This is a genomic window from Ferruginibacter lapsinanis, assembly GCF_020783315.1.
Lineage (GTDB): Bacteria > Bacteroidota > Bacteroidia > Chitinophagales > Chitinophagaceae > Ferruginibacter > Ferruginibacter lapsinanis.
In genome coordinates this window covers 519043-634385 of sequence record NZ_CP086063.1, presented here as the reverse complement: position 1 = coordinate 634385, position 115343 = coordinate 519043, and the positions used below count along the sequence as shown (strand labels likewise).

105 protein-coding genes and 1 pseudogene (2 of these 106 only partly in view) are annotated in these 115343 nt (G+C 36.4%); 67 read left to right on the top strand and 39 right to left on the bottom strand.

The features are described 5' to 3' along the window. A protein-coding gene (locus tag LK994_RS02695; protein ID WP_229761346.1) for an ATP-binding cassette domain-containing protein crosses the window boundary here: on the bottom strand, positions 1-1041 show its 5' portion. 180 nt of this gene lie to the left of the window's left edge; 1041 of the gene's 1221 nt are visible here — the first part of the coding sequence; its start codon is at positions 1039-1041; its stop codon lies beyond the left edge, outside the window. Between the two features lie 196 nt (positions 1042-1237). Between LK994_RS02695 and clpX the strand changes: the two genes are divergently transcribed. The 6 genes from clpX to LK994_RS02665 all read left to right on the top strand — a co-directional run bounded on the left by clpX (position 1238) and on the right by LK994_RS02665 (position 9504). Then, positions 1238-2479, top strand: a complete 1242-nt coding sequence (clpX, locus tag LK994_RS02690; protein WP_229761345.1) for an ATP-dependent Clp protease ATP-binding subunit ClpX — start codon at positions 1238-1240, stop codon at positions 2477-2479. 253 nt (positions 2480-2732) lie between these two features. Next, complete coding sequence (pta, locus tag LK994_RS02685; RefSeq protein ID WP_229761344.1) at positions 2733-4823, top strand: phosphate acetyltransferase; 2091 nt, start codon at positions 2733-2735, stop codon at positions 4821-4823. 25 nt (positions 4824-4848) lie between these two features. Next, complete coding sequence (locus LK994_RS02680; RefSeq protein WP_229761343.1) at positions 4849-6045, top strand: acetate/propionate family kinase; 1197 nt, start codon at positions 4849-4851, stop codon at positions 6043-6045. 288 nt (positions 6046-6333) lie between these two features. Further along, on the top strand, positions 6334-7593 hold the full coding sequence (locus tag LK994_RS02675; protein WP_229761342.1) for an adenylosuccinate synthase: 1260 nt from the start codon (positions 6334-6336) through the stop codon (positions 7591-7593). A gap of 88 nt (positions 7594-7681) precedes the next feature. Beyond that, positions 7682-8116 carry a hypothetical protein gene (locus LK994_RS02670; RefSeq protein WP_229761341.1) on the top strand — a complete coding sequence of 145 codons (435 nt, stop codon included), beginning with the start codon at positions 7682-7684 and terminating at the stop codon, positions 8114-8116. Positions 8117-8220: 104 nt separating this feature from the next. Continuing rightward, a complete protein-coding gene (locus tag LK994_RS02665; protein ID WP_229761340.1) occupies positions 8221-9504 on the top strand; it encodes an anthranilate synthase component I family protein in 1284 nt (427 codons plus the stop codon). A gap of 6 nt (positions 9505-9510) precedes the next feature. Here LK994_RS02665 and LK994_RS02660 read toward each other — a convergent pair whose 3' ends face one another. The 6 genes from LK994_RS02660 to rny form a co-directional block, all read right to left on the bottom strand. After that, the gene (locus tag LK994_RS02660) at positions 9511-10716 is read right to left on the bottom strand and encodes a lytic transglycosylase domain-containing protein (protein ID WP_229761339.1); all 1206 of its coding nucleotides are present in this window, start codon (positions 10714-10716) and stop codon (positions 9511-9513) included. Positions 10717-10733: 17 nt separating this feature from the next. After that, complete coding sequence (gatA, locus tag LK994_RS02655; protein ID WP_229761338.1) at positions 10734-12164, bottom strand: Asp-tRNA(Asn)/Glu-tRNA(Gln) amidotransferase subunit GatA; 1431 nt, start codon at positions 12162-12164, stop codon at positions 10734-10736. A 110-nt stretch (positions 12165-12274) separates the two neighbouring features. Further along, positions 12275-12538, bottom strand: a complete 264-nt coding sequence (locus LK994_RS02650) for a Sec-independent protein translocase subunit TatA/TatB (protein ID WP_229761337.1) — start codon at positions 12536-12538, stop codon at positions 12275-12277. Between the two features lie 72 nt (positions 12539-12610). Next, complete coding sequence (locus LK994_RS14535) at positions 12611-12736, bottom strand: hypothetical protein (RefSeq protein ID WP_262907865.1); 126 nt, start codon at positions 12734-12736, stop codon at positions 12611-12613. Positions 12737-12922: 186 nt separating this feature from the next. After that, positions 12923-13291 (bottom strand): 50S ribosomal protein L19, encoded by a 369-nt coding sequence (rplS, locus tag LK994_RS02645; RefSeq protein WP_229761336.1) that lies wholly within the window; start codon positions 13289-13291, stop codon positions 12923-12925. Positions 13292-13417: 126 nt separating this feature from the next. Then, positions 13418-14983, bottom strand: coding sequence for a ribonuclease Y (gene rny / locus LK994_RS02640; protein ID WP_229761335.1), 1566 nt, complete (start codon positions 14981-14983; stop codon positions 13418-13420). A gap of 80 nt (positions 14984-15063) precedes the next feature. Between rny and LK994_RS02635 the strand changes: the two genes are divergently transcribed. Then, positions 15064-15678 carry a hypothetical protein gene (locus LK994_RS02635; RefSeq protein ID WP_229761334.1) on the top strand — a complete coding sequence of 205 codons (615 nt, stop codon included), beginning with the start codon at positions 15064-15066 and terminating at the stop codon, positions 15676-15678. A 2-nt stretch (positions 15679-15680) separates the two neighbouring features. Here the strand turns inward: LK994_RS02635 and LK994_RS02630 are convergent, their stop codons facing one another. From LK994_RS02630 to pheT, 4 genes are all read right to left on the bottom strand, one after another. Then, entirely contained in the window at positions 15681-17393 is a 1713-nt protein-coding gene (locus LK994_RS02630; RefSeq protein WP_229761333.1) for an endonuclease/exonuclease/phosphatase family protein, read from the bottom strand. A gap of 36 nt (positions 17394-17429) precedes the next feature. Then, a complete protein-coding gene (locus LK994_RS02625) occupies positions 17430-17711 on the bottom strand; it encodes a cell division protein ZapA (protein WP_229761332.1) in 282 nt (93 codons plus the stop codon). 3 nt (positions 17712-17714) lie between these two features. Continuing rightward, complete coding sequence (locus tag LK994_RS02620) at positions 17715-18002, bottom strand: hypothetical protein (RefSeq protein ID WP_229761331.1); 288 nt, start codon at positions 18000-18002, stop codon at positions 17715-17717. A 114-nt stretch (positions 18003-18116) separates the two neighbouring features. Further along, positions 18117-20546 (bottom strand): phenylalanine--tRNA ligase subunit beta, encoded by a 2430-nt coding sequence (gene pheT, locus LK994_RS02615; protein WP_229761330.1) that lies wholly within the window; start codon positions 20544-20546, stop codon positions 18117-18119. Between the two features lie 471 nt (positions 20547-21017). Between pheT and dnaB the strand changes: the two genes are divergently transcribed. Genes dnaB through LK994_RS02600 form a run of 3 tightly spaced genes read left to right on the top strand, consistent with a single transcriptional unit; the run spans position 21018 to position 23537 of the window. Beyond that, positions 21018-22595, top strand: a complete 1578-nt coding sequence (gene dnaB / locus LK994_RS02610) for a replicative DNA helicase (RefSeq protein ID WP_229761329.1) — start codon at positions 21018-21020, stop codon at positions 22593-22595. A gap of 15 nt (positions 22596-22610) precedes the next feature. Beyond that, positions 22611-22805: a hypothetical protein gene (locus LK994_RS02605; RefSeq protein ID WP_229761328.1), complete on the top strand. Its 195-nt coding sequence runs from the start codon at positions 22611-22613 to the stop codon at positions 22803-22805. A gap of 24 nt (positions 22806-22829) precedes the next feature. Continuing rightward, the gene (locus LK994_RS02600; RefSeq protein WP_229761327.1) at positions 22830-23537 is read left to right on the top strand and encodes an RsmE family RNA methyltransferase; all 708 of its coding nucleotides are present in this window, start codon (positions 22830-22832) and stop codon (positions 23535-23537) included. A 17-nt stretch (positions 23538-23554) separates the two neighbouring features. On the opposite strand, the gene LK994_RS02595 is transcribed toward LK994_RS02600, so the two are convergent. From LK994_RS02595 to LK994_RS02585, 3 genes are all read right to left on the bottom strand, one after another. Next, positions 23555-24349, bottom strand: a complete 795-nt coding sequence (locus LK994_RS02595) for a TerC family protein (protein ID WP_229761326.1) — start codon at positions 24347-24349, stop codon at positions 23555-23557. After that, a complete protein-coding gene (locus LK994_RS02590) occupies positions 24349-24708 on the bottom strand; it encodes a hypothetical protein (protein ID WP_229761325.1) in 360 nt (119 codons plus the stop codon). Before LK994_RS02590 ends, LK994_RS02595 begins: the two co-directional genes overlap by 1 nt. Positions 24709-24781: 73 nt before the next feature. After that, on the bottom strand, positions 24782-25819 hold the full coding sequence (locus LK994_RS02585; protein ID WP_229761324.1) for a quinone-dependent dihydroorotate dehydrogenase: 1038 nt from the start codon (positions 25817-25819) through the stop codon (positions 24782-24784). A gap of 102 nt (positions 25820-25921) precedes the next feature. On the opposite strand from LK994_RS02585, the gene LK994_RS02580 reads away from it, so the two are divergent. The 5 genes from LK994_RS02580 to LK994_RS02560 all read left to right on the top strand — a co-directional run bounded on the left by LK994_RS02580 (position 25922) and on the right by LK994_RS02560 (position 31238). Beyond that, positions 25922-27097, top strand: a complete 1176-nt coding sequence (locus LK994_RS02580; protein ID WP_229761323.1) for a thiolase family protein — start codon at positions 25922-25924, stop codon at positions 27095-27097. Positions 27098-27181: 84 nt separating this feature from the next. Next, positions 27182-29596 carry a TonB-dependent receptor gene (locus tag LK994_RS02575; protein WP_229761322.1) on the top strand — a complete coding sequence of 805 codons (2415 nt, stop codon included), beginning with the start codon at positions 27182-27184 and terminating at the stop codon, positions 29594-29596. A gap of 90 nt (positions 29597-29686) precedes the next feature. Then, a complete protein-coding gene (locus LK994_RS02570) occupies positions 29687-30325 on the top strand; it encodes a phosphatase PAP2 family protein (protein ID WP_229761321.1) in 639 nt (212 codons plus the stop codon). Next, on the top strand, positions 30326-30778 hold the full coding sequence (locus tag LK994_RS02565; RefSeq protein WP_229761320.1) for a GNAT family N-acetyltransferase: 453 nt from the start codon (positions 30326-30328) through the stop codon (positions 30776-30778). Between the two features lie 16 nt (positions 30779-30794). Continuing rightward, positions 30795-31238, top strand: a complete 444-nt coding sequence (locus LK994_RS02560; RefSeq protein WP_229761319.1) for a DUF2721 domain-containing protein — start codon at positions 30795-30797, stop codon at positions 31236-31238. 5 nt (positions 31239-31243) lie between these two features. Here LK994_RS02560 and LK994_RS02555 read toward each other — a convergent pair whose 3' ends face one another. Then, positions 31244-31639 (bottom strand): DUF983 domain-containing protein, encoded by a 396-nt coding sequence (locus LK994_RS02555; RefSeq protein ID WP_229761318.1) that lies wholly within the window; start codon positions 31637-31639, stop codon positions 31244-31246. 211 nt (positions 31640-31850) lie between these two features. Here LK994_RS02555 and LK994_RS02550 point away from each other — a divergent pair, with 211 nt between their 5' ends. After that, entirely contained in the window at positions 31851-34229 is a 2379-nt protein-coding gene (locus LK994_RS02550; RefSeq protein WP_229761317.1) for a TonB-dependent receptor, read from the top strand. A gap of 77 nt (positions 34230-34306) precedes the next feature. After that, on the top strand, positions 34307-35425 hold the full coding sequence (locus tag LK994_RS02545) for a PepSY-associated TM helix domain-containing protein (RefSeq protein WP_229761316.1): 1119 nt from the start codon (positions 34307-34309) through the stop codon (positions 35423-35425). Positions 35426-35509: 84 nt separating this feature from the next. Here the strand turns inward: LK994_RS02545 and atpC are convergent, their stop codons facing one another. Both atpC and atpD read right to left on the bottom strand, forming a co-directional pair. Then, positions 35510-35761 (bottom strand): ATP synthase F1 subunit epsilon, encoded by a 252-nt coding sequence (atpC, locus tag LK994_RS02540; RefSeq protein WP_229761315.1) that lies wholly within the window; start codon positions 35759-35761, stop codon positions 35510-35512. Between the two features lie 81 nt (positions 35762-35842). Beyond that, positions 35843-37348 carry a F0F1 ATP synthase subunit beta gene (atpD, locus tag LK994_RS02535; protein WP_229761314.1) on the bottom strand — a complete coding sequence of 502 codons (1506 nt, stop codon included), beginning with the start codon at positions 37346-37348 and terminating at the stop codon, positions 35843-35845. Between the two features lie 566 nt (positions 37349-37914). On the opposite strand from atpD, the gene LK994_RS02530 reads away from it, so the two are divergent. Both LK994_RS02530 and LK994_RS02525 read left to right on the top strand, forming a co-directional pair. Beyond that, a complete protein-coding gene (locus LK994_RS02530) occupies positions 37915-38385 on the top strand; it encodes a hypothetical protein (protein ID WP_229761313.1) in 471 nt (156 codons plus the stop codon). 74 nt (positions 38386-38459) lie between these two features. Next, complete coding sequence (locus LK994_RS02525; RefSeq protein ID WP_229761312.1) at positions 38460-38984, top strand: hypothetical protein; 525 nt, start codon at positions 38460-38462, stop codon at positions 38982-38984. A 124-nt stretch (positions 38985-39108) separates the two neighbouring features. Here the strand turns inward: LK994_RS02525 and LK994_RS02520 are convergent, their stop codons facing one another. Further along, positions 39109-39513, bottom strand: coding sequence for a hypothetical protein (locus LK994_RS02520; protein WP_229761311.1), 405 nt, complete (start codon positions 39511-39513; stop codon positions 39109-39111). A 172-nt stretch (positions 39514-39685) separates the two neighbouring features. Here LK994_RS02520 and LK994_RS02515 point away from each other — a divergent pair, with 172 nt between their 5' ends. Beyond that, positions 39686-40462, top strand: a complete 777-nt coding sequence (locus LK994_RS02515) for a hypothetical protein (protein WP_229761310.1) — start codon at positions 39686-39688, stop codon at positions 40460-40462. A gap of 131 nt (positions 40463-40593) precedes the next feature. Here LK994_RS02515 and LK994_RS02510 read toward each other — a convergent pair whose 3' ends face one another. Further along, positions 40594-40875 carry a DUF2752 domain-containing protein gene (locus LK994_RS02510; protein ID WP_262907919.1) on the bottom strand — a complete coding sequence of 94 codons (282 nt, stop codon included), beginning with the start codon at positions 40873-40875 and terminating at the stop codon, positions 40594-40596. Between the two features lie 115 nt (positions 40876-40990). Further along, positions 40991-41410 carry a DUF4190 domain-containing protein gene (locus LK994_RS02505; protein ID WP_229761308.1) on the bottom strand — a complete coding sequence of 140 codons (420 nt, stop codon included), beginning with the start codon at positions 41408-41410 and terminating at the stop codon, positions 40991-40993. A gap of 431 nt (positions 41411-41841) precedes the next feature. On the opposite strand from LK994_RS02505, the gene LK994_RS02500 reads away from it, so the two are divergent. The 3 genes from LK994_RS02500 (at position 41842) to LK994_RS02490 (ending at position 45448) form a co-directional block, all read left to right on the top strand. After that, positions 41842-42702 (top strand): sulfide/dihydroorotate dehydrogenase-like FAD/NAD-binding protein, encoded by an 861-nt coding sequence (locus LK994_RS02500; RefSeq protein ID WP_229761307.1) that lies wholly within the window; start codon positions 41842-41844, stop codon positions 42700-42702. Further along, positions 42699-44192 (top strand): NADPH-dependent glutamate synthase, encoded by a 1494-nt coding sequence (gene gltA / locus LK994_RS02495; protein WP_229761306.1) that lies wholly within the window; start codon positions 42699-42701, stop codon positions 44190-44192. Before LK994_RS02500 ends, gltA begins: the two co-directional genes overlap by 4 nt. An 86-nt stretch (positions 44193-44278) precedes the next feature. Continuing rightward, complete coding sequence (locus LK994_RS02490) at positions 44279-45448, top strand: hypothetical protein (protein ID WP_229761305.1); 1170 nt, start codon at positions 44279-44281, stop codon at positions 45446-45448. Positions 45449-45536: 88 nt separating this feature from the next. Here the strand turns inward: LK994_RS02490 and LK994_RS02485 are convergent, their stop codons facing one another. The 7 genes from LK994_RS02485 to LK994_RS02455 form a co-directional block, all read right to left on the bottom strand. Beyond that, the gene (locus tag LK994_RS02485; RefSeq protein ID WP_229761304.1) at positions 45537-45875 is read right to left on the bottom strand and encodes a hypothetical protein; all 339 of its coding nucleotides are present in this window, start codon (positions 45873-45875) and stop codon (positions 45537-45539) included. 505 nt (positions 45876-46380) lie between these two features. After that, positions 46381-47754 (bottom strand): alginate export family protein, encoded by a 1374-nt coding sequence (locus LK994_RS02480; RefSeq protein WP_229761303.1) that lies wholly within the window; start codon positions 47752-47754, stop codon positions 46381-46383. Between the two features lie 6 nt (positions 47755-47760). Then, the gene (locus LK994_RS02475) at positions 47761-48306 is read right to left on the bottom strand and encodes an NADPH-dependent FMN reductase (RefSeq protein ID WP_229761302.1); all 546 of its coding nucleotides are present in this window, start codon (positions 48304-48306) and stop codon (positions 47761-47763) included. 205 nt (positions 48307-48511) lie between these two features. Further along, positions 48512-50284 carry an amidohydrolase gene (locus LK994_RS02470; protein ID WP_229761301.1) on the bottom strand — a complete coding sequence of 591 codons (1773 nt, stop codon included), beginning with the start codon at positions 50282-50284 and terminating at the stop codon, positions 48512-48514. Between the two features lie 70 nt (positions 50285-50354). Then, positions 50355-51044 (bottom strand): hydrolase, encoded by a 690-nt coding sequence (locus tag LK994_RS02465; RefSeq protein WP_229761300.1) that lies wholly within the window; start codon positions 51042-51044, stop codon positions 50355-50357. A 109-nt stretch (positions 51045-51153) separates the two neighbouring features. Further along, on the bottom strand, positions 51154-52032 hold the full coding sequence (locus LK994_RS02460) for a pirin family protein (RefSeq protein ID WP_229761299.1): 879 nt from the start codon (positions 52030-52032) through the stop codon (positions 51154-51156). A gap of 93 nt (positions 52033-52125) precedes the next feature. Then, complete coding sequence (locus tag LK994_RS02455; RefSeq protein ID WP_229761298.1) at positions 52126-52710, bottom strand: Crp/Fnr family transcriptional regulator; 585 nt, start codon at positions 52708-52710, stop codon at positions 52126-52128. A gap of 525 nt (positions 52711-53235) precedes the next feature. On the opposite strand from LK994_RS02455, the gene LK994_RS02450 reads away from it, so the two are divergent. The 10 genes from LK994_RS02450 to LK994_RS02405 all read left to right on the top strand — a co-directional run bounded on the left by LK994_RS02450 (position 53236) and on the right by LK994_RS02405 (position 62059). After that, positions 53236-55020, top strand: coding sequence for a DNA polymerase III subunit gamma/tau (locus LK994_RS02450; RefSeq protein ID WP_229761297.1), 1785 nt, complete (start codon positions 53236-53238; stop codon positions 55018-55020). Positions 55021-55097: 77 nt separating this feature from the next. Continuing rightward, on the top strand, positions 55098-56708 hold the full coding sequence (locus LK994_RS02445) for a 2-oxo acid dehydrogenase subunit E2 (RefSeq protein WP_229761296.1): 1611 nt from the start codon (positions 55098-55100) through the stop codon (positions 56706-56708). A 272-nt stretch (positions 56709-56980) separates the two neighbouring features. Beyond that, positions 56981-57487: a GbsR/MarR family transcriptional regulator gene (locus tag LK994_RS02440; protein WP_229761295.1), complete on the top strand. Its 507-nt coding sequence runs from the start codon at positions 56981-56983 to the stop codon at positions 57485-57487. Then, positions 57487-57834 carry a hypothetical protein gene (locus LK994_RS02435; RefSeq protein ID WP_229761294.1) on the top strand — a complete coding sequence of 116 codons (348 nt, stop codon included), beginning with the start codon at positions 57487-57489 and terminating at the stop codon, positions 57832-57834. Before LK994_RS02440 ends, LK994_RS02435 begins: the two co-directional genes overlap by 1 nt. Positions 57835-57841: 7 nt before the next feature. Continuing rightward, on the top strand, positions 57842-58279 hold the full coding sequence (locus LK994_RS02430; RefSeq protein WP_229761293.1) for a hypothetical protein: 438 nt from the start codon (positions 57842-57844) through the stop codon (positions 58277-58279). Between the two features lie 47 nt (positions 58280-58326). After that, on the top strand, positions 58327-58728 hold the full coding sequence (locus tag LK994_RS02425; protein WP_229761292.1) for a thiol-disulfide oxidoreductase DCC family protein: 402 nt from the start codon (positions 58327-58329) through the stop codon (positions 58726-58728). 2 nt (positions 58729-58730) lie between these two features. Then, on the top strand, positions 58731-59096 hold the full coding sequence (locus LK994_RS02420; protein WP_229761291.1) for a CoA-binding protein: 366 nt from the start codon (positions 58731-58733) through the stop codon (positions 59094-59096). Between the two features lie 149 nt (positions 59097-59245). Beyond that, positions 59246-59707 (top strand): hypothetical protein, encoded by a 462-nt coding sequence (locus LK994_RS02415; protein ID WP_229761290.1) that lies wholly within the window; start codon positions 59246-59248, stop codon positions 59705-59707. Positions 59708-59789: 82 nt separating this feature from the next. Next, positions 59790-61364, top strand: a complete 1575-nt coding sequence (locus LK994_RS02410) for a T9SS type A sorting domain-containing protein (RefSeq protein ID WP_229761289.1) — start codon at positions 59790-59792, stop codon at positions 61362-61364. A gap of 221 nt (positions 61365-61585) precedes the next feature. After that, on the top strand, positions 61586-62059 hold the full coding sequence (locus tag LK994_RS02405; protein WP_229761288.1) for a ribonuclease H-like YkuK family protein: 474 nt from the start codon (positions 61586-61588) through the stop codon (positions 62057-62059). 215 nt (positions 62060-62274) lie between these two features. On the opposite strand, the gene yihA is transcribed toward LK994_RS02405, so the two are convergent. Beyond that, positions 62275-62877, bottom strand: coding sequence for a ribosome biogenesis GTP-binding protein YihA/YsxC (yihA, locus tag LK994_RS02400; protein ID WP_229761287.1), 603 nt, complete (start codon positions 62875-62877; stop codon positions 62275-62277). Positions 62878-63033: 156 nt separating this feature from the next. On the opposite strand from yihA, the gene ubiE reads away from it, so the two are divergent. Both ubiE and porT read left to right on the top strand, forming a co-directional pair. Next, positions 63034-63777 (top strand): bifunctional demethylmenaquinone methyltransferase/2-methoxy-6-polyprenyl-1,4-benzoquinol methylase UbiE, encoded by a 744-nt coding sequence (gene ubiE / locus LK994_RS02395; RefSeq protein ID WP_229761286.1) that lies wholly within the window; start codon positions 63034-63036, stop codon positions 63775-63777. Then, entirely contained in the window at positions 63750-64481 is a 732-nt protein-coding gene (gene porT / locus LK994_RS02390) for a type IX secretion/gliding motility protein PorT/SprT (protein WP_229761285.1), read from the top strand. The genes ubiE and porT overlap by 28 nt, the downstream gene beginning before the upstream one ends. Positions 64482-64490: 9 nt before the next feature. Here porT and LK994_RS02385 read toward each other — a convergent pair whose 3' ends face one another. Beyond that, the gene (locus LK994_RS02385; RefSeq protein WP_229761284.1) at positions 64491-66746 is read right to left on the bottom strand and encodes a S9 family peptidase; all 2256 of its coding nucleotides are present in this window, start codon (positions 66744-66746) and stop codon (positions 64491-64493) included. Positions 66747-66858: 112 nt separating this feature from the next. Further along, positions 66859-68547, bottom strand: a complete 1689-nt coding sequence (locus LK994_RS02380) for a hypothetical protein (RefSeq protein WP_229761283.1) — start codon at positions 68545-68547, stop codon at positions 66859-66861. Positions 68548-68586: 39 nt separating this feature from the next. Here LK994_RS02380 and LK994_RS02375 point away from each other — a divergent pair, with 39 nt between their 5' ends. The 3 genes from LK994_RS02375 to LK994_RS02365 all read left to right on the top strand — a co-directional run bounded on the left by LK994_RS02375 (position 68587) and on the right by LK994_RS02365 (position 72261). Further along, positions 68587-69927, top strand: coding sequence for a dihydroorotase (locus LK994_RS02375; RefSeq protein WP_229761282.1), 1341 nt, complete (start codon positions 68587-68589; stop codon positions 69925-69927). A gap of 24 nt (positions 69928-69951) precedes the next feature. Next, the gene (locus LK994_RS02370) at positions 69952-71271 is read left to right on the top strand and encodes a MutS-related protein (protein ID WP_229761281.1); all 1320 of its coding nucleotides are present in this window, start codon (positions 69952-69954) and stop codon (positions 71269-71271) included. A 114-nt stretch (positions 71272-71385) separates the two neighbouring features. Continuing rightward, a complete protein-coding gene (locus tag LK994_RS02365) occupies positions 71386-72261 on the top strand; it encodes a YifB family Mg chelatase-like AAA ATPase (RefSeq protein ID WP_229761280.1) in 876 nt (291 codons plus the stop codon). A 17-nt stretch (positions 72262-72278) separates the two neighbouring features. On the opposite strand, the gene LK994_RS02360 is transcribed toward LK994_RS02365, so the two are convergent. Next, positions 72279-72839 carry a phosphoribosyltransferase gene (locus tag LK994_RS02360; RefSeq protein WP_229761279.1) on the bottom strand — a complete coding sequence of 187 codons (561 nt, stop codon included), beginning with the start codon at positions 72837-72839 and terminating at the stop codon, positions 72279-72281. Next, complete coding sequence (locus LK994_RS02355) at positions 72836-73339, bottom strand: HAD family hydrolase (protein WP_229761278.1); 504 nt, start codon at positions 73337-73339, stop codon at positions 72836-72838. The genes LK994_RS02360 and LK994_RS02355 overlap by 4 nt, the downstream gene beginning before the upstream one ends. Before the next feature lie 12 nt (positions 73340-73351). Here LK994_RS02355 and LK994_RS02350 point away from each other — a divergent pair, with 12 nt between their 5' ends. From LK994_RS02350 to LK994_RS02330, 5 genes are all read left to right on the top strand, one after another. Then, on the top strand, positions 73352-74710 hold the full coding sequence (locus tag LK994_RS02350) for a DNA-processing protein DprA (RefSeq protein WP_229761277.1): 1359 nt from the start codon (positions 73352-73354) through the stop codon (positions 74708-74710). 375 nt (positions 74711-75085) lie between these two features. After that, positions 75086-76741 (top strand): ATP-dependent nuclease, encoded by a 1656-nt coding sequence (locus tag LK994_RS02345; RefSeq protein ID WP_229761276.1) that lies wholly within the window; start codon positions 75086-75088, stop codon positions 76739-76741. 76 nt (positions 76742-76817) lie between these two features. Further along, positions 76818-77888 carry a HindVP family restriction endonuclease gene (locus tag LK994_RS02340; RefSeq protein ID WP_229761275.1) on the top strand — a complete coding sequence of 357 codons (1071 nt, stop codon included), beginning with the start codon at positions 76818-76820 and terminating at the stop codon, positions 77886-77888. Between the two features lie 21 nt (positions 77889-77909). Beyond that, positions 77910-78848 carry a DNA cytosine methyltransferase gene (locus LK994_RS02335; RefSeq protein ID WP_229761274.1) on the top strand — a complete coding sequence of 313 codons (939 nt, stop codon included), beginning with the start codon at positions 77910-77912 and terminating at the stop codon, positions 78846-78848. A 114-nt stretch (positions 78849-78962) separates the two neighbouring features. Further along, positions 78963-79559, top strand: a complete 597-nt coding sequence (locus LK994_RS02330) for a recombinase family protein (RefSeq protein WP_229761273.1) — start codon at positions 78963-78965, stop codon at positions 79557-79559. A 173-nt stretch (positions 79560-79732) separates the two neighbouring features. On the opposite strand, the gene LK994_RS02325 is transcribed toward LK994_RS02330, so the two are convergent. The 3 genes from LK994_RS02325 to LK994_RS02315 form a co-directional block, all read right to left on the bottom strand. Then, positions 79733-79888 (bottom strand): hypothetical protein, encoded by a 156-nt coding sequence (locus tag LK994_RS02325; RefSeq protein ID WP_229761272.1) that lies wholly within the window; start codon positions 79886-79888, stop codon positions 79733-79735. A 146-nt stretch (positions 79889-80034) separates the two neighbouring features. Further along, positions 80035-80244 (bottom strand): hypothetical protein, encoded by a 210-nt coding sequence (locus LK994_RS02320; RefSeq protein ID WP_229761271.1) that lies wholly within the window; start codon positions 80242-80244, stop codon positions 80035-80037. Positions 80245-80282: 38 nt separating this feature from the next. Then, positions 80283-80789, bottom strand: coding sequence for a hypothetical protein (locus LK994_RS02315; RefSeq protein WP_229761270.1), 507 nt, complete (start codon positions 80787-80789; stop codon positions 80283-80285). Positions 80790-81021: 232 nt separating this feature from the next. Here LK994_RS02315 and LK994_RS02310 point away from each other — a divergent pair, with 232 nt between their 5' ends. The 4 genes and pseudogenes from LK994_RS02310 (at position 81022) to LK994_RS02300 (ending at position 85340) form a co-directional block, all read left to right on the top strand. Then, positions 81022-82740, top strand: a complete 1719-nt coding sequence (locus LK994_RS02310; RefSeq protein WP_229761269.1) for a recombinase family protein — start codon at positions 81022-81024, stop codon at positions 82738-82740. 40 nt (positions 82741-82780) lie between these two features. Beyond that, positions 82781-83119 (top strand): annotated as a pseudogene (locus LK994_RS14530) (ATP-binding protein); the annotation flags it as partial. 15 nt (positions 83120-83134) lie between these two features. After that, on the top strand, positions 83135-83476 hold the full coding sequence (locus LK994_RS14525; protein WP_262907918.1) for a magnesium chelatase subunit ChlI family protein: 342 nt from the start codon (positions 83135-83137) through the stop codon (positions 83474-83476). 79 nt (positions 83477-83555) lie between these two features. Continuing rightward, complete coding sequence (locus LK994_RS02300) at positions 83556-85340, top strand: ABC transporter ATP-binding protein (protein WP_229761267.1); 1785 nt, start codon at positions 83556-83558, stop codon at positions 85338-85340. Positions 85341-85346: 6 nt separating this feature from the next. On the opposite strand, the gene LK994_RS02295 is transcribed toward LK994_RS02300, so the two are convergent. After that, complete coding sequence (locus tag LK994_RS02295; protein ID WP_229761266.1) at positions 85347-86303, bottom strand: 1-acyl-sn-glycerol-3-phosphate acyltransferase; 957 nt, start codon at positions 86301-86303, stop codon at positions 85347-85349. Positions 86304-86339: 36 nt separating this feature from the next. Continuing rightward, entirely contained in the window at positions 86340-86891 is a 552-nt protein-coding gene (locus tag LK994_RS02290) for a YqgE/AlgH family protein (RefSeq protein WP_229761265.1), read from the bottom strand. Between the two features lie 237 nt (positions 86892-87128). Here LK994_RS02290 and LK994_RS02285 point away from each other — a divergent pair, with 237 nt between their 5' ends. The 17 genes from LK994_RS02285 to LK994_RS02205 all read left to right on the top strand — a co-directional run bounded on the left by LK994_RS02285 (position 87129) and on the right by LK994_RS02205 (position 109325). After that, positions 87129-88451 (top strand): sensor histidine kinase, encoded by a 1323-nt coding sequence (locus LK994_RS02285; protein ID WP_229761264.1) that lies wholly within the window; start codon positions 87129-87131, stop codon positions 88449-88451. 279 nt (positions 88452-88730) lie between these two features. After that, a complete protein-coding gene (gene mraZ, locus LK994_RS02280) occupies positions 88731-89189 on the top strand; it encodes a division/cell wall cluster transcriptional repressor MraZ (RefSeq protein WP_229761263.1) in 459 nt (152 codons plus the stop codon). 17 nt (positions 89190-89206) lie between these two features. Beyond that, positions 89207-90112: a 16S rRNA (cytosine(1402)-N(4))-methyltransferase RsmH gene (gene rsmH, locus LK994_RS02275; RefSeq protein WP_229761262.1), complete on the top strand. Its 906-nt coding sequence runs from the start codon at positions 89207-89209 to the stop codon at positions 90110-90112. Positions 90113-90145: 33 nt separating this feature from the next. Continuing rightward, the gene (locus LK994_RS02270) at positions 90146-90493 is read left to right on the top strand and encodes an FtsL-like putative cell division protein (protein ID WP_229761261.1); all 348 of its coding nucleotides are present in this window, start codon (positions 90146-90148) and stop codon (positions 90491-90493) included. 35 nt (positions 90494-90528) lie between these two features. Further along, positions 90529-92649, top strand: a complete 2121-nt coding sequence (locus LK994_RS02265; RefSeq protein WP_229761260.1) for a penicillin-binding protein — start codon at positions 90529-90531, stop codon at positions 92647-92649. Then, complete coding sequence (locus LK994_RS02260; RefSeq protein ID WP_229761259.1) at positions 92649-94109, top strand: UDP-N-acetylmuramoyl-L-alanyl-D-glutamate--2,6-diaminopimelate ligase; 1461 nt, start codon at positions 92649-92651, stop codon at positions 94107-94109. Before LK994_RS02265 ends, LK994_RS02260 begins: the two co-directional genes overlap by 1 nt. Before the next feature lie 101 nt (positions 94110-94210). After that, positions 94211-95521 (top strand): phospho-N-acetylmuramoyl-pentapeptide-transferase, encoded by a 1311-nt coding sequence (mraY, locus tag LK994_RS02255; RefSeq protein WP_229761258.1) that lies wholly within the window; start codon positions 94211-94213, stop codon positions 95519-95521. Between the two features lie 234 nt (positions 95522-95755). Beyond that, a complete protein-coding gene (murD, locus tag LK994_RS02250; RefSeq protein WP_229761257.1) occupies positions 95756-97096 on the top strand; it encodes a UDP-N-acetylmuramoyl-L-alanine--D-glutamate ligase in 1341 nt (446 codons plus the stop codon). Between the two features lie 10 nt (positions 97097-97106). After that, entirely contained in the window at positions 97107-98369 is a 1263-nt protein-coding gene (locus LK994_RS02245) for an FtsW/RodA/SpoVE family cell cycle protein (RefSeq protein WP_229761256.1), read from the top strand. Next, complete coding sequence (gene murG / locus LK994_RS02240) at positions 98362-99450, top strand: undecaprenyldiphospho-muramoylpentapeptide beta-N-acetylglucosaminyltransferase (RefSeq protein WP_229761255.1); 1089 nt, start codon at positions 98362-98364, stop codon at positions 99448-99450. Before LK994_RS02245 ends, murG begins: the two co-directional genes overlap by 8 nt. Then, the gene (gene murC, locus LK994_RS02235) at positions 99450-100835 is read left to right on the top strand and encodes a UDP-N-acetylmuramate--L-alanine ligase (protein WP_229761254.1); all 1386 of its coding nucleotides are present in this window, start codon (positions 99450-99452) and stop codon (positions 100833-100835) included. The genes murG and murC overlap by 1 nt, the downstream gene beginning before the upstream one ends. Then, positions 100835-102019 carry a hypothetical protein gene (locus LK994_RS02230; protein WP_229761253.1) on the top strand — a complete coding sequence of 395 codons (1185 nt, stop codon included), beginning with the start codon at positions 100835-100837 and terminating at the stop codon, positions 102017-102019. Before murC ends, LK994_RS02230 begins: the two co-directional genes overlap by 1 nt. Before the next feature lie 41 nt (positions 102020-102060). Beyond that, positions 102061-103512, top strand: coding sequence for a cell division protein FtsA (ftsA, locus tag LK994_RS02225; protein ID WP_229761252.1), 1452 nt, complete (start codon positions 102061-102063; stop codon positions 103510-103512). A 32-nt stretch (positions 103513-103544) separates the two neighbouring features. After that, a complete protein-coding gene (ftsZ, locus tag LK994_RS02220; protein ID WP_229761251.1) occupies positions 103545-105443 on the top strand; it encodes a cell division protein FtsZ in 1899 nt (632 codons plus the stop codon). 206 nt (positions 105444-105649) lie between these two features. Beyond that, positions 105650-107668, top strand: coding sequence for a KUP/HAK/KT family potassium transporter (locus LK994_RS02215; RefSeq protein ID WP_229761250.1), 2019 nt, complete (start codon positions 105650-105652; stop codon positions 107666-107668). 33 nt (positions 107669-107701) lie between these two features. Continuing rightward, positions 107702-108490, top strand: a complete 789-nt coding sequence (locus LK994_RS02210) for an alpha/beta hydrolase (protein WP_229761249.1) — start codon at positions 107702-107704, stop codon at positions 108488-108490. 13 nt (positions 108491-108503) lie between these two features. After that, the gene (locus tag LK994_RS02205) at positions 108504-109325 is read left to right on the top strand and encodes an alpha/beta hydrolase (protein WP_229761248.1); all 822 of its coding nucleotides are present in this window, start codon (positions 108504-108506) and stop codon (positions 109323-109325) included. On the opposite strand, the gene LK994_RS02200 is transcribed toward LK994_RS02205, so the two are convergent. Together LK994_RS02200 and LK994_RS02195 are read right to left on the bottom strand one after the other, a co-directional pair. After that, positions 109311-110216, bottom strand: coding sequence for a S66 peptidase family protein (locus tag LK994_RS02200; protein WP_229761247.1), 906 nt, complete (start codon positions 110214-110216; stop codon positions 109311-109313). The two genes, LK994_RS02205 and LK994_RS02200, sit on opposite strands and share 15 nt — an antisense overlap. Continuing rightward, on the bottom strand, positions 110216-111235 hold the full coding sequence (locus LK994_RS02195) for a S66 peptidase family protein (RefSeq protein WP_229761246.1): 1020 nt from the start codon (positions 111233-111235) through the stop codon (positions 110216-110218). Before LK994_RS02195 ends, LK994_RS02200 begins: the two co-directional genes overlap by 1 nt. A gap of 150 nt (positions 111236-111385) precedes the next feature. Between LK994_RS02195 and LK994_RS02190 the strand changes: the two genes are divergently transcribed. The 3 genes from LK994_RS02190 to metG form a co-directional block, all read left to right on the top strand. Then, positions 111386-111946 carry an RNA polymerase sigma factor gene (locus tag LK994_RS02190; protein WP_229761245.1) on the top strand — a complete coding sequence of 187 codons (561 nt, stop codon included), beginning with the start codon at positions 111386-111388 and terminating at the stop codon, positions 111944-111946. After that, complete coding sequence (locus tag LK994_RS02185) at positions 111933-113627, top strand: hypothetical protein (RefSeq protein ID WP_229761244.1); 1695 nt, start codon at positions 111933-111935, stop codon at positions 113625-113627. The genes LK994_RS02190 and LK994_RS02185 overlap by 14 nt, the downstream gene beginning before the upstream one ends. A 314-nt stretch (positions 113628-113941) precedes the next feature. After that, positions 113942-115343: the 5' portion of a methionine--tRNA ligase gene (metG, locus tag LK994_RS02180; protein ID WP_229761243.1), read on the top strand. It continues 689 nt past the right edge of the window; only the first 1402 of its 2091 coding nucleotides appear in the window; its start codon is at positions 113942-113944; its stop codon lies off the right edge, out of view.

The following is a 115343-nucleotide window of genomic DNA, read 5'->3' as shown; positions in this document are numbered from 1 at the left end:
TGCAGTAGGTTCATCCAGGATGAGTAGCGGGGGATGCTTAACCATAGCTCGTACGATCAGTATTAATCTTTGATGTCCAAGCGATAACGATAAAAATGCTTTTTGTCTTTTATCATACAACCCGATCAATTGTAGCCATTGTCTGGCTAACTGAAGTTGCCTGTCAGTTGGCACGATGTACAAACCAATAGAATCAAAAAAGCCAGAGATCACCATTTTTTCAATAGAATCCAATCTCGAAAATTGTTGTGCCATTGTTGATGTCAGATAACCGATCTTTTCTTTGATATCCCAAACACTTTCACCACTTCCTTTTTTAGTTCCGAATAATATCAGATCCTGGCCATATGCTTTTGGGTTGTCTCCGGTGATCAATGACAGCAAAGTACTTTTTCCTGATCCGTTAGGTCCGGTCAATTGCCAGAATTCTCCTGAATTAATTTCCCAATTAATATCCTTCACAATTGTCCTGTCTTCGTATTTGATCGTTACGTTATTAAATTTTACCAAAGGATCGTTTTCGATAGGAGCTATGTGGTGTGGAGGAGGAATTGCATCCAAAAAAAATGAAACAATTGTATTTGTAGGAATTTTTTCGTGTAAGATAAATTTACCGTCTTCTAAAAGATAAATGTTTTTTATAAAAGATAAGATATCACTCTTTCTGTTTGCAATTTGGATGATGATAGTATGCTTACTCAGATCAGTAAGGGTATCAACAATAGTCGATTGTGCATTCGCATCGAGGTTGTCAAAAATATTATCAACAACGATATAACCAGGTTGTTTCGAAATAATATAAGATAACAATGCTTTCTTCTTCTCGCCATCAGAGTATTGTTGCAAGCTGTTTTTACTGCCGGTTATCACTTCAAAATGATCATGCCTTATTTCTTCATCAATAAATTGATTCAGTGAGATCTCGGAATAAAGCTCACCCTTTAGCAATGTTAGATCAACAGGGAAATTTCCTGTTAGGAGCTGTTGTATCAGGACTTCTTTATTATCCTTATTTGAAATATGAATAGCGCTATGTTGCATATGGATGACAGGAAGGTGGAAAATACAATTTTTTCTGCTTTTTGCTATAGTTCAATCATATTGAGGCATTTATAGGTTTTGAGAAAACAGATGCATCATTGCGCTTGATAATATTGTCTCTAAAATAGCGTTCTATAGATGATTTAGTATATTTGTGGTATGTTTTGGTAGAAATACCGGGCAATAATTCATAATAATGGCAAAACAACAAACATTACATTGTTCTTTCTGCGGCAGAAGCCGGGATGAGGTGAAGATATTAATAGCAGGTCAGGAAGGGCATATTTGTGAAAATTGCGTAGAGCATGCCCAGGAGATCATTGGTCAGGAGTTAATGATATACCCCGATGCAAAAAATGCTTTGGGTGGTACAGGAAAACTGACTGTTAAGAAACCTCAGGAGATCAAGAAATTTTTAGATGAGTATGTGATAGGGCAAGATGATGCTAAAAAAATATTGGCAGTAGCTGTTTACAATCATTATAAAAGATTGAATCAAAAAGTAGAGAATGATGTTGAAATAGAAAAGAGTAACATCATTATGGTTGGAGAAACCGGTACAGGTAAAACATTGCTGGCAAAATCTATTGCCCGTATGTTGAATGTACCTTTTGCTATTGTAGATGCGACTGTTTTTACTGAAGCAGGTTATGTGGGGGAAGATGTGGAGAGTATGTTGAGCCGATTGTTACAGGCTTGTAATTATGATGTGGCCGCCGCCGAAAGAGGCATTGTATTTATTGATGAAATAGATAAGATCGGTCGTAAAGGAGACAATCCTTCCATCACTCGTGATGTGAGTGGCGAAGGGGTACAACAAGGATTACTTAAATTATTAGAAGGTACAGAAGTATTGGTGCCACCACAAGGAGGTCGTAAACACCCTGAACAAAAATTGGTGAAAGTTAACACACAAAATATTTTATTCATTTGCGGCGGAGCATTTGCGGGCATCGATAAATTAATTGCACGGAGAGTAAATACACACTCTATCGGTTTTAATGTAAACAAAGATCTGCAGCAATACCAGGAAGAAAATATTTTACAGTTCATCAATGCTCAGGATATGAAAGCATTTGGCCTGATACCTGAGCTATTGGGACGTTTACCGGTGATCACTTATTTGAATCCGTTAGATGCGGCAACATTACGCAGCATTTTAACCGAGCCAAAAAATGCACTGATAAAACAATTCACCCGCTTATTTGAAATTGAAGGTATCGAGTTGAAATTTGAACCGGAAGTGTTTGATTTTATGGTACAAAAAGCGCTGGAATATAAATTGGGAGCAAGAGGATTACGAAGCATCTGCGAAAGCATTTTAACTGATGCCATGTACGAGCTTCCATCACAAAAGGTTAAAACATTTGATGTTACATTGGAATATGCTCAGCGTAAATTCAATACAAGTAAAATGAGTTTGCTTAAAGTAGCATAAACAAAAAAATGATATAGAGATGCGATCGAAAGATCGCATTTTTTTTTGCCCTTTATTCTATGTACATTTCACTTGGGAGACTGGTTAAAGCCAATAATGGTTCAATTGCGTTTATGCACACGATTGCATAAACGCAAAAAGCCCAAAGCCTATCCAGAATTACATATCGAACTGATTTATATCAGTCAGAATCCCGAACTTTTCATCAACTTTTGTAAAATAAAATCAGGGAAATTTTTCAAATTCAATAATCATGTCAAAAGCTATTTATATCACTTCTTCAGAACCTTTTAGCGGTAAATCCGTGATCACTCTAGGCATTATAAATTTGCTTGCTGCCAAAGTAAAAAAGATCGCTTATTTCAAACCAGTGATCAATGAAGACCCTTCGGTAAGCAGAGACGCTCATATCGAAACGATCATTTCACAATTCGGATTGGATATCAAATACGAAGATGCATATGCATTTACTTACGATGAAATTTTACAATACAGAAGTCGTGGAGATAATGCATTCATCATCGACAAAATAATTTCTTCATACAAAAAATTAGAAGAAACAAATGATTTTGTAGTGGTTGAAGGATCTGATTTCAGTATTGAAGGTGCATCCTTTGAATTTGATATTAATGTGGAGATAGCCAAGAACCTGGGTATTCCTGTAATACTTATCTGCAAAGGCAACGGGCATTCGGCGGAAGAAGTTGCCAATGGGGCATTGGCAATTTATCAGGCATTCAATGAAAAAGATGTTCAGGTGATAGCCATTATTGCCAATAAAATAAAAGCAGATGGTGTTGAAGAATTAAAACGAACGTTTGCTGATCGACTTCCAAAACAAGTGTTGCAGTCTGTCATCCCAATGGATAAAGATCTGGGTAATCCTACAATGAGAGAGGTGGCAGATGCGGTTGGTGGTAAAATATTATTTGGAGAAAATCAGATCAACAATCAGGTAGATAACTCAATTGTTGGTGCAATGCAATTGCGTAACTGTTTAACAAGATTAAAAGAGAACACACTGATCGTTACACCGGGTGACAGAGCCGATATCATCGTTGCCATGCTGCAGGCGAATTTGTCAAAAAATTATCCAAAAGTGGCGGGCATGATACTTACGGGAGGATTAGAGCCAGAAGAACCTATCCTCAAATTGATGGAAGGCTTAGAATCTGTATTACCAATCATATTGGTAGAAACAGGCACATTTGCAACAGTGAACACAGTAGGTAATATTCAATCGAGAATTTATGCTACGGATAAAAATAAGATTGATCTTGCCATCAGTACGTTTGAAAAATATGTTGATGCGAAAGCAATTGAAGATAAGATCGTAACATTTGTACCGGAAGGAATTACGCCGAGAATGTTCCAGTATCAATTAGTAAAAAGAGCTAAATCTCACAAAAAACATATTGTGCTGCCGGAAGGAAATGATGACAGGGTTTTAATTGCAGCTGCAAAATTAGTAAAACAGGATATTGTAAAACTGACCATTCTTGGTAAAGAAGAAGAAATAAAAGCTGCAGTAAAAAGATTAAATATCAGTTTGGATTTTGATAAAGTGAATATTGTTGATCCTGTAACTTCTGATCGTTATCACGATTATGTAGAAACATTGTATGAACTGAGAAAAGATAAGAATGTAAATATGGAGATGGCGAGAGATATGATGACAGATGTATCTTACTACGGCACTATGATGGTGCATAAAGGTGAAGCAGATGGAATGGTGTCAGGCGCAATTCATACAACACAACATACTATTCGTCCGGCATTACAATTTGTAAAAACAAAACCTGGAGTAAATACAGTTTCTTCTGTTTTCTTTATGTGTTTACCTGATAGGGTTTCAGTATTTGGCGATTGTGCGGTGAATCCTAATCCTACATCAGAGCAATTGGCAGATATCGCTATTTCATCTGCAGAAAGCAGTCTTAATTTTGGCATAGAACCAAAGATTGCAATGTTGTCTTATTCTTCAGGAACATCAGGACAAGGAGAGGATGTAGAAAAAGTAAGAAAAGCAACTGAGATCATCAAACAACGCAGGCCCGATCTGAAAGTAGAAGGCCCGATACAATATGATGCAGCAGTAGACCCTGCAGTTGGCAAACAAAAAATGCCGAATTCTCCGGTAGCGGGTCAGGCAAGTGTATTGATATTCCCTGATCTGAATACTGGTAATAATACTTATAAAGCAGTGCAGAGAGAAACAGGTGCATTGGCCATTGGCCCTATGTTACAGGGCTTAAACAAACCTGTAAACGATTTAAGTCGTGGATGTACGATCGATGATATTTTTAACACAGTGGTTATTACAGCCATTCAGGCACAAGGATAAAAGAAACTGAAATAATAAAAGCACGATGAATATTTTTGTAATTAATTCCGGCAGCAGTTCTATCAAATATCAATTGATACAAATGCCCGAAGCAACGATTGTTTGTACAGGTTTGGTTGATAGAATCGGACTTGGGAATTCTGCCATTGTACATAAAATGTATAAACAAAACAGTGCACAGGTTCATCAAGAAACATTGGATATTAAAGATCATGTTTCAGGTTTGCAGAAAGTGGCTCAATTGCTTACAGATGCCACCATTGGTGTAATTAAAGATCCGTCAGAAATAAAAATGGTAGGACATAGGGTAGTGCATGGTGGGGAGAATTTCAGAGATACCCAGGTGATAGATGATGCCGTAAAAGAAAAAATAAAAAAATTATTTCCGTTAGCACCATTACATAATCCGCCAAACTATGTAGGTATAGAAGTGGCAGAAAAAATATTTTCTGCTGCAAAACAAGTTGCTGTGTTTGATACTGCATTCCATCAAACCTTACCACCTATGGCGTATCGTTACGCAATACCATCAGAATATTATTTTGATCACAAAATAAGAGTATATGGTTTTCACGGAACAAGTCATAAATATGTTTCGGAAAAAGCGATAGAATATCTTGGTAAACCAAACACAAAGATCATAACCATACATTTAGGCAATGGTTGCAGTATGGCCGCCGTTGATAATGGTAAATGTGTGGATACAAGCATGGGATTAGGCCCTATGAATGGATTGATGATGGGTACTCGTTGCGGAGATATTGATCAATCAGTAATTTTTTATTTGGTCAATCAATTGGGATACGGTTTTGATGAAGTGAATAATGTACTGAATAAAAAAAGCGGCATGTTCGGTTTAACGGGATTCAGCGATATGAGAGATGTAAAAGCAGAGATAGCAAAAGGAAATAAAGAAGCACAATTGGCGTATGATATGTATGCCTATCGCATTCGTAAATATATAGGTGCTTATACCGCCGCATTAAATGGATTAGATGCTATTGTGTTTACAGCAGGGGTTGGAGAAAATGATACATTAACAAGGAGATTGTGTGCAAATGATCTGGAGTATTTAGGTATTGAATTGGACCAAGAAAAAAATGAGCAACATTTATCAGGAATAAGAGAAATAAATAAAAACACTTCCAGGGTCAAAATATTGGTGGTACCAACCAATGAAGAATTAGAGATAGCCCGTCAATGTTATACATTAGAACAATAAAAAATTGCTATATCCAGAAAATCCATCAAGAAATCCTATAATATTTATAGGATTTCTTCTTTTTATTGCAATCATTGCATTTTTCATTGAATTATTACCCAATTTTCAAATAATTACATTTCATTTTAGGTGGTTGTAATATTTCAATTTATTTTTACGCCGATTTCAGAACAAATAATAAATCAAAATTCAAAAGTAAAAAATCTGATTGTGCTCAGTATCCAATTTTTGGTTTTAATTTTTAACTTTTGACTTATTTCATAAAAACCAACTAATTAAACACAAATAATGGTAGATGTAATTTTAGGGCTGCAATGGGGTGATGAAGGCAAAGGAAAAATTGTTGATTATTTTGCTCCCAAATATGATGTGATCGCTCGTTTTCAAGGTGGACCAAATGCAGGACACACATTGTATGTAAACGGAAAAAAAGTAGTACTCCATCAAATTCCAAGTGGAATTTTTCATGAAGATAAAATTAACCTGATAGGGAATGGCGTAGTGCTGGATGTGGTAACATTTAAAAAAGAATGTGAAACTGTAGCAGCGATGGGGGTTGATTATAAAAAGAATTTATACATCAGCGAAAGAACACACCTTATTTTACCTACACACAGAGCCCTGGATAAAGCCAGCGAACTATCTAAAGGAAATGACAAGATTGGTTCTACCTTAAAAGGTATTGGTCCGGCTTATATGGATAAAACCGGACGCAACGGATTAAGAGTGGGAGATATCAATAATAATTTTAATGCAGAATACGAAAAACTAAAAGCAAAGCATCAGGAAATACTGAATAACTATAAGTTTGATGAAGATATCAGCCAGTGGGAAAATGATTTTTTTGAAGCAATTGAATTTTTGCGTGGATTTAAAATTGTTAACGGGGAATACTTTATCAACGAAAAGATCAATGAAGGTAAAAAGGTATTAGCCGAAGGTGCACAGGGAAGTATGCTGGATGTTGATTTTGGAACATTCCCGTTTGTGACCAGCAGCAATACTATTTCTGCTGGCGTTTGTACTGGATTAGGTATTGCTCCGCAAAAAATCGGCGAGGTTTTTGGTATAACAAAAGCATATTGTACGAGAGTGGGAAGTGGTCCTTTCCCTACAGAGTTACATGACGATATGGGAGAATTGTTGCGTAAAACAGGTAATGAATTCGGAAGCACTACAGGAAGGCCGAGACGTTGTGGCTGGATCGATCTGGTAGCATTGCAATTTGCCTGCATGATCAATGGGGTTACTCAAATTATCATGACCAAAACAGATATATTAGATAATATTGATGACTTACAGGTATGCAGCAGTTATTCTATCGGAGGAAAAGAAACAGATCAGGTTCCGTTTCAAATGAACCGTCTTGATATTACTCCCGTGTATAAAAGTTTCAAAGGATGGAAAACAGATATTACAGCAATTGATACCCATGCTGCTTTGCCTCAGGCAATGAAAGAGTATATTGACTATATTAACCAGTTTTTAAAGGTTCCGGTAAAATATATAAGCAACGGACCAGGCAGAGATCAGATAATAGAAGCATAACAAAAAAATAATATTTTAAAAAAAGTTGCATTTTTTTTTGGCTAATTAAAAATCTCTAAGAAATTTTACAGTACTAATGCGTTAAACTATGGCTACAAAATCAGATAAGGATAAAAAGACCACCACAAAAAGTGCTGCTCCTGCAAAAAAGGAAGCTGCAGCTAAGCCTTCTTCTAAATCTAAGAAAGATGAAGACGATGATGATGACGATGATGATGATATTGATGAAACTCCCGTAAAAAAAGGAAAAGCCTCGTCAAAAAAATCAAAAGATGATGACGATGATGATGATGACGATATTGATGATAAAGACGATGATTGGGAAAAAGGTGACGAGGAAGACGATGATTGGGATCCTGACTTTGACGAGTTTGATGTTCCTAAATCAAAAATAAAAAAAGCACCAACTAAAAAAGGGAAAGAAGAGGAAGAGGATGATTTCAAAATTGATGATGAATTTAAAGATCTTGGTTTTGATGATTTAGACGGTGGAGGTTTTGATGATGATGATGATGATTTTTAATTTGTAATTTATTGCACGAATTAGTCGAGTTACACGAATTAATTTAAGAATAAAAATTTTCAATTGGTGTAATGAGTAAAAATTAGTGGAGTAAAAGACTACAAGTGAAAAAAACTACATCATTTTCCGTTAGTAATTTAAACGAATTCAAAATACAGATGTTGAACTGGGCAAGCCGGTTCAACATTTTTTGTTTGCTGGATAATCAGCAGTATCATTTTGATACGCCTGCATTCGAATGCTTGTTGGCTGTTGGGTGTAAGCAAAAAATATCACTTAATTCAGGCAATGCTTTGGGTGCATTGAAAGAATTTTGTGCCAATCAAAATGATTGGCTCTTCGGCCATATTGGATATGATATTAAAAACGAAATTGAACAACTCAGTTCTGAAAACTTTGATGGGGTTGCTTTTTCAGATGCTTTCTTTTTTGTTCCTGAGATAATTTTACAACTCAGCGAGCATCAGGTGACTGTTTTTTTTGACGAAGGCTCAGCGGAAGAAATTATTGAAGCGATCAAGCTTTCGGCTTCTACTATCAATGACCTCCCTGCTAAAACGGCTATTATCAATAGTCGCTTTACTCAACAAGAATATATCGATGCGGTAAAAAAAATACAACAGCATATTTTAAGAGGCGATTGTTATGAGCTTAATTTTTGCCAGGAGTTTTTTGCTGATAATATTATGATAGATCCACTGTCAGTGTATCATCATCTGGTTAAATTTTCTCCCAATCCTTTTTCAGCCTTATATAAACTGGAAGATAAATATTGCATTTGTGCCAGCCCGGAACGATATTTAAAAAGAAGCGGCAATCAAATAATTTCTCAACCCATAAAAGGTACAGCCAAAAGAGATTTACAACATGTTGAAGTCGATGAAGCCAATAAGCTACACCTTATCAATAGTGCAAAAGAAAAGAGTGAAAATGTAATGGTAGTGGATCTGGTACGCAATGATCTTAGTAAAATATGTGTCGAAAATTCTGTACAGGTAGATGAACTTTTTGGTATTTACAGTTTTCCGCAGGTGCATCAGATGATCAGTACTGTAAGTGGAAAAGTTACTGCTGATACTGATTGGATTGATATTGTGAAAGCTACATTCCCTATGGGCAGTATGACGGGGGCTCCCAAGAAAAAAGTAATGCAACTGATAGAAGAATTTGAAAAAACAAAACGAGGTCTATTCTCTGGAGCCGTAGGTTATATAAAACCCGATGGTGATTTTGATTTTAATGTTGTGATAAGAAGTATTCTATATAATGCATCAACTAACTATTTATCTTTCCAGGTAGGTAGTGCTATTACTTTTTACAGCGAAGCTGAAAAAGAATATGAAGAATGTTTGTTGAAGGTGGAAGCGATTGTGAAAGTGTTAGGGTGATTACAGCTACGCTCTCTTTTTTGCACTCCTTTTATAAACAGTCTTAGTAGGCGAAGGAATAGAGGTACTATTATATAATACTTGCACACATTCATTCAGAATTTGATATTTATTTGCAGTAAATAATTGCATTTTTTCAGGAGGTAATCGAAGATCAAAATTACCAATGGTAGACATTGCCTGATCGAATCCCGGGTTGTAATTATTGAAAGTGGTAATATCCATTGATAGATTTTTAGCGATTACCAATGAATTGTATTTCCCTGAAATGGGAAGCACTTCAACATCTACCAGTTGTTGTGCCGATAATTTTGGTTTGGTATTGTATGGATTTTTAGTAGGAGAAAGACCATAGGTTGTTCTCGACATAGCTTCATCAAATGCAGCAATATCTCCACTGCCATCTATGTTGTTGCTACCCTCCATGATGTATTGAGTAGCAATAAAACGTTTTACATAGGTCCTTGATTCTTCGGGTAAGTAATATTGTAATTGCCAGAAATCCCTGCTGCCACTCTTTTTGATCGCATTGTATACTCTGCCTGGTCCGCCGTTGTAAGCGGCCATTACCAATAACCAGTCATGCATTTCTTTGTATAAACTCAATAAATATTTAGATGCGGCATGTGTACTCTTGTAATAATCTCTTCGATCATCTACAAAGCTGTTTACTGTCAGGCCGAAATTTTTTGCAGTGTAAGGCATAAACTGCCATGGGCCACCAGCGCCTACCGGGCTGGTAGCATCAGTGCTTAAATTAGATTCAATAACAGCAATATATTTAAGTTCTTTCGGTAAGCCGTATTGCTGTAAAATATTTTCAATTAAATTGAAATAAGGTTGTCCCCAACCTTTCATCTTTTGTAAGTAATTGCCATGTACTCTCATGTAATCCTGCGTAAAACTAATAGCGTTGGGATTTATCTGTGTGCTGTATGGCAGCGCTGTATTGTATCCTGTGGGAGAAAAAAGGTTTTTAAATCCGTATTGCGTAACCTGGCTTATGTAAGCTATTTTTTCCTTTTTTACTTTTTGATTTTCTCGTGCCTGAATGATCTCATCAATGGTTGCATCTTCAGTAGCGATATCTTCAACCATCGTATCTCTTACAGCGTGATGCAAGTTTTTATTATCCGGTAGTGCCCATGTTTTTCCTGCTGATGTAAAAAACATCAGCAAACTAACTACTGCTATGGATAAAAATCTATTCATTAATAGTAAGATACTTTTTACTGCCTGTATTGTTGCATCAATAATTTTGAAAACGATAATAATGTTGTTTCTTCCAATTTATTGGTTAATGCCTGTAAGCCAAAAGGCATGCCATTACTATGTTTGAACAACGGTACTGATATGCCTGGCAATCCTGTAAGGTTGGCAAAAACGGTATAAATATCTGCCAGATACATGGCAATCGGATCATCTTTTTTCTCTCCGATGGTAAACGCTGTTACCGGAGATGTAGGTAAAATGATCACATCAAAATCTTCAAACACTTTAGTTGTTTTATCTACCAATAATTGCCGCACCTGTTGTGCCTTACTGAAATAGGCATCATAATAGCCAGCACTTAATACAAATGTTCCTAATAAAATACGATGTTGTACTTCTTTACCAAATCCTTCTGTTCTGGTTTTTGAATAAAAATCATTTAAGTCGGTAATTGGTTCTTTAGTGCTATGTCCAAAACGTATACCATCAAAACGACTTAAGTTGCTGCTTGCCTCTGCAGTCGTTAATACATAATATGCTGGTACGATATAATCGATCAGGTCAAATTCCACAGCCTCAACAGTATGCCCATCGGCTTTTAAAGTATCGATCAGCGATAAAATTTTTTCCTTGATTTCTTTATCTAAAGATTCATGAAATAATGCTTCCTTAAAATAAGCGATACGATATTTTTTATCGGTTGAAAGAGTTTCAGAAAATTTTTCGGGTTGTTGTGTACTTGCTGTACTGTCAAAATCATCCGGCCCCGCCATTACTTCCAAAGCCAAAGCAATATCATCTATATTATTTCCAAAAATTCCTATCTGGTCAAATGAAGAGGCATAAGCAATCAGTCCATATCTAGATATACGGCCATAAGTAGGTTTAAGCCCTACAATGCCACAGAAATCTGCCGGTTGCCTAACGGAGCCTCCGGTATCACTACCAAGACTGATCATACACATATCTGCTTGTACGGCAACAGCACTGCCACCACTGGAACCACCCGGTACTTTTGTTTCGTCCAATGCATTCAATACATTTCCATAAGCAGAATTTTCGTTGGTACTACCCATTGCAAATTCGTCGCAATTACAAGCACCTATAATAATGGCTTCTTCATCTAATAAACGTTGTATAGCAGTAGCGTTATACACAGCTGTATAACCCTCTAATATTTTTGATGCAGCAGTAACCACGTGGTCTTTATAGCATAAAACATCCTTAATGGCTATTACTACACCATGCAGCTTGCCTATAGGGGCACCTGATCTTCTTTTATTATCCAGTTCAACTGCTTTTGCTACAGCTTCTTCAGCAAAAACCTGTGTAAAAGCATTCAGGTGTTTTTTCTCGTCTATTTTTTTCAGGTAAGATGCAACAGTGTCTGCACAGTTAATGCTTCCTGCTGTAAGTTGCTGATGATATTGTTGTATAGAACTGATCAATGGTTGCAATTAGTTTGATTGGTATGTATAAAATAGGCTGGAGTGGAGGACAAAGTTTCTGTCTTTCACTTCAGCCGTAATCTGGTTGAATGTTAATTGTCTTGTAAAGACTATGATTGTTTTTGTTGCTCCAATTGTTTTCTTAATTGACGAATTTCTTCATCTTTATCTTTTTCATTCATTCCTGCTTCGAACTCACTTTTTACATTGTCTTTGGCATCTTTGAATTCACGAACACCTTTGCCTATTCCTTTCATTAACTCAGGAATTTTTTTGCCACCAAATAATAAGATAACTGCGATAAGGATAAAGATCCATTCAGAACCACCCGGCATTCCGATCAAGAAAACTGCATTCAAAATTGATAATAACATGATTAAGATTTTATAGCGCAAAGATAAAAGAAATATTCCCTTTACCTGTTTTTTGATTGTTAATAATACTGATTATCTCAGGTATCTGCCACATTTTGCTTTTCCATTGGCTGCTTCATACGGAGAGATACCTCTTGCACAAGCTGTAAACATTAGTACAACTGATACAAACAGGACAGAAATGGCGATCTTTTTCATACTAATTCGTTTTCGGGTGAAAATTAAAAAAGAATACAAATGTTGTCACCGGAATTGGATATTACGATGTAAAGCTAATTTATTTCCCCGGCCCTTGCAATGCATACGGCTCTTTTAGGCTGAGTTTAACATAAACAAAAAAGCGAAAACCAATTGGTTTTCGCTTCTATATATTTCATAAGGAAATTACTTCTTTTTAAGAGCAACTGCCATTCTTTTTTCCTGGATACGTGCACTTTTACCGCTTCTTTCACGTAAGTAGAACAATTTAGCTCTGCGTACTTTACCTACTTTGTTTAACACAACACTCTCAATATTAGGAGAATAGAAAGGGAATAAACGTTCAACACCTACACCATCACTCATTTTACGTACTGTAAAAGTAGCGGTAGCCCCGGTACCCTGACGTTTGATCACATCGCCTTTAAAGCTTTGGATACGTTCTTTGTTTCCTTCTACAATTTTGTAGTTTACAGTTATGTTGTCACCTGCTTTAAAACTTGGTAAAGCTGGTTTTGCTGTTAATTGTTCGTGTACAAATGCTACTGCGTTCATGATCTTTATTTTTAACGGACGGCAAAGGTAGAGAAAAGTTCTGAGTTATAAGTTATAAGTTATAAGTTTTTTTCAAAAAAATCAGACTTTTTGGACTTACTACTTAAAACGTGTTACTTAAAACGGCTATCTGGCTATATTCACAGCCCTTTTCTCTCTGATAACTGTAACTTTGATCTGACCCGGGAAAGTCATTTCAGTTTGTATTTTTTGAGCTATCTCAAAGCTTAATTTATCACTGTCAGCATCGCTAACCTTATCAGCCTCAACAATTACCCTTAACTCACGACCGGCCTGAATTGCATAGGCCTTTTCAACACCCTGATAGGCTTGAGCCATGCTTTCAAGGTCTTTGATACGTTGGATGTATTGCTGCATGATCTCACGTCTAGCACCAGGTCTTGCACCACTGATCGCATCGCAGGCCTGAATGATAGGAGAGATCACATATTGCATTTCCATTTCATCATGGTGAGCACCTATAGCATTGACTACTGCAGGGTTTTCGCCATATTTTTCAGCCAGTTTAGCACCCAATAGCGCATGGCTTAATTCTGTTTCTTCATCCGGCACTTTACCAATATCATGCAATAATCCGGCACGTTTTGCCAATTTAGGGTTCATGCCTAATTCGGCAGCCATGATAGCACAAAGATTGGCAGTCTCACGACTGTGCATCAATAAGTTTTGACCATATGAAGAACGGAAACGCATCCGGCCAACCATTCTGATCAATTCTTTGTGTAATCCGTGTACACCTAATTCCATTGCAGTACGTTCACCGATTTCCATTACTTGATCGTCTAACTGACGTTTGGTTTTTTCCACCACTTCTTCAATACGGGCAGGGTGAATACGGCCATCCGCTACTAAACGTTGTAATGATAAACGGGCAATTTCTCTACGTAATGGATCAAAGGAAGATAGGACGATTGCTTCCGGAGTATCATCAACCACCAGGTCAACACCTGTTGCAGCTTCAATAGCCCTGATATTACGGCCTTCTCTACCAATGATAGAACCTTTTATTTCATCACTTTCGAGATTGAATACAGTAATGGAATTTTCTATAGCAGCCTCAGCAGCAGTACGTTGTATTGTTTGGATAACAATTTTACGGGCTTCTTTGCCGGCCTTTTGTTTAGCGTCTTCAATAATTTCCTGTTGAATAGCTACCGCCTTGCTTTGAGCTTCTTGTCTTAAGCTTTCAATTAATTGATTACGAGCATCTTCTGCACTCAGGTTAGCTACTTTTTCCAGTCTGCGGATATGTTCTTCCTGATGTTTTTCAAGTTCTGTACGCTTCAAATTTACCACTTCGATCTGGCGATTAAGGGTTTCTTTGATAGCTTCGTTTTCTTTAACCTGCTTTTCTACATTGCCTTCTTTTTGGTTAAGACTTTGCTCTTTTTGTTTGATCCTGTTCTCACCTTCGATCAGCTTTTGATTGCGTTGCATAACCTCTTTGTCATGCGTCGCTTTCATTTGCACAAACTTTTCTTTAGCCTCTAATTCTTTCTCTTTTTTAAGATTTTCAGCCCTTAATTCGGCTTCTCTGATAATCGTTTGTGCTTGTTTTTCAGCTTCTTCTACTTGATTTTTGGTGTTTTTGGCAAAAAGCAATTTACCCAGCACAATACCCAATACGAGGGCTATTGCACCAATGATGATGGAAAGTATATTCGGTTCCATTGAAATTTTTTGTTTTAAATCGGTTCACAATCTTGTATGATCTCACTATACCCATAAATTATTGAGCTAAATATAGTTAGTTGGCGAAGATAAGAAATTTGTTTGGAGTAAATTTGCAAACAATCATAAAAATGCTGCTTCAACATCCGCAACTGGTCGATTTACTGAAACGGGCATACTCTGCCGAAAAAGCTGCTTCTTTTGCCTACCAGGGGCATGCCGGAGCAGTAAAAAATCAGGAAGAAAAAATGGCTATCCGCCAAATTGAGTTAGATGAATGGAATCATCGTGCCGAAGTACTTGCAATAATGCGGCAGTATAATGTGTCCGTCTCAAATTTTTATGAGGTCAAATTCTGGGTCATAGGAAAGGTGATAGCTGCAAGTTGTTATGTGATTGGCTGGTTTATGCCATTTTATTTTGCTGGAAGGTTAGAGAGCGGAAACGTTTGTGAGTATTTCAGAATGAAACAGTACTTCAATAGTTTGGGTATAAGAGAACACGACAAGCTCTTATATGAGATGGGGATGAAGGAAAAAGAACACGAGGTGTATTTTCTGGAGCAGATCAAAGACAAAAAAATGCTGCCCTTTTTTCAAAAATTATTCTTTTGGGGTAAAGAAGAAAGTTTTAATAATATCGACCTCGATAAAAAATATCCGGTGGAAGAATCGGATATGTATTGCAAAAAATAGTGCTACTGCCCGTTTAATTTTACATTGATTCCTGGTTGTACAGATATGCTGCTATTACTGTTAGATTGAATACTTCTAACTTCTGTGCTATTATTTATTACCGGGAAATTGGGAGCTACGGAAGGTATAACCACATTGCTGTTTTGATCTGGTACCATACTGCAATTCCAGTTAGCAGGATTTTCCCAGGCGGTATTAATACTGCCGTTCCATTGTAGAGTAGGTGTGATGATGGTGGTCATCGGTATTTCCAGATCTGTTACAGATGGCAGGTGATCACTGGCAATTAAATTATCATTTGCCTGCAGGCCATATTGAGTAAGACGACCGACACTCATCATTTCTGTTTGTAACACAAAAGATTTTTTCACTTTTATATTAGTGTTCGTGTGAATGATATAATCCAATTTGCCTGGCCACCATTTAGCAGTTTCACTTTGATTACGCCAGGTATATGTCATATTTCTATCAGCAACCAAAGCATTAATACTTGTAAGCGGTTTATTGTCCCAATCTGGTGGAGGTGCCGTACCAAAAACGGCCGTGTTGGCAATATTGCCTGTTAATATTGTATTAAGCGGAGAAGAATAATTTACCATATTAAAATCACCCGCAATAACAAATGGAGTGTTAGCAGGTACAAGTACAGGAACAGAGGTAGTACCTGCTTTCATTTTGGTGATATATTGGATCATGTTGTCCGCTTCGCTTTGTCGTAACGAATCGGCATCATTGCCTGCGGCTAAATGTGTACCGATAACTAATAGATCTGTCAAATAATTCGAAGGAAGATTTATATAAGCAGCGGTGGTTCTTCCGAATGTTATTTTACTAGCGCCTTGAATGGAAGATCGGGAAGCAATAATAATCCCGGCAGTTGTTTCTTTGTAACAATTCCAGCTAGCCGAACCACCTAGTGGGAGCCATGTATTTAATAGTGTTTTTGCCTGGGTTGCTGTTGTGTTCCAACATTCACACAAAACAATCACATCAGGATTAATGGCTTTGAATATGCGTTCAAAACTACCCAGTCTTGCATTGTCTTTCAGCCCGTCATTCAGTACATTGTATTCCATCAATCGGATATAGTTACTGTTACATTTACTAATATCTATGGCACCAAAATCTGAATGGTGTGTATTGGTAAAAGTATAGGTGTAGGTCGATCCACTATTAGGCATGGCATCACCGCCGGTTATACCATTTACAAAATTCAGTTTGATCGTATTAGATGAAAATAAACTGATCGCAGGGGTACCTACAACCGCAGCACGACTAATGGCAATTTCAAATGTGTCACTTTTGAAAGTAGGTAATGCTACAAATTTGATGTTACTGGCAAATACAGTATCTTTTAATGAGGCGCCATGATAATAGAATCCATACTTGCTGCCAAATCTCCATCCTAGTTCCGAACCAATCCCATACGTGGAAAATCCGGTTGATGCATTGTTGTCAGCATCTATGTTTACATATAAACTATTACTGTCTGCAAGATTGAATGCTGCATTTGTAATTAAGCGGATATATAAATTCTCATCATCATTGGTAACAGAGAATCCTTTCAGGTCAATGCCGTTCCCATCCGCAGTTGCATCAGTAGTGATAGTTGTGCCTGTCCAGTCTGTAAACTTACCATTAAGAGATATACTCTGTGCATTTACAAAATGTGTAATGAAGAAAAAACAAAAAAGAAGTAAGATGTTTTTAGTCATGTAAAAGGTAGACGAATAGAAACCCCAAAGTGTTGCTTATAACACCTCGTTGATCTTCTGTTCTATTTTTTGTAATGCTTCCTGCATTTCTTTTTCTACAGATGGGTTATGGCCAGCATTGGCTTGTGTTGCATACCAGATCATTACCATGGCAATATAGTCTTGCATATCTTTACCGGAGAACTGGGTCTTGAATTCTATTATTTTATCGTTGATGGTTTTTAATGTACGACGAATGATCTCCTCATCTTCGGGATTGGTTTTGATACGATAAGTTCTATCGCCAATTAAGATATTTACTGGAATTAATTCTGACATTTTTTATTCACTTAATAAACCAATACACTTATCTATTTCTTTTATATACCGATTGATGTTTTTTTCGAAAACTTTTTTATCCGTTTCGTTCATCTGTCCGGCAGCAGATTTTAACAAAGCTACCTGTTGCTGTAATTGTTGTATCTGCTCTGTATCTTTTTCGTTTTGTGTTTTACTATTGTTGAAAGCAGTCTTTAATTGTTCATTTTCTTTTTTTAACGCAATATGTTGCTTCAGCAATTGCTGAAGTTTAGCATTGATCCGGGTTATATTTTCTTCTAATGGCGTCATTTATCCTTAAATCCCCTGAAGGGAACTTTAGACTATAATTATTTGATTTTTTAAATTGATCCCTGAATCTAGTATACTCTTCCCATGTTCCCCTTTAGGGGGCTAGGGGTGTTCTTATTTCCTTATTTCCGCACTTAACTCTTTTTCGTAAGATACAATTATTTTTCCCATCATTGCATCGATCTCTTTATCTGTTAAAGTTTTTTCTTCATCTAAAAAAGTAAAGCTTACTGCCAAAGATTTTTTATCCGCACCTAATTTATCACTTTCAAAAATATCAAACAAGTTAACTGATCTTAATTTGTTCACTCTTGCGCCATAGGTAGCTTTTTCTACATCTTCATATTTTACAGATTTATTTACCACAATAGCCAGGTCTCTTTGTACAAGCGGGTATTTTGCTATTTCTGTATATTCTATTTTTACTTTTTTGTTTAGAGCGATGAGTTTATCCCAATCAATATCCGCATATAATACCGGTTGTTTGATATCAAAACGATCGGCGGTTTTTTTATTTACAATACCTATTGTTGCAACGATCTCGTTTTTTACTTTAACCTGCAATGAACTATCTAAACTAGTGTTTGACTCAGCATTGTTATATGAGCTGATAGTTAATCCAAGTAACTGTATTGTTTTTTCAACTACTGCTTTTGCGAAATAAATATCAGCTTTATCGCCTTTGCCTTTCCAGCTATCAGCAGTTTTCTTGCCGGTGATATAAATACTCAAATGCTGCTGTTCAAAATATTTTCCTGTGGCAGAAGTAGTATAAGTTTTGCCAAACTCAAAAAATTGCAGATCAGTATTTCTTCTGTTCAAATTATAAGCAACACTTTCTAAGCCGGTCTCCATCATTGATGGACGCATCACATTTAATTCGGCACTCAAACTATTGATCATTTTTACCGTAGTTTGTAATACTTCCTCTGAGTAATAAGCAGCATTGGTGATACTGTTAGTGAAGATCTCATTAAAGCCTAAGCCGATTAAATAATTAGCAGTCTTTTCTTTGTAGGATGCTTCATGCGCAAGTGTTTCAACAGAAGGGCTGATGGTAATGGCAGTTGGAATTTCAACATTGTCCAGTCCGTCTATCCGCATGATCTCTTCTACTATATCAGCCGGAATACTTACATCAGGTTTGTTGAATGGTACGGCAATGCGAATGTCGTCTTGCCCCTCTTTCAATATTTCAAAACCTAATGCTGTTAAAATGTTTTTAATGGTATCTCCATGATAATTTTTACCACTTAATTTTTTCAGGTAATGGTATTTGATAGCAACTTCAGTTTTCTGTTTTGGCGCAGGATATACATCAATGATATTGCTTGCAAATTGTCCGCCTGCTATTTCTTTTATCATTTCTGCAGCACGTTTCAATACATTTACCGTGTTACCAATGTCTACGCCTTTTTCAAATCTTGTTGCGGCATCAGTCCGTAATCCATGCCTGAACGATGTTTTACGAATAGTGATCGGATTGAACCAGGCGCTTTCCAGAAAAATATTTTTTGTAATAGCAGTAACACCGCTTTTTGCACCACCATATACACCGCCAATACACATCGGTTCTTCGGCATTACAGATCATCAGGTCTTCGGCAGATAATTTTCTTTCTTTATCATCCAGCGTTAGAAAAGAAGTTCCTTCAGGAAGATTCTTTACAATGATCTTGTTTCCAATTATCTGATCAGCATCAAATGCATGTAAAGGTTGCCCTGTTTCATGCAGAATAAAATTGGTAATATCTACAATATTGTTGATTGGCCTTAATCCGATGGTTTTTATTTTTTGTTGAAGCCATTTAGGGCTTTCGGCAATAGTAACGCCTTGTATGCTAATACCGGCATAACGAAGACAAGCTGTTGCGTTATCAATTTTTACTTCAATTGGTAATAATTGATTATCAGCCTTAAAACTATTTTTATAAGGTGATTTTACTGAAACTTCTTTTTTGTTGTGATGCCATAAATAAGCACATACATCTTTAGCAACACCCAAATGACTCATAGCATCCATACGATTAGGAGTAAGGCCAATTTCAAAAACTACGTCATTGTATGGTTTGAAATATTCTGCCGCAGGAGTCCCTGTTTTGGTTGCTGCTGGAAGTACCATAATGCCGGCATGACTTTCACTTAAACCGATCTCATCTTCAGCACAGATCATTCCAAAGCTTTCCACACCACGTATCTTGGCTTTCTTCATCGTCATTGGATCACCAGTTAACGGATAAATCGTTGCGCCAACCGTTGCTACCACTACCTTTTGCCCGGCAGCTACATTAGGTGCACCGCAAACAATTTGCAACGGTGCATCTCCACCAATTGAAACAGTTGTGATAGATAGTTTATCTGCATCAGGATGTTTTTCACAAGTCAATACTTCACCAATTACCAGCCCCTCCAGCCCACCTTTCATCTCTTCGTATTTCTCCATGCTCTCCACTTCCAGACCAATTGAGGTTAAAATCTTACTCAGTTTTTCTGGCTCAATTTTCTCAGGAAGGTATTCGCTCAACCAATTATAACTTATTGTCATTTATTAAATATTAGAATTTATAGTCAGCAAAGATAACTATTGCTAAATAAGCAGTAAAAAATCAATAAAAATGAAGGCAAATAATCATTCATTTTGAGAAAAACAAGTGAAAAAAAAATGCATTTGGTGAAGAAAAAGAAATCGACAGCAGTGATCCTGTTGATAAAAGATGGCGTATGACCGATTTATCTGTATAGTATCTGTTAACAATCATGTGGATTACCCGTGAATAACCTACTTTTACATGTGAGTTAAGGGTGGAAAATCAGTATAAAAAGTTGATAACAGGAGACTGTGTATAAACTTGAACTTTTTTGCTTTTACCTTAGTCGCTCTGCAGCAATCTGATAGGTAATATTTAGTGATTTGTTACTATGCTAACAATAGGGTTTAAACGAAATTTACCGATTCGGCGTTTGTTCATGCAGAACCTTACAAACCTTAACGATAAACTTACAAACCTGACTAAAAATGGAATTTACTAATCTTAATAAAGATAGAAAAACAAGACGCAAACCAAACCTTGACTTGGGAAATATGGTATTTGGTAAAGTACCTCCTCAGTCAAAAGAATTGGAAGAAGCGGTGCTTGGAGCAATAATGCTGGAGAAGAGTGCTTTTGATACGGTGATAGAAATTTTGAAGGCAGAATGTTTTTATGGTGAAGCTCATCAGCGTATTTTCAGAGCAATGATCTCATTGGCGCAAAAGAGTTTGCCGATCGATTTATTGACTGTTGTTGAAGAACTAAAGATCAAAGAAGAGTTGGATCTGGTGGGGGGACCTTACTATGTATCGAAATTGACCAACGCGGTAGTATCTTCTGCTAATATCGATGCTCACTCAAGAATCATTCTGCAAAAATTCATACAAAGAGAACTGATACGTATCAGCGGAGAGATCATTGGAGATGCGTATGAAGATGCGACTGATGTGTTTGATCTGTTAGATGATGCAGAAAGCAAATTATTTGAGATCACTAATAATCACTTACGTAAAAATTTTGATGATATCAATACGGTATTGGTAAAAACGATCCAGCGTATTGAAGATATGCGTAACCGTGATGAAGATATCACCGGAGTGCCATCGGGCTTTGAAAAATTAGATAAACTGACTTATGGATGGCAACCAACCGATCTGATCGTGTTAGCGGCAAGACCATCGGTAGGTAAAACGGCATTTGCGCTTAACCTTGCCCGTAGTGCAGCATTACATCCTACCAAACCAACACCAGTGGCTTTCTTTAGTCTGGAGATGAGTGCCGGGCAATTGGTGACACGTATCCTGAGTGCTGAAAGTGAGATATGGTTAGAGAAGATAAGCCGAGGTAAACTGGAAGAACACGAGATGAAGCAGTTGTATAAAAAAGGGATTGAGCGATTGAGTAATGCTCCCATTTTTATTGATGATACAGCAGCACTGAATATTTTTGAATTAAGAGCAAAGTGTCGTCGGTTGAAAAATAAACACAATGTTGGTTTGATCATTATCGATTACCTGCAGTTGATGAGTGGCGCAGGAGAAAACAGAAATGGCAACAGGGAACAAGAGATCAGTCGTATATCAAGAGATCTGAAAGGGTTGGCCAAAGAATTACAGGTGCCGATCATTGCACTGTCACAGTTAAGTCGTGAGGTGGAGAAAAGAAAAGAAGGCGCAAAAATCCCTCAGTTGAGTGATCTGCGTGAGTCGGGTGCCATCGAGCAGGATGCTGATATGGTAATGTTCCTGTACCGTCCTGATTATTATGATATCGGGCAAAACGAAATGGGTGAGAGCACAAAAGGCGAGACCTATGTTAAGATCGCTAAACATCGTAACGGTAGTTTGGATACGATCAAGTTGAAAGCCTTATTACACATACAAAAATTTATTGAAGACGAAGATGATGGTAGCGGTGGAAATGATTTCAGAAGTGGTGGAGGTCATCCCGGCGGAAATTTCAGACCGGTAAAACCTGATGAAGATGGTGGTGGTTCTAAACTATATATTCAAAAGGGCAGTAAAATGAATGATGGCTCTTTTGATGACGAGGCTCCATTTTAATCAAGGATATTTTGTATGAAATACAAACATATTTTATCACTTTTTTTAGTAGGTGTGATCGTTTATTTGATTGGTGTAGTTTTTAAAATTACACATGCACCGCATGCTAATACGATCATCATTGTTGCTGTTGCTACAATGATCACAGCAGTTATACTGGCAATAATAAAAATTCTGACCACGAAAAATAATAGCTTCTTGAATAAATAAGATTAGTTCATCTTTAGTAGTACAATGGCTTTACCTTTTTTTTATAACGAAGAGATTACAATTGCTGCTGATATGGTGGTGTTAAATGAAGAAACATCCAAACATATCGTGCAGGTATTGCGAATGCAAAACGGAGAGCAATTACAATTAACAGATGGCAAAGGGAATTTATTTACAGCCGAGATAACTGATAATAACAGAAAGAAGTGTACGGTTAAAATAACAAATATATCTAGTGTTCCGACACCTGCGTCAAGCAAGGCAATTGGTATATCGCTGGTAAAAAATAGTCATCGCTTTGAGTGGTTTTTAGAAAAAGCCACAGAGATAGGAATAACTGAGATCTATCCGCTTATCTGTCAGCGAACAGAGAAGCAACATTTTCGATCTGACAGAATGAAAACCATTCTGATAAGTGCGATGCTGCAATCACAACAGGTTTGGTTGCCCATTTTACACGAGCCGATCAAATATCATTCATTGGTTAACCAATCATCTCATCAACAAAAATTTATTGCACATTGCGAAAACGAAGAAGATAAAGTACAGTTAAGTGTTCTGCCTTCAAGTTCATTAGTATCTACGTTAATTTTAATTGGTCCTGAAGGCGATTTTACTAAAGAAGAAATAGCGTCTGCTTTGCAAAAAGATTTTATTCCTGTTGCACTGGGTAATACAAGATTGAGAACAGAAACAGCGGGTATTGTAGCCGCTACATTGCTTACTAAATGATACTAAACCGATAATTATTAAGAAGCCTGGTCAGTATCTTTTTCTTCTTCCCAAACAGGTTCGTTTAATTCTACTACTCTTCTTTTTCTTTGTCTTTTCAATATTGTCATATTCAAAAGTTCTACTGCAAAAGAAAATGCCATACCAAAGTAAATGTAATTTTTTAGATGAAGTTCATGTGCTTGTTTACTATCCCAACCTTCAATAACTAAACTAATACCTATCATTACTAAAAAAGATAAGGCTAACATTTTTAATGAAGGATGCTTATGTATGAATGAAGAAATTTTCGGACTGAATAAAAACATAATGATCATTGCAATTACAACAGCAGCTATCATGATCTCAACATGTTGTGCTGTACCACCTGCAGTAATGATACTGTCAAAAGAAAATACCATATCGATCATCACAATTTGAACAATTGCTTTGGCAAAAGATAATGGAGGTTTGTTTCCGGTATTCTCATCAAGTTCACCCTCTAATTTCTGATGTATTTCACGTACGGTCTTATATATAAGAAATAAACCTCCGGCCAACATTACCAGGCTTGCCAGATCAAAGCCTTTATCAAACAGAGTAAAAACGGCTTTCCCTTTTTGTTTCAGCAACCAGCCTAACCCCATTAATAGTAAAGAGCGTACAATTATACCAGTGACCATCCAAACTCTTCTTGCAGCTTTCTCTTTTTCATTAGGTAATCTATTGATAATGATGCTTACAAAAATCACATTGTCAATACCCAAAACAATTTCCAGGATAACCAATATAAAAAAACTAATGATAGACTCAGACGTAAATAAACTTTCCATTATGCAGAATAGATTTGTGCAAATATATTATATAAAAAACCAAGTTTATATCCCATAAAAAAGCGACAGGCAATACTGTCGCTCTTGAATGAATAAAATTGTGATCGCTTAATTAACTTTTTTTCTTTCTCGTCACCGGTAAGATCATCTAATTTGTCGCTTATTGTATTCCTTAGTTCTGCTGCTTTTTCTTTGGTAGAATCCCAGGCATCTTCTACTTTGTCCTCCAGGTTTTCCCAAAATGAGCCGGCTTTTTCTTCAAACTTTTCCAATGAATCTTCGGTTTTATCTTTCAGGTCTTCAAATTTGTTTTTTAGCTTATCTAAAAAGCCTTCTTCTTTTTTTACTTCTTCACTCATGATTGAATATTTTTTAATTAAAAAAATCTGTATAAGAAGAAGATAAAAAATCAGTCAAAATGGTTGCAAATGATCAAAGTTTTTTGCAAATATTTTTTACAATAGCAGGCCCGGTATATATGAATCCGGTCCATACCTGTACAAGTGAAGCACCTGCATCTATTTTTTCTTTTGCATCTTCAGCAGTAAGTATTCCTCCGCTTCCGATAATAGATAACTGACCGTTGGTTTTTTGATGAATGTATTGTACAATTTCGGTGCTTCTTTGTTTTACCGGTGCTCCGCTTAATCCTCCGGCTTCACGGCTTACCACTGCGTAGTCCTCACTTAGTCCTTCTCTGCTTATAGTTGTGTTAGTAGCAACCAATCCGTCTAATTTTATTTCGGTGGCCAGATCAATCACATCGTCGATTTGTGTTTGTGTAAGATCCGGTGCTATTTTTAATAAGATAGGTTTAGGATGTCGAAGCTTAGTGTTCAGGCTTTGCAGATTAGTTAAAATTTTTCTTAACGAATCTTTTTCCTGTAATTCTCTCAGGCCCGGAGTATTTGGACTGCTAACATTCACCACAAAATAATCAACATATTCATGTAAGGTTAAAAAGCATTTTTCGTAATCCAGCCAGGCATCTTCATTTGGTGTGATCTTGTTTTTACCAATATTTCCCCCAATGACCAGCCGTTTGTTGTTCGTGGTCTGTTGTCTATGCTTCCATTTTTTCAATCTTTCTGCTACAACCTCCATTCCATCATTATTAAATCCCATGCGGTTAATAATGGCTTTGTCTTTTGGCAAACGGAATAATCTTGGCTTCGGGTTACCATCTTGAGGCAGTGGTGTAACTGTTCCAATTTCCACAAATCCAAATCCCAAAGCTTCTAACTCATTCAAATAGGTAGCATTTTTATCAAAGCCGGCACCTAAGCCAACTCTGTTAGAGAATTGAATGTTGAATATTGAATATTGATGATTTCCCTTGGGCTTGTAGATAGAGGATAACAATCGTTTTCCAAAAGGGATCTTACAGATAACCCTAAGGATGTTCATGGAGAAATAATGGACCTTTTCGGGGTCAAATTTAAATAGGAAAGAACGTATTAAATTGTACATGCTGCCACAAAATTAAGTCAGAGTTTTCAGTTTTTTGTTTTCATGCAGAAATTATAACTTTGATATAGAAAGTTGCATAAACAACTAAATAAATTTATTGCCATGCAAGAAGCGTATATCATAGCAGGATACAGAACAGCCGTAACAAAAAGCAAAAAGGGAGGGTTCAGGTTTACAAGACCCGATGACCTCGCCATAGAGGTGATCAAAGGATTACTGGCAAGTGTTCCGCAACTGGATGTAAAATCAGTGGATGATGTTATTGTTGGTAATGCAGTGCCGGAAGCAGAGCAAGGGTTGCAGGTGGGCAGGATGATCTCTGCAAAAGCAGTCGGCATTCATGCCCCCGGAATTACCATCAATCGGTATTGTGCAAGCGGTTTGGAAAGTATCGCTATGGCAACAGCCAAAATAAGAACAGGTATGGCTGAATGTATTATAGCGGGTGGAGTGGAAAGTATGAGCATGGTACCAACGGCAGGTTGGAAAACATCCCCATCTTATGCTATTGCCAAAGACGAACCTGATTTTTATTTAAGCATGGGATTAACGGCAGAAGCTGTTGCCAAAGAATTTAATGTGAGCAGAGAAGATCAGGATGTATTTAGTTATAACAGTCATGTAAAAGCAGGTAATGCGATCAAAGAAGGGTATTTTAAAAGCGGTATTTTACCCATCAATGTAGAAGAAGTTTATCTGGACGAAAAGGGGAAAAAGCAAAAAAGAAATTTTACTGTTGATACAGATGAAGGTGTAAGAGCTGATACAAGTATCGAAGGGTTATCAAAATTAAAACCGGCTTTTGCCATGGGTGGAAGCATTACAGCAGGGAACTCTTCACAAACCAGTGATGGCGCTGCTTTTGTAATAGTAATGGGTGAAAAGATGATGAATAGCCTGGGGCTTCATCCCATAGGCCGTTTGATAAATTGCGCCAGTGCAGGGGTGCATCCACGTATCATGGGAGTAGGGCCAATTGAAGCAGTTCCTAAAGTGTTGAAACAGGCCGGAATGAATATAGCTGATATAGATCTGATTGAGTTAAATGAAGCATTTGCATCACAATCATTAGCGGTAATCCGTGCATTAAATTTGAATCCTGATATTGTAAATATAAACGGAGGTGCAATTGCACTGGGTCATCCTTTGGGGTGTACCGGTAGCAAGTTGACCATTCAATTGCTCAATGATATGAAACGCCTCAATAAAAAGTATGGTATTGTTACCGCTTGTGTTGGCGGAGGTCAGGGTATCGCCGGCATCATTGAGAATTTATAGATATTGCCGTTTAACATATTAAAAACATTCAATCTTTTGGCAATCGCTATATTTGCAACATTGTTACAAATGCAATGATTGATTATGATGATTCAATTCAAACCTTTCCTACTTAGTATAACAGTTTTTCTTTTTTTTGCTTTTAACACCAAAGCCAATTCTGGCGTAGGTGATGTTTTGAAGGGTTCATTTACTGTAACAATAAATGATGCTGTAACTGGTGATCCTATCGAAGGAGTTTCTGTATACTTTTCGGATGTGAAAGTGGGTGGTAGCAGTAATTCCAAAGGAGTAGTTAAACTGGAGAATATACCAGAAGGAAAACATCTCATAGAAATATCGCATATAGGATATAATACTATTTCTGAGTATGTAGACATTATTGGGGACACAAAAAAAGTGTATGTTTTAAGTCGTACTGTAGTAGAAAATAATGCGGTGATCGTTACGGGTACCACTGGTGCAACACAGTTAAAGAAAGTCCCTTTTCAGGTTTCTGTATTGAAGAAAGAAGATCTGTTACAGAATGCCTCAACAAATATTATAGAAGCATTGGCGAAGAAACCCGGGGTTTCAACTTTATCAACCGGGCCTGCAATCTCAAAACCCGTAATAAGAGGCTTGAGTTACAATCGTGTGTTAACAATCAATGATGGCGTTAGGCAAGAAGGGCAACAATGGGGAGATGAGCATGGCATTGAAATAGATGAAGCCAGTGTAAACAAAGTAGAAATTTTGAAAGGACCGGCTTCTTTGATCTATGGGAGTGATGCTACAGCAGGCGTGATCAATATAATTACGAATGTGCCTGTTGCAAATAATACAATGAAGGCAAATGTTTTTTCTAATTATCAAACTAACAATCATGCCAGAACATTGAATGCAAATCTGGGAGGAAATAAAAATGGAATAAATTGGAATGTATATGGCTCTGCGTTGGCTGCTTCCGATTACAGCAATAGATATGATGGGAAAGTTTTTAATTCAAAATTCAATGAGCAAAATTTCGGTGGCTATGCAGGATACAATGGCAACTGGGGTTACAGTCATTTGTTGTTTAGTAAGTTTAATTTAAAAGCTGGTTTGGTAGAAGGAGAAAGAGATATCAATGGTTATTTTATTAAACCAATTGCAGGAGGTGGTGAGATTGTTGCAACAAATACAGATTTCAATAGTACCATTCCTTTAATTCCATATCAAAATATTCAGCATTTTAAAATCGCAACGGATAATAGTTTTAAGTTGGGTGAAAATCGGTTGTCCCTTAATGTTGGCTATCAACATAACCAAAGAGAGGAATTCAGTAATCCTGATGATGTAAATGAAAGAGCATTGTTTTTTGATCTCAAAACCATTACTTATGCAGCGCATCTTCACCTGAAAGAAATGGGTGGCTGGAAAACAGCTGTTGGTGTCAATGGAATGCAACAGCATAATGTAAATAAAGGCATAGAACAGTTAATTCCTGATTATACTTTGTTTGATATTGGCGGTTATGCATTCACTCAAAAAACAATTAATAAAATTACGCTGAGTGGTGGTGCCAGGTATGATACCCGTAATATAGCTGTAAGTAATTTATTGGATGGGAACAACATAAAAGCAGCTGCATTTAAAAGATCATTTTCAAATTTTTCGGGAAGTATTGGTGCAACTGTACAAGTTACAAAGAACCTTAATTTGAAAGTAAATATAGCCAGGGGATTCAGGGCCCCGAGTATTCCGGAACTTTCATCTAACGGAGCACATGAAGGAACCATCCGATATGAATACGGTCAACAAAACTTAAAAAGTGAACTGAGTACACAATTAGATGGAGGTTTTGAATTCAATACTGAGCATGTTTCATTTGATATTTCCGGATTCTATAATAGCTTCAGCAATTTTATTTTATATAGAAAATTACAAGCTGGTAACGGTGGAGATTCAACCATTAATATTGATGGGCAAGAACTCACTGCATTTAAATTTGAACAAACCAAGGCTGCATTAAGTGGAATAGAAATGGAGGTTGACATTCATCCGCATCCGTTGGATTGGTTGCATATTGAAAATACTTTTTCATTGGTAACAGGCAAATTAAAAGAAGCAATAGAGGGAAGTAATAATTTGCCTTTTATTCCGGCACCCAGGTTGATCACAGAGTTCAGGGGAAATATTAAAAAGATCAAAAACAATATCCACAATGCTTATGTGAAATTTGAAATAGATAATACATTTACTCAAAACAATATTTTTACTGCCTACAATACAGAAACGAGAACATCCGGCTATACTTTACTGAATGCAGGAGTTGGTGCAGATATTGTTTCAAAAAAGGGAGTTACTTTATTCAGTTTACATTTTGTAGGAACTAATTTGGCAGATGTAGCTTATCAAAATCATTTAAGCAGATTAAAATATGCTGCAGAAAATATGGCTACAGGTAGAAACGGTGTCTTTAATATGGGCCGGAATTTTAGTGTTAAATTTAATGTGCCATTGAATTGGAACCTTTAATAAAGAAATCGATGCCACAGGTATTGCGATGAACAAAGAAATATTTATAATAGGATATGCTTATTTTGCATAACTAAACAATACATCAATATGTATTTTAAAGAGAAGATCATAGTCATTGTTTCACTATTATTTTGTGCAATAAATACAAATGCTCAAAATATAGATATTGATCTGTTAAAGCCGATCAACAAACACGAAACAGATTTTAAAAATAAATACCTGGAGCTTTGTGCTTCTTCTGTTACTGCAACAAGTATGGCTTTGCCTGTAGGAGTCTTTGCGGCAGGCCTCATCAAACACGATAAAAAATTACAGATCAATGCAGCATATATGATGGGAGCTTATCTCACATCTGCGATAATTACACAAGGCACTAAAAGGATCTTCGATCGAAACAGACCATTTCAGGATTATGCATTTATTGTAAAGAGAGATGATGAAAGTGGGGGTATGTCATTTCCTTCAGGGCATACTTCTGCCGCATTTAGTACAGCTACTTCTTTAAGTTTGTATTATCCTAAATGGTATGTGATTGCACCGGCATATCTGTATGCTGCAAGTGTTGGCTGGGCACGTATGTACCAAGGAGTGCATTATCCTACCGATGTGTTGGGTGGAGCTATAGTGGGTGCAGGTAGCGCCTGGCTGTCATACAAGGTACACCAGCACATCGATAAAAAAAATCTGGCTAAAAAAAAGAGCGCAATAAATAAAGCAACATTATAAATGGGAAAGATCAGGCAGGCTATAGTGGCAGATGTGAATGAGTTATCAGTTCTATTTGATAACTACAGGATCTTTTATGAAAAAGAATCGGACATTGATGGCGCTAAACAATTTCTGCAACAAAGAATTCAGAATAAGGAGTCGGTGATATTTATATATTTTACTGAGGAAAATAAAATGGCGGGATTCGTTCAGCTCTATCCTCTTTTTTCATCTACCCGAATGAAAAAATTATGGTTATTGAATGACTTGTTTGTGCAGCCGAATCATAGAGGCCAAGGTGTGTCTATTGCCTTGATAGAAGAAGCCAAAAAATTATGTTTGCAAACTAATGCTTGTGGCCTTTCTTTGGAAACAGCAAAAACAAATAGTATTGGCAATAAGTTATATCCCAAAACGGGTTTTAGTTTGGATCAAGATCATAATTATTACTATTGGGATGTACCGAAATAAAACTTATTTTTAATGTATGTTAGAAATTTCGATCAATACACCTGCATTACTTTTTCCGGCAATTACTTTATTGATGCTGGCATATACCAATCGTTTTTTGGCTGTAGCCGGACGAGTAAGAAAGTTGCATGAAGAATATGTAAGTGGTAAACCTAATGAAAGAAATATACTGGGACAGATCAAAAATTTAAGAAGCCGTTTAAATCTGATCCGTTACATGCAGATGCTGAGTGTGATCAGTTTTTTGTTATGTGTATTATGCATGTACACCATTTTCAGGAATTGGATAGAAGCAGCGCATTTCATTTTTGCAACAAGCCTTATTTTATTATTTATTTCTATTTCTCTTTCATTGGTTGAAATAAATAAAAGCACTCATGCAATTGATCTTGAATTAAGCGATGTGGAAGAATTATCTAAAGCAAATATTTTTACTGATATTTTTAAGGCAGAAGAATAAGGTTGCTATTGATGATGATCGAACTCCACAGGTTTATGTTGCTCATAATCCGGATCATATTTTACAAAGAAATACAAATAAATAACTCTGCTTAATCTCATCAACCAGGGTTGTATCAATACCAGCAATACACAATTAGCTGCCAGCCACCAGAAGATACTGTTGTCATTGAAATTTACACCAAACAACACCAATGATGCAATGAATGTAGTAATAGAAACCGCTACTGCCAACGCATAACTCACATAGCCAGTGCCATACCAAAAACCTGTTTCCAGGTCATACTTCTGATTACAGGTAGGGCATCTGTCGGGCATATCAAAAATATGCGAAAGCTTCAGTTTTTTATATGGGTTAGCATCTTTGAACATTGGGCCACGGCGACAACGTGGACACTTCATTTTGAATATGCTCAAAAAATAATTGGGAGTGGGTTTCTTATTATCCATGGTTTGCAAAGATACTTAAAAGATAGCGGTATCTAATTTTCGTGTTTTATAAAGCAACGCATCTTCGAAATGCTTCTTTCCTTTTTGCGTAAAGATATTTCCCGATTGCTACACCACAACATTTTTTTTACAGACACTTTTGCATCTCAAAAATTAATTACTAATGATAAAGATCACGTACCCAAAAATTAAAATACTTTTTTTACTGATAGCTGTAATTAGCATCAGCACTGCATTTTCGCAAGAAAATACAGGGACGATCACTGGAGTGATATCCACAGCAGATGGTAAACCGGCAGAAGGTGTGACCATCTTATTAAAGGATAATAATAAAAATACAATTGCAGATAATGCAGGAAATTTTAAAATTAAAAACGTACCGGCGGGCAAACAAACTGTAATAGTTAGTTTGGTTGGATATGATGATGTAGAGAAAATCACGGATGTGATATCCGGAAAAATAACCGTTGTAGATATTAAACTAAGTCTTAGCAATAAAGAGTTAAGTCAGGTGGTAGTAGTGGCAAATAAAAATAGTTTTAAAACAAATCGCACCTCTAATTCATTGCGTTTGCAAACACCTATATTAGAAATTCCACAGAACATACAGGTAGTAACTTCTAAAACAATGAATGATCAGCAAATATTTGATATGCTTGAAGGCGTAACACGTAATGTAAGTGGTGCAACCAGGGTAGAGCATTGGGATAACTATGCCCGTATAACCATGCGTGGGAGCAATGTGGCCGCATTTAGGAATGGATTAAACGTATCCACAGCATGGGGGCCGCTTGTTGAAGATATGAGTATGGTGGAACGGATTGAATTTGTAAAGGGTCCGGCAGGATTCATGCTGTCAAATACCGATCCGAGTGGCTTTTACAATGTAGTTACTAAAAAGCCGAGTGGCAGAAATAAAGGAGAACTAAATGTATCTGTTGGCAGTTTTGATCTGTATAGAGCTGCATTAGATCTGGATGGAAAGCTCTCTAAAAATGGAAAGTTATTATATCGCTTAAATGTGGTAGGACAAACCAAAGGTTCACATCGTCAATATGATTTTAATGATCGTGTAGGAATTGTACCGGTATTAAAATATTGGGTGGATGATAAAAGTTCAATAACACTAGAATATGCTTATCAAAAAGTGCAAACCAGTCCAATCGGTTCTAACTATTCATTTTCAAAAAGAGGATTAGCTGATCTGCCAATTACATTTACTACAGCAGAAGCCAATTTGCCTAAAACAGATATGATCGAAAAAAATGTGTCAGCGATCTTTGAGCACAAGATCAACAACGATTGGAAATTCACAGCACAAACATCTTATATCAGGTATGATCAGGAGGGAATATCTCTTTGGCCTCAAGGGTTTGATGCAAGTAATGATAGTTTGATGCAAAGAGGAGCAGGCAATTGGGATGTGTTGGGACTTACCAAGGCGGGGCAAATGTTTGTGAACGGCGAAGCAACGACAGGAAACATTGGACATACAATTCTTGCAGGTATAGATTTGAGCAGTAAAGATTATTATCACGACTGGAGTCAATCGAGAGCGATCGGCACACCTATAAATATTTATGCTCCGGTGCATGGCCAATCAACACCCATCGTCGCTTTTGACAGAACGTTATCTGTAAGAGAAAGAGGAGTAAGATACTATAATGCCTATAGCGGATTATATGCTCAGGATGAATTAAGTTTTATGGATAATAAACTTCGTTTAACCCTTGCAGGTAGATATACTGCCTTTAAAACTTCAGATCCTTATTCGGGGGCAGTAGACCATAAAAAAATTACACCAAGAGTAGGGGTAAGTTATTCAATCGATAAGAATACTGCTGTATATGCTGTATATGATAAAGCAATGCTGGAAAATTTTGGGAGTGATTGGCAGCAGAAAAGTTTTGATCCTATTATTGGAACTAATGTAGAAGCAGGAATTAAAAAGGATTGGTATAATGGAAAATGGAACTCTACTATATCTGCCTATCAGATTACCAGAACAAACGTGCAGACTGCAGACCCTGATCACTTGAATAGCCTGGGACTGCCATACAATCGTCAGACAGGAGAGCAACAAACACGGGGTGTAGAAGTAGATATCAAAGGGCAGCTCATCCGTAATCTTGACGTGATCGTAAACTATGCATTCACTGAAGCAAAGATTACAGAAGATACAGATCCAAAAGTGATCGGTAATCAATTGCCGGGGTCATCAAAGCATGTACAAAATGCCTGGCTGAATTATAGAGTAGATAAAGGAATAGTAAATGGGCTGGGTTTTTCTTTAGGATATCAATATCAGGTAAAGAGGGCTCCATGGTATGTGTTTGATAATTCCGTACAAAGCTTACCCGATTATTTCAGAGTGGATGGCGGCGTATCTTACACAAAAGAAAAATTATCTTTTAATGTGGTGGTAAATAATATCTTGAATAAATATTTATACTCCGGAGCTTTTTACAATTGGGGCCCTTATTATTATTGGCAGGCCGAACCGGGAACGAATGTGCGGTTTACTGTAGGATATAAGTTTTAGTTTTTTTGATAGTGTAGATGTTACTTTGACAATCCCTGTTTCTACAGGGATTGTATTATTTCAAACAAATAGTTAGAATGCGGATAAGAAAAATAATTGGTAAGCTTCATTTAATACTCGGATTATCGAGTGGAGTGATCATTGTGTTCCTGGGTATTACCGGGTGTATATTGGCGTTTCAAAGAGAAATCGAATCAGTATCAAAACCGTATCAGTTTATTGTAGCTGATGCAAATGCTGTTGCAAAGCCTCCGTCTGTATTACAAAAAATTGCAGAAGCGTCATTGCCCGGAAAGCTGGCTCATAGTATTACATATAGTAAAAGGCATAGAGCGGTGCAGGTTATTTTTTACGGGGATGATTATTTTTTTATTGTGTATGTAGATCCGTATACGGGCAAAGTGCAGCAGGTAACAGATATGAGTACTGATTTTTTCAGAGTGATGATAATGGGCCATTATTATTTGTGGTTGCCACCAGCTATCGGGCAGCCTATCGTTGCATCGGCCACACTCATTTTTGTGGTGATGATGATAACAGGGCTTGTACTTTGGTGGCCACGGAATAAGGCTGCACGTAAACAACGATTCAGTATTAAATGGAATGCGGGGTTTAAAAGAAAGAATTATGACCTGCACAATGTATTAGGTTTTTATATGCTTACTGTTGGAATGGTGATTGCACTAACGGGGATGGTGATGGGGTTTCAATGGTTTGCAAGATCTGTTTATTATACTGCCTCGGGAGGGAAAAAGCTTAACCAGTACGAAGAAACATTTTCTAAGAAATTACAAAAAGATACGGCTCATTCAATACAACCTGCAGTAGATATTGTGTGGCAAAAGATGATCGCAGCACATCCCGATGCACAAAATTTTGAAGTGCATTTTCCTGAAAATGATTCAGTATCTATTGGAGGTGTGGCTAACCCGGATGCAGATACCTATTGGAAAAGCGATTATCGTTATTTTGATCAATACTCCTTGAAAGAGATAGAAGTAAAGCATTTGTATGGCCGATATAAAAACACCACTGCGGCCGATAAAATAATGCGTATTAATTACGATCTGCATACCGGAGCTGCATTGGGGTTGCCCGGAAAGATATTGATGTTTTTCGCAAGCGTAATAGCGGCTTCATTACCTATTACGGGCTTCATACTTTGGCGGGGTAGAAGAAGGAATTGTAAAAAATAAGTTCAGCACAATGAGGTGATTCATGTCAATAAAAAAAGCCCATACAATATGTATGGGCTCATTATCTTTATCAATTATAAATTATCAATTCTCTTCAGCACCTTCAATTAACACAGTGGTCTTGTTATTCAACACTTCTACAAATCCGCTTTGTATCTTGAAAGAAGAAGTAGCAGTCTTATCTTTTAAAATTTTCAGGCTACCTGCTTTTAAAGCACTCACCATCGGAGCATGTTTGTCCAATACTTCGAATGAACCGCTGATACCCGGCAATTGAACGCCGTATACTTCGCCGCTGAAAATTTTACGCTCTGGAGTTAATATTTCTAAAGTCATAATACTGATTTGGAGATTTGGAGATTTGGAAATGATTGAGAGTTTTTCAAATCTCAAAATTTCCAAATCTTCAAATTATAATTAAGCTTGCGCTGCCGCCATTAATTTTTTACCTTTTTCAATTGCATCTTCCAACGTACCAACAAGGTTGAATGCTGCTTCTGGATATTCATCCACTTCACCATCCATAATAGCGTTGAAACCACGGATAGTATCTTCGATAGGAACAAGCACACCTTTTAAACCGGTAAACTGTTCAGCCACAAAGAATGGTTGAGACAAGAAACGTTGTACTTTACGTGCACGTGATACTGTTAGTTTATCATCATCACTCAATTCATCCAAACCAAGGATGGCGATGATATCTTGTAATTCTTTATAACGTTGTAAAATTAATTTTACTCTGTTGGCAGTGTTGTAATGTTCGTCACCAACAATTGCAGGAGTAAGGATACGAGAAGTAGAATCCAAAGGATCTACCGCAGGATAGATACCCAGATCGGCGATCTTACGACTTAATACCGTAGTAGCATCCAAGTGAGCAAAGGTAGTTGCAGGAGCCGGATCCGTTAAATCATCCGCAGGTACATAAACCGCCTGTACAGATGTAATTGAACCGTTCTTAGTTGAAGTGATACGCTCTTGCATCAATCCCATTTCAGTTGCCAATGTTGGTTGGTAACCCACCGCAGATGGCATACGACCTAACAAAGCCGATACCTCAGAACCTGCCTGAGTAAAACGGAAGATATTATCTACGAAGAAAAGGATATCCTTACCTTGACCGGTACCATCTCCATCACGGAAATATTCAGCAATAGTCAAACCACTCAAAGCCACACGAGCACGAGCTCCTGGAGGTTCGTTCATCTGACCGAACACAAATGTTGCTTTACTATCTTCTAATCCTTTTACATTTACTTTACTCAGATCCCATCCACCTTCTTCCATGCTATGTTTGAAATCATCACCATAGTTCATGATACCTGCTTCGATCATCTCTCTCATCAAGTCATTTCCTTCACGTGTTCTTTCACCCACACCGGCAAACACTGATAAACCAGAGTAAGCTTTTGCGATATTGTTAATAAGCTCCTGGATCAATACTGTTTTACCCACACCGGCACCACCGAATAACCCGATCTTACCACCTTTTGCATAAGGTTCGATCAGATCGATTACTTTAATACCGGTATATAAAATTTCGTTAGCTGTACTTAGGTCTTCAAATAATGGTGGCTTATTGTGAATAGGACGACCGCCTTCTTTGCTTACCTGTGGCAAACCGTCAATAGCATCACCTGTTACGTTGAACAAACGTCCTTTGATACCTTCACCGATCGGCATTGCAATTGGTTTGCCTGTATCTGTAACAACTGTACCACGAACAAGACCTTCCGTACCGTCCATCGCAATGGTACGTACGCTGTCTTCTCCCAAATGTTGTTGCACTTCAAGCACCAATTTATCACCGTTTGAACGGGTTAATTCCAATGCGTTTAAAATTTCGGGAAGTTTGCTGTCGCTGTCGAACTGAACGTCCACAACCGCACCGATAATTGACTTGATTTTACCAGTATTAGCCATATTCTATTTACGAATTTAGATTTACGATTTACGATTTGGCATGTGCCGCTTCGTTTCAGGCCGCAAAGGTAAGGGTTGAAATCGGGATTTTGAAATACAATATCGATTTTTTTGTAATAGGCTTTTGAGCCCCGATTGGGCTGCGATGGCGGAGTTTATCATGAGGTTACGAAAGGCTCCGTTCAACTATGGAACTACTATTGAGCGTTAATTGTGGAGTAGGGGGTGCCTGCCCGTTCAAACCTATTCGTTAACCCTTAGTGTAAGCGTTGATTACCCGTTATTATACCGGTAAGCGACTAGTTCAGAAGGGGTCGCTTACCCCATACCCAACGGGTAAGTTACCCTTAACTTAAGGCAAACTTACCCGTTACTCAACGGTAAACCAGGTCGTTCCAAAGGGGTAATGTACCCGTTACCCAACGGGTTAGCACCCCCTTCATTAAGGGGTTGTTACCAGTTACCCAAGGGGTAAGCGGATAGTTCAGGAAGGGTTAAGGGGTGCTGGTGACCAGATTGGGTTGTTCTGATAGGATATTGTATTAAATTTGAAAGAAGAATGAAAAATGAAGACTAAATTATTAATATGTATAGCTTTAATTTACTCCGTAAACTTAACTGCTCAACATAATGAACATCATTCATCCTTGACTATTTCAATAGATTCAATAGCAAAGGATGTTCAAAACAATCAGATATCATTCAGTTATGAGATTAGGTCCTTTTCCAGAAAAAAAACAAGAATTCCTGCTTGCCTTTTTGTATCAGAAAGTGTTACTTCAGATATTCAGTATGTCGTACAAGTTTTTGATGAACAGAAGAGAGAGTTTGTTACGCAAATTTGTGCACTTTCATTGGACCCATATCGAGAGATATTATTTGATTACTTAAATAAAGGGCAAAAGAAAATCGGACAAAAGAATATATTTTGCCCTTTAAAAATAAAAAATAGGTATAGGATCATGCTTATTTTTCATTCTTCAAAATATAATAAAATAAATGACTGCTCATCCCAATGGCTTGAATTTAATACATGAAAAAAGATGGAACCATCCTGTAGCTTTAGGTAATTTAGGTGATAGATCCTAAATTCTCTTCCAATTTAGTAAATATGACAAAGACTAATTATTTTATCTTTTTCCTTTTTTTGGTGCTCCCCTATAGCTCTTTCGGACAAAACGATTGTGGTATTACTGTTGACACAACCAAAATATTTTTAGACGAAAATTTAGACAGCTTTCTTTCAGATTTGCAATTACAGACTTTTCAAACATTTACGAATAAAAAACAAATTCCTCAGGCAATTAAACAACAACTTGACTGTTTGACAAAAGACAGTTTTTCTATAGCAAATCCGAACGAAGAATATAGATGTTGCTGTACATCATCTAAAAAATTGCCTCGAAGGAAATTGCTGTTCTTTTCTCAAAGCAAAGACATTTTTCTTATTACATATTTAACGGGTGGTCTTGGAGAATCAACAACAATACTTCTTCTCAAATTACAAGGTGATAAAATCATAGACATATGGACTGGCTATGGTTTTCCAGAATTTAAATCAAAGAATGAAGTTATTAAACACATAGAAAAAAAGAGAAAATCAGAATTTGGACTTCATAGTAATTTATTCATTTAAAGACAAATGCTTCCGCACTTCGCCGTTGTTGGTCGCCGCCAATAACTTCCAATAGACATATCAGTCTGTCTTGCTGTCGTCGAGTTATTAATATTTATTGTTAGTTTAGTAACGTATTGACAGTTTATTTATATGTCCAATGTTTTTTTAAAGTTCCTTGTTCCCAAAATTCTTTTTTTACTAATATTCCCTTGTTATTCCAATAATAAAAAAAGCCATCTTCTAAACTATCTTTATAATTTTCCAGTTTAATTAAAATTCCCTCTTTATTATATGTTGAAGATAATCCATTCAAATATCTATTTCGCATATAGAAACTCTTATAAATCTTTGTTCTAGCAGAATCAAAAAACCTTAAATGCAATCCATCGTCTCTGTCTTGGTGATGCCCCATTTCATATTCTGTTAACACTTTACATGTGCTATTAGTCTTTATAATCAAAGACCAATCAGTTTTTTCAGACTGAGAAAAAGCGTTAGCATTCAAAATCAAAAAAATACTTAATACTAATTTATACTTAGTTTCCATGATTTACTGTGTTGTTGTTTAACCCTCTTCCAGATGTATAGGACTCTGTCATACTGCATGGGAGTTACCAATGTTTATTGTTGACTCAGAAATATGAGGACACAAGGCTGAGTCTTGCTCCTGCATGAAATTAAATGTATTTTTGTTGTCAATATTTTATTGCTTTCGTTTTATGAAAAAAATTTTCATCATCACTGTTCTGTCTTTTTTTATCACCATTGCCAAAGCAGATTGTTTAGGTTATCAAACCAGCTGTGTATGGCCTTGTGGGAAATTAATAAGTAATCATTCAATTGTAATAATTAATACCGGTGATTCAAGCTATGGAAATGCTATTGGTTCAAAATATAAAATTTATTTGCAGTCAACAAAGACAAAAAATAGAATTCTATTATTGGTTACACAGGTTTGTAATGGCGGATTAAATTTTATGCAGATCGTCTTAACACCTTCCTCTAAGTTAATTGAAGGTGAAGAATATGAGTTGATAGAAGTAGATAGAGCAAAGAAAATTACAAAATTCACCGGCAGGGACTTTGAACAGCAAAAAGATGTTGCCATTAAATGGAAAGCGGTTAATAGATCTGGTAATGCTCCCGTTTGGCAGAAGCAACCAACATTGATCAGGAAAATATATATAGGGTATGGTTGTGGGCCGGAAGTAAAAACAATTTTTAGTTTTGAACCTATTGAACCTATTGAACAGCTGATCAAAACTATAGTTAAAAATAAACGAACCGGTATTGAAAAAACATGCTATTTACAGAGTAGTAATGGCCTATTTGAATTAGGTCATAATATGTGTTGGGGTGAATTTGAGTTTACAAAAGAGAGCAAAAATGATAATGATGAATATGAGGTAAGATTTAATCTTGTTGATGAAACCGGCAATGTTTCCATCCAATCAGATGTGATATCGTTTATACAGCCTAATGGAGCAAATGAGTAATTTCATCAACAAGATTGAGTCTTACTCCCTCACTAGCGCAGATATGCAGCACAGCTAAGCAGCCTGGCGTATCTGTGCCTTCGATTACGCCTGCAGAAGAATGTGTCTGCCGTCTATCGCTTTCTCTATGCTTAATTAAAAATTGCAGCAATAAGAGGGAAAAAACAGCCGATGAATAAAAAGATCGAGAATGTAATATCTACAGCGAGAAAATATCGGGGATAGAATTGTTGTTTCTTAAAATAGAAAAATAAAAAAATCCTTGCCATTAATTGTATGCCGAAGAAAGCAAACAATTGCAGTGATAAACCATTGAGTCTGGTTGCTTCTTTAAAATTACCAATCAGGATATGATGAAATGCTCTTGTGAGGCCACAGGTAGTACAGTCCATGCCGGTAGTTTGTTTATACACACACTGCACAGCATGATTACTGTAAGCAAAAAAGCCGGCATAAAATAATATCAATATTATTATGCCGGCCCAAATGCAATTGAATAAAAAATAGGTTTTGTTATTCAATAATAATTTATTGAGCTACTGAATCTTGTACATTAACAGAGTCAACTGTTCCCACTGAATCTACCGGGGTAAGTGATTCCATTGCATTTTTTATTGAATCCATGGAATTTTTAAGTTGATTCATTTGAGTAGAATCTTGTAATACTTTACTTAGATCACTCATTTTTTTTGCTTGCCATGAAGCAACAGATGTACCCAATATGGATAGAATGATGCCGGCAATAACCATACCCTTGCCGCCGTTAACTTTGTTAGCCATCACAAAGCCAACAATTCCAAGTATAATTCCTAAAATACCGGGAATTACGGCGAAGGTTCCCAGGCAAGGGATAAAAGAAAAAATAAATGCGATGATACCCAGAATTAAACTGATGATACCAAAAGTTTTGTAAGCATTCGATGATGCCTGAACATTTTGTTGTTCCATGTTTTTTTTATTATAAGGTTAGTTAAGAATACAATGGTATATAAAAAATTGGAGAGTATCAAATAGTGCGTTAAAAATTATTGGATAGTATAATATTATTCTCTGAATATTACCCATCCGTTACTGTTAGAAATATTATTACTTCCGCCATTGTTGGTAAGCCACCATCAACGGCCAATAGGTAGCGCATCAGTCTATTCTGCAGCCAACAAATTATTAATGTATACTGTTGATGTGATAACAGATAGACACAAAAAAAGTCTGGCGCTTGCATGACCTTTTAGGCTAATCAAGAAAACTTTTTTCCTCCATCCACTTCCGGCAACGTTGCCATTTTAAAATCATGATTTTTTTCTGCTTTTTGACAAACATTCGTCATATTATTTAAGTGTTTAATAAAATAGGTTTGTGCCCGACAACCTATCAAAAACATGAACAACATACTTTTTAAGCAACAGCTTTCGCAGGATGTATTTCTAATGCGTATTCATGCGCCACTAATAGCCGAAGAAAGACAGGCAGGGCAATTTATTATTTTACAAACCGATGATGATTATGGCGAACGTATTCCGCTTACCATTGCAGATGCCGATACGGTAGAAGGTTCTATCACTATCATCTTCCAGGTAGTAGGAAAGACCACCAAACATTTAGCCACCTTTAACGTAGGTGATGAGTTACCGGCGCTGCTTGGTCCGTTAGGTAAGCCTACACATATTGAAAATTTTGGTCGTGCTGTTTGTGTATGTGGTGGCATTGGTGTAGCACCTATGCATCCTATAGCGCAGGCATTAAAAAAAGCAGGCAATCATGTTACCATCATCATTGGTGCAAGAACAAAAGAACTCGTTATTCTGGAAGAACAAATGAGGGTTATTGCCGATGAATTGATTATTTGTACCGATGATGGATCAGCCGGAATAAAAGCATTGGTTACAGCACCTTTAAAAGAGTTGTGCGAAAGAGAAACAAAACCGGATATCGTTATTGCTATCGGTCCGCCGGTGATGATGAAATTCTGTTCAGAAACAACCAGGCCGTACAATGTATTTACACAAGTGTCTTTAAACACTATCATGGTAGATGGCACGGGTATGTGCGGCGGTTGCAGAGTGAACGTAGGCAAGGAAGTAAAATTTGTTTGTGTAGATGGCCCTGAGTTTGATGGGCATTTGGTTGACTTCGATAATATGATGGCAAGACTGAGTGCTTACAAAGACATTGAAAGAACCCATTATAAATGTTTTGTTGAAAAAGCATATAACAACAGTTTAAAAGAGGAAGCATTATGAGTTACAGAACTGCCAAAGAATTACAGGAAGAAGCTGAATCATTGTTAAATGAATATTCGGCCAGAGCCGCCACCTTAAAAGTAAAAGAAAGACAAAAGATACCATCGCAGGATATGCCCGTGCAGGATCCCGAATTGCGTTCGCATAATATGGAAGAGGTAGCACTCGGCTATAGTTTTGAGCAGGCGCAGGTAGAAGCCTATCGCTGTTTGCAATGCGCCAAAAAGAATTGCATGGAAGGCTGCCCGGTTAAAATAGATATACCTCGTTTTATAGATCATATCGCCAAAGGCGAAATAGAACAAGCGATTGCGGTGGTAAAACAAACAACGCTGTTGCCTGCTGTTTGTGGTCGTGTTTGTCCGCAGGAAAAACAATGCCAGCTGCATTGTACGCTTGGTAAATCATTGAAGGATATTGACAGTTCAGTAGCTATCGGTCGACTAGAACGTTTTGTTGCAGACTGGGAACGCATTAACGATAAAATTGTGATCCCTTCTGTAAAACCGGCCACCGGAAAAAAAGTGGCGGTAGTGGGTAGTGGCCCTGCAGGGTTGGTAGTAGCGGCAGATTGCAGAAGAGAAGGACATCATGTTACAATTTTTGAAGCATTTCATAAATTGGGTGGTGTATTACGGTATGGCATACCCGAATTTAGATTGCCTAACGATATCATTGATAAAGAAATAGAAACCCTTGCAGCAATGGGGGTAGAAATAAAAGCAAATTTTGTGGTAGGTCGTACCAGGAAATTAACTGACCTGATAGATAAAGATGGCTATGATGCGGTGTTCATTGGTACAGGTGCAGGGCTTCCTGTTTTTATGGGTATTGAAGGAGAGAACCTGATCGGTGTTTTTGCGGCCAACGAATATCTTACCCGTATCAACCTGATGAAGGCTTTTGATAGAAAGGCAGACACGCCTATTTATCCATCAAAAAATGTGGCAGTATTAGGTGGTGGTAATGTGGCGATGGATGCTGCAAGAATGGCTAAACGTTTGGGAGCAGAAAAAGTATTTGTAGTATACCGCAGAGGTGAAGCCGAAATGCCTGCAAGAAAAGAAGAAGTGTTGCATGCAAGAGAAGAAGGCGTGGAATTTTTGTTACTTAAGAATGCAAAGAAAATATTGGGTGATGAAAGCGGCCGTGTGAATGGCATTGAATGTGTGCAATACGAATTGGGAGAACCCGATGCATCCGGAAGGAGATCACCGGTGCAAATACCTGGCAGCGAATTTATACTGGATGTTGATACGGTAATTGTAGCGGTAGGCAATGGCAGCAATCCACTCATCAGTCAAACTACACCACAACTGGCAGTTAATAAAAGAGGCAATATTACTGTAGACGAAACACAGCAAACCTCTATGAAAAGAATTTTTGCCGGCGGCGATATTGTATTGGGTGCTGCTACTGTTATATTGGCAATGGGTGAAGGCAGAAGAAGTGCGGCTTCTATTAATGCAATGCTGGCAGAGGAAGTGTAAACAATTTGTATTGAGGGCCTGACTGTTTTTGAAGATCTTACATTTTCTCATTACCCCGCTTTTCCCAATATCCTTAAATTTGCTGCATGCAATTGATTCCCGTAAACGATACGAAAGGACAAAAAGAGTTTTTGCAGGTGGCTGTAGAGTTGTACAAAAACGATCCTAAATGGATACGTCCTTTAGATAAAGACATTAACCAGGTTTTTGATAAAAATAAGAACAAAGCTTTTCGTTCGGGAGAGATCGAGCGCTGGATACTGAAAGATGATGAAGGGAAATTGATCGGCAGAATCGCCGCATTTGTCAATAAAAAATATAAAACTAAAGGAGATGATGTGCCGGTAGGCGGCATTGGTTTTTTTGAATGCATCAATGATCAGGATGCGGCAGATCTTTTATTAGATAACGCCAAACACTGGCTGATACAACATGGTATGGAAGCGATGGATGGTCCTATCAATTTTGGAGAAAGAGACAGGTGGTGGGGAATGGTAACCAAAGGTTTTGAAGAACCGTTGTATTGCATGAATTACAATCCACCTTATTACGTGGAGTTGTTTGAAAATTATGGTTTTCAGGTTTTCTTTAATCAGATATGTTTTGGCATGGATCCTAAAAGTCCGTTGCTAAAAAAAATTCACGATCGTCATGCGGTATATGCAAGCGATCCAAACTTCAGTTCTCAACACATCAAAAAAGATCAGTTAGAAAAATTTGCCGAAGATTTTGTTACTGTATATAACAAGGCATGGGCAGGGCATGGCGGTTTAAAACAAATGTCGAAAGAGCAGGCTGTAATTTTATTCAGGCAAATGAAACCGGTGATGGATGAAAAGATCATTTGGTTTGCGTATCACAAAAATGAGCCGATTGCCATGTTTGTAAATTTGCCCGACCTGAACCAATGGTTCAAATATTTGGGAGGTAAATTCGGACTACTGCAAAAACTGAAATTCTTGTGGGTTAAGACATTCAAGCCCAATAAAAAATTTACCGGGATCGTATTTGGTGTGGTTCCGGAATGGCATGGAAAGGGTATTGATGCTTTTATTATCGGAGAATCTGCTACAAAGCATTTACAAACAGATGCCTGTACCTATACACAATATGAAATGCAGTGGATCGGAGATTTTAATCCTAAAATGATCAATATTGCCGAAAGCCTGGGAGAGACTTACCGCAGCCGCAACCTCACTACCTATCGGTATTTGTTTGACAGAACGAAGGAGTTTAAAAGGCATCCGGTATTGTAAGTATTACGAAAAAGGACTGTAGTTAATAAAACTATAGTCCTTTACAAATTATGGTTGTTTAGTTTTCTTTTTTTGTTTCGGTATATCATCAGTTGTAAAACCCCAATCTTCTACACGTTTCATTTTTACTATAGATACCGGTCAGTACATTTCTGCTTGCTTTATTGATAGAGTCTAATTCACCGATCAATAGATCTCTGTCGGGATAATCTTTTCCCATTTCTTTTTTTGCTTCTTCAGCTTTCTTATGTAATTGTGCAGATTTTACAGCATTCGGATAGGATACAATCCAATCATGATCTTCCATTGCTTTTTGCGGACTATCAGCTCCCATCGCCGTATGTTTAGTGTAAATGTTTTCAGACAGTTTGATGATCGCCCCCACATTTTCAGGAATTGGAACTCTAATTTTAATAGCCCTTGCCATAATTGAAGAATTTAAAAGTGCGATGAGTGTTTTATAAGCAAGTAAGTTGAAAAATGGTTTATAAAAGGTTGAAGGAGTAATAAATTTTTTCGGAAGTTATTTAGAACTAACGGTTTGGTATATCTACTTACAGAAACCTTACCCGGAAGTTTCACAATAGCGGTTGGAAGTTTCCATGTGTAATCTGGAAGTTTCGGGATGGTGGTTGGATGTTTTCAGATAGCATCTGGAACTGACAGAAGACCAAATGGTAATTTCCGATCTTAGCATTAAATTAATGAGGAATAAAACAAAAATAGTAAACTGTCATTGGCACTATAAACAATACAAAATAGATAATAACTTCCTATTGTGCATTATCTCTACGTAACAAACATCACTGGGCTTTTGTTTGTTATCTTGTTCTTTAATATTTTTAATCAACTGCGGTTCGGGATGCACAAAGTGGGCTACAACTGTCAGCAAAAATGTGAACAGGCCGATATTTTTTTGTGTTTCTAGTTTTTTAAAATTTCAATTGCACTGTAAAGCCTGTAAACAAAATGTCTTTTCCTGCACCCACGGTTTTTAAATAACGGCCAGCTTTAAACCATGTAAATTCCCCACGTAAATATAAAAAGCCATTAGGCGTATAAATCAATCCGCTCGTAAGTTGGTTGCCAATTTTTGTTTCGATGGTATTAGCATCGGGGTAGATCAAAGTCATATTCACGGCATACAAACCATCATTGTGTGTATATCTCCAAAAAATATCATTATCAATATCTAACCTTAGTTTTTCTGATAATTCAAATGATATGGACGGATGCACATCAATAAGGTTTGCGGCACCGATCAATGCAGCTAATCCAAAATAAGCACCACGGGGATAGATGGGGTTGAACGTTTGCAGTTTGTTGTCGGTTTTGTTTTTATCGCCACTGATGAGTTCTGTTTTTAAGCCAAGCTCAGGTTTAAATTTTGCAGCACAGAATAGATACGAAGTACTCACAGATGCGGTCCATGCAGTAATATTTTTATCAGTAAATTTTCCAAACTGGTACAATGTTTCTACATCATACTTCCAATTATTTTTGCTGCTCCATATCCTTGTGCCGATGGAATGTCTTAATTCTTTTCCTTTACCAATATTGAATGCAGTATTTTTTTTCCATAAGCCAAGATAATACAGGTCAATGTTTTTTATAACTGGTAATTTACTCCTTACAAGATATACTCCCCACAATTCAGTATTTTTATTGAAGCCATCATCAAATATTTTTGGTTTTGCTGCTACATAATGGCTGAAAAAAACATCAACCCTGTAATTGCCTGAGGTAAAAATGGAACGGAGTGCATCAAACGACTGCCGGTTATTTGGTCCGTCCCTTACAGCAACAATTCTTTGTGAGCCATACAATAATTCCTGCCTTCCAATCCTGAATGTGAGTTTTGATTTTTCTGAAACAAGTGGATTAATGTCAATAAAAGCCTGGTGCAAATCTAAAGGATTATTTTCAACCGGGCTTGCTCCTGTTTTGCTATTGGCGAGGCTGCTTTGCAGTTGTACAAACGTCCTGAAATATTTTCCTGAATGAATATCAGCATTTGTCAGCCATCTTGTTAGTACATAGCCGTCATGATCCTCTGGGTCATCACCCCAAGTTTCATTTTTGGCATAGAAATATTGATAACGAATTTCACCTCCAAAACTGATATAGTTTTTTTTGCTTACAGACAAAGGCACAAATTTTAGTTTGGTATAAATGTTTTTTGAGGAATCGTTCTTTAAAAAAGAATAATCTTCATCATACCGCAATAGTTTGAATGCAGGAAGCTTCTGCGCCATTGCTGTTGTTTTTATTAAAATAGGCAGAAGTAATAACAATAATCTTTTCATCAGGCTTTATGCGTTTATCGGCGTTTGAAGTAATAATACTTTATTCATCAGTTCATCAAAAGATGCTTTTAGCCCTTCATTAATAATTCCTTTTTTTTCGGAGAAATTTTCCGCAAACTTTGGCAAGGAAAAAGAGCCAATTATTTCCGCTCCATGAATAGGGAAACGAGCTACGGCTGCTTCTAATGCAGATATCCCTCCCCTTGGGCCGGGGGCAGTTGCCAGCAACAAAAGTTTTTTGCCTTCAAACATCTTTAGATTAATTCTCGAAGCCCAGTCAAATAAATTTTTAAACGCAGTTGTATAAGAGCCGTTATGTTCGGCTACTGAAATAATCAATATACCTGCCGTTGAAATTTTATTTAAAAAATCTTTTGCCGCCTGTGGTTGTCCTATTTCTTTTTCTGCATCTACTGTAAACAATGGTAGAGGATAATTATTTAAATCTATTATTTCCGTTTTTTCATTAGGGAAATAAGATGCGGCAAAAGCTGCCAGTTTTTTGTTGATAGAGTCTTTGCTGTATGAAGCTCCAAATGCTATTATTTTCATTAATTAAATTTTTATAAATTAAATTGTAGAAAGAATATTTCCCTGCACCCAAAAACAAGATTAGTAAATACTACAAGCTATACATGTAAAGCGTGGTTTTTACGAATGCTGCATCATGAAAGTGTACCATGAAATAGCCGGTTAACGTTACGGCAAGTATGGGCGAAAAAGCCAACTGTGTAAATAAACCCACAATGCAATGGTTTTATTTTTGATACCCACCATAATATTTTACAGGACTCCATGCAGGAATTACAGGTAATGCAATGGGAGCCACATTTTTATATTCTTCATTTCCATATACCACTTTACCATCTACAATAGTTAGTTTTGAGGTAATTGATTTTATCAATTCTTCATCCACAGAAAAATAATCTTTGTCTAAAATCACTAGGTCAGCATAGTAACCTTTTTCGATTTTACCTTTCAATTTTTCTTTTATCAAGTTATAGCCACAGTAAGAAAATAATTGCAGAGCGGTTTTCCTGTCTAATGTATTTTCTTTTGCCATTACCTGTGCGCCACCAATTGTTTTACCAGTAGTTACCCAATATAGTGCAATCCATGGATTGTAACTTGCCACCCTTGTTCCGTCTGTACCGAGGCTAACAGGTAAACCAAGCTCTAGCATTCTTTTTATAGGAGGCACAGCCAGTGCCGCTTTTTTCCCATAACGATGAATAAAGCTTTCTCCTTGGTAAGCCATACGATGTTGCACAGCTATTCCGCCACCCAATGTTTTAATACGTAGCAGGTTAGCCTCTGTTATTGTTTCGGCATGGTCAAAAAACCAAACTAATCCGTTCAAAGGCGTTTCTTTATTCACTGCTTCAATCACATCCAGATCTCTTGTTATACTTTCGTTGTATGTGGCATGTATGCGGAAAGGCCAACGGTTTTTAACCAGCAATTGCAATACGGATTTTAAACTGCTCTCCATTGTAGCAGGCAATTCAGGCCGGGGAAATAAAAAGTTTTCAAAGTCTGCTGCATCCGCCACTAAGTTTTCGCCACCGCCTTCTACATGATAATCAATATCATTTTTCCCATTATGTCCGTGGTCATCTATTTCCACCATGCTTGTCCATTTGGTATAATCGATCAACTCTGTTCCTTTTTTTTGTGCAAATAAAAAATACGGAAGACGAACAGTTATTTTGCCAAGGTTATTCAATGAATCTGTGATCTTATAATCATCAGGGAAATTCTGGAAGCCGCCACCTGCGTCCATAACAGCTGTTACACCCAGGCGGTTTAATTCCGTCATGTATTGCAGGGTAGAATTTATTTTTTCATCGATGGTAAGTTCAGGAAGTTTTGATAGTGTAGAATATAAAATAAATGCGTTTGGTTCTGCAACCAATAAACCTGTTGGGTTTCCGTCGTTATCTTTCTCAATTAATCCGGCAGGTGGATTAGGCGTATCTGCATTGATGTTTAATTTTTTTATGCCTGCTTTGTTCAGCCAGGCTTTACCATAGAGATACAAAATAAACGTGGGTACATTACCGGTAGCTTCATTGATTTCTTCTAATGTTGGTAAGCGTTTTTCTTTAAACTGGTATTCGTTCCAGCCGCCTACCACACGAACCCATTGGCCTTCTGGAGTACGCTGTGCTTGCTCTTTTAGCATCTGTAATGCTTTTTTTAAAGAACTAACTCCATCCCATCTCAATTCGGTATTATAAAATCGTCCACCACGAATAACATGCAAGTGGCTGTCGAATAAACCTGGAATTACCCTGCTGCCTTTGGCGTCAATGATTTTTGTTTGTTTCCCTTTCAGTTTTAATGCCTGTGCATTGCTACCTGTTTGTATCACTTTATTGCCTGCAATGGCCACTGCTTCTACCTCGCTGTTATTAACATCAAGCGTTGTTATTTTACCATTTATGATAATAATGTCAGCTTTTTGTGCATGTGCATTACCAATGATGGCAAATGTTACTGAAAGAAGAAAGCTAAAAATGTGTTTCATAATCTAAAAATTTAAAAGGGCAAGCATTGCTACCTGCCCTTATTTAGGAATTTTAAAAATGATCGTCGAATTAGTGTTTCAGCATTTCATGAGCATACTGAATACCTATACCGTAAGCACCGCCATATTTTTTAACAAGGTCTGTAACGGGTTTGTAAGTTGCACCTCTTGCCCAATCTCTTTGCAGCTCCAAAAGGTATTGAATAGATGTTATTGGTTTAATACCCTGCTGAATCAACCTTTGAATGGCTACATCATGTGCTTCTTTGCTTACATCACCACAAGCGTCGGTAATTACATAAACATCGTATCCTTCAGCTTTGGCAGATAAGGCAGGTCCTACGATACATACGCTAGTCCACAAACCTGCAAAAACGATTTTCTTTTTACTTTTAGCAGTAATGGCTTTATAAGCATTTACATCTTCCCATGTGTTCATAGTGGTACGGTCAATATAGTTGCTGGTAGCCTGCGGATAAAACTCTTCAATTTCTCTGAATACCGGGCCGCTGAATTTTTTTTCGGCAACTGTAGTTACCACTGTTGGTACATTGAATATTTGGGAGGCACCTGCAACAATTCCCACATTGTTTCTTAGTTCATCAGCAGTAATGCTTTTAGTGGCAAATGCCATCTGGCTTTCATGATCAATCAATACAAGCGTATGGTTGGTTGGATTTAATAATTCAGGAGAAGGTTTTTGCGCAGTAGCTGCGAATGATACTGTAGCAATGAATGCTGTTAAAATTGTCTTTTTCATTTTGTTGTATTTTTTTGTTTTTTAAAAAGGATTGAATTTTATTTAAATAATATTTTTAATACTGCTTTTATTAACTAAGCACTGCTAAAAATTGCAGTCGGTTAAACTCTTACACTTCAGGCCCCATTGGCACATCCATCAATAATATTTCTGCATTTGTATTAGCCTTAATTTGCAAACTATCGGTGTCCCAAACACCAAAACCGTCCCTTGTATACAGTTCTTGTTCATTAATGCTAACCTCTCCGTTCAGAATAAAAGCATATACTCCGTTTCCTTTCTTCTTAAGTTGATATGTAAGGGAAATATCTTTATCGAGTTTGCCCAAATGAAACCAGGCATCTTGTTGAATGAATACGCCATCATCAGCTTTACTCGGTGAAACTATTTGTTGCAGTTTATTTAAACGGTCTTCTGTTTTCAACGTTAACTGGTCATAACTGGGCTGTATATTTTTCTTATTAGGGAATACCCATATCTGTAAAAATTTTACAGTCTTATCCTCGTTCTTATTGTATTCACTATGAGTGATTCCAGTACCTGCGCTTAGTATCTGTATATCGCCGTTTTTAATAACAGCCACGTTACCCATACTGTCCCTATGTTCTAAATCTCCTTCCAACGGAATGGAAATAATTTCCATATTATCATGTGGGTGGGTGCCAAAGCCCATACCCGGTGCAACGGTGTCATCATTTAACACACGGAGTACACCAAAATGCATTCTTTCAGGATTATAATAATTGGCAAAGCTGAACGTATGATAACTTTGTAACCAGCCATGATTGGCATTACCTCTTGAATTTGATTTGTGCAGAACTGTATTCGACATAATTTTAGATTCTGTATTAGGAAGATGATTGAAGCCAAGGATATTAAGCGGATGCAATTCATCCACATCATTTTCTATTAGAGATGCGAACGAATTTGATACGGCGAAAATTCCGGTTCCTAATAAACCTTTTTTGATAAAATCTATACGTTGCATACCTTAAACATTTACTATGCAAAAATGCGTATAGAAATGCCCCGCATCCAATAAGGAAGATTAAGAAATTGACTTAATGTAGATTAAGGAAAATTATTTTTTGCGGAGAAAATCAGTACGCATTTTACTGAGAAATTCTGGTGTAACACCAATGTAGGCAGCGATTTGTTTTTGCGGCAACCATTCTATAAGGGAAGGATAGCGTTTACAGAAAGTTAAGTAACGTTCCTGGGCAGACTTACTTAGATTGTCCATTAGCCTCAAGCGGCTGTTAATCAAAGAATTTTCAGTAATAATACGAAAGAAGCGTTCAAATTTTGGTATTTCTGAAAAGAGTCTTTCCTGGTCTTTTTTTGCAAGCAACAATACTTCAGTATGATCCAATGCATCAATATTGAGGTTCCCGGGTTGTTCTGTGATTAGGCTGTACATATCTGCAATCCACCAGTCACGTGGCGCAAATTGTAAAATATGCTCAAAGCCATTCTGATCTATGGTATATCCTCGCAGACATCCTTTCGTAACAAATGCAGAATAACGGCACACCTGATCTTCTTGTAAAAGGAACTGTCTTTTTTTTAATTTTTTTTGTTGCAGCAAATCGATGAAGCATGTTTCTTCTTTAGATGATAAATTGATGTGTTTGGCAATATTTTTTAGAATCAGATCAAATGACATAAAATGCAATATATTCAAAAAATTGGATCAGCCCACCTCAGGGAGCATACTTTCTATTTATTATATCTGTTTATTAATTCACTAGTGCTTTATAATACCATAAGTATTATTATACAGATTTGTATACACATGAACCCTACAAAATTGAAACAGACTTTTTTCACTAATTGACTGAGGCTTTCTGATTGAAAGTTCCTTGCACAAGTATCTGCACTTACCTAAATTCAATGCCATAGCAAAATAAACCTTCGTTTTTTATAAGCCCCATTTGCTATAATACAGCATTACCTTAGCGTAGTTTGCAGTAGTACAAAAGCCAGATCAAGGTACAAATAAATAAAGTGGGTGAATTGCATTGTCCAGGGTCTTTTTTTGTTACTTTTTTGGACAAGGAAAAAAGTAAATAGGGAATGGCTAATATCAGTTTCGGGTGTCTTTTTTGCCTTACTTTTTTTCTGCAAAAAAAGTAACAGCAATCTTTGTAATTTTACAATTAGATTTGCGTAAAAGCGCAGTATATCTTACATGGATAAATTTATCGTATCAGCACGAAAATACAGACCGCAGAATTTTAATACAGTTGTGGGGCAATCGCATATCACCACTACATTAAAAAATGCTATTAAGAATAACCAACTGGCACATGCATTTTTATTTTGTGGTCCCCGGGGTGTGGGTAAAACAACCTGTGCAAGGATCTTGGCAAAAACGATCAACTGCGAAAATCAGACAAAAGACGGAGAAGCCTGTAATACCTGCAACAGCTGTGTTTCTTTTGATGCCGGTACTTCTTTGAATATTCATGAATTAGATGCGGCAAGCAATAACTCCGTAGATGATATCAGAAGCCTGGTAGAGCAGGTAAGGTTTGCGCCACAAGCCGGTAAATACAAAGTGTATATAGTGGATGAGGTACACATGTTAAGTTCATCGGCATTCAATGCTTTTTTGAAAACGCTGGAGGAGCCGCCACCTTACGCCATTTTTATTTTAGCTACTACAGAAAAACATAAGATACTGCCAACTATTTTAAGTCGTTGCCAGATATTCGATTTTAAAAGAATCACCAATAATGATACGGTAGAACACCTGCAGGAAATTTGTGAGAAAGAACAGATCAAAGCAGAAAAAACAGCCCTGCACATCATTGCTCAAAAGAGCGAAGGTTGTATGAGAGATTCGCTGAGTATACTCGATAAAATTGTAAGTTTTACCAACGGAGAAGTTACCTACGCCAATACTTTAGAGCATCTTAATATCCTAGACGAAGATTATTATTTTAAGTTGCTGGATCATCTGCAACAACAGAATTTGAGTGATGCATTATTAATGTATGATGAGATCAATCGCAAAGGGTTTGAAGGAGATACAGTGCTGGAAGGTTTTGCAGAATTTTTACGCAATATATTGGTAAGCAAGGATGCCAAAGTGGCTATGTTGTTGGAAGTGGCAGAAGAGTTCAAACAAAAATATTTACAGACAGCAGAGCGAATACCAGCGGCCTATGTGGTAAGTGCATTGAATATTTTGAATGATGCCGGGATCAATTATAAACAGGCAAGAAATAAACGTTTACATGTAGAGCTCACCTTGATCAAGTTGAGTTACTTGAATCAGGCATTGGAACTGGTAAATAACGAAGGCTCGGTAAGTAAAAAAAAAATAATTGAAGGAGCCAGATCGGTAGCATTCAGGGCTTTACCTATCAGTAAGGTAAAAGAAACAGGTGTAGTAACAGCTTCATCAGTTGATGCCAAACAACAGGAAAAACCAGCAAGTGAAGCCAAACTGATCATTGAAGCACCGAAACCTCCAGCCTCCAGCCCCAAACCTCCAACTTCCAACGTCCAACCCCCAACCTCCTCCATGGGGTCTTTGAGTAAGATACGTTCTAAAATATCTCAGGAGAGTCAACAGGGAAGTCAGGCAAAGACTATAACAGAAGAAGAATTAAAAATATGCTGGGATGAATTCATTGAGAAATTAAGGGCAAAGAAAAATCCTGCGGCCATTACTAATTTTAAAAATGCCGAAGTATTCATCATTGATAATAATACCATCGAAGTAAAGATAAACGGTGAGCTGGCTAAGAAATTTATTGAAGCAGAAAGAGCAGATCTGATTATACATCTGCAAAATTATTTTAATAACAAGGCACTGACCTACCAGATAACGGTTGTTGAATCAACTAATAATAATGAACCGGTAGAAAGGCAATTAAACACTAAAGAGCAATATCAACGTATCATTGACGAGTATCCGTTGGTAAAAGAATTGAAGGAAAGATTGAAATTGCAGTTAGATTATTAAATATAGCTTGGTACATTTCCCTTTTTTGCATTAATTTCGAGCCTCAAAATTACACAAACTATAAGAAACCATTATTTATGGCAAAAGTGATAAGAATGCCGCTTCTGAGCGATACTATGACCGAAGGGAAAATAGTAGTATGGAATAAAAAAGTAGGAGATACTGTAAAAAGTGACGACGTATTGGCTGATGTGGAGACAGATAAAGCTACGATGGAAGTAGTTGGTTATGAAGAAGGTACATTATTACATATAGGTGTGGAAGCTGGTCAGGCAGCTCCGGTAAATGGTATTATTGCCATTATTGGTAAGCCGGGAGAAGATTTTAAAGCATTATTAGATGCAGAAAGTGGCGGTGCCGCTGTTGCTGCTCCTGCTGCTGAAGTGGCTGCTGCTGTTGCTGCTCCTGCAGCGGGTGGTGCTAAAGTTGCGTTACCTGCAGGTGCAAAAGAAATTAGAATGCCGTTATTAAGCGATACTATGACCGAAGGGAAAATAGTAGCATGGAATAAGAAAGTAGGAGATACAGTGAAAGGTGATGATGTGTTGGCAGATGTTGAAACCGATAAAGCTACCATGGAGGTAATTGGTTACGAAGAAGGAACATTATTATATATAGGTGTTGAAGCAGGTCAAGCTGCAAAAGTAAATGAGATCATTGCGATCGTTGGTAAACCCGGTACAGATGTAAGCGCTTATGTAGCTGCTGAAAAATCAGGAGCGAATGCTGCTGCTCCTGTTGCCGCTGCTGCACCACAGGCCGAAGCTGCTGCTACAACTGCTGTAGCTGCCCCAGCTGCAAGTACATCCAATGACAGCAGGGTTAAAGCTTCTCCACTAGCAAAAAAATTAGCTGCTGATAAGGGTATCGATCTGTCTAAAGTAAATGGTAGCGGTGATAATGGCCGTATCACTAAAAAAGATGTTGATAGTTATGTGCCATCAGCTGCTCCGGTAGCGGCTGCAAGCCCAGCAGGTGCTGCATCAAGCTATGTTGCAGGAGTAGAAAGCTTCGACGAAATAGAAATTACTAATATCAGGAAAACGATCGTTAGACGTTTGACCGAAAGTCAGTTCAATGCGTTACATATTTTCTTAACCATTGAGATCGATATGGATAATGCCATCGCTGCAAGAGCAGGGATAAACGACGTTGCCGCTCCGGCAAAAGTATCATTCAATGATATGGTGGTGAAAGCATGTGCTACTGCACTTAAAAAACATCCAATGTGTAATGCATCATGGAGAGGGGATAAGATCGTTGTAAACCATCACGTACACATAGGTGTTGCAATGGCGGTTGAAGATGGTTTGGTTGTACCGGTGGTGCGTTTTGCAGATAATAAAACTATGTCTCAGATCTCTGCAGATGTTAAAGATTTCTCAGGCAAAGCAAAATCTAAAAAACTAACGCCAACGGATATGAGTGGTAATACTTTTACTGTATCTAACTTAGGTATGTTTGGTATCGACCAGTTTACTTCTATCATCAATACACCCGATGCTTGTATTTTATCAGTAGGGGCTATTAAGCAAGTGCCTGTTGTAAAAAACAACCAGGTTGTTCCGGGCAATATCATGAAAGTAACCTTGGCTTGCGATCACAGAGTGGTGGATGGAGCTGTTGGCGCTGCCTTCTTACAAACATTGAAAAAATACTTAGAGAACCCGGTTACAATGTTGGCTTAATTTATTTTATAAATATTTATACAAAGCGAAGTTTTACAGCTTCGCTTTTTTATTTGTATGAACTAAGCTGTAGTACTACTATTAAGCTTCAGTGGCGTCGCACTCTTGTACAGTATATCATTATTGATCGTGAGAATTCTTATAATCACTAACAAACGCTCTGTGAAAATCAGTCGAATCAGCGTTGTCTGTGTTCTATTAAAAATAAACTTTCAAATATTATTGAAAATTCAAAAACATTCTTATCTTTATACTGTAAAAAACAAAGCAGTATGAAACTCTCCGACGCCAAACAACAATTTATCAGTAACTGGGGTGCCTTTGGTACGCATTGGGGTATCAATAAAACCATGGCGCAAATACATGCCCTTTTACTCATCAGCGCCAAACCTATTACGCAGGATGATATCATGGAACAACTTACCATCAGCCGGGGTAACGTAAATATGAATATCAGAGACCTCATCGATTGGGGGCTGGTAGACAGGGTGATCATTCAGGGCGAACGAAAAGAATATTTCACCGCCGAAAAAGATATCTGGAAAGTAGCTACACAAATTATCAAAGAAAGAAAAAAGCGGGAGTTAGATCCGATGATGAAGCTGCTGACGCAATTAGAACAGATTGACGGAGACAAGAAAGATCCCGATGTAAAACAGTTTATCAGCACAGTAGGAGGGATCAGGAAATTTGGTAACCAGGCCGATAAAATGCTTGATCTGATAATAAGATCAGATGAGAACTGGGTATTAAATAACATACTTAAAATCTTCAAATAATGAAAAAGTTTAAAACAATAGACATCTATATCAGCATAGTATTAATAGTGTTTTTTCTGATACTTAGTTTGATAAAAAGAAATAGTACTTTTTTTGTGGGCTATTTTGTTGTAGGCGCCTGGCAGGTGATCAGCATGATAGTGCATGTGGTAAAAAAATGGTTTACGCAAAAGGGTGGAGTAAGATTTGTTTATCACTGGATCACTCTTATATCCCTGGTCACCATCCCGATCGGATCTTTTTGGATATTACTTTTTACTGCACCATTCATGGCGGTGTTTTACACGTGGATCTGCTACAAAGAAATATATGTTAAAATGGTGAGGCCATTAGATCAACTTAAATAATTGTACAATGAAAATTATAATACCAAATTGGCTGATAATACTGGGAGCAATTGGTCAAATGTTCACTGCTATTATTTACCCATATATACGACACGTTGTATTCGATTGGTACAACGATATACAGAAATTGAAACCGCTCAACCAGGAAATTGCTAAAACTTACGGCAGATATATACAAGGACTAAATTTTTCTTTTGGACTGATCTCAATTTTATTTACCGAAGACCTGAAAAATCAAACGAGTCTGGCTGTTGCGCTAACAGGGCTTATTGCAGCGTATTGGACAGGAAAAGTGATTACCCAATTTTCCTATTATCCGATGTATGATATACCTAAAATAAAAATATTCAAGATTGGCGAAGTGTTAATGAATACTATGTTTATAGCTTTTGCCTTGATCTTTATTTTGTTGTTCGTTACAAATTTGGTCGGATATCTAAAATAAAAGCATTTCTGCCAACAGATCAAAATCAGTCTTAACTTTGCTACACCATGAACACTCAGCCAATCATACTTTTTGATGGTGTTTGTAATTTTTGCAATAGCGCAGTAAACTTTGTAATTAAAAGAGATAAAAAAGGCATTATAAAGTTTGCGCCTTTACAAAGTACTACAGGCCAACAGTTATTGAAACAACATAATTTACCAACAGAAGAAATGAATTCATTTGTATTCATTGATGGTGATGTTGCGTATACTCGATCAACTGCATCGATCAAATTGTGTAAATACTTGGGTGGTTTATGGCCGTTGTGTAAAGCGTTTATCATTGTACCTAAATTTATAAGGGATGGATTATATAACTGGATCGCAAAAAACAGATACAGGTGGTTCGGACAAAGAGAATCATGTATGATACCTACTCCCGAAGTAAGAGCTAGATTTTTACAATAGAAATGATAAAGAAAAAAACATTGGTCATTGGCGCATCTGTTAATCCGGAGAGATATAGCAATCTGGCAATACGCAAACTCGTTGCCAACCAGCATCCTGTTGTTGCATTAGGCAGTAAGGCCGGAATGGTTGACAATGTTGCTATTGAAACGGAGAAAAAGCCTTTCGAAGATATTGATACCGTTACTTTATATATAAATCCAACTATTCAAAAGGAATATTACAATTATATCCTCTCTCTACATCCAAAACGGATCATCTTTAATCCCGGCGCAGAAAATGATGAGTTATCTGAGCTGGCACAACAGCATGATATTCAACCACAAGAAGCTTGCACACTGGTTTTACTAAGCACTAAGCAGTATTGATATAGTAATCTCCCAACGTATTTTTACCATACCTCCGAGTACTTTTGACCGATTTCATTTTTTATGAAATAATTAATAAAAGTCTCCGTTTATAGTGTAAGAGATTTAGCTTTTATCCAATATCCAAACAAAGACTAAAATCCAATATCATGAAACACTTACTTACAAAAATCACCTGTGCGGTGCTGCTTACCCTTATTGCAGTTACCGGTTACACACAACAAAACGTACGCCCTGTTAAACAGGCGTTGTTTACCAAACAGCCTTCAACCATTAATTGTACAGCCGATGAGTTAAGCAAATTTTTTGCTGTAGCTCAGGGAGCGGATGCCACTGTTTCTTTCAGCAATACTTTTAAAACAAAAGGTATTGTTGCAGGCAATACGGTTAAGTACAAAAATTTGCAAAGCCTTGCAATTAAATTACCTGAGTTTAACAATGCTATTTTTTCATTGTCAAAAAGAATTGACAAAAACAATAATGTTGTTTACACCGGAAGAATTATTAACCAGGCTAATGCAGATGCTTATTTACTAAAACAGATTGACGCAAATAAATATCAACTTATAAAAACTGACTTAGAAACTATTTTACCTACCTGTGCTCAATAAGTATAGCATAGAGAGGATGTTCATGAATCCCTAACAATATCCAAAAATTACCCGGTAAAACGGGCCCCTTAAAATCTATTTTATGAAAAAGCCATTTACACCCCTTATCCTAGTTTTGGCGCTATTCATTTCACTTAGCGGATATAGCTTGCCAAAATTAAGCAGCTATCCATCAGCCGTTTCAACTATCTATCTTGACTTTGATGGTCAGGTAGTGAATAGTTGGGTTTGGAATGCCGGCAATACAATTAACTGTGCTGCTCCGTTATTAAACGATGCACAGATCACAGAAATATTTAATAGAGTATCAGAAGACTATCGTCCGTTTGATATAAACATAACTACAGATGAAGCTGTTTATTTAGCAGCTCCATTAGAGCAAAGAATACGGGTAGTTGTTACCTCAACCAGCAGTTGGTATGGCAATGTAGGCGGAGTAGCTTACGTAGGTTCTTTTACCTGGGGTGATGATACACCATGTTTCGTTTTTAGTGATAGATTAAGCAACGTTACTAAAGCTGTTGCAGAATGTTGTTCACACGAAAGCGGACATACAGTAGGTTTATCTCATCAATCAAAATATGATGCATCTTGTAATTTATCAAACTTATACAATGATGGAGTTGGAACCGGAGAACCAGCATGGGCACCGATTATGGGAAACAGTTATAACCGTAATATGACGGGTTGGAACAATGGTCCTACACCTTATGGTTGTTCATTTGTACAGGATAATTTATCAATTATCACAACACAAAATGGTTTCACATACAGAGCAGATGATTTTAACGATATTTCTGATCCTACACCGGTTGATTATAAAAATATCAACATCGACGGGATCATTACAACTAACTCAGATAAAGATGCATTTAAACTTTCTTTATCTAAAAGCGCCAACTTACATCTAGATGTAAAACCTTATAGTGTATCAAGCAATAATACCGGTGCTAATCTGGATGTGAGAATTCAATTATTGAACTCAGCTAAAACAGTAATAAGAACATATGATCCTTCAACTTCTATGAGTGTTGCAATGGATACTATCTTAAGTGCTGGTGATTATTATGTGGTAGTAGATGGTATAGGGAATGCTTATACAAATGACTACGGTAGCTTAGGTTCTTATCAGATGAGAGGTGTGGCAGGGTTATTACCAATTCGTGATGTTAACTTAACTGGTAAAGCAACTGATAGTAAACATGATCTGAACTGGAATATTATTTCTGATGATCCAATTAAAACAGTTGTTGTAGAAACATCTACTGATGGTGTAAACTTTAAAAGTCTTAATTCTTTTTCTTCTTCAAACAATAAATTTGAATACACCCCGTTTGAGAAGAGTGATATTTATTATCGCTTAAAAGTAACATCAGTATACAATCAAACAGTTTACTCAAATACTATCTTCTTAAAAGGAATAAAAACTGCTACTAAAGCGTTTAACGTTTCAACACTTGTAAAAAATGATATTTCAATAAATGCGTCAACTAACTACCAATATCTTCTAAGCAATATGAATGGTCAGGTAGTAGCAAAAGGAAATGGTGTACAAGGTTTCAATAAACTAAGTATTGATACTCACTCTAATGGTGTTTATATATTACAAATCATTAGCAACAACGAAAGACAAATAGAAAGGATTATAAAACAGTAAGGTAGATTCATGTGTAAGTAAGGGGTCAGCGTAAGGGGCTGACCTCTTTTTTTTGTACCTAACTCACCCCCTAGCCCCCTAAAGGGGGAATTTTGCATTTCATAACTTGTTGCTCTTTTCAAAATCCAAAATCATTTTAAATAATTATATTCTAAAAGCCCCTTTAGGAGATTTAGTGTTATATATTAAATTTTTCAGTAACTTTAAAAAACCCATTTTTTATGTTATGGAGAAAATTTAATGGAGACCCCATTCAACTACCCATCAAAGATGCGGTAGAACAAGCCATCAAAAGAGAAACTTCAGCAGGCGTACATCTAAAAGTTTGTATCGGTACCGACAGTCAGGTAAAGGGTAAAGAAACCGAATTTGCCACTGTGATTGTTTTCTTAAGAGAGCATGCCGGAGGTTTTATGTTCATTCACAATGAAAAGACCACGTACAAGTACAGCATTAAAGAAAGGATGCTGGTTGAAGTGGCCAAGAGTATTGAAATTGCATACGAATTGTGCAATTTATTCACCGATTACAATGTTGACATGGAAGTACATGCCGACATTAATACCAATCCGCAATTTAAAAGTAATGAAGCCCTTCGTGAAGCAATGGGCTACATTTTAGGAATGGGCTTTGCCTTTAAAGCTAAGCCGGAAGCCTTTGCCAGCAGCAGTTGTGCTAACAAAGTGGTGAACTAAAAATTGCAGATCAGCTCCGTTAAGTTTGTGGTGTAAAAATCATGAACAGTAAAACTGACTCCTCTTTATTTATTTTTTTGATACCAGCTTTAGTTTTTCATCCCCTACGAGTTGGGGATCGTTGCGTCGCAATCAGTTCATCAGCATACCAATGTGGAACTTTTATCAAACCCAAAAATGAGGGTATAAAAAAATCAGTTGAAACAACTTGATCATTAAATTTCAAGCTCTCCATTCTTCTCCCCGATCAACGCCAAAATCTTATCCTTGCCCATTTTTTTTGCAGCACTCGTTACAAAATGCTGAGGTAAAAATTGCCATGTCTTTCTCATGGTATTTAAAAACAGTTTTACATTTTTTGCAACAACAGTTTGTGTTTCTTTATCTGCTTTGGTAAAAACCAATGAAAATGGGATCTGCCATTTATCCAGCTGATTTAAAAATTCAAGATCTATTTTTTGTGGAGTGTGTCGGGCATCTATCAGTACAAAGACCATCGAAAGGTTTTCTCTTTTACGGAGATAATTTTCAATCATTTGCTCCCATCTGCGCCTGCTACTGATACTCACTTTTGCAAAACCATATCCCGGCAGATCTACAAGATACCATTCATTATTAATGATAAAATGGTTGATCATTTGTGTCTTGCCGGGGGCAGAAGAAGTTTTGGCCAACTTCTCATTATTGCACAGCATATTGATCAATGAAGATTTGCCTACATTACTTCTGCCTATAAAAGCATATTCCGGTCTGTCCGGTTTAGGGCATTTTTCAAAATCGGGACTACTGATTAGATATTTGGCTGACTTGATTACCATGGGTGCAAAGATAGGAACGTTTAAATCGTTTAACGTTTAAGGGATTAAAACGTTTTACGTTTAATGGTTTAACGTTCTTAAAAATCCCCTGAACTATCTACTTTAAACGAGTTAAACGTTCAACGTTCAGCGTGCAAAACCGTATCTTTGCACCCAATGACACAATTTGCCCATGATACAGTAGTGCCTGTTAAAGAATCTGAACTTACTAAGAAGGAACAGGTAGCGGAGATGTTTGATGATATCGCATTCAGGTATGATTTTTTGAATCGTTTCTTAAGTGCAGGTATTGATATAAGATGGAGAAAAAAAGCCATCAAGCAATTGGCTGAAAAAAATCCGCAGATAATACTGGATGTAGCTACCGGTACAGCAGATCTGGCAATTATGGCATCTGCTATATTGAAGCCAACTAAAATTGTAGGCATCGATATCAGCAACGGAATGTTAAATGTGGGCAGAGAAAAAATTGCAGCACTAAATTTGCAACAAACGATCGAACTCTTAAACGGAGACAGCGAAGCGATCAATTTTCCGGATAACACGTTCGATGCAGTAATGGTGTCCTTCGGAGTAAGAAATTTTCAAGACCTGGAAAAGGGGTTGAGTGAAATAAGAAGAGTATTGAAACCTGGAGGAAAATTAGTAGTGTTAGAATTCAGTAAACCCAAAATAGTAGGGGTTAGCAGTTTTTATAAATTTTATATGAATGTGATAACACCTGCTATTGGCAAAATGTTCAGTAAAAACCGAGGTGCATATACCTATTTAAATGAATCGATTAAAAAATTTCCTGAAAGAAAAAACTTTACTAATATCTTAGATAGCCTCGGGTATAAAAACACTTATTACAAACCATTGAGTTTAGGAATATGCAGCATCTATTGCGGAGAAAAATAAGCTATATCATTATTTGTGCCTTGAGTATTCCGTTTACCGGATTTTCTCAATTGCGTTCTCAATTGAACCTGCCGGATTATGATGACAAGAACTTTCATTTTGGTATTAACCTCGGAATGAATAAATCGCATTTTAATTTTACGCACCATCCAATTTTTTTAAATCAAGATAGTGTGATGGTAGTAGAAAGCATTAACAATACCGGGATTAACCTGGCCTGGTTGGTGCATCTTAATCTCAATGAACATTTTGCCATTCGTACTTTTCCATTGGATTTAACTTTTAGTGAAAAAGCATTTGAGTATGCTATAAAATATCCGGATGTACCGGGAGGAGAAACTCCTGTTATGCTGAAGAAAGTGCAATCTATTTCTTTAAGTTTTCCTGTACAGCTGCAATTCAGCAGTGATCGTATCGATAACTTTAAAGTGTATACAATTGTAGGGGTAAAGGGTGATCTGGATCTGGCCGCCAATGCAGGTAAAAAAAATGCAGAAGAAGTGATCAAACTTAAAAAATTTGATTACGGAGTAGAAGCCGGCATAGGCTTCCACCTGTATTTTCCCTATTTCGTGTTAACACCGGAGCTGAAAGTAGCCTGGGGAATAAGTAATCTGCACAGTCGCAATCAATCATTGAAATATTCCAGTGTGATCGACAAGATCAATTCACGTATGATCTCCCTTTCACTTACAGTAGAATAATCTCAGCAGTTAGTCATTTTTTCTCTTTTTATTTGTTGTTGCAAAAGGTGTGATATATTGTTGCTGTAAAAATTCTTTGATCTTTGTAAACAGATGAATTCTTGCAAAGTTTGGTGAATTATCACTGATATTATGAAAGTAATCGGGGTAAAATTGCTGATCAAATTGTTTGCGTTCTTTTATCAGTGCTTTGCTTAGTTCCATACTATTTTGAAAATGAACATTATCATCTGCAGTACCGTGTATTAATAATAATCCTTTTTGATAATTGGCTGCGAAATTTATTGGGGAAGCATTATTATATCCTTCTGTATTTTCTCCCGGTTGTTGCAATAATCTTTCCGTATAAATATTTTCATACAATCTCCAGTTGGTGATAGGTGCTATGGCAATAGAAGACCTGAACTGTCCTGCATATTTTGTAGCTGCCAATGCAGCAAGATAACCACCATAACTCCAGCCCATTACTGTAATATTTGAAGAGTCAATAGTATAATTGTTTTGCAAATATTTTTTCAGAGCGATCAGATCTTCAATTTCAACATCCCCCGGTTTTTTAAAAGTTGCTTTTCTAAATGCTTCGCCTCTGCCGGGAGTACCTCTGGGATCAATGCAAACAACCAAATAGCCTTCATTAGCAATTTGTCGCATGGTGAGGGTGAATTTATCGGTCCATTGATCTATAACCTCTTGTTTGGTATTTCCTCCATAAACGTAGATCAATACCGACAATCTTTTTTGTGGAGCATCAATGGGATTGATCATCCATCCTTTAATATCATCTTTATTGATAGTGGTAAAGTTGAAAAAATCGACCTGAGGAATTTTGTATTCCTTCATTCTGTTTTTAAGTTCTTTATTTTCAATTAGTTTTTGATATAAGGCCTTGCCATCTGTATTATACATTTGGTAAGAAGCCGGAGTGTTTATATCACTATATTCATCTAAAAAGAAACGGTTGTTGCTTGTAAGTAACGTATTATGATAGCCATTTCCTTCTGTTAATTTTTTTCTTCCTGTTGCATCCAGATTTATTTTGTACAAATGCTTTTCTCTGATATTGGATTCGTTGGAGGTATAAAAAACTTCGCCGGTACCTTCGTTGACAGATTTGATCTCAAATACTTCCCAATTCCCTTTTGTTACTTGTACTTTTTGTCCTGTTGCAAGATTTACTTCAAAAATATGATTGTAGCCATTGCTTTCGCTTAACCACAAAAATGAATTGCGGCTATCGATGAAATGAATGTTGTCCGGATCAGCTTTTACATAGTCATTTTTTGTTTCGCTAAAAATGGTAATGGTATTGCCAGTTTTAACGTCAGCCATTAATACATCCAGTTTAGATTGATTTCGATTCAATCTTTGTAAAAACACTCTGCTGCCATCAGGTTGCCATTTTAAACCAAATATGTATTGATTTGGATTGATCCCTGCATCTATTGGCAACATTATTTTATTTTTGATATTGTAGATGTAGGCGGTTACTTCGGGTACCATTTCTCCGGCTACCGGATAGCGCTGCTTTTCAACATCCGGATAACTTCTGTCATAGTTAGAAATAGGAAAACTCTTTACTGCATTTTCATTGAAACGAAGCAATGCGATGCTTTCTCCGTCAGGACTCCATTGATATGCTTGTTTTACTCCGAAATTATTTTCATACAGTGCATCTGCCATTCCATAAAGGTTTTGCTTTAATGCTCCATCGTAAGTGATGGCTTGTACAGCATCCGTTTCCATATTTTTTACATAAAGATTTCCTTCTCTTATATAAGCAATTTTTTTGCTGTCTGGAGAAAAACTCACATAGCTTTGCTTGCCATCTGCACAAACAACTTTTAATACTTTTTTATTGATATCCCATACATAATTAAATTCTTTGGTTGAATTGGTGAATAATGGTTCAATTTGAGTTTGAATCAAAATTTTAGAGTCATCAGGGGAAAATTTATAATCTTCAAAAAAAGTAAAAGTGGTTGGTAGAGAATCTCCGGCCTGTTTTAATTGATTGGTAAAAACGGTATCAATTAATTTGCCTGTAGCAAAATCCAATGAAAGGATGAGTTCTTGGTTATCTTCTTTGGAGGCCTTAATAAAAGCAAATCGATTACCCTCGTTTAATAAATGTACTTGTCTTTTCTGTTCATCAAAATAACCACTCCATATACCATCTAGCGAAAGTTTTAATTTATCCTGGCGTTGGGCATATGCGCCAGCAATGCAAAATAATAGGATAATGGCAATAATAATTCTCCGGTTCATCATTAAATAATAAAAGGTTCACCGCTGGTGTTAACCAACGGCGATGGGTTAAAAATAATCTTGATGTAGAGGAGAAAGGTTCTGTAAATTCCTGCAAAGGTAGAAATTTAGTTTAATAATTGTATTCTCTTTGGAAAATATTTAGTCTGACACCTGCAGAAACTATTGTGCTTGAGGTAGATACGTTATCAAGTTTATAGTTTCTATATTGTAATGACAGGTCGAAAAATAGATTTTCTCTCAGTTCGTAAGCAAGTTGCAAAATGCCATTTAAGCATACTGCTTTTTTGCCACCGCCTAAGGTATATCCATCATCTATAACATTGCCGTTAATGTCTTTTCTTTCAGATGCACTATTGGATCTGAAAATATTTGAACCTGAATTATAATAGGCACTATCCAGTCCTTGTTTATAATAAATTGTTCTGGCAGTAATATACCATTTCGGTGCAGGCTGATATTTTACTATTCCTATGAACTCCTGAAAATTTGCTCCCAGAGGATGGGCCAGTGGTTGGTTGTAATGGGTGTAATTTGAAATAGAATCACCATGAGAATAAGTGTAAGGCCTTACTCTGTTTGTTTCAACCTGAATGTCTAAATTTGATATACCGAATGCATCAATGTATTTAGCGCCTAATTGTAATCCCCATTTATTAGCCCACCATCCATTGCCTTCTCTTATTTTACTTAACTTAAATTCATCCAGCAAAAATTGTCCGTAGAATTGTAAGCTGTGTAAGGCATTTGCTTTAAAATCAAATCCAGCGATCGCATTATCAGGACTACCAATAGTGCCTTCAATATGACGTAAGAATATGATCGGGTTAAGGTATTGGAAATCAAAACGATTTTTTCTGCCGAAGATAATGCCTTCAAATAGGCCTATGTTTACACCTTTACTAACGTTAATGCTTAAGTGATGCATTGCCGCGTACTTTCTGTCCAATAACTGATCACCTGTAATTTTATCAAATTGCGGCATCAACTCCATGAACAGATTTTGATAATTTAATTTCCAGATCTTCGTATTCAGCTTTAAAAACAGGTTACTGTTTCCCCAGTCACTTAAAAATAAACTACGATATCCGTTGCCTATAAAATTTTTATCATAGCCAAATTGTATATCAACATATTTGGCTGCATTTACGGTAATATAGCCTCTTGCATCAAAATAATCCACACCCGTACCTTTGAATGGTTTGTAAAAACCGTTGCCAGGTACAGCACGTAACTGATTTACTTTGGCATCAAAAAAAGAAGGGCCCCTTTCCTGGTTGTCGGTAATGGTAGTAGAAAAACCTATCTTCTTTGCAATAAGTCCTCTTACTGTAACACCTCTTGTGCTTACAAAAAGTTTTTGAATATTATCCTGTTCTTTTGCAAACTGAAAACCAAGGACAGGGTTAATAGATAAATAGAAATCTTTATTATCTACTTCATATAAATTTGATTTGGTTACATAGAAATGCTTCAGGACAGGGGTCTTGCTCAAAAATGCTTTCTTGTCACCAGTGTACCATTCGCTGTTGTTCATATATATGCTTTGCAAATTATATGCGTCAACTTTACTCAATGTTGTTTTGCCATTATTAATGAATTCGGCCTGATTCACAACGTTTTTTCTGCTATACGGTTTAATAGAAGAAAAATTAAATTCTGTATTGGTTTGATGCTTGATCTCCATTCTATCCATAAAATGATAGATTTTATTACCCTCTGGTAAATAGGTAGATTGTGCCGTGGCAAAAAACGGACAAATAAAAACGAAAAGTTTGGCAAAGCTTTTAATAATTTGCATTGTATTATGTTTGTTTAACTAATTATTACTGTTCAAGATATGCAAAAATACCTTTTTAAGAACATACAGGTTGTAAATGATGGAAAAATCAGCGTTTTAGATGTTCTAACCAATGGCGAACGGATAGAAAAAATAGCGCCAATAATAGACATAAAGGAAAATATTACAGAGATAAACGGCGAAGGAAAATTTTTACTGCCAGGTGTTATTGACGACCAGGTACATTTCAGAGAACCGGGGCTTACTCACAAAGCAACTATATACACAGAGAGTAAAGCAGCTGTTGCCGGAGGAGTTACCAGTTTTATGGAGATGCCCAATACTATTCCTAATGCACTTTCAATTGAGTTGTTAGAAGATAAATATTCTATTGCTTCCAAAACATCATTGGCGAATTATTCATTTTTTATGGGAGTATCAAACGATAATGCCACTGAGGCATTAAAAGTGAATACCATGAAGAATAACATTTGCGGCATAAAAATATTTATGGGAGCCAGTACAGGCAATATGCTGGTAGATAATTATGTGACATTGGAAAAAATATTCAGTGAGAGTAATGTGTTGATCGCAACTCATTGCGAAGATGAAACGATCATAAGGCGGAATTACGAACGCTTAAAAAAAGAGAAAGGTGCGTTGTCGGCTGCTGATCATCCTTTGGTGAGAGATGATAATGCTTGTTTTGAATCTTCTTTGTCTGCTATCCAACTGGCAAAAAAACACGATAGCCGTTTACATATTTTGCATATCAGTACAGAAAAAGAATTACAGCTTTTCAGTAATATGCTTCCTTTAAAAGAGAAACGCATTACTACAGAAGTTTGTGTGCATCACCTTCATTTTACTGCGGATGATTACGAACGGCTGGGCTATAAAATAAAATGTAACCCGGCAATAAAATCTTCTAATAACAAAGCTGCTTTATGGGAAGCCTTGCTGGATGACAGGTTGGATATAATTGCTACAGACCATGCCCCGCATGCATTCGAAGAGAAACAGGGAGATTATGAACATGCGCATGCAGGGTTGCCGTTAGTACAACATCCGCTGTTGCTGATGTTACATTATTACAAACAGGGAAAAATTTCATTGGAAAAAATAGTAGAGAAAATGAGTCATGCTGTTGCAGATTGTTTTCAAATAAAAAACAGAGGTTATATCCGGGAAGGATATGCTGCGGATCTGGTAGTTGTTGATATGAATACACCTACAACGGTTAGTAAAGAAAATATTTTATATAAATGCGGTTGGAGTCCGTTGGAAGGGTTCACATTTCCGGCAAGCATCGAAAATACTTTTGTAAATGGTGTAATGGTTTATGGAAAAGGAGTGTGGAATGAATCTGTAAAAGGACAACGGATAGCATTTAATAGATAAAACGTAAAAATAGCTGATAGGGGCATGGAGATTGACAACACAACACTTACTGATCTTTCAATAATGAATGTAGGAGAAGATATGTCTATTTTCTCCAAACTGGATTTTTGTAAAACAGTACCCGGAAGAGGTAGGATGTATGAAAACTTTAATACTCCTTTACAATCGATTAAAGAAATTACAAGTATTCAAGATACCTTAAAAGTAATTATTAAAAGCGAACATTTATGGCCAACACAAATAAGCAATGGTTCAATAATGGTGGTTCAGAAATTTTATCAGGCAACGATTGATGAAATTCCCTCTGATCCGTCAGCTTTGAGTGTATATGGATATAAATTATTTCATGGTCCCGATTTTCACCTGGTGAAATATTCTGTGCAGCATGCATTTGATTTTATAAAAGGTATGCAGTTGTTGGTAATGCATTTCCTTAAAGATGACACACCGTCTCCGTTGAAGAATATACTGATGCAGGCTAAAGAGCTCATTGATAAGCAGCAGTTCTTGATCATAGAAAAAAACGAAAAACCTGCAATTCTTACATTAGGACAACAGTTACATCTGGCGCATTTTATCCGGTATAATTACAAGCAAAATATGTTGGCATTGCTGGATATGTATTTTCAATTAGATGCCTGGTATGGAATGGCAATGGCTGTAAAGCAACATGGACTTGTGTTTCCTGTTTTTGTGCCTGGCGATCAGCCCGTTGTAAAAGCAACTGGCTTATATCATCTCTTATTGGAAAAACCGGTATCGTATGATATTGTATTAAGTCCGGAATCAAATTTTATTTTTCTTACGGGTGCAAACATGGCGGGTAAAAGCACTTTCATAAAATCGGTTGGCTCTGCGGTATTTTTAGCACATATTGGTATGGGAGTTCCGGCTCAGCAATTAGAGTTGAGTTTGTTTGATGGCTTATTAAGTAATATCAATGTAGTTGACAACCTGATCAAAGGAGAAAGTTATTTTTATAATGAAGTACAGCGGATAAAGGCTACTATTAATAAAGTAACAGATAAAAGAAAATGGTTGATACTGATCGATGAATTATTTAAAGGTACGAATGTTGAAGACGCAATGAAATGTTCTTCAGTAGTGATAGAAGGCTTGTTAAAGATCAAGAATTCACTATTTATTTTATCTACGCATTTATACGAAATAGGGGAAGGACTTAAAAAATATCCGAATATCAATTTTAACTATTTTGAAACTGCTGTTACCGATTCACAATTACATTTTAGTTATCAATTAAAAAAAGGGATCAGCAATGACAGGTTGGGTTATTTGATCCTTAAAAAAGAAGGAGTGGTAGATATGCTGGATAAACTCAGTTAGTACTTTCTTTATATTCGCTTTTGTTTTTTTTCTTCATGCATAAAATTATTTATTACTTATCTTACATTGCCTTTCCTGGTGACACTCCACCCATTTTTTATTTAATAATTTTTTATGTTGGTAAAAACATATGGCAGCGCTGTTTACGGCGTAGAGGCAATTACAATTGCCGTAGAGGTAAATATTAATAACCAGGGAAAGTCTGATGCGGTAATTGTAGGTTTGCCGGATAGCGCTGTAAAAGAAAGTATGCAGCGGGTTGAAAGTGCTATAAAAGCGAATCATTTTTTTATGCCACGTACAAAACTGGTGGTCAACCTTGCCCCGGCAGATATTAAAAAAAGCGGTACTGCTTTTGATCTGCCTATTGCTATTGGAACATTAGGAGCTAGTGAGCAATTAGACAATCCGGAAAAATTAGCTGAATATGTGATCATGGGTGAATTGAGTTTAGATGGAACCGTTAGATCTATCAAAGGAGCATTACCCATTGCCATACAAGCTGGGAAGGAAAATTTTAAAGGTCTGATTGTGCCTTTGCAAAATGCAAGAGAAGCAGCTATGGTAAATAATCTGCATGTTTATGGTGTTACGCATCTGAATGAGGTGATTCGATTTTTTGAAGATGAAAGTTCTTTAGAGCCAATCATTGTAAATACGAGAGAAGAATTTGCACAGGCTCAAAGTGATTTCGAAATTGATTTTTCTGATGTAAAAGGTCAGGAAAATATTAAAAGGGCTTTGGAAATTGCAGCGGCTGGTGGGCATAATGCTATTCTGATTGGTCCGCCAGGTGCAGGTAAAACGATGTTGGCTAAGCGTTTGCCAACGATATTACCACCGTTGTCTTTACAGGAAGCATTGGAAACAACAAAGATCCATTCTGTTGCCGGAAAACTTCCTGAGAATGCAACACTGATATCAAAACGTCCTTACAGAAGTCCACATCATACAATATCAGATGTAGCTATATCTAATGCGGGGGTATGAAATTTATATTATTAATATTAAAAAATAACGGATTCCTCTGGCCAATGTGTTTTGCCTAGCATAACACCAATTACAGAACGAACTCCTAATTGGTTTAAATGTTGATGTATTAATGTAAATGATTTTCCCATAGTCATCACATCATCGAGTAGGATTATATCTTTTCCTTTTACATCCCCAAAATTAATGCTAGGTATCACTTGGGTATAATCTCTATGCCCTCCAACATGAACTTGATTTCTATCGCCTATCGGTTTCAATAATTCATATCCATTGTGAACACCACATGTATTGGAAATATTTTGACATAGGCTTTCGTACCTTATTTTGTTGGCATTTACCTTTGATGCAGGTATAACACCTACCCAGAAATCAAAGCCAGGATTGCCTTGTTTTAACCCAGTGATACAGTCAGTAAACAACTTTAATACTGGTTGGTATATACCATCTTTAAATTGATATATTGTTTGTCGATTTTGACTATAAGGCAATTCTACAATATATCTCTGAGGATAGTATTTTAAAAAAGTAATAATATTTGTTCCACTTATTGGATGGAGTTCTTTTTCTACAATCATATTTTAACATTTAAAAAGTTTGCAAGTTCTTTTGGTTCAAGGAAAATATTTTCTGGCTTTGTTGAAAAAGTATAATTGTTTGAATGCCACTTAACTCCAATTGATGTTATGTTTGCTCTTTGTCCAGCTAAAATGTCATTGTCATGGTCTCCTACATTTAAACAATCTTGGCTTGAAACATTTAGTTTTTTCATAATTAAATTAAACGCTTCTGGATTGGGTTTTCTTAAAGAAACATCATGGAAAGCAACTAATGCATCATAGGGTATTCCAAAATGTTGTAAAACCCCTTTAGCATAGGTACTTGGAGAATTGGTGACAATTCCTATTTTTATGCTTGCATTGTGTAATTTTATAACAAGTTTTTTTAAGTCTTCTAGTTGATTTATAAGATTTAAACTTTGCATTACTTTTGGCCATCTTCTATTTGCTCGTAATGCTTCAATGGCAGAGGAATCAATTAATGTCTGGTCTAAGTCAAAAATGATAACTTTATACATAATTTTAAAAATATGATTTCAATAGTTGAATTATTAGCTATAAGTTCCATTGCTGGAATTGGAGACCAAACTTTGCGTAGAATAATTAAGAGTAATCTCTCAATAAGGGAATTAAAAAATATCGACAATACAAGTTTAAGCCAAATATTTAATAATCAAAAATCTTTGGAGGGTTTTCTTGAGCAATATGAAAATGCTAGAGAAAGTGCCGAGGATAATTTAATGAGCTTTGAAACACAAGGAATACAAGTACTACATTATTATAGTGAAGATTATCCTCCCTTACTGAGACTAATAGACGATTTTCCTATTTTCCTATTTTGCAAAGGGAATACTAAATTGCTGAAAAACACCAAGAACGTGGCGGTAATAGGAACTCGTGAATGCTCGGAAGTTGGAAGTAGAATTGCTCGTAATACTGCATCGTATTTTGCAGAACATAAATATACTATAGTAAGCGGATTGGCAAAAGGAATAGATGCCATTGGTCATAAGGCTGCTCTAGATGCGAATGGGAAAACTATTGCTGTTTTAATTGATGTGGCGAAAATTTACCCTAAGGAAAATACTGAATTAGCGAATAGGATATTATCGAACGATGGCTTGCTAATTTCTGAGAATAGACCAGGGTCTTTTCAAGGAAAAAACGCTTTTGTATTACGTGACAGAATACAAAGTGGTCTATCTCTTGCAATATTCCCAATTGAAACGGATATTGTTGGGGGCACTATGCATACCGTTAAGTACGCAACCAAGCAACAGCGATATATTTTTGTTCCGAATGTATACAATGATTTAATTAGAAATCAATACGAAATTTCTGTAGGTTTTAGTTTTGGTAAAATTCAGGGTATACGACATTTAATAGACACCAAGCAAGCTATACCTTATATAAAAGATGACTATAAATTAATGGAGGACAGATTAATGAATTTGGAAACTACATTATTAAATGACCACATATTCAAGAATCCAACCTTAGTTAAAGCTAACGAATCTATAGTAGAAAAAAATGAGGTGACTGTAAACAACCAGCAGCCAGACCTTATTATTTCTGAACCAACTGAGATTGAAGTGAACTTAGGGCATGAAGAAAAAGAATTAATTAAGACGGACAAAAAACAAGAACTTAAAGTTGCAATTTTTGAAATTAAAAATAGAGAGTCACAACTTTCTGGAATTTTAGATACTATTTCTAAACAATTAAGTGATTGCAAACAAGAATATAAAGACTTAACAAAACTTCTTAAATCTTTTGAAAAGGAATACAAGGAATTATTAGAAGATACAAAGACAAAATCTACTAAGAAGAAAAAACCTTCAAGCTCGTCTACAAATAATCCCAAACTATTCACGAACGAATCATTGTAAATTCTTACATTGAATAGTGCTAACCTTCAAAGGGTCCTAAAATGTTTTTTGTTGTAAAGGAAATTAGCTTTTCAGAAGTCCTAGAGTAGATAAAGTTACTGATGTTAAACTTATTAATTGGAGGGCTCAATAAATGTGACTTTTTGAAGACGCATAATAAGGGATAAATGCTGTTAAAGCAAGCTTATCGCAATGGTGATGATAGGGGGTAAAACAAGTACGAGATGTGCACATGAGTAAGTAAGACGATAAGACTCACGGTAGAGCTCATACCCGTCTAAGGTAATTATAACTAATGGTAAAGATGATGAGGTCATGAGTAGTAACATGTAGTATTATTTCCTTAGATTGCTATACCCATAATCAATAACTAGCATGAAAATCAAACAAATTGTTATAAGAAATTATAAAAGCATTCATCATATAGATTTGAATTGCTCGGATAAAATAAATGCTTTTATTGGAGAAAATAGCGTTGGGAAAAGCAATATTTTCAATGCAATAAATTGGTGTTTAGGTCCAATCTATCCTTCATTTAATGCTACTCAACCTCAAGACCATTTTATGGGTCTGGAATCTAATGAAATCAAAATTTCATTAATGTTTGATGACGGTAAATATTTACAGTTGGCCGAAAAATGGATGTATAATGAAAGGTTCGAAAAGTCAGGATTAAACTTATCCTCAAATTATGTAACAGATATTGAAAGACAAAAATATTGCTCCGCTTATTTAGGAGTAGATAGGTCTATATTAGATTATTCACCTTCAAATAGATGGTCTTTAATGGGTCGAATATTGCAGGACATTAACCAAATGTTTAAAGAAGAAGAAATTATTGATGGTGATTCAGGAGAAGTAACCAAAAAGACAGATTTGTTTAAAACAGAAATAGAAAAAATAAGAGACAATATATTGTTCACAGTAGAAGACCAGCATGGTGTGCAGGTAATGAAAAAATTTATAAAAATATTACAGGTAGAAACAGCTAAGCAACTCAATAAACCTGAAGATGAATTAAAAATAGATTTGAATTTATATGACCCATGGAATTTCTTTAGAACTTTGCAGCTTATCATCTGTGAGAATGACACAAATCTTTCTTTTCAAGCTTCGAACTTAGGGATGGGAGTTCAAGCTTCTATTTCGATAGCTATTTTAAAAGCATATTCTCAAATAAAATTAAAAAATAGCACTCCCATTTTTATTGATGAACCTGAATTGTTTTTACATCCACAAGCGCAAAGAAATTTTTATAAAGTTTTATCTGAGTTAGCAGAGAGTGGAACTCAAATATTTTTTACAACTCATTCACCAGATTTTTTAAACGTTGGAAGGTTTAATGAAATATTTATTGTAAGAAAAAGTGTTGATAAAGGGACGTATATAAGGTGTTCAAAGCCCATAGATTTTGCGCAGGATTTGAACTTAAGAAAGGGATTTCAACCTTCAGAAGAAGATATATTACTTCATTATAAGAATGCTTATGAAGAAACTGGAGATACACAAAAAGCGAACGAAGCTTTCTTCGCTAAAAAAATAATTCTTGTTGAAGGACAAAGCGAATCTCTAATTTTACCTTTTCTTTTTGATAAAATTGAGTATGATTATATAAGCAAGGGTATCACAATAGTTAGATGTGGGAATAAAAATGAGTTAGATAGATTTTATAGATTATATACTGAATTTGGGATTCCGTGTTTTGTAATATTCGATGGCGACATTCAGCATGTAGGAACACAAGATGAACAAGCTACCATTGAAAAGAATAAAGTATTGTTGGCTTTATTTGGATTAGAAAATGATTATCCTGACAATAACGTACATGATTGTTTTCTGGGCTTCACTAAAACTTTAAATGACAATTTAGGTGTTGTAACATCAAAGAAAGGGTTAGAATTATTTAAATTCGTAAAAGGTAAAATTGATAAGTCAAATGTTCCATCTTGGGTCGTAGAAGTAAGTCAGAAAATTGATGGGCTAACTGATAACGTTCCTTCTGTTTTATTAAAACCTCTAGCTACGGTTTAAAGTTTATTGCATCATTTTGTATAATACATGAGTATACACAACATTAATCTTAAATTGCAATCACAAAAAATTAAATATGGAACAAAACCCAGGGTTATTTGGTATTACTTATTCAAATAGAGACTTTACTCAATCGGATACATGGGGCAAAAATCAATTCAACTCGTCCTTTCCAGCAGCCTTAACGAATTATCTTAGTTCCAGAAAATTTGAAAATATATATTTGATTCTTGACAAAGAGTTACAAGTTCAGCATACTAAAATTAGCACTAATGCTCTCTTTGGTATTTCACCAACTTCCGATGACCTTTTTTTCTCATTTGAAAGTCCCTATACACCATACCAACAATTGGTTATTGGACACCTTCCACGAGTAGATTTGGTAACACAACAAAGAAGTAATGGGCAAGTTTTACGACCATTAGAAATAAAATTAACAGCACTCCCAGATAATTCTACCTGTGATTTGAAGGATGACTATTTTAGTAGCGAAATTGTTATTAGACCAGATACTATTGTTTATTTAGCATGTAGTATTGCCTCTAACTTTAAGGACAATTATGGCGACTTGAAAAAACTGATTGGCACTGACTTCGACATAATAGAAGATTGGTCTGATGGTACAAAAGTCTGGCCTCACATACACAAAATGATTTCTGCAATTGATAGAATTATTCTTTCAATGTTGGAACAACAAGAACCGATTTTGATGCAACCAATTTGGAAAACGGAAGGCAAATCGCCGCAATTGGCTGAGAATTGTCTTGATGTATTTGTTTGGTCCAATTTTGCATTTGCACAGCTTTTTGTAGACGTGGCTCGTGGTGAACTAAATGAAGTAACTAGAATAACTCGTCAAATTAGAACTATCATTTGGCTTTTTAAAATGTTATATGATTTCGGTAATGATGGACAATTTAACCACTCAAAAATCATTGATGAGTTATCTTATAACACTAAGAACGATAAAGCATTTTCAGTTAGCGGTCGCATTACTCATCGCTTTTTAACTTGTGATGAACTTACTAATCCGAGAATTTCAAAAAGTGAAATCAAGAATATAATTCTTGGTGGTGGTCAACTCTTGTTAAGCCCTGAAAGAAGATTTGATGCAATAATTTATAACTCACCAGAACTTTTTAACTAAATATTTTAGTATCTTAGCAAAATGGAAATAGTAGATTTATTCTCTGGATGCGGTGGCATGTCTTTAGGGTTTCAGAATGCAGGATATTCAATAACTGCAGCATTTGATAATTGGGCCCCTGCTGTGAAAGTATATAAAGATAACTTTAACCACCCCATCTATGATACAGATTTATCAGATGACAGTGCATTAGAACAAATTATTGGATTTAATCCTCAAATGATAATTGGTGGTCCTCCATGTCAGGATTTTTCAAGTGCTGGTAAAAGAGATGAATCCTTAGGACGAGCTGACTTAACACTTAGATTTGCTAATATCATTTCTCAAAGCTTGCCAGAATGGTTTGTTATGGAAAATGTCGAACTGATTAAGAAAAGCCGAATCTTGAAAGAAGCGTTATCTATATTCAAAAACTCTGGTTATGGTCTTTCTCAGCAAGTTCTTGATGCAAGTTATTGTGGAGTACCTCAAGCAAGAAAGCGTTTTTTTATAGTAGGTCATTTAAATTCAGAAGATGGTTTTTTAAATCCATACTTTGATGCAAATCAAACACAAACGCAAATGACTGTATTTGATTTTTTAGGTAATTCATTAGGCCTAGAACATTACTATCGTCATCCTAGAAGCTATTCGAGAAGGGGAATATTTAGTATTCATGAACCCAGTCCAACTATCCGTGGTGTTAACAGACCTATCCCCAAAAACTATGTTAGACATGCTGGGGACCCAGTAGAGGTTAGCCCTATGATTAGACCCTTAACTACTCTTGAAAGAAGTTACATTCAAACCTTTCCAACAACCTTTATATTTAACGGTACTAAGACCGAATTAGAACAGATTATCGGGAATGCCGTTCCTGTAAACCTAGGTGAATTTGTTGCTAATTGTATTAATCAATACATAAGGGATAGGGACAATGATAATGTCAGAACAAATAGCCATTTATTATTTGCAACATAAATAGGGTATACTTGAATTGAAACACCTTAGACATAAAAAATGTAAATAATAAAGGGTGTTTTATTTTGCCACCCTAATTTAAAACACTATCTTTATGGTTACATATTAATAAAGATGAAAAAAGCAAAGTATATACGTTGTAGCACTGTTGAACAGAACACTTCTAGACAAGAAGTAAATTCTTCTGAGTTCTCTAAAATCTATATAGACCGATGTAGTGGCACTATTGGATTAAAAGAGCGAAAAGAAGGCCGAAGGTTAATCAAAGATATTGAAGCTGGACAGATAGATGAATTACATGTGGTTAGTATATGCCGCTTAGGAAGGTCTATAATTGAATTACTTAACAATGTAGAATTTTTTACAGCTCACAGAGTCAATCTTTATGTGGAAAATATTGGTATGTACAGCATGATTAATGGAAAGCCGAATCCGACCTTTAAAATGATAGTTAGTGTATTAGGTAATGTCGCTGAGATGGAGCGGTTGGGTATACTTGAAAAACAACGTATGGGTATTGAACTAGCCAAGGCTCAGGGTAAATATAAAGGCCGCTTATATGGTACTAAAATGAGCGACAATGAACTTTTAGAAAAATACAAGAAAACAGTTAAGGAGTTAAAGGCTGGTCAATCTTTGAGAAGAGCTGCTGCTCTTGGGGAATGTAGTCTATCAACAGCACATCGAATCAGTAAACTTATTGCCGCCTAACTTACTTTAATAATTTTTTTGTAAAATTTTTTTTGAACAACATCACCCCTTCATTTTTTTAAGGTAATAAATTCAAAATGTAAGCGAGATAACAAATGTTACCGCTAATTATATTATTACTAGGGAGGGGGGGTGGGTAAAAAAGACGGCCCCATTTGGGACCGTCAATGAAACTATGAGAGCTGCTCTATCCGTTTTCGGATGTCCTCAATTTCTTTTTTAAGCCTTAAAATCTGCAACTGCTTATTAGTTTCTTGTTTTTTTACTGGGTCTTGCTCGGCCTGAGCTTGCATTGTTTTTATTCGTATTGCATCAATTAAATCTTTCATATTAATTTCTTTTGTTTTTCCTATGTTGAACGTTAACCCTATGACCTATAATCTCGTTTTTAGTACGAAAAACCCAGTATTTGCACAATAGATTACATAGCAAATACTGGAGACTCTAGGTACAAAAAGGATGGTTAATGTGTTGTTTAACCTACGTTTAATTTACTTTCAGACGTTATCAATTCGGCCTCAAATAAATCAAGGATTTTGTTCTGTTTAACTAGGTGGTTATACTCTGTTACTAAACTTTCTGGACTTGTATCGGCAGCTTCTTCATAATTAAGGGTTACATAGTTAGTTATTAGCCAAAGTAGGTGTGGCATTTCTTCTAGTTGTGTAATTGTTAGTTTTTTCATAGTGTTTGATTTTAGATTACCACTTGCTAGTGGTGTTTTTATTTTTTTATTTTTGTTATGGTACAACCATCTTTGGTCATATAAGCTTTCCAACCTTCGAGGTCCCAAACAGTCGCTTCGTTATACACTACATTTGAAAAGCCGAGCCTTAAATTTTCAATTAGCTCAGCTCTTTTTTTACAATTAGTATAACAATGAATATGGTTTTGATTATTAGCTTTTTTCTTTTCAACTACATAGTTTATCTCTAACGATGGTTGATTAATTCGGCTACTAACAAAATTCATTATCTCATGAATATCACTCTCATTTATATGGCGACATGGGTCTATGGTTAAAGCATAATACTTGCTTTTACTTTGACGCTGAGGTTTAAATCTAGAGACTAAAATGTGGTGAATCTCCCAACTTTTATTAATGTCTTTTCTTAATAGGTCTTTGGTAGTAGTGGGCTCTAGTTTTGCTATTTTTTGCCTTATGCTCCTAATTGATATCTTATGATGCTCAGCTAATTCTTTTACGGTTAAATACTCTTTCTTAATCATTTTTTGTTATTTGCTAGACACACCATAACTATTAGCAAGTGCGCTTATTGCCGCATAGGTATTGGTGTCTTATTATTATAAATATGTCAGTTTCCTAGGAAATAAGCAATTATACTTGTAAAACTTTATGAAGTCAATAAAAACGCCCCTAAATAGGAAAATAAATATTTTCGCTACCCCTACACTGATAATATAACCATGTTTAATTATCTTTATAAAAACTTAAATTTATATGACGTTAGGAGTATATTGTAGGATTTCAAAACTTAAAGATGAGGGTAAGGATAGAAGCATAAGTAATCAAAAAAAACTTGGCATTGAAAAGGCCAAAAGATTAAAAATTGAATACGACTTATACGTTGATGAAGGGTATAGCGGTGCTAGTGAAAACATAGAAGATAGGCCTGAATTAAACCGATTGCTCACTGACATCGTTAATGGAAAAGTTACAGCAGTTTTTGCCTATGACCAATCACGCTTTGAAAGGAACCCTCAAATGCGATATGCAATTGGTAAAATCTTTAAGGATTGCGAAGTAGAATATTATACTCATGTAGATGGTAAAGTAGACTTAAATGACCCACAAGCTGAGTTGTTTGGTGATATGCTTTCTGTCTTCAACAAATACCATGTAACATTAACTAAGTTGAAGGTTAAGTCAGTTCTGAAGCAACGGGCTGAAGAAGGGAAGGCTCATGGAATCATGGCTTATGGTTATAAGCGAGATGTAAAAGGTAAAATATCTATAGATGCTGATGAAGCAAAGATTGTTAAACGCATTTATTCTTTGTCTTTAAAAGGAATTGGAACCAGAAGTATAGCAGCATTATTAAATAGCGAGGAAGTCCCAACTAGATATAATATAATTGGTAAGGGTAAGTTAAGTACTAAAAATAAATACACTAAAGAAATTACCACTAAAGCAAAGAAAGATATATTATGGTCTGGTAATACTATACGTAATATAATAACTAATAAGTGTTACGCGGGTGAGAGAACTTACTCTAATGAAGTTTACCAAATTCCAGCAATCATAAAGATAGATTACTGGCAAAAGGTAAATGATAACCTTTCTAAAAATGCGAACAACAGTGGTAAAAAAGTAGTTCATCGGTATCTCTTAAAAGGGTTAATCCGCTGTGGGGTATGTCAACGAAATATGTATGGCAGAACTCGTATTGATAAGCATGATAACTATTACATGTGCAGTAGTAAGAGAATGGAAAATGAGAATTGTGAAAACCGAAGTATTAATATAGATAAAATTGAAAATTTTATTTGGGGTAATTTGTTTACTAAAAAGGATTTTTTTAAACGCTTAGAATCGGAGTTCAAATTTAACAAGTCAAAGCTCCAGGAACTTGAGAGCGACATAATATCTGATAAGAAGTTGGTTGAAGGCTTAAACTCTGAAAGACAGAAAGCTATTGATTTGAGATTGAAAGATTTGATTAGTGATGATGATTTGAGAAACATCAAGAAACGATTAGAAGGAATAATAAAAGATACCAACTTGAAATTGGCTGATGCTGAGCATCGCTATCAAAGTATGTTGGAAGGTGAGGGGCTGGTAAAAAAACTAAAACATGCTTTTGAAGATTATACTCAAGTCACCAACTTCAAGCAAAAGCAAAACATAATCAATGAATATATTAAAAATATCATTGTAACCTTTGTGGATGACCGCTATTACAATATAGAAATTCAATATAAAGGTGAATTAGGTATCGAGACTTGGAAGACACCTGACCGTAATGCTAATAATTTTTACACACTTAAATTGAAGCCAGATGGCACTTCACATGCTATTGTTAGTGCACCACGTCCAATTAAGAATCCGAAAGATAATAGTAATTGGGAAAACTTTATGAAAACCAGTGGTGATTTTAAATTAGTTAGTAATAATAGGCATAAGCCTAATGTATATAAGCCTAAATTGAAGAAAAAATAGTAGTAATAATACCCCTACATTAGATAAACTTACTGATGTTGCCCTCGTGGGAGGAGGAGGCAATCCTCAACCAGGAGAAATTTCGTTGGCGCATAATGGAGTATTGTTCTTAGATGAATTGCCTGAATTTAAAAGAACGGTGTTGGAAGTAATGCGTCAACCAATGGAAGAAAGAAGAGTAACAATCAGTCGTGCAAAAGTAGCGCTGGACTTTCCGGCGAGTTTTATGTTAATTGCCAGTATGAATCCTTGTCCTTGCGGTTTTTTTAATCATCCCGAGAAGGAATGTACCTGTCCGCCGGGTGCTGTACAAAAATATTTGAATAAAATATCGGGGCCATTATTAGATAGGATTGATCTGCATGTTGAAGTAACTCCTGTTGCTTTCAGTGAATTGTCTTCTTCTCAGCAATTTGAAAAAAGTGAAAAGATCAGACAACGAGTAATTGTTGCAAGAGAGATACAAGGAGAACGATATAAACAAACTGTGGGTGTATATGCTAATGCTCAAATGAGTAGTAAGATGCTAAAAGAAATTTGCGTTATCAATACTGCCAGTCAAAATCTGTTGAAAGCAGCAATGGAAAAATTAAATCTGAGTGCCAGGGCATACGATAGAATTTTAAAAGTAAGCAGAACAATTGCCGACCTTGCTGGTAGTGAGGATATTAAAGCAGAGCATTTGGCCGAGGCTATACAATACAGGAGTTTGGACAGAGAAGGATGGGCTGGGTAGGGCTATATCGATAGATCGGCATTGTCGCTGTTTAAACATTGATGAGTTTCGATATATCGTTTTACCCTAACTTTGCCGCATGAAACTTTTACTACAATACTTAAAACCATATAAATGGTTGGTAGTGCTTACGTTACTGTTGGCTGCTATTAATATTATCTTTTCATTGATCGATCCAATCCTTTTTGGAAGGATCATTCAATTGGCCGAGGTTTATGTGAAAAATGAAAATACAACTACTGCATACACCTGGGATTTCTATTTCTGGGCTGTAATGAAAATATTATTGTTATCTATGGGAACTGCTATGGTAAGTAGGATAGCGAAAAATTTTCAGGATTATTTTGCAAATGTGATCATTCAAAAATTCGGAGCTACAATTTTCACTAATGGGCTAAGGCATGCTATCAGGCTTCCTTATCAGGAGTTTGAAGATCAGCGCAGTGGTGAAACACTGAGCATTCTCACAAAAGTTCGTATCGACACAGAAAAATTCATTAACTATTTTTTAAATGCACTCTTTGCTATTTTCGTAGGGATTGGTTTCGTATTTGTGTATGCTGCTATTTATATTCACTGGAGTGTGCCATTGGCCTATATTATAGGAGTTACGTTGTTAACCTGGGTTACCAATGTATTCAGCAAAAAAATTAAAATCATTCAAAAAGAAATTGTCAGTAAAACAACTTCTTTGGCTGGTAGTACAACCGAAAGCTTGCGTAATATTGAATTGGTGAAAAGCCTTGGTCTGGCTGATCAGGAAGTAAAAAGATTAAACGGAAATACCTATAAAATATTAGGGTTAGAATTGACCAAGGTAAAGCGTATTCGTAGTATTAGTTTTTTACAGGGTACTATTGTGAATACGTTGAGACAATTTATTTTATTCCTGCTGATGTGGTTGATATTTAAAGACGTAATGAAGCCACATGAACTGGTTACAATGCAAATATTTTCCTTTTTTATTTTCGGACCGCTGCAGGAGATCGGCAATATATTATTGAGTTACAGAGAAGCGGAGGCGTCTTTAAATAATTATCACAATCTGATGAATAAGGCTCCTGAAGCAGAAGCGAAGGACCCGAAGCATTTGGGAAATATCGAAACATTGTCATTTAATAATGTCGGATTTAAACACCAGACTGCCAGTCAGAAGGCAATTAATAATATTAGTTTTGATGTTAAGACAGGCGAAACAATTGCTTTTGTTGGACCGAGTGGTAGTGGAAAATCTACTTTAATGAAATTGTTGGTAGGTTTATATCGTCCGCAGGAAGGAGTGATTCTATATAATGGGATTGATGAAAACTCTATGAGTTTTGATGACTTGAGAAATCAGATTGGTTTTGTAACACAGGATACGCAACTTTTTAGCGGAACAATCAAAGAGAATTTACTTTTTGTAAATCCTTCTGCTACAGATGCGGATCTGCACGATGCTTTACAGAAAGCTTCCTGCACGGGCTTATTAGAAAGAGCAGAAAAGGGGTTAGACACATTGATCGGAGAGGGAGGGTTTAAATTATCCGGAGGAGAAAAACAGCGGCTGTCAATTGCAAGAGCCTTGATACGAAAACCACATTTACTGATCTTTGATGAAGCAACTTCTGCGTTGGATTCTTTAACTGAAGAAGATATAACAAATACGATCAAAGAAATATCATCACTGAAAGAACAGATAACTATTTTGATTGCTCACAGACTAAGTACGATCATGCATGCTGATAGAATTTATGTATTGGAAAGAGGCGATGTAGTTGAAACAGGTAATCACGAAAGCCTGGTAGCTGAAAAAGGATTGTACTATGCTATGTGGCGTCAGCAAATTGGTGAAAGGAAAAAAGTACAACTGCAACAGGTATAAGACTACTTACTTTTTTAACTGTACATAGCTCCATGCAAAAAACGGTAGTAGCAGGAAAGTTGTTAGCCACCAATATCCACAGGTAAATTGATAAATGATAAAACTTATCAGTAATAAATATACCGGATATAATACAAACAACAGACTTACTACAACAGAGTCGTAATGACCATTGTGTTTAGTTGTTTTAGCAGCGATCTTTTCTACGGGAATATATAATGGCCAATGCAATATATAACCAAGCACAGCTGGAATTGATAGCCATATTTTTTTTGTTGCAGATACCGGTACTGAAAATGTATGGTCAATTAGTACTTTATCCTTTTTATCAAGTTCTATTACTAGTTGTTGCAATTGTTTTTCAAGGTCAGCATTAAACGCAGCAATATTCTTTCCGAAAGAAGAGGTTATTTCACCATAGTCTTTTTGTTTAATTATTTTCCCAAAATTCAGTTTAACATTTTTTCCGAATCTATGAAAGGAATTGTAATTAATGCCCAGCGGTAATATTTTTAGTGGAATATTATTTTCCCAGCTACTAAAAGCCAGTCTGGCTGTGCCTTTCTTGAGTGGCCGTAAATGCCACTCATTTACACATCGTCCTTCACTAAAGATCAATACAATGCCGTTTTTTTTAAAGATATCTTTACATGCATCAAAGGTTTTGTAATTATGCTCCAGATTTTCTGCTCCTTCACTGATGCGATAAACAGGTAACATTTTTAATGAACGCAGCACTTTTGTATAAAATTTATTGGCGAAAGCGTCTCCTCTTGCAAGAGAATAAACGGGGCGTTTAAAAATAGTATTTATAATGATTGCGTCTAAAAAAGAATTGGGATGATTGGCTGCTATCATTACCGGCCCCTCAATTGAAAGTAACTCTTTATGATTGATCTGTATATTTCGACAATACAATCGTATAGCAATTCTGGCAGGTATTTTTAATAAAGCAAACAGCAATTATATGAGATTTATTGTAAATATAATAACTGTATATCAATTCAACTGAGGATCTATGGGGAAATTTACCATCATTTCGTAATCTCCGCCCAAATGTTTTAAACTGTCCTTCCAAACTTCTTGTGGGTTTTCGTGAAAAACAATATTTCGTTTAGCCGAAACCGTTAGCCATGTTTTTTCACTTAACTCATTGTTAAGCTGCCCTTTACCCCAGCCACTATATCCAATAAAAAAACGTATTTTACTAAAATCTATTTCATTGTTTTTTACCAATTCGGTAAGTGTTTCGAAATTTCCGCCCCAATACACACCTTTCATTACTTCCTGGCTATCAGGTATCTTATCAGGGTATTGATGTAAAAAGTGAATCGTATCCATATCTACCGGACCACCATAATAAACAGGTACCGGGTATCCTTCAAATGAAGTGATCAATTCGTCTAAAGTGTAATCAAACTGTTTATTTAATACAAAGCCAAAACTACCTTCTGCATTATGTTCACACATAAACACAACAGTACGCATGAAATTGGGATCTTTCAGGAATGGGTCTGCTATTAATAATATGCCAGCTGCCGGCTCAATCATATTTCTAAAGTACTAGAATATTTGATTTAATAAAAATATTTGTTTATTGATTTATGTCAAATAAACAATAATACTTGATCAGAATGTATCGCATTGAACTGAAAAGGGATCAGATCTTTTTGAGAGCTAATTAAATTTTTATAAATCAATTTGGTATAAGTTATAAACCTTCGTTAAATTTATAGCTTATATCTGCTTAGGCAGGATATTACACCTTACTAATTTACCTTTGCGCTAATGAGAAAAATTTTTCCAATCATAACTGTGCTCATTCTTTTTTCTTTACTGGGCATTATTTTTTTTCAGATACTTTGGATCAAAGGCGCTTTGGAATCAGAAGAAAAGAAATTCAGCGAACATGTTAGTTTGGCTACCACACTTGCAGCAGAAAACCTGATGCAGGAAAAAGGGAATTTGATTCCGATGGATAAGAAGACCGATCCTTTCTTTTCTAAGGATAAACTACATTTAGAATTTTTCAAGCCTACTGTTTCACAGCGCTATTCGGCGGAAGAAATAAAATCAATTATTAGAAAGTCCTTTGATAAACATAATCTCCATAAAGTATTATTTGAATTTGCGATCAGTTCAAATTCTATCATCGGGGATGAAGTGCAATCGGAAAATTTTTTCAAAGCCAATGCAGATTCTGCAAACAGTATGCAATATGTGTATCCTTTAGAATCTCCAAGTGGAAGCCTGTCTGAAGGGATCTCTCCACAAGAGCTCCTGATAATTGTTGTGCCTCACGTAAAAAGTTTTATATGGAGGTCAATGACCTGGTTGATAATCGGGTCCATTCTTTTTACTGTAATTATTATTACTGCTTTTTTTCTTACGGTAAGAGCATTATTAAAACAGAAAAAATTAAGCGAAATAAAATCTGATTTCATTAACAATATGACGCATGAGTTTAAGACACCGCTAGCTACTATTTCATTAGCTGTTGATGCGTTGAAGAATGAAAAAGTGATCAATGACAGAGATCGGACCAATTATTTTACCGGGATCATTAAAGAAGAAAATAAGCGAATGAATAAGCAGGTGGAAACCATACTGCAAGCCGCTTTGTTAGATAAAAAAGAAGTGCAGCTTAATTTAAAAAAGATACATGCGCATGATCTTATTAAAAGTGCATTGAATAATATTGCATTACAAATAGGGGAGAAAAACGGAAAACTGGATATGCATTTAGATGCAACGAACGATCTGATAAAAGCGGATGAAGTGCATTTTTCGAATTTGGTAAGTAATCTTTTAGATAATGCTATTAAATACTCAAAAGAAAATCTTGAAATAAAGATCAGCACGCAAACAGCCGGTCATCAGTTTAAAATAAAAATTGAAGACAATGGTATTGGAATGAACAAAGAAACGTTGCATCGTATTTTTGAAAAATTCTATCGAGCTCATACCGGTAATATCCATAATGTAAAAGGCTTTGGGCTTGGCCTGAGTTATGTAAAAACAATCATCGATGCCCATCAGGGAACGATAAAAGCAGAGAGCGTACTTGGTAAAGGAAGTACGTTTACCGTAAGTTTTCCATTAACAAAATAATTACTCTATCACAAATTCCATAGCCTTTTCAGGTATATGATTGACTGTATGCTACAGCTTCTTTCAATTAGATTCCTATGTAATCCACACCCAATCCACATCTATCCACACTTAATTCACATGTTTTAGGCAGATTTATGGTACAAAAAGCCCTGCTAGGCTCACTATAGGGCATAAAAATTTCTGTGGATAAAAATGTATTGCCTAAAAATGCATAAAAAGTGGGAAAAAGTGTTATTTTGTGGGAGAAATTGTAAATAAAACACTAAACTCCTGTAAATGATTGGTTTTCTTGGCGAATATGAGGTGACGATGGATGCCAAAGGAAGGTTCCTTTTACCGGCTGGCTTTAAAAAGCAGTTGCCGGAAGATGGGGCGAACCTTTTTGTCATTAACAGGGGTATAGAGCAATGTCTTAGCCTGTATCCGATAAAAAGCTGGGAACCAATTTTTGAAAACATTAGCAAGTTGAATGATTTTGACCCCAAAGTTAGAGATTTCCGACGCTATTTTTTAAACGGAGCTACGCAATTGGAATTAGATTCTGCCGGAAGATTATTGATACCCAAAACATTGATGGAGTACGCAGGATTAGAAAAAGATGTGGTATTGGCTTCGGCGGTTGATAAAATTGAGATCTGGGATAAAAGTAAGTATAAACAGTTCTTTGAAACCTTTTCACGAGACAGCTTTAGTAGTCTGGCAAATGAGGTAATGAACAAACCAACTATTAATTAATGCCAATTAATTGATAATTGAAAACAGATTATCACATACCGGTTTTACTAAAGGAGTCGATAGAAGCCTTAAACATCAAAGCAGATGGGGTGTATGTCGATTGCACATTTGGCGGCGGCGGTCATAGCAGAGCAATACTGCAACAGCTGAACGAAAATGGCAGATTGATAGCATTCGATCAGGATGAGGCGGCTAAACAAAATTTACCCGACGATGATCGTGTGATTTTTGTTCCGCAGAACTTCAGGCACTTGCAGCGCTTTTTGCGATTGCATAAAATAACTGAAGTAGATGGCATCTTAGCCGATCTGGGCGTAAGTAGTCATCAGTTTGATGAAGCCGATAGAGGCTTTTCTATTCGTTTTGATGCCGCAATGGACATGAGAATGGATCAGCGACAAACAATTACTGCCGCTGATATTCTGAAAACATTTACTGAACATCAGTTACACAAAATGTTTGAACAGTATGGCGAGGTTACCAATGCTAAAACACTGGCGAAAACAATTGTGGAGCAAAGAGCTATCAGTCGTATCAACACCATCAATGAATTTAAGCAAGCTGTTCAATCAGCCGTGAAAGGTAATCCTCAAAAATACTTTGCCCAGGTATTTCAGGCGTTGCGTATACAAGTGAACGATGAATTTGGTGTGTTAAGAGAATTGTTGCAACAGACTCCGGCGGTTTTAAAATCAGGCGGACGATTAGCAGTTATTACATTCCATTCTTTAGAAGACAGGATTGTAAAAAACTTTTTTAAGTACGGTACATTCTCAGAACCGGAAGCGGATGATGTGTATGGCAATAAACCTGAAACTCCTTTTCTCATTATTACAAAAAAACCAATAATTGCTGCTCAAGATGAATTGAAAAAGAATTCAAGGAGCAGAAGTGCTAAACTAAGGGTAGCACAAAAAAAATAAAACTATTTATACTGATAGTCGTGGGAAAAATTTATGTCAGAAGAAACTAAAATATCAGAACAGGCTGCCGGTCAGAAATTTGATTGGAGAGCGTTGCTGAATCCTAAATGGGTGGTAAGGAATATTCCTTTCTTTTTATTTCTGGCATTATTAGCGGTGGCATATATATTCAACGGGCATTATGCTGATAAGCTGGCGAGGAAAATTAGCGCTACAGAAAAGCATATCAATGAATTGGAATTTGAGTATAAAACGATAAAAAGTGAAGTGATATTCAGAAGTAAAGCAAGCGAATTGGCGAAAGCAGTAGAACCATTGGGGTTAAAAGAATTAACAAGGCCTCCTGTAATATTAGGAGATACAAGTAATAGTAAAAATTAAAATAGTGATTATCTGCCGGATGGCAGAACCAGAGAATGGAAATTAAAAAAGACATATTGTGGAGAGTGTACCTCTGTTTTTTGGGGATAGCGGTTTTAGGGTTGGTGGTGCTAGGCAAAGCGTTCTACATACAACGGGTTCAGGGGGCATTTTGGAAGAGTATGGGAGATAGCCTGCATTTAAAATATATGCCATTGGAAGGCCAGCGGGGCACAATATATAGTGAAGATGGAAATATGTTAAGTACGTCAGTACCCATTTTTGATGTGTATGTAGATTTTGGAGCAGATGGACTGAGAGAAAAAGATGGCAAACGATTCAGAGATAATGTTGATTCTTTAAGTATTTGCCTGGCAAATTTATTTAATGATAAAACAGTTGAAGAATATAAAAGAGAATTACAATTAGGGTACAATAATAAAGACCGCTACTATACATTGAAAAAGAAAATTTCTTTTGTTGAATATGCTCAATTACGTGAGTTTCCTTTGGTAAGACAAGGGAGAAATAAAAGCGGCTTCATCATCGATACCAGAGACAAAAGAATTAATCCCTATGTACTGCTGGCTAACAGAACAATTGGTTTGTCCAGGGATAATGCAAAACAAAATGTAGGGTTAGAGCAAAGTTATGACAGCTTGCTGAGAGGTAATACGGGTCAGCGTTTGATGAGATATATCGCAGGAGCTTATATGCCGGTTGAAGGCGCAGAAGTTGATGCAGAAAATGGAAAAGATATTATTACCACATTGGATACATATATGCAGGACGTTGCAGAAAATGCTTTAATGAAAATGATGGTAGGTAATAATTCATTGCATGGTACTGCAATTGTAATGGAAACTGCTACCGGTAAAATAAAAGCAATTGCCAATTTAGGTAAACAAGCCGACGGGACTTATATCGAAGATCTAAACTATGGAGTAGGGAAAGCAACTGAGCCAGGGTCAATTTTTAAATTGGCTACGCTTATTTCTTTGATGGAGGATAAATACGTAGACATGAATTCGATTGTTGATTGTGAAGGAGGAACCAAATATTTTTATGGGTTGAGAATTAAAGACTCTCATTTAGGAACCGGAGCGATCACAGTAAAAGAAGCGTTTTTGAGAAGTAGTAATGTGGCCTTTGCGAAATTGGCGGATCAGTTTTATCATAGTCAGCCTTCCAAGTTTATTGAACATCTGCATAAATTGAGATTAGATACTTTAACAGGTATTGATATTACAGCATCTTCCGGTAAGCCTACCATTAAAAAGCCAACCAACCGTAGCTGGGCAAATACTACTATTCCTTACATGGCACATGGTTACGAAGAGCTGGTAACTCCGTTGCACATGCTTACTCTATATAATGCAGTTGCTAATAACGGTGTAATGATGAAACCGTATTTAGTAAATGCAGTGAGAGAATATGGTGTGAATGTAAAAACATTTCAACCCCAATCATTTGGAAAAATTTGTAGTGATGAAACATTAATACAATTGAAAGAATGTTTAGGGGCTGTAGTAGATAGCGCTCATGGTACTGCACATAGAGTAATGTTTGACAGTGCTTATTCAATAGCAGGTAAAACAGGAACAGCAGTTACAGCCCTTGACAACAGAGGTTACAATAAAGGAAATAAAATTTATCAGGCTTCTTTTATTGGATACTTTCCGGCAAATCAACCGAAGTATACAATGGCTGTTGTGATTCAAAATAGTAATGAATCAAGATTGATATATGGTGCTGATGTTTCAGGTACGGTGTTTAAAGAAATAAGTGACAGGATTTATGGAAGGTATTTAAGCAACAAAAAATATACAAGTACAAATAAAGTGGATAGCTCATTGTATAAGTATTACGGATTGAAAAATGAATTGAATTCGATCTTCAGTACACTTAGTCTTCCTTTTACAGATTCGATGGTTGGTGGATATTGGAGAGAAATGAGTTTAAAGAACAATTCGATTGTATTGACGAATACTACCAATACAATTGGGAATAATATTATGCCAAATGTTGTTGGGATGGGTTTAAAAGATGCAGTTTATCTGATAGAGAATATGGGGTTGATAGTAACAGCAACGGGCAGAGGAAAAGTGATCAATCAGTCGTTAGCAGCAGGAACACCATTTACGAAAGGACAGAAAGTGTTATTGGTATTAAATTAATGTTGAAAGATATACTATATAAAGTAAGCATTCGCTCGGTAATGGGTAACACCAATATTGAGGTAAGAGATCTGCAGATTGACTCACGTAAAGTGAGCAAGGGGTCTTGCTTTATAGCAATAAAGGGTGTTTCAACAGATGGTCATCAGTTCATTGATACAGCTATTGCAAATGGGGCAACAGCAATTGTTTGCAATCAATTTCCCGAAAATATAAGTGATGCAATTACTTATGTGCAGGTGGAAAATACAGCAGAAGCCGCCGGGTTAATGGCGCATAATTTTTATGGCGAGCCATCATTACAAACACAACTGGTAGGTGTAACCGGAACCAACGGGAAAACAACCATAGCAACGTTGTTATGGAAATTGTTCACCGCATTGGATTATAAATGTGGGTTGATAAGTACGGTGCAAAATCAGATCGGCGAAGAAGTTATTTCGGCTACACATACTACTCCGGATGCAATCAGTGTAAATGCATTATTGAAGAAAATGGTAGATGCAGGTTGTGAATATGTCTTTATGGAGTGCAGCAGTCATGCCATACATCAGCACAGAATAGCCGGCCTGCAATTTAAAGGAGCATTGTTTAGCAACATAACACATGATCATTTGGATTATCATCAAACATTTGATGAATATATCAGGGTGAAAAAATCATGGTTTGATAGCTTACCTGTTACGGCATTTGCTATCAGTAATGCAGATGATAAACGAGGTTTAGTGATGCTGCAAAATACGGCAGCAAAAAAATATTTCTACAGCCTTAAAACAATGGCTGATTTTAAGGGAAAGATACTGGAAAGCAGTTTGTCAGGATTGCATATGATGATAAATGAACATGAAGTGTATTTCCGTTTGATAGGAGAGTTTAATGCATACAATTTATTGGCGGTGTTTGGAGCAGCAGTTTGTTTGGGGGAAGAAAAAGGCCAGGTACTTCAAGTGCTTAGTGTGTTAGAAAGTGCCAGAGGAAGATTTGAGTATGCGGTAAGCAAAAAAGATAAGATCATCGGGATAGTTGATTATGCTCATACTCCGGATGCTTTATTGAATGTGTTGGCAACAATAAAAAAACTTCGTCAGGGAAATGAACAGATAATAACTGTGGTAGGATGTGGTGGTGACAGAGATAAAACAAAGCGTCCGATCATGGCAGAAGTAGCTTGTGAGTATAGCGATAAAGTGATTTTTACTTCCGATAATCCACGTAGTGAAGATCCTTTAGTGATACTGAAAGACATGGAAGCCGGAGTGAATGTGGTGTCAAGAAAAAAGGTAATTACTGTGGCAGACAGGAAAGAGGCGATAAAGACAGCGGTGAACCTTGCCGCAGAAGATGATATAGTGTTGGTAGCCGGAAAAGGGCACGAAACATATCAGGAGATCAAAGGGGTGAAGTATGATTTTGACGATAGAAAAGTGTTGGATGAAATGTTTGAACTGTTGGAAAAATAAAAATTTTCAAATTTGAAAATTTGGTGATTTGAAGATGTATAGAGCTTCTTAGTTTAACATCTCTTAAAATTTCCAAATTTCCAAATTATCAAATCGAATTTATGTTATATCATTTATTTAACTGGCTTGCTAAAGAAGGATTTAAGTTTCCGGGTAGTGGACTGTTTCAGTTCATTACTTTCAGGGTATTGTTGGCCGTTATATTAAGTTTATTTATAACAACTGTATATGGAAAAAAGCTGATCAAGTATCTGCAAAAAAAGCAGTTGGGAGAAAGTGTAAGAGATCTTGGATTGGAAGGGGAAAAGGAAAAAGTCGGGACTCCTACAATGGGGGGTATTATTATCATTCTTGCCATCTTGATCCCAACATTATTGCTGGCAAATTTGGATAAAGTATATGTGCGCCTGATGTTATTGTGTACAGTCTGGCTTGGTACAATTGGCTTTATCGATGACTATCTGAAGATAAGAGCAAAACGTATTGCAAAACAAAAAGGGATTGCTTATAAAAAAAGTGATGCAGATGGTTTAGCTGGTAGGTTTAAGATTTTTGGTCAGGTAATGCTGGGGATAATTGTAGGAGCTACATTGTTTTTTAATAAAAGTGTTGCTGTAGAAAGAGAGGTTCCTAATATGGCATTTTCAAAAGACTCAGTTTTAAAAAGAGGAGAGAAGTTTTTGTCAGACTCTTTTAGGGTAGTTACAATTGATGGTAAACAACACATGTTTGCAAAAGTTAAAACACCCATTACAACAATTCCTTTTGTAAAAACACATGAGTTTAATTATGCAAAACTTTTACCTAAGAGCTGGGAAGATTATACATATGTACTGTATATCATCATAGTGATTTTTATAGTTACAGCTGTTAGTAATGGTGCAAATATCACAGATGGGTTGGATGGTTTAGCAACAGGCGTTAGCGCAATAATAGGAATTTGTCTGGGCATATTCGCTTACGTAAGCGGTAATGTAAAATTCGCTGAATATCTGAACATAATGTATATACCGAACCTTGGAGAGTTGTCAATATTTATTGCGGCATTTGTAGGGGCATGTATCGGTTTTTTGTGGTACAACGCTTACCCAGCACAGGTGTTTATGGGGGATACAGGGAGTTTGGCTTTGGGCGGTATCATCGCAGCATTGGCAATTATTGTACGTAAAGAATTATTGATACCGATCTTTTGTTTAGTGTTTTTAGTAGAGAATTTAAGTGTGATGATTCAGGTGGCTTATTTCAAATATACCAAGCGAAAGTATGGCGAGGGGCGACGGGTCTTTCTCATGAGCCCGTTACATCATCACTATCAAAAACTCGGGTATCATGAAAGTAAGATCGCGGTGAGGTTTTGGATTGTAACAATATTATGTGTAGTGATGGCGATCGTTACACTTAAGCTTAGATAAAAAATCTACTCGAAAGAGTAGTTGATTATAATTTTTTTTGGGAAACCGCAACCTGGAAAGAGACCGGAAGGTTTAATTCTACGTTTTTCAAGTTAAATCCAATTTGTGAAAAACTCATCCAATGTTGTTGAAAGACATAACCTATTAAATTCTATGCTGTTGAAGAACCATTTTTAATTGTTTGATCCCTAGTCAGACAATTTTTTGAAAACAATTTTTTAATTCATTGTAAAAATGAAAAAACGTATTGTAATTCTCGGTGCAGGCGAAAGTGGTATTGGTACTGCTTTGTTGGCCAAGCAACAAGGTTATGATGTGTTTGTAACTGATGGCGGAGCTATAAAAGAGAGTTACAAAAATGAATTGGCACTACATAAAATAGCTTTTGAGGAATTACAACATACCGAGGCTGCTATTTTGAATGCGGATGAGATAATGAAAAGTCCTGGCATTCCGGAAAAAAATGAGTTGATCAAAAAGATCAGGGCGAAAGGAATTCCTGTTATTAGTGAAATAGAATTTGCTTACAGGTATAAAGGAGATAGTAAGATAATTGCCATAACAGGGAGTAATGGAAAAACAACTACTACAGCACTTATTTATCATATCTGCAAAACCGCAAATATTGATTGTGCATTGGTAGGGAATATCGGGTTCTCTTTTGCAAAACAGGTAGCGGAAGATCCAAAACCTTTATATGTGGCAGAAATAAGTTCTTTTCAATTAGATGATATAAAAACATTTAGGCCAGATGTAGCTGTACTTACGAATATCACTGAAGATCATTTAGACAGGTATGAGTATAAAATGCAGAAGTATATCGATAGCAAATTTAAGATCGTAGAAAATCAACAGGAAGGAGACGTATTTATTTATAATATGGATGACGAAGAAACAATAAAAAATATTAATAACTACCCCATTAAATCAACACTATACCCAATTACCATGAGTAAACAACTGCCACAAGGTGCTTATCTGACAAACGCTCAGATGCATTTAAAATGGAAAAATGAAGAGATGCAAATGAGTATTGAAGATTTTGCATTAAAAGGAAAACATAATCAATATAATAGTATGGCAGCAAGTTTGGCGGCAACAGCAGTAGATATCCGGAAAGAAAAGATAAGAGAAGCGTTGCAAACATTTGAAAGTTTGGAGCATAGAATGGAGCCGGTAGTTAGTATCAAAGGGGTTGAGTTTATCAATGATAGTAAAGCGACAAATGTTAATAGTACATGGTTTGCTTTAGAAAGCATGGACAAACCAACGATATTAATATTGGGCGGCGTTGATAAGGGTAATAATTATTCTTTAATAAAAGAATTGGTGAAAGAAAAAGTAAAGGCCATTGTTTGCATGGGGATCGACAATCGCAAAATTCATGAAGCCTTTGGTGATATCGTTTCATTAATAGTAAACACTTCTTCTGCAGAAGAAGCTGTTAAGTCGGCATTTCATTTTGCTAATAAAGGAGATGTAGTTCTGTTAAGCCCGGCATGTGCAAGTTTTGATTTGTTTAAAAATTATGAAGACAGAGGAAATCAGTTTAAGCAAGCAGTAAAATCATTATAGGATCATAAGAATGCCCGAAGAAATAAACATACGAGAATTCTTTACTCCTAACATCAGTAACATGGGAGGCAATTTGGTGAGTAAAACCAAAGGTGATCGTGTTATCTGGGCAATTGTAATATTACTTACACTCATTAGTTTGTTGGTGGTGTATAGCAGTACGGGTTCTTTGGCATATAAATACAGTAAGAGTACAGAAAGTTTTCTTTTTAAACAATTTGCTTTTATTATTCTGGGGGTATTGATCATTTATTTTGCACACAGAGTAAATTATACCATCTACTCAAGGATTGCACTGATCATCTTCCTGATATCAATACCGCTGTTGTTGTACACGCTGTTGTTTGGAGTGCAGTTAAATGCAGGAAGTCGTTGGATCAAATTGCCGGTGATCAATATGACATTTCAAACTTCGGATCTGGCAAAACTTGCATTGTTCATGTACATGAGTCGTCAACTCAGTCGCAAACAAAATGTAATTAAGGATTTTAAAAAAGGCTTTTTGCCAATCATAATACCGGTTGCAATTATATGTTTATTGATTGCACCTGCTAATTTATCAACTGCTGCACTAATTGCAGGAACCAGCTTCTTGTTGATGTTTATCGGACGTGTAAGTACGAAGCATATTTTGGTGACACTTGCCATTGCCGCAATACCTGTGATTATATTAATTGGGGTTGCTGTAAAATATTATGATAAAACAGAGCATAAATCGAAGGATCTGCCGGCCATTTTTGCTGCAGGTAGAGTGCCTACATGGATAAGCCGCATTCAGACTTTTGTTTATAGTAATAAAGAAGATGATAACGAAAAACTGTATCAGATCAATCAGGCAAAAATAGCTATTGCAAAAGGAGGCTGGTTAGGAAGAGGCCCTGGAAATAGTGAACAAAGAAATTTTTTGCCGCATAGCTATAGTGATTTTATTTATGCAATTATAATCGAGGAGTATGGACTATTCGGAGCTGCATTCATTGTATTCATATACCTGTTGTTTTTATACAGGTGCATCAGGTTGTACAGAAAGTGTCCGTTTGCATTCGGCGCTTTTTTGGCATTAGCACTAAGCTTCACTTTAGTGATACAGGCTATTGCTAATATGGGAGTAAATGTGAATGTATTCCCTAATACCGGGGTTACGCTTCCATTGGTGAGTATGGGGGGGAGTAGTTTTATTTTCACTTGTTTATCGATAGGAATTATTTTAAGTGTAGCAAGAAACGTAGAGCAATCAGAAGGAATAAATCAACCGGTTGTTGTAAATGAGTAAAAGAATTATCATAGCGGGTGGAGGTACAGGCGGACATATTTTTCCGGCGGTAGCGATAGCCAATGCGATAAAAAAACAACAACCTCAAACAGAAATACTGTTTGTTGGAGCTAAAGGTAAAATGGAAATGGAGAAGGTGCCGCAGGCAGGATACAGGATCGAGGGATTGGATATAGCGGGGTTTAACAGAAGTTCTTTGATGAAAAATATTGGCTTACCATTTAAACTGATAAAAAGCTTTTTGCAGGTTAAAAAAATTTTCAAATCATTTAAACCTGATGCAGTGATTGGTGTGGGTGGTTATTCCAGTTTTCCGGTGTTGCGTTTTGCTCAATCAAAAGGGATAAAAACTTTTATTCATGAAAGCAATTCGTTCGCAGGAAAAAGTAATATCCTGCTAGGAAAGAAAGCTACTATAATTTTTGTAGCATCAGATGGAATGGAAAGATTTTTTCCGGTTGACAAAATTCAACTTGTAGGAAACCCTGTAAGAGAAACGATTTCCAGAAGTAATGTGAGCAGAGAAGAAGGGATTCGTTTTTTTGGGTTGAATCCCGATAAAAAAACAATTCTTTCTATTGGAGGTAGTCTTGGGGCAAAGAGCATTAATGAAGCATTAGATAAACATTTAGATGAATTCGAAAAAAATGATTTACAACTTATTTGGCAAACCGGCAAACCCTACGCAAAAAGAGGTAAGGCTAGAGGGAATGGCAAAACAAATATTTGGGTAAATGATTTTATCACTCAAATGGAATATGCCTTTGCCGCCGCAGATGTGGTGATAAGCAGAAGTGGAGCAATGGCAGTTACTGAATTATGTGTGATGCAAAAGCCCGTTTTATTCGTACCCTATCCTTTTGCAGCAGAGGATCATCAAACGGTGAACGCAGAAAATTTGTTCAATAAAAGTGCTGCATTGATGATTAAAGATAATGAGGCATCAGATCGCCTGGTGCCCGCCATTATCAATTTATCAAAGGATGAAAAAAAGCAACAGGAATTGAAAAGTAACATCGGCAAATTAGCAGTAACTAATGCAGATGAAATAATCGCAAAAGAAATTTTGAAAGTGATCTAATGATTGATATAAAAAACATACAAAGAGTTTATTTTTTAGGAGTAGGGGGTATTGGTATGAGTGCCTTGGCAAGATACTTTAACAGTAAAGGTGTTGTTGTAAATGGATATGATAAAACAGAGACAACACTTACAAAACAATTATCAGCGGAAGGTATCAATATTCATTTTGAAGATAATGTAGCACTGATAGATAAAGATGCACAGTTGGTGATCTATACACCCGCTGTACCTAAAGATCATTCAGAGTTAAATTATTATCAGCAAAATAATTATACTGTAGTAAAACGCAGCGATGTTTTGGGAGCCATCACAAATAGCTCTTTTAATGTTTGTATTGCCGGTACCCATGGTAAGACAACCACCAGTACAATGGTGGCACATATTTTAAGACATAGTGGTTTTGGGTGTAATGCATTTTTAGGAGGTATTGCTGTGAACTATAACACAAACTTCTGGAATAGCGATAATAATGTAAGTGTGGTAGAAGCTGATGAATATGATAGAAGTTTTTTGAAATTGAGTCCTGATGTGGCTATCATCAGTTCAATGGATGCTGATCACCTGGATATATATGGAACACCAGAAAATGTAGAACAGGCATTTGTTGATTTTTCTGCTAAGATCAAAACCGGTGGTTTATTGCTGAGTAAATATGGATTAAAAAGAACCGGTGATTTAAAAGCTACTCATCACTTGACCTATGATGTACAAAATAACAAAGCAGATGTGTATGCTGATAATATCAAAATGATCAATGGTAGTTATCAGTTTGATGTTGTTATAAAAGATGCTGTTATAAAAGATATTGTCTTGAATATGGGAGGTATGCACAATATTGAAAATATTACAGCAGCGATAATGGTGGCACATCATCTGAAAATTGATGAAGAAAAAATTAAAAATGCTGTTGCAGATTTTAAGGGAGTTAAAAGACGGTTTGAGTATATAGTAAAAACAGATAAAAATGTGATGATCGATGATTATGCTCATCATCCGGAAGAATTAAGAGCATTGATCACTGGAGCAAAATCTTTATTTAAAAACAAAAAGTGTACGATCGTATTTCAGCCGCATTTGTATAGCAGAACTAAAGATCAGGCCGATGGCTTTGCAGAAGTATTGGATCTGGCAGATGAAGTAATTCTTTTACCGATCTATCCTGCAAGAGAATTGCCGATTGAAGGAGTGAATAGTGAGATGATCATAGATAGGATGCACAACGATAATAAGATCGTAATGAGCAAAGGGAATCTGATAAAACATTTTGCATTAGAAAAATACGCTCATGTAGAGGAAGGGTTTGACGGGCATGTGATCATAACAGCTGGCGCAGGAGATATAGATACATTGGTTCAACCAATAAAAGAGATCTTAATAAAGTAATGATAAATAAAAAAGCAATAATAAAATGGTTGGTTGTTACACTATGGGTGTCCGTAGGTATTGGCACTATCGTGTTATTAGTTGCTGCAATACAAAAAAAAGATGCACAGCATTGTTCTAATGTTATTATAAATGTCAAAGGAGTAAGCAATAATTTTTTTGTAGATAAAAAAGATATCATCAATTCAATTACTGCTATAGTAGGCGGTAATCCAATAGGCAGGCCGGTTAGTAAATTTAATTTAAGAACGATCGAAAGCGATCTGAAAAAAAATGTATGGGTAAAAACAGCACAACTGTTCTTTGATAATAACCAGGTATTACAGGTAGATATATTTGAAAGAGAGCCGATGGCAAGGGTCTTTACAACAACCGGAACAACATTTTATATTGACAGTTCGGTAGCTGTATTGCCTTTAAGTGATAAGTATTCTGCCAGGCTACCGGTGTTTACCAATTTTCCTTCGGGAAGTAATAAGGTGCTTTCCAAGGCCGATAGTGCTTTACTAAGAGATGTTTTGGCGATCAGCACGACTTTGCAAAAAGATTCATTTTGTATGGCAATGATAGATCAGGTTGATATTACATTACAAAGAACTTTTCAATTGATACCTAAGATAGGTACTCAGCTGATCGTTTTTGGAGATGCATCGGACGTGGAAGAAAAATTGCAAAAACTAAAATTGTTTTATAAAGATGCAATGGTAAAAGCCGGGTGGAATTATTATAGTGAAATTAATGTTCAGTATAAGAATCAGGTAGTAGCTAAAAGAAGAGGAGCAGAAGATGTGGCAGCAGATTCATTAAGAACATTGCAATTGATGCAGTTGATAGCAAGCAATGCTGAAAAGCAATCAGCAGATTCAATGCAGTTGATGTTGCCGGATAATGACCGCAATTCAACCAATATTGATTTGATCCAACAGTCGGTAGAACGTGAGGAAAAAAATGAAGGGGGGGCTGTTATGGATGATGCCTCAGCAGCAAAAAATACAGGCGTCAATGCTGTGGCAAAAGAGAACAAACAAACTACAGTACCGAAGCCAGTTGTTGCAACAGCCAATAAGCCTGTAGTAAAAAAACAAGCCCCGGTTAAGAAAGCTGTAGTAAAGCCGGTAAGTAAAACACAAGCAAAGCCAGTGGCACCTAAAAAGCCCCCGGCAAAAGCAAATAATGACTATTAAAAATATAAAACACAAACACACACACATACAAACATACAATTATGAGCAACGAACAAATCCCACACACACCTTCCGACAATGGAATTCCCATCGTTAACGAAGCAGTAAACAAAAACCCTGTAATTGTAGGCCTTGATATCGGAACTACAAAAATTGCAGCTATAGCCGGACAAAAAAATGAGCATGGTAAACTAGAGATACTTGGTTTTGGCAGAGCCAACAGTAATGGCGTACAACATGGTATGGTTTTAAACATTGATCAAACCATCAAAGCTATTCAGCAAGCGCTGGAAAACTGCTATGCTTCTAATCCTACATTAGATATCAAAGAAGTGTATGTAGGTATAGCTGGGCATCATATAAAAAGTTTACAAACGAGAGGTGATATCGTTCGTCAGAACGTGGAAGACGAAATTCGTCAGGATGAAATTGATCGCCTGGTAGCGGATCAATACAGAACATATATACCTGCAGGAGATAAGATCATTGATGTAATTCCCCAGGAATTTACAGTAGATAATTTTCAGAATATTCCAAATCCTATCGGATACAGTGGTGTAAAAGTAGGAGCGAATTTTCATATCATCACCGGTGATAAAAATGCTATCCGCAATATCAATCGTAGTGTAGAAAAATCTGGCTTAACCACAAAAGACCTGGTATTACAACCATTGGCATCAGCTTCGGCTGTAATGTGCGATCAGGACATGGAAGCAGGAGTAGTAATTGTAGATATCGGTGGTGGTACTACAGATCTGGCTGTTTTTTATGAAGGTATTTTAAAACATACAGCTGTTATTCCATTTGGTGGCGAAAATATTACCAACGATATCAAGAACGGTTTGGGTGTTTTAAAAACTCAGGCAGAACAAATGAAAGTGCAGTTTGGTAGTGCATTAAGTGATGAGGCAAAAGCAAATGCATTTATTACTATTCCGGGTTTACGCGGAATGCAGCCAAAAGAGATCAGCGTTAAAAATCTGGCAAACATCATCCAGGCTCGTATGAGTGAGATCATGGATTTTGTAACCTATCATTTGAAACAGGTTGGGTTAGATTCAAAATTACTGAATGGAGGTGTGATCCTTACAGGTGGCGGGTCTCAGTTAAAACATTTAATTCAGTTAACAGAATATGTAACGGGTTTAAATGCAAGGATCGGGCTGCCGAACGAACATTTACAAGGTGGTCACATTGACGAATTGGCAAAACCAATGTACAGTACCTGTATCGGTTTGATCTTAAAAGGCTATAATGATTACGAGAATAAGAACAAACAGTTTGAAGATAACTTTAAGCATATTAAAGTGCCAAATAATTTACAACAGGAACCCATAGACGTAGTTGTTGCGACCGTAACAGATTTTCAGGAAGTTGATGAACAGGTGAAAGAAGTAAAGATCAAACAACGCAAAACATTAAAAGGTTTAATGGATTCTATGAAGACCGGTTTAATTGAATTGTTTAAAGAAGAAGGAGACACCCAATTATAATATACTAACTACTAACCCACAAACTAATCCACATGATACATTTTGATCTGCCTAAAGAGCAATCGTCCATCATCAAAGTAATTGGTGTTGGCGGCGGCGGAAGCAATGCTGTTAACCATATGTTTTCGCAAAATATAGAAGGAGTGAACTTTATTATCTGCAATACCGATGCACAGGCTATTGTAACCAGTAAAGTACCCAATAAAATTCAACTGGGTCCGCATTTAACCCAGGGGTTAGGTGCTGGTGCCAATCCTTCTATAGGTCGTCAGGCAACTGAGGAAAGTTTAGAAGAAATAAAACGCATCTTAGAAGTAAACACCAAGATGGCCTTTATTACTGCTGGTATGGGTGGTGGTACAGGTACAGGTGGGGCCCCTATCCTTGCAAAAATTTGTAAAGACCTGGGTATACTTACTGTTGGGATTGTAACAACTCCATTTGCTTATGAAGGAAAGAAAAGAATTGCACAGGCAGAAGAAGGAATTGCCTTATTAAAAGAAAGTGTAGATACTTTGTTGGTGATCAGCAATGATAAATTGCGTCATCAATTTGGTAATTTGAAAATGAAAGAAGCTTTTGCAAAAGCGGATAATGTTTTAGCAACAGCTGCAAAATGTATCACCGATGTGATTAACAGTACCGGTCAGATCAATGTCGATTTTGCCGACGTATGTACAGTGATGAGTAACGGAGGTGTTGCTATCTTAGGCAGTGCATCTGCCGAAGGCGAAAACAGGGCACAGGAAGCAATTGAAAATGCATTGAACTCGCCATTATTGAATGATAATGATATTAAAGGAGCTAAATGGATATTGATAAACATTAACTCTGCTGAAGGTGATCATGAATTTACGATGGATGAAGTTGAAGTAATTCAAAATCATTTGATCGGGCAGGCAGGAGAGGACACCGATGTAATTTTAGGGTTGGGCTATGATAATACTTTAGGCGCAGGAATTGGTATCACTTTAATTGCAACCGGATTTGAACACAAAGATCCTTTTGCAAAAAAGAAAGTTGAAACGGAAGTGAAGAAAGATGATAAAATTGTGTTGACCTTGGATATGGCTGCAAAAGAAGAAGTTAAAGCGATCCAACCAATGTTGCAATTTGGAGAAAAAGCAGAAGCTGTACCAGAAGCAAAAGCTCCGGTAGTGACTACTCCGAAAGTGGCAACGACCCTTGAGGAAAATTTCATGCCTACTTTGGTAGAGCACAAAACAGCAGAAGCGCAAATAGAAATACCTGGCAAAACTCCAGCGGACAAAATCGATGATACTCCGGTATTTTTTGAAATATCCTCGGCGCAAGATCAGGTACCAGTCATAGAGTTTGATATGCCAACTGTACCTCTTCCTGCAGAAAAACCAGCAGAAGTTATCAATGAAAATTTGTCTTTAAAAATAAATGACGAAGCTAGCGCACCTGCCTCGTCAGCAGGTGGCTTTTTGGTGAAACCTTCCAACATTTATGTGGAAGAGCAGCATCAGAAAGCTGAATCCAATACAGATCAAAAGCCAGCCCCATTGCAGATAAATCTACAGGAAGACGAACCTGAGATGGAAATGCAATTGGTGGTTAAAGAAGACCATCAAGCGGCGGAGGAAAAGCCATTAGTACAACAAACTCAGCCCATCATGATGTCCAATGTTGAGGAGCCTGCGATGCAGGACGAAACAGAGGAGCTTAGGCGCCGGGCTATGGAACGCATTGCGAAGCTGCGTAATTTGTCATTCAACATCAATGCAGCCGATCCTAACAATGAGTTTGAGGCCGTGCCGGCTTACCTTCGCCGCAATATGGAAATGCACAATTCCATTGCAGACGTAGAAAGTTTTTACAGCAAATACACTGTAAAAACTGATGAAAATAACCAGTCAGAGATCAGCACTATCAACACATTTTTAGACGGAAAGAAACCTGATTAAAATCTTTATTGTTCGATTTTGTATTGTTTGTATATGCCCCTTGCCTAAAAGCAGGGGGCTCGTGTTTTAATGCATAACAATAATATGCATTAAAATAGGGAGAAATTCTATTTTTCAATATACATTTGTGTTGGCTTCTAATTGAATCTGGTACTTATATGCAACCGGTTGGATAGTAAAAGCCATCTTACCAAAAACAATCTGTAGTGAACAAACACGTTAACAAAGTAACAGCCGCAGGATTAATTGTTGCTTTAGGAATTATTTATGGCGATATAGGAACATCTCCGCTTTACGTTTTTAGTGAAATTATCAATGGCAAAATGATTGAACCTCTTTTAATTATTGGAGGCCTGTCATGTATTATTTGGACATTGACTTTACAAACCACAGTAAAATATGTAATACTTACGCTAAAAGCAGATAACCGTGGTGAGGGAGGGATCTTCTCTTTGTATACGCTGGTACGAAGGCAAAAAAAATGGCTGGTTATTCCGGCAATGATTGGAGGAGCAGCCCTACTTGCGGATGGGATGATCACGCCACCAATTTCGGTGGCTTCAGCAATAGAAGGCTTACGTAATATTCCTGCGCTCAGTGATATTTCAGAAAGCAATATCATTTTTATTATATTAGGGATATTGACTGTCTTGTTTTTTATGCAACAGTTTGGTACAGCTTCCATAGGAAAAATGTTTGGCCCCATCATGCTTATATGGTTTAGCATGTTGGCAATTTTAGGAGTAATGCATATATCCGATGATCTTAGTATTTTCAAAGCATTTAATCCTTACTATGCTATTAAATTATTGACTAATTACCCTAATGGTTTTTTATTGTTGGGAGCAGTGTTCTTATGTACTACTGGTGCCGAGGCATTATATAGTGATCTGGGGCATTGCGGAAGAGCCAATATTCGTTACACCTGGATCTTTGTAAAGTCTGCGCTTATTCTTAATTACCTGGGCCAGGGAGCATGGCTATTACACAACCATACAGGAAAAATATTTGCTACAGGACACCTCTCTAAAACGATACCCGGAGCCTTGCCAATGCAAAATCCTTTTTTTGAGGTAATGCCACATTGGTTCTTGTTTGTAGGGATCATTATTGCTACTGCTGCTGCTATCATTGCAAGCCAGGCATTAATTAGCGGATCATTTACATTGATCAGTGAAGCCATACGATTAAATCTATGGCCTAAGATGAAGATCAATTACCCGAGTGAAGCTAAGGGGCAATTATATATTCCGGGAATCAATACTTTACTTTTTGCCGGCTGTTGTTTTATTGTGATATATTTTCAAACATCCAGTGCAATGGGTGCTGCATATGGTTTAGCTATTACATTATGTATGTTGGCAACAACTATTTTATTCTCCAATTACCTGGTATCTCGAAGAACACCTGCATTTCTTATCTATCTTTTCTTAGCAGTTTTTTTAACGATCGAAATAGGGTTTTTAATTGCCAACTTGGATAAATTCCCTCATGGCGGATATGTAGCTTTATTGGTAGGAGGTGGATTGTTTGCAGTAATGTACGTATGGTATCGGGCAAGGAAAATTAAAAACAGGTATGTTGAGTTTGTACGCCTGGAAGAATATATTTCTAAGTTGGAAGAATTGAGCAGCGATGTTACCGTGCCAAAATATGCTACGCATTTGGTGTATTTAACAAGTGCAGACAATCCTAAAGAAATTGAACACAAGATCATATATTCGATACTGAGTGGTAAACCAAAACGAGCTGATATTTATTGGTTTGTGCATGTTGACACATTGGATGATCCATATACCTGCGAATATGTGGTAGAGCATATTATTCCTAATGATATTATACGTGTGGAATTCAGGCTGGGCTTCAGAGTAGCGCCAAGATTAAACCTGATGTTTAAAAAGGTGGTAGAAGATCTGGTTGCTAACAGAGAAGTGAATGTAACCAGCCGGTACGAAAGTCAACAAAGAAATAATGTGGTGGGAGATTTTCAATTTATCGTTATGGAAAAATTCTTGTCTCAGGACAATGAATTACCGTTTATGGAACGCATTATCATGAAACTGTATTTCTGGTTCAAAGAAATTTCTTTGAGTGAAGAAAAAGGTTTCGGTTTAATACAAAGTAATGTACAGGTAGAAAAATTCCCATTGATCGTAGCTCCGGTAAGTAAGCTTAAGTTACAGAGAGTATACCATGATGAAGAAGAGGAAGAAGAGTTAGGATAGACTTTTCTATTCAGTTAATCATAATATAGGACTTTGCTCCACATAATTTTATATATTCTTGTTGGCATTGTTGTGCTGTCTGTTATTGCATTTTTCCTGCAGGATAAATTTATTTTTAAGCCCGAAAAATTACAACAGGATTTTCAATATAAATATGATGCTCCTTTCAGAGAACTATTTTTTAATGTAGAGGAAGGCGTAAGCATAAACGGATTACATTTTCATGTGGAAAATCCGTTGGGGTTGATCTTGTATTTTCATGGTAATAGTCGTAGTATCAAAGGGTGGGCAAAATATGCGAAAGATTTTTACAGGTATAAATATGATGTAGTATTAGTAGACTACAGGGGATTTGGGAAAAGTACCGGTAAACGTAGCGAAAAAGATATGTTAACCGATATGCAGTTTGTGTATAATACCCTAACTGCTACCTATCATGAAAATCATATAATAATTTATGGAAGAAGCCTTGGTAGTGGGTTTGCGGCGAAACTGGCAGCCGATAATATGCCCAGGTACCTCATTCTGGATGCCCCGTATTTTAGTTTTAGAAAAACTGTACAACGGTTTTTACCAATCTTGCCTGTAAAATATATTTTACGCTATCATCTTCGTACAGACAAATGGATCAGGAAGGTAAATTGTCATACATATATTTTGCATGGCACAAAAGATTGGTTGATACCTGTAAGTCAGAGTGAAAAATTGCAGGCATTAAATCCAAGAAAAATTACATTGATCCGTATAATTGGTGGTGGACATAATAATCTGCCAACATTTCCAGAGTATCATAATTTTATAAGAGATATACTTAAATATTAATTGATAATTAAGAATGGATAATTCTTTAAAGGCAAAATTCTTTCGTTGGATAAAGATCATGATAATTATTTATTGTGGTGTGGGTATTGCTTTGTATTCTTTGCAAGATTATTTCTTATTTCATCCCGAAGCGCTATCAAGAGATTACAAATATCAATTTGATGCTCCGTTTGAAGAGGTTGATATAGCATTCAGCAAAACGGATACAATTAATCTGGTTAAGTTTTTTCCGAAAGATTCTCTGAGAAAAGGAGTTGTGCTCTATTATCATGGCAATAAAGAAAATATTAACCGATATGCAAAATATGCAGACAATTTTACAAAGCATGGTTATGAAGTTTGGATGGAAGATTATCCCGGTTTTGGAAAAAGTGTAGGAGAGCGGAATGAAAAAAAAATATATGAGGAAGCTAAAGTTGTATATGAACTTGCGGCATCCAAATACAAAGCAGATAGTATCATTATCTTCGGAAAGTCTTTTGGGACTGGTGTTTCAGCTTATGTGGCTTCAGAAAAAAAATGCAAACGATTAATTCTTGAAACACCTTACTATAGCATTCCGGCTTTATTTGCATCATACGCTCCCATTTATCCAACAACACGAATGTCGAAATATAGGATCCCTACATATCAATATTTGAAGGAAGTGCAGGTGCCGATAACTGTTTTTCACGGAACGAACGATGGTGTAATTCCGTATAGAAATGCAGCAAGATTAAAAACTGTTTTAAAATCTTCGGATGAGTTTATAACTATTGAAAAAGGCACTCATCATAATTTAAATGATTTCCCCTTGTTTCATCAAAAGCTGGATAGTCTTTTAAACCTCAGATAATGTAACTAGTTTATTGGTAATTGTCAGTTCATAACTGACTCCTACCTTTAATGCATAATTCTCTTTATCATGACTTACGGGAAAATTAAAACAAACAGGATAGTTATATTCTTGAAGTATATCTTTAATAGCTTCATAGACATTTTTTCCAAAAGGTCTTTCGGTGTCTTTCATGTCTGTAAAGCCACCAATAATAAGTCCTGCAAGCTTTTCAAGCTTTCTGCTTCTTTTTAATTGATACATCATTCTGTCTACACTGTAGGTATATTCACCCACATCTTCAATAAATAAAATTTTATTTTTTGTATTGAGGTCTGATGCTGTACCGATCATATTTGCCAATAAAGCTAAATTACCTCCAACCAATTCGCCTGAGGCCTTGCCTGTTTTGTTAAATAGATGTGGGGCACATTTATACTTTCCTTTTTTACCAGTCATTGTTTTATGCAATGATTGTATAAATTCATTCTTTCCTTCATTGAATGCAGCAGCCATTGGAGCATGCATGGATGCTACTTTTATTTTGCTGTTTAAATGACAATGCAACACAGTGATATCACTAAAGCCAATGATCCATTTTGGCTTCTTCTTAAATCTTGTAAAATCAAGTTGATCAATGATTCTGCCAACTCCATATCCACCTCGTCCGCAAAGGATGGCATTGATAGAATCGTCATCCAGCATCGCCTGCAGCTCATTCAAACGTTGTTCATCATTCCCTGAAAAATAATTTGCTGAATTACTGCCCAATGTTTTGCCAACCATTACCTGGAAACCCCAGCTCTGCAAAGTATCAATACATGTTTGTGCTTTTTCTTTAACCATGTACCCAGCAGGGCATGTAATGCCGATAGTGTCGCCTTTTTTTAAGTATGGAGGAATTTTGATCATTATATTTCTGTTAATATGCAGGTGAATTCAGTACAATCTAGGTTATAAAATACGCCGCATTTTAATGCAAAGTTTTCTTTTTGATGCCCAACCGGAAAGTTAAAACAGACAGGGTAATTATATTCTTTTACTTTTTCAAGAACAATTTCTTCAATTGATTTTCCGAATTCTTCTCCCGGGTCATCAGGTTTGGTTTTAAAGCCACCGATGATCAACCCTTTTAATTGCGATAGTTTTCCTGTGCGTTGTAGATTCCAGAACATCCTGTCAATACTGTACAAGTATTCGCCGGTATCTTCTACAAATAAAATTTTATTTTTTGTAATGAGGTCACTTTTTGTGCCGGCAAGATTTTCAATTGTTCTTAAATTACCACCAACCAATTCCCCTTTAACATTTCCGAGCCTGTTTTTTGGATTAGGTAAAAAAGCATAATGTATTTTTTCATTTGTCAAACACATCCGAATACTGTGTATTGAAATGATCTGACTTTCATCTGCCTTACTCCAATCATCCGGAAAACTATTGCACATTTTGCTATGTATTGTAGCTATTCCAAAATTTCTGTTGATATGGTTATGCAATACAGTTACATCACTAAAACCAATGATCCATTTTGGATATTTTTTAAATTCTGTAAAATTGATCTTGTCGATTATCCTTACTAAACCATAACCACCTCTTGCACACATTACTGCCTTTATATCTCTGTCGTGTAACATTTCCTGCAGGTCTTCAAGACGTTCCTCATCCGTACCTCCAAATGTAAAATCACGTTTACCAATAGTATTTCCAATTTTTACAGTATACCCCCATTCTTCTAATTTTTTGACAGCAGGTTGCACATCTTCTAAAGTAATATATCCAGCCGGGGAAGTAATGCCAATCACATCCCCTTCTTTTAGGTATGGAGGTATTTTTGAAACTTTATCCGTAGTAAGTGTTTCTTCACCTTTTACCATACCACTTAATACGGCACCTAAGGGGATAATTGAGGAGAGAAATGACTTACGTTCCATTAAATATGTTTGATTGAGTGAAAATAATTATTTTACGTTGAAGTAGCCCATCCGAAATAGGTATATTTATTTTAAAGACTACCCAACCCTTTTTCATCCATCTATAGTTCTATATGTTAGATGGACAATTTTTTAACCAAACGACGATTTTTGAACAATAATCTGGACATATTGGTGGAAGGCTGCAGAAATAACGATCTGCAGAGCCAACAGGCACTTTATAAGTTATGTTATCCTGATATGATAAAGGTTTGCTTTAGGTATGCCGTGGATGCTGATGGAGCCGGTACTATATACAATGATGCAATGCTTCGGGTTTTTAAGAACATTCATAAATATACAGACGAAGGCAAATTATTATCATGGATCAAAACAATTGTGATCAATTGCAGTATTGATTTTTGTAAGAAGAAGAATATATTCAAAGAATCTGTACCCTATATTTCTCAGGAAGAGCCCGTCCTTTCTCCTGATGCTTTTGACCTGGTAGCAGGAAAAGAAATTCGGCAGATGATCGCTCAATTACCACCCACCACTGCAACAGTATTTAATTTGTTTGTGTATGAAGGGTTTACTCATAAACAGATCGGAGAAATTTTATCGATTAGTGATAATACCAGCAAGTGGCATGTAAGTGAAGCAAAAAAAATATTGAAACAAAAATTAGAAGACCTTTCCGAACCTCAACTAAAAACAAATGCAGCAGGATAATAACAATATTGAAAATAAACTTCGGCAGTTGGAAGATCAGCAGTTACCCGATCTCAGCCATATGGATGAGCATTGGCAAAAGATGCAGGCTATATTGCAACCAAATGTTCCGGTATCTAAACTGAGGGTAAATAATCAAGGGAAATTGATCGGTGGAGCAATTGGATTGGCTATTATTACTTTGTTGTATGTAGGGTATCAGAAATTCAGCATAAAAAAAATTGATAAAGAATCTCCTGTTACTACTGCGACAATTATACCGAAGATTCCTTCTCTGTCCGATACAATTGTTACAGCTTCGACAGTTATCCCGATTAAAAAAATAGAAATCAGTCAGGGCACAAATAAAAATATAATTACATTGCCATTTACGGATATGGGTAATGGGGTAGCAGCAGATTTTGTTGACACATTAGCTGCTACTGATAAAACTCCGGGAAACAAACTCAACAGAGTTTCTTTATTAGATCAATTGAAGGATCAATTCGTTAAAGTTCCTCAACAATTTATCATTAATAATACAAAAGATACTTTGCTCACGGCTGCAGAAGGAACAACTATTCTTATTCCTGTAAACAGCCTTGGTGGCGGTACTGAGGTGGAAGTTAGGCTGACAGAGTATTACAAACGATCAGATATTATAGAAAACTGGCTAAGTACTACAAGCAATGATGCACAATTGGTAACAGGGGGCATGATACATGTAACAGCCACGTATAAAGGCAATGAGGTAAAAATTAATAATAATATACCGCTAACATTGTTCATGCCTGATACGAGTAGCATCAACATGACAGGAATGGAATTGTTTAATGGAGATAAAACAGGTAACGCTATTAACTGGATACCACAAGGACGAAATTTCTCCAGAACTCAATTAGTAACAGAGGTAAGAGTATTGAATATCACCGATCAACCATACAAAACGAAACAAAAACGCAAAGGAGAGATCGGGTATTTTATTACAGGAGATAGTTTAAAAATATCCAAAGCAGCACTAAAAAGAATGTTGAAGGAAAAGTATGGATATTATAAAATAAAATTGAGGTCGAATATTAAAAATTTATTTAAGGTTGATAATGGGAACAGAGCTTTTGAGCATCAGTACGGAGAAAATATAGGTGATTCAATGTGGGTGGAGAAAGGATACGCCGATAAATATAAATTGCAGGGAACTGCTACAAGACAAATACTTCGCAAAAACGGTAACGGTCTTGGTGATAACGGTATAACAAATGCGCTTCAGAATAAATTGAACGGGGGAATGGTGTTGCCGGGCAATGATCAGTCTTCAGCCATCATAAAAAATATACAAGAAAAATACCACCTGAATATTACTCAGTTGGGATGGATCAATTGCGATAGATTTTATTCTGACAGTCGTAAGAAGATATCATATTATACTGATCTGGGGGATGATGCTCAAAATTATTATACCATGTTGGTTTTCGATAATATCAATTCAATGATAGCCGGAGAGTATAATGGCAGTAAAGTTGTATTTAAAAATATACCTGTAGGAGAGCCCGTAAAAATAATCAGTATTGGCATTAACAAAGAAGGAGAAAAAGTATATTCTGTGACAGCGGCCATAACAGGAGAACAAGAGGTTAAAGGTATAAAATATGAGTTGGCCTCTAATGCAGATATTAAAAAGTCATTGGTCAAATTAGATCAATAATAAACCGTAACAGCGAGAGCAAAGAGCTACCATGAAAATGGTGGCTTTTTTGTTCCTTTTACTCAAATTTCGCATTTGGCAATTGATTAGGTATTTTTGCCGGAATAATTCAATCAATATGCGTTTCATTCAGGCAATCATAGCCTTTATAGCTTTTGTGGGGTATATAATTTTCCAGCTTTTAGTTAAGAAGAAAAAGCTGGTGGAATTAAAAAATGACATCATTGCTATAGCTTTTTTTGCTTTTGTTTGGGTAGGGATATATTACTGGATGAGTAATTAAAAATGAACCAACGAGATAAATTTAAAATTAGATGAATAATCCATCAAGATATTTAGTTACGGCTGCATTACCTTACGCCAATGGTCCGGTGCATATCGGCCATCTGGCAGGATGCTATTTACCGGCCGATATTTATGTACGTTACCAACGGGCTCAGAAAAGAGATGTAAAGTTTATAGGTGGTAGCGATGAACACGGAGTGCCTATTACAATCCGTGCAATGAAGGAAGGCATTACTCCCCAACAGGTGGTAGATAGATACCATGCTTTGATCAAAGAAAGTATGGAGCAGATGGGTATCTCCTTTGATATTTATTCCCGTACGTCTAATAAAGGACATCATGAGACAGCTTCGGCTTTTTTTACAAAGTTGTACGATGCCGGTTTGTTTGAAGAAAAAGAAACCGAACAGTATTATGATGAGACCACTAAAACATTTTTAGCAGACAGGTATATTACCGGCACTTGCCCGGTTTGTGCTAATCCGAATGCATATGGTGATCAGTGTGAAAAATGCGGCAGCACATTATCCCCGGAACAATTGATCAATCCAAGAAGTGCATTGAGTGATGCTGTGCCGGTGAAAAAGACGACAAAGCATTGGTATTTTCCTTTACAGAATTATGAGGCATGGTTAAAAGAATGGATCATTGACGGACATAAAGAATGGAAGAACAATGTATATGGTCAATGTAAAAGTTGGCTGGATAATGGTTTGCAAAGCCGTGCTATGACGAGAGATAGCAATTGGGGAATTAAAGTTCCGTTGCCGGACGCAGAAGGTAAAGTGTTATACGTTTGGTTTGATGCGCCTATAGGTTATATCAGTGCCACCAAAGAATTGACAGAACATTGGGCTGATTACTGGTGTAAGGAAGACACCAAACTTGTACATTTTATTGGAAAAGATAATATCGTTTTTCATTGTATCATTTTTCCTGCAATGTTGAAAGCGCATGGTGGTTTTGTATTGCCAGATAATGTTCCTGCAAATGAATTTTTAAATATTGAAGGAGAGAAGGTATCTACCAGTCGTAATTGGGCCGTATGGGTACATGAGTACATTAAGGATTTTCCGGGTTGTGAAGATGTATTACGTTATGTATTATGTGCGAATGCACCTGAAACAAAAGACAATGATTTTACCTGGAAAGATTTTCAGGATAGAAATAACAGTGAGTTGGTAAGCATCTTCGGCAATTTTGTAAATCGTACCTGGGTATTGATGCATAAATTATGCGGAGGAAAAGTACCGCCATTACATCAAGATGTACTGGATGAAAAAGATAAAGCATTAATTGCAGAAATTGAAAATTCAAAATTGAAAATTCAAAATAATCTTGAAGAATATAAGTTCAGAGATGCATTATTTGCTGTAATTGATCTGGCAAGAACCGGTAATAAATACATGCAGGAAAAAGAACCCTGGATCG

What these genes read in the sequence shown, in the direction of transcription:
- pheT (WP_229761330.1), bottom strand. Translation starts at nt 20,546, where the DNA reads ATGACAATAAGTTATAATTGGTTGAGCGAATACCTTCCTGAGAAAATT.
- LK994_RS02580 (WP_229761323.1), top strand. Translation starts at nt 25,922, where the DNA reads ATGCAAGAAGCGTATATCATAGCAGGATACAGAACAGCCGTAACAAAA.
- rplS (WP_229761336.1), bottom strand. Translation starts at nt 13,291, where the DNA reads ATGAACGCAGTAGCATTTGTACACGAACAATTAACAGCAAAACCAGCT.
- LK994_RS02345 (WP_229761276.1), top strand. Translation starts at nt 75,086, where the DNA reads ATGAAAATCAAACAAATTGTTATAAGAAATTATAAAAGCATTCATCAT.
- LK994_RS02530 (WP_229761313.1), top strand. Translation starts at nt 37,915, where the DNA reads ATGAAGACTAAATTATTAATATGTATAGCTTTAATTTACTCCGTAAAC.
- LK994_RS02200 (WP_229761247.1), bottom strand. Translation starts at nt 110,216, where the DNA reads ATGATCAAAATTCCTCCATACTTAAAAAAAGGCGACACTATCGGCATT.
- LK994_RS02555 (WP_229761318.1), bottom strand. Translation starts at nt 31,639, where the DNA reads ATGAAGTGTCCACGTTGTCGCCGTGGCCCAATGTTCAAAGATGCTAAC.
- LK994_RS02370 (WP_229761281.1), top strand. Translation starts at nt 69,952, where the DNA reads ATGGAGATTGACAACACAACACTTACTGATCTTTCAATAATGAATGTA.
- LK994_RS02500 (WP_229761307.1), top strand. Translation starts at nt 41,842, where the DNA reads ATGAACAACATACTTTTTAAGCAACAGCTTTCGCAGGATGTATTTCTA.
- ubiE (WP_229761286.1), top strand. Translation starts at nt 63,034, where the DNA reads ATGACACAATTTGCCCATGATACAGTAGTGCCTGTTAAAGAATCTGAA.
- LK994_RS02245 (WP_229761256.1), top strand. Translation starts at nt 97,107, where the DNA reads ATGCCCGAAGAAATAAACATACGAGAATTCTTTACTCCTAACATCAGT.
- LK994_RS02525 (WP_229761312.1), top strand. Translation starts at nt 38,460, where the DNA reads ATGACAAAGACTAATTATTTTATCTTTTTCCTTTTTTTGGTGCTCCCC.
- LK994_RS02455 (WP_229761298.1), bottom strand. Translation starts at nt 52,710, where the DNA reads ATGTCATTTGATCTGATTCTAAAAAATATTGCCAAACACATCAATTTA.
- dnaB (WP_229761329.1), top strand. Translation starts at nt 21,018, where the DNA reads ATGGAATTTACTAATCTTAATAAAGATAGAAAAACAAGACGCAAACCA.
- murG (WP_229761255.1), top strand. Translation starts at nt 98,362, where the DNA reads ATGAGTAAAAGAATTATCATAGCGGGTGGAGGTACAGGCGGACATATT.
- porT (WP_229761285.1), top strand. Translation starts at nt 63,750, where the DNA reads ATGCAGCATCTATTGCGGAGAAAAATAAGCTATATCATTATTTGTGCC.
- LK994_RS02515 (WP_229761310.1), top strand. Translation starts at nt 39,686, where the DNA reads ATGAAAAAAATTTTCATCATCACTGTTCTGTCTTTTTTTATCACCATT.
- LK994_RS02415 (WP_229761290.1), top strand. Translation starts at nt 59,246, where the DNA reads ATGAAACACTTACTTACAAAAATCACCTGTGCGGTGCTGCTTACCCTT.
- LK994_RS02660 (WP_229761339.1), bottom strand. Translation starts at nt 10,716, where the DNA reads ATGAATAGATTTTTATCCATAGCAGTAGTTAGTTTGCTGATGTTTTTT.
- LK994_RS02620 (WP_229761331.1), bottom strand. Translation starts at nt 18,002, where the DNA reads ATGACGCCATTAGAAGAAAATATAACCCGGATCAATGCTAAACTTCAG.
- LK994_RS02330 (WP_229761273.1), top strand. Translation starts at nt 78,963, where the DNA reads ATGAAAAAAGCAAAGTATATACGTTGTAGCACTGTTGAACAGAACACT.
- LK994_RS02365 (WP_229761280.1), top strand. Translation starts at nt 71,386, where the DNA reads ATGTTGGTAAAAACATATGGCAGCGCTGTTTACGGCGTAGAGGCAATT.
- yihA (WP_229761287.1), bottom strand. Translation starts at nt 62,877, where the DNA reads ATGGTAATCAAGTCAGCCAAATATCTAATCAGTAGTCCCGATTTTGAA.
- LK994_RS02335 (WP_229761274.1), top strand. Translation starts at nt 77,910, where the DNA reads ATGGAAATAGTAGATTTATTCTCTGGATGCGGTGGCATGTCTTTAGGG.
- LK994_RS02430 (WP_229761293.1), top strand. Translation starts at nt 57,842, where the DNA reads ATGAAAATTATAATACCAAATTGGCTGATAATACTGGGAGCAATTGGT.
- LK994_RS02545 (WP_229761316.1), top strand. Translation starts at nt 34,307, where the DNA reads ATGCGGATAAGAAAAATAATTGGTAAGCTTCATTTAATACTCGGATTA.
- LK994_RS02320 (WP_229761271.1), bottom strand. Translation starts at nt 80,244, where the DNA reads ATGAAAAAACTAACAATTACACAACTAGAAGAAATGCCACACCTACTT.
- LK994_RS02590 (WP_229761325.1), bottom strand. Translation starts at nt 24,708, where the DNA reads ATGAGTGAAGAAGTAAAAAAAGAAGAAGGCTTTTTAGATAAGCTAAAA.
- gltA (WP_229761306.1), top strand. Translation starts at nt 42,699, where the DNA reads ATGAGTTACAGAACTGCCAAAGAATTACAGGAAGAAGCTGAATCATTG.
- LK994_RS02290 (WP_229761265.1), bottom strand. Translation starts at nt 86,891, where the DNA reads ATGATTGAGCCGGCAGCTGGCATATTATTAATAGCAGACCCATTCCTG.
- LK994_RS02380 (WP_229761283.1), bottom strand. Translation starts at nt 68,547, where the DNA reads ATGCAAATTATTAAAAGCTTTGCCAAACTTTTCGTTTTTATTTGTCCG.
- LK994_RS02205 (WP_229761248.1), top strand. Translation starts at nt 108,504, where the DNA reads ATGGATAATTCTTTAAAGGCAAAATTCTTTCGTTGGATAAAGATCATG.
- LK994_RS02505 (WP_229761308.1), bottom strand. Translation starts at nt 41,410, where the DNA reads ATGGAACAACAAAATGTTCAGGCATCATCGAATGCTTACAAAACTTTT.
- LK994_RS02670 (WP_229761341.1), top strand. Translation starts at nt 7,682, where the DNA reads ATGGCTACAAAATCAGATAAGGATAAAAAGACCACCACAAAAAGTGCT.
- LK994_RS02375 (WP_229761282.1), top strand. Translation starts at nt 68,587, where the DNA reads ATGCAAAAATACCTTTTTAAGAACATACAGGTTGTAAATGATGGAAAA.
- LK994_RS02585 (WP_229761324.1), bottom strand. Translation starts at nt 25,819, where the DNA reads ATGTACAATTTAATACGTTCTTTCCTATTTAAATTTGACCCCGAAAAG.
- LK994_RS02575 (WP_229761322.1), top strand. Translation starts at nt 27,182, where the DNA reads ATGATGATTCAATTCAAACCTTTCCTACTTAGTATAACAGTTTTTCTT.
- LK994_RS02260 (WP_229761259.1), top strand. Translation starts at nt 92,649, where the DNA reads ATGTTGAAAGATATACTATATAAAGTAAGCATTCGCTCGGTAATGGGT.
- LK994_RS02350 (WP_229761277.1), top strand. Translation starts at nt 73,352, where the DNA reads ATGATTTCAATAGTTGAATTATTAGCTATAAGTTCCATTGCTGGAATT.
- rny (WP_229761335.1), bottom strand. Translation starts at nt 14,983, where the DNA reads ATGGAACCGAATATACTTTCCATCATCATTGGTGCAATAGCCCTCGTA.
- LK994_RS02445 (WP_229761296.1), top strand. Translation starts at nt 55,098, where the DNA reads ATGGCAAAAGTGATAAGAATGCCGCTTCTGAGCGATACTATGACCGAA.
- atpC (WP_229761315.1), bottom strand. Translation starts at nt 35,761, where the DNA reads ATGACTTTAGAAATATTAACTCCAGAGCGTAAAATTTTCAGCGGCGAA.
- ftsZ (WP_229761251.1), top strand. Translation starts at nt 103,545, where the DNA reads ATGATACATTTTGATCTGCCTAAAGAGCAATCGTCCATCATCAAAGTA.
- LK994_RS02410 (WP_229761289.1), top strand. Translation starts at nt 59,790, where the DNA reads ATGAAAAAGCCATTTACACCCCTTATCCTAGTTTTGGCGCTATTCATT.
- LK994_RS14535 (WP_262907865.1), bottom strand. Translation starts at nt 12,736, where the DNA reads ATGAAAAAGATCGCCATTTCTGTCCTGTTTGTATCAGTTGTACTAATG.
- LK994_RS02440 (WP_229761295.1), top strand. Translation starts at nt 56,981, where the DNA reads ATGAAACTCTCCGACGCCAAACAACAATTTATCAGTAACTGGGGTGCC.
- LK994_RS02520 (WP_229761311.1), bottom strand. Translation starts at nt 39,513, where the DNA reads ATGGAAACTAAGTATAAATTAGTATTAAGTATTTTTTTGATTTTGAAT.
- LK994_RS02310 (WP_229761269.1), top strand. Translation starts at nt 81,022, where the DNA reads ATGACGTTAGGAGTATATTGTAGGATTTCAAAACTTAAAGATGAGGGT.
- LK994_RS02360 (WP_229761279.1), bottom strand. Translation starts at nt 72,839, where the DNA reads ATGATTGTAGAAAAAGAACTCCATCCAATAAGTGGAACAAATATTATT.
- LK994_RS02435 (WP_229761294.1), top strand. Translation starts at nt 57,487, where the DNA reads ATGAAAAAGTTTAAAACAATAGACATCTATATCAGCATAGTATTAATA.
- LK994_RS02425 (WP_229761292.1), top strand. Translation starts at nt 58,327, where the DNA reads ATGAACACTCAGCCAATCATACTTTTTGATGGTGTTTGTAATTTTTGC.
- LK994_RS02420 (WP_229761291.1), top strand. Translation starts at nt 58,731, where the DNA reads ATGATAAAGAAAAAAACATTGGTCATTGGCGCATCTGTTAATCCGGAG.
- LK994_RS02230 (WP_229761253.1), top strand. Translation starts at nt 100,835, where the DNA reads ATGATAAATAAAAAAGCAATAATAAAATGGTTGGTTGTTACACTATGG.
- LK994_RS02185 (WP_229761244.1), top strand. Translation starts at nt 111,933, where the DNA reads ATGCAGCAGGATAATAACAATATTGAAAATAAACTTCGGCAGTTGGAA.
- LK994_RS02560 (WP_229761319.1), top strand. Translation starts at nt 30,795, where the DNA reads ATGTTAGAAATTTCGATCAATACACCTGCATTACTTTTTCCGGCAATT.
- LK994_RS02625 (WP_229761332.1), bottom strand. Translation starts at nt 17,711, where the DNA reads ATGTCAGAATTAATTCCAGTAAATATCTTAATTGGCGATAGAACTTAT.
- LK994_RS02195 (WP_229761246.1), bottom strand. Translation starts at nt 111,235, where the DNA reads ATGGAACGTAAGTCATTTCTCTCCTCAATTATCCCCTTAGGTGCCGTA.
- LK994_RS02385 (WP_229761284.1), bottom strand. Translation starts at nt 66,746, where the DNA reads ATGAACCGGAGAATTATTATTGCCATTATCCTATTATTTTGCATTGCT.
- LK994_RS02340 (WP_229761275.1), top strand. Translation starts at nt 76,818, where the DNA reads ATGGAACAAAACCCAGGGTTATTTGGTATTACTTATTCAAATAGAGAC.
- ftsA (WP_229761252.1), top strand. Translation starts at nt 102,061, where the DNA reads ATGAGCAACGAACAAATCCCACACACACCTTCCGACAATGGAATTCCC.
- clpX (WP_229761345.1), top strand. Translation starts at nt 1,238, where the DNA reads ATGGCAAAACAACAAACATTACATTGTTCTTTCTGCGGCAGAAGCCGG.
- LK994_RS02355 (WP_229761278.1), bottom strand. Translation starts at nt 73,339, where the DNA reads ATGTATAAAGTTATCATTTTTGACTTAGACCAGACATTAATTGATTCC.
- atpD (WP_229761314.1), bottom strand. Translation starts at nt 37,348, where the DNA reads ATGGCTAATACTGGTAAAATCAAGTCAATTATCGGTGCGGTTGTGGAC.
- LK994_RS02600 (WP_229761327.1), top strand. Translation starts at nt 22,830, where the DNA reads ATGGCTTTACCTTTTTTTTATAACGAAGAGATTACAATTGCTGCTGAT.
- LK994_RS02265 (WP_229761260.1), top strand. Translation starts at nt 90,529, where the DNA reads ATGGAAATTAAAAAAGACATATTGTGGAGAGTGTACCTCTGTTTTTTG.
- LK994_RS02285 (WP_229761264.1), top strand. Translation starts at nt 87,129, where the DNA reads ATGAGAAAAATTTTTCCAATCATAACTGTGCTCATTCTTTTTTCTTTA.
- LK994_RS02490 (WP_229761305.1), top strand. Translation starts at nt 44,279, where the DNA reads ATGCAATTGATTCCCGTAAACGATACGAAAGGACAAAAAGAGTTTTTG.
- LK994_RS02570 (WP_229761321.1), top strand. Translation starts at nt 29,687, where the DNA reads ATGTATTTTAAAGAGAAGATCATAGTCATTGTTTCACTATTATTTTGT.
- LK994_RS02470 (WP_229761301.1), bottom strand. Translation starts at nt 50,284, where the DNA reads ATGAAACACATTTTTAGCTTTCTTCTTTCAGTAACATTTGCCATCATT.
- LK994_RS02475 (WP_229761302.1), bottom strand. Translation starts at nt 48,306, where the DNA reads ATGAAAATAATAGCATTTGGAGCTTCATACAGCAAAGACTCTATCAAC.
- LK994_RS02300 (WP_229761267.1), top strand. Translation starts at nt 83,556, where the DNA reads ATGAAACTTTTACTACAATACTTAAAACCATATAAATGGTTGGTAGTG.
- LK994_RS02630 (WP_229761333.1), bottom strand. Translation starts at nt 17,393, where the DNA reads ATGACTAAAAACATCTTACTTCTTTTTTGTTTTTTCTTCATTACACAT.
- murD (WP_229761257.1), top strand. Translation starts at nt 95,756, where the DNA reads ATGAAAAAACGTATTGTAATTCTCGGTGCAGGCGAAAGTGGTATTGGT.
- LK994_RS02675 (WP_229761342.1), top strand. Translation starts at nt 6,334, where the DNA reads ATGGTAGATGTAATTTTAGGGCTGCAATGGGGTGATGAAGGCAAAGGA.
- LK994_RS02485 (WP_229761304.1), bottom strand. Translation starts at nt 45,875, where the DNA reads ATGGCAAGGGCTATTAAAATTAGAGTTCCAATTCCTGAAAATGTGGGG.
- mraZ (WP_229761263.1), top strand. Translation starts at nt 88,731, where the DNA reads ATGATTGGTTTTCTTGGCGAATATGAGGTGACGATGGATGCCAAAGGA.
- pta (WP_229761344.1), top strand. Translation starts at nt 2,733, where the DNA reads ATGTCAAAAGCTATTTATATCACTTCTTCAGAACCTTTTAGCGGTAAA.
- LK994_RS02565 (WP_229761320.1), top strand. Translation starts at nt 30,326, where the DNA reads ATGGGAAAGATCAGGCAGGCTATAGTGGCAGATGTGAATGAGTTATCA.
- LK994_RS02550 (WP_229761317.1), top strand. Translation starts at nt 31,851, where the DNA reads ATGATAAAGATCACGTACCCAAAAATTAAAATACTTTTTTTACTGATA.
- LK994_RS02480 (WP_229761303.1), bottom strand. Translation starts at nt 47,754, where the DNA reads ATGAAAAGATTATTGTTATTACTTCTGCCTATTTTAATAAAAACAACA.
- LK994_RS02605 (WP_229761328.1), top strand. Translation starts at nt 22,611, where the DNA reads ATGAAATACAAACATATTTTATCACTTTTTTTAGTAGGTGTGATCGTT.
- LK994_RS02465 (WP_229761300.1), bottom strand. Translation starts at nt 51,044, where the DNA reads ATGAAAAAGACAATTTTAACAGCATTCATTGCTACAGTATCATTCGCA.
- mraY (WP_229761258.1), top strand. Translation starts at nt 94,211, where the DNA reads ATGTTATATCATTTATTTAACTGGCTTGCTAAAGAAGGATTTAAGTTT.
- LK994_RS02405 (WP_229761288.1), top strand. Translation starts at nt 61,586, where the DNA reads ATGTTATGGAGAAAATTTAATGGAGACCCCATTCAACTACCCATCAAA.
- LK994_RS02460 (WP_229761299.1), bottom strand. Translation starts at nt 52,032, where the DNA reads ATGCAACGTATAGATTTTATCAAAAAAGGTTTATTAGGAACCGGAATT.
- LK994_RS02325 (WP_229761272.1), bottom strand. Translation starts at nt 79,888, where the DNA reads ATGAAAGATTTAATTGATGCAATACGAATAAAAACAATGCAAGCTCAG.
- LK994_RS02315 (WP_229761270.1), bottom strand. Translation starts at nt 80,789, where the DNA reads ATGATTAAGAAAGAGTATTTAACCGTAAAAGAATTAGCTGAGCATCAT.
- LK994_RS02270 (WP_229761261.1), top strand. Translation starts at nt 90,146, where the DNA reads ATGTCAGAAGAAACTAAAATATCAGAACAGGCTGCCGGTCAGAAATTT.
- LK994_RS02450 (WP_229761297.1), top strand. Translation starts at nt 53,236, where the DNA reads ATGGATAAATTTATCGTATCAGCACGAAAATACAGACCGCAGAATTTT.
- LK994_RS02680 (WP_229761343.1), top strand. Translation starts at nt 4,849, where the DNA reads ATGAATATTTTTGTAATTAATTCCGGCAGCAGTTCTATCAAATATCAA.
- LK994_RS02595 (WP_229761326.1), bottom strand. Translation starts at nt 24,349, where the DNA reads ATGGAAAGTTTATTTACGTCTGAGTCTATCATTAGTTTTTTTATATTG.
- murC (WP_229761254.1), top strand. Translation starts at nt 99,450, where the DNA reads ATGATTGATATAAAAAACATACAAAGAGTTTATTTTTTAGGAGTAGGG.
- LK994_RS02650 (WP_229761337.1), bottom strand. Translation starts at nt 12,538, where the DNA reads ATGTTATTATCAATTTTGAATGCAGTTTTCTTGATCGGAATGCCGGGT.